At 52.3% G+C, this 115,343-nt stretch carries 97 protein-coding genes and 3 pseudogenes (1 of these 100 cut by a window edge); 60 read left to right on the top strand and 40 right to left on the bottom strand.

From position 1 onward, the window contains the following. Window positions 1-379: 379 nt before the first annotated feature. Window positions 380-715: a universal stress protein UspB gene (uspB, locus tag A7Z06_RS17100; RefSeq protein ID WP_000626187.1), complete on the top strand. Its 336-nt coding sequence runs from the start codon at window positions 380-382 to the stop codon at window positions 713-715. Between the two features lie 245 nt (window positions 716-960). Here the strand turns inward: uspB and pitA are convergent, their stop codons facing one another. Beyond that, window positions 961-2,460: an inorganic phosphate transporter PitA gene (gene pitA, locus A7Z06_RS17095; protein ID WP_000902771.1), complete on the bottom strand. Its 1,500-nt coding sequence runs from the start codon at window positions 2,458-2,460 to the stop codon at window positions 961-963. Between the two features lie 230 nt (window positions 2,461-2,690). On the opposite strand from pitA, the gene A7Z06_RS17090 reads away from it, so the two are divergent. Further along, complete coding sequence (locus tag A7Z06_RS17090; RefSeq protein ID WP_000439176.1) at window positions 2,691-3,890, top strand: NAD(P)/FAD-dependent oxidoreductase; 1,200 nt, start codon at window positions 2,691-2,693, stop codon at window positions 3,888-3,890. A 67-nt stretch (window positions 3,891-3,957) separates the two neighbouring features. Here the strand turns inward: A7Z06_RS17090 and A7Z06_RS17085 are convergent, their stop codons facing one another. Further along, complete coding sequence (locus A7Z06_RS17085; protein ID WP_000566329.1) at window positions 3,958-4,845, bottom strand: LysR substrate-binding domain-containing protein; 888 nt, start codon at window positions 4,843-4,845, stop codon at window positions 3,958-3,960. 133 nt (window positions 4,846-4,978) lie between these two features. Between A7Z06_RS17085 and A7Z06_RS17080 the strand changes: the two genes are divergently transcribed. From A7Z06_RS17080 to A7Z06_RS22270, 6 genes are all read left to right on the top strand, one after another. Beyond that, complete coding sequence (locus A7Z06_RS17080; RefSeq protein ID WP_000023622.1) at window positions 4,979-5,989, top strand: aldo/keto reductase; 1,011 nt, start codon at window positions 4,979-4,981, stop codon at window positions 5,987-5,989. 19 nt (window positions 5,990-6,008) lie between these two features. Continuing rightward, window positions 6,009-6,806, top strand: a complete 798-nt coding sequence (locus tag A7Z06_RS17075; protein ID WP_000762716.1) for an SDR family NAD(P)-dependent oxidoreductase — start codon at window positions 6,009-6,011, stop codon at window positions 6,804-6,806. A gap of 25 nt (window positions 6,807-6,831) precedes the next feature. Continuing rightward, window positions 6,832-7,248, top strand: a complete 417-nt coding sequence (locus A7Z06_RS17070) for an SRPBCC family protein (RefSeq protein ID WP_001140837.1) — start codon at window positions 6,832-6,834, stop codon at window positions 7,246-7,248. Window positions 7,249-7,405: 157 nt separating this feature from the next. Further along, a complete protein-coding gene (locus A7Z06_RS17065; RefSeq protein WP_000848789.1) occupies window positions 7,406-7,618 on the top strand; it encodes a DUF1471 domain-containing protein in 213 nt (70 codons plus the stop codon). An 18-nt stretch (window positions 7,619-7,636) separates the two neighbouring features. Beyond that, the gene (locus tag A7Z06_RS17060) at window positions 7,637-8,734 is read left to right on the top strand and encodes an alkene reductase (protein ID WP_000895476.1); all 1,098 of its coding nucleotides are present in this window, start codon (window positions 7,637-7,639) and stop codon (window positions 8,732-8,734) included. A gap of 168 nt (window positions 8,735-8,902) precedes the next feature. After that, on the top strand, window positions 8,903-9,034 hold the full coding sequence (locus tag A7Z06_RS22270; RefSeq protein ID WP_274541215.1) for a hypothetical protein: 132 nt from the start codon (window positions 8,903-8,905) through the stop codon (window positions 9,032-9,034). Window positions 9,035-9,500: 466 nt separating this feature from the next. Here A7Z06_RS22270 and A7Z06_RS17055 read toward each other — a convergent pair whose 3' ends face one another. Together A7Z06_RS17055 and A7Z06_RS17050 are read right to left on the bottom strand one after the other, a co-directional pair. Continuing rightward, on the bottom strand, window positions 9,501-15,359 hold the full coding sequence (locus A7Z06_RS17055) for a DUF3320 domain-containing protein (protein WP_105279508.1): 5,859 nt from the start codon (window positions 15,357-15,359) through the stop codon (window positions 9,501-9,503). 575 nt (window positions 15,360-15,934) lie between these two features. Beyond that, complete coding sequence (locus tag A7Z06_RS17050) at window positions 15,935-16,933, bottom strand: permease (protein ID WP_000464434.1); 999 nt, start codon at window positions 16,931-16,933, stop codon at window positions 15,935-15,937. Window positions 16,934-17,038: 105 nt separating this feature from the next. Between A7Z06_RS17050 and A7Z06_RS17045 the strand changes: the two genes are divergently transcribed. After that, window positions 17,039-17,335 (top strand): ArsR/SmtB family transcription factor, encoded by a 297-nt coding sequence (locus tag A7Z06_RS17045; RefSeq protein ID WP_000418114.1) that lies wholly within the window; start codon window positions 17,039-17,041, stop codon window positions 17,333-17,335. A gap of 42 nt (window positions 17,336-17,377) precedes the next feature. Here A7Z06_RS17045 and A7Z06_RS17040 read toward each other — a convergent pair whose 3' ends face one another. Further along, window positions 17,378-18,430 carry a DUF2776 family protein gene (locus A7Z06_RS17040; RefSeq protein ID WP_024165146.1) on the bottom strand — a complete coding sequence of 351 codons (1,053 nt, stop codon included), beginning with the start codon at window positions 18,428-18,430 and terminating at the stop codon, window positions 17,378-17,380. 494 nt (window positions 18,431-18,924) lie between these two features. Between A7Z06_RS17040 and A7Z06_RS22105 the strand changes: the two genes are divergently transcribed. From A7Z06_RS22105 to A7Z06_RS17015, 6 genes are all read left to right on the top strand, one after another. Beyond that, window positions 18,925-19,038: a hypothetical protein gene (locus tag A7Z06_RS22105; protein WP_212741840.1), complete on the top strand. Its 114-nt coding sequence runs from the start codon at window positions 18,925-18,927 to the stop codon at window positions 19,036-19,038. Between the two features lie 62 nt (window positions 19,039-19,100). Beyond that, a complete protein-coding gene (locus A7Z06_RS17035; RefSeq protein WP_000357899.1) occupies window positions 19,101-20,168 on the top strand; it encodes an HlyD family secretion protein in 1,068 nt (355 codons plus the stop codon). Next, window positions 20,165-22,900 carry a ribosome-associated ATPase/putative transporter RbbA gene (rbbA, locus tag A7Z06_RS17030; protein ID WP_105279507.1) on the top strand — a complete coding sequence of 912 codons (2,736 nt, stop codon included), beginning with the start codon at window positions 20,165-20,167 and terminating at the stop codon, window positions 22,898-22,900. The genes A7Z06_RS17035 and rbbA overlap by 4 nt, the downstream gene beginning before the upstream one ends. Beyond that, window positions 22,900-24,024: an ABC transporter permease gene (locus tag A7Z06_RS17025; protein WP_105279506.1), complete on the top strand. Its 1,125-nt coding sequence runs from the start codon at window positions 22,900-22,902 to the stop codon at window positions 24,022-24,024. Before rbbA ends, A7Z06_RS17025 begins: the two co-directional genes overlap by 1 nt. Before the next feature lie 72 nt (window positions 24,025-24,096). After that, window positions 24,097-24,372, top strand: a complete 276-nt coding sequence (locus tag A7Z06_RS17020) for a type II toxin-antitoxin system HicA family toxin (protein WP_001260301.1) — start codon at window positions 24,097-24,099, stop codon at window positions 24,370-24,372. Then, complete coding sequence (locus A7Z06_RS17015; protein WP_000593555.1) at window positions 24,369-24,728, top strand: type II toxin-antitoxin system HicB family antitoxin; 360 nt, start codon at window positions 24,369-24,371, stop codon at window positions 24,726-24,728. Before A7Z06_RS17020 ends, A7Z06_RS17015 begins: the two co-directional genes overlap by 4 nt. Before the next feature lie 119 nt (window positions 24,729-24,847). Here the strand turns inward: A7Z06_RS17015 and nikR are convergent, their stop codons facing one another. The 8 genes from nikR to A7Z06_RS16975 form a co-directional block, all read right to left on the bottom strand. Beyond that, a complete protein-coding gene (gene nikR, locus A7Z06_RS17010) occupies window positions 24,848-25,249 on the bottom strand; it encodes a nickel-responsive transcriptional regulator NikR (protein WP_001190062.1) in 402 nt (133 codons plus the stop codon). Between the two features lie 5 nt (window positions 25,250-25,254). Continuing rightward, window positions 25,255-26,061, bottom strand: a complete 807-nt coding sequence (gene nikE / locus A7Z06_RS17005; RefSeq protein WP_000173713.1) for a nickel import ATP-binding protein NikE — start codon at window positions 26,059-26,061, stop codon at window positions 25,255-25,257. Beyond that, window positions 26,058-26,822 (bottom strand): nickel import ATP-binding protein NikD, encoded by a 765-nt coding sequence (gene nikD, locus A7Z06_RS17000; RefSeq protein WP_001136205.1) that lies wholly within the window; start codon window positions 26,820-26,822, stop codon window positions 26,058-26,060. Before nikD ends, nikE begins: the two co-directional genes overlap by 4 nt. Then, window positions 26,822-27,655, bottom strand: coding sequence for a nickel ABC transporter permease subunit NikC (nikC, locus tag A7Z06_RS16995; RefSeq protein ID WP_105279505.1), 834 nt, complete (start codon window positions 27,653-27,655; stop codon window positions 26,822-26,824). Before nikC ends, nikD begins: the two co-directional genes overlap by 1 nt. Then, the gene (nikB, locus tag A7Z06_RS16990) at window positions 27,652-28,596 is read right to left on the bottom strand and encodes a nickel ABC transporter permease subunit NikB (RefSeq protein WP_000947092.1); all 945 of its coding nucleotides are present in this window, start codon (window positions 28,594-28,596) and stop codon (window positions 27,652-27,654) included. Before nikB ends, nikC begins: the two co-directional genes overlap by 4 nt. Next, window positions 28,596-30,170, bottom strand: a complete 1,575-nt coding sequence (gene nikA / locus A7Z06_RS16985; protein WP_000493117.1) for a nickel ABC transporter substrate-binding protein — start codon at window positions 30,168-30,170, stop codon at window positions 28,596-28,598. Before nikA ends, nikB begins: the two co-directional genes overlap by 1 nt. A 627-nt stretch (window positions 30,171-30,797) precedes the next feature. After that, window positions 30,798-31,385 carry a 4'-phosphopantetheinyl transferase AcpT gene (gene acpT, locus A7Z06_RS16980; RefSeq protein WP_000285798.1) on the bottom strand — a complete coding sequence of 196 codons (588 nt, stop codon included), beginning with the start codon at window positions 31,383-31,385 and terminating at the stop codon, window positions 30,798-30,800. Window positions 31,386-31,439: 54 nt separating this feature from the next. Beyond that, window positions 31,440-32,489, bottom strand: coding sequence for an AI-2E family transporter (locus A7Z06_RS16975; protein WP_010348517.1), 1,050 nt, complete (start codon window positions 32,487-32,489; stop codon window positions 31,440-31,442). 98 nt (window positions 32,490-32,587) lie between these two features. Between A7Z06_RS16975 and A7Z06_RS16970 the strand changes: the two genes are divergently transcribed. Then, on the top strand, window positions 32,588-33,838 hold the full coding sequence (locus A7Z06_RS16970; protein ID WP_123058185.1) for an MFS transporter: 1,251 nt from the start codon (window positions 32,588-32,590) through the stop codon (window positions 33,836-33,838). Window positions 33,839-33,841: 3 nt separating this feature from the next. Here the strand turns inward: A7Z06_RS16970 and dcrB are convergent, their stop codons facing one another. Next, the gene (gene dcrB, locus A7Z06_RS16965; protein WP_001245287.1) at window positions 33,842-34,399 is read right to left on the bottom strand and encodes a phage sensitivity protein DcrB; all 558 of its coding nucleotides are present in this window, start codon (window positions 34,397-34,399) and stop codon (window positions 33,842-33,844) included. A gap of 73 nt (window positions 34,400-34,472) precedes the next feature. Continuing rightward, the gene (locus A7Z06_RS16960) at window positions 34,473-35,138 is read right to left on the bottom strand and encodes a 7-cyano-7-deazaguanine/7-aminomethyl-7-deazaguanine transporter (protein WP_000991083.1); all 666 of its coding nucleotides are present in this window, start codon (window positions 35,136-35,138) and stop codon (window positions 34,473-34,475) included. Window positions 35,139-35,359: 221 nt separating this feature from the next. Here A7Z06_RS16960 and tusA point away from each other — a divergent pair, with 221 nt between their 5' ends. After that, window positions 35,360-35,605, top strand: a complete 246-nt coding sequence (tusA, locus tag A7Z06_RS16950) for a sulfurtransferase TusA (protein WP_000130621.1) — start codon at window positions 35,360-35,362, stop codon at window positions 35,603-35,605. A gap of 106 nt (window positions 35,606-35,711) precedes the next feature. Here tusA and zntA read toward each other — a convergent pair whose 3' ends face one another. Together zntA and A7Z06_RS16940 are read right to left on the bottom strand one after the other, a co-directional pair. Continuing rightward, on the bottom strand, window positions 35,712-37,910 hold the full coding sequence (zntA, locus tag A7Z06_RS16945; protein ID WP_000106613.1) for a Zn(II)/Cd(II)/Pb(II) translocating P-type ATPase ZntA: 2,199 nt from the start codon (window positions 37,908-37,910) through the stop codon (window positions 35,712-35,714). A 73-nt stretch (window positions 37,911-37,983) separates the two neighbouring features. Continuing rightward, the gene (locus tag A7Z06_RS16940; RefSeq protein WP_000964714.1) at window positions 37,984-38,610 is read right to left on the bottom strand and encodes a lysoplasmalogenase; all 627 of its coding nucleotides are present in this window, start codon (window positions 38,608-38,610) and stop codon (window positions 37,984-37,986) included. 141 nt (window positions 38,611-38,751) lie between these two features. Between A7Z06_RS16940 and A7Z06_RS16935 the strand changes: the two genes are divergently transcribed. Continuing rightward, window positions 38,752-39,111, top strand: coding sequence for a DUF2500 domain-containing protein (locus A7Z06_RS16935; protein WP_000042879.1), 360 nt, complete (start codon window positions 38,752-38,754; stop codon window positions 39,109-39,111). A gap of 2 nt (window positions 39,112-39,113) precedes the next feature. Here the strand turns inward: A7Z06_RS16935 and A7Z06_RS16930 are convergent, their stop codons facing one another. Then, the gene (locus tag A7Z06_RS16930; protein ID WP_001517271.1) at window positions 39,114-39,383 is read right to left on the bottom strand and encodes a DUF1145 family protein; all 270 of its coding nucleotides are present in this window, start codon (window positions 39,381-39,383) and stop codon (window positions 39,114-39,116) included. Beyond that, a complete protein-coding gene (rsmD, locus tag A7Z06_RS16925) occupies window positions 39,373-39,969 on the bottom strand; it encodes a 16S rRNA (guanine(966)-N(2))-methyltransferase (protein ID WP_000743185.1) in 597 nt (198 codons plus the stop codon). Before rsmD ends, A7Z06_RS16930 begins: the two co-directional genes overlap by 11 nt. Window positions 39,970-40,118: 149 nt before the next feature. Here rsmD and ftsY point away from each other — a divergent pair, with 149 nt between their 5' ends. The 7 genes from ftsY to ataT all read left to right on the top strand — a co-directional run bounded on the left by ftsY (window position 40,119) and on the right by ataT (window position 46,805). Next, complete coding sequence (gene ftsY, locus A7Z06_RS16920) at window positions 40,119-41,657, top strand: signal recognition particle-docking protein FtsY (RefSeq protein ID WP_001040605.1); 1,539 nt, start codon at window positions 40,119-40,121, stop codon at window positions 41,655-41,657. A gap of 2 nt (window positions 41,658-41,659) precedes the next feature. After that, window positions 41,660-42,328, top strand: coding sequence for a cell division ATP-binding protein FtsE (gene ftsE / locus A7Z06_RS16915; protein WP_000617723.1), 669 nt, complete (start codon window positions 41,660-41,662; stop codon window positions 42,326-42,328). Further along, window positions 42,321-43,379 carry a permease-like cell division protein FtsX gene (ftsX, locus tag A7Z06_RS16910; RefSeq protein WP_001042014.1) on the top strand — a complete coding sequence of 353 codons (1,059 nt, stop codon included), beginning with the start codon at window positions 42,321-42,323 and terminating at the stop codon, window positions 43,377-43,379. Before ftsE ends, ftsX begins: the two co-directional genes overlap by 8 nt. A 244-nt stretch (window positions 43,380-43,623) precedes the next feature. After that, window positions 43,624-44,478, top strand: a complete 855-nt coding sequence (gene rpoH / locus A7Z06_RS16905) for an RNA polymerase sigma factor RpoH (RefSeq protein ID WP_000130220.1) — start codon at window positions 43,624-43,626, stop codon at window positions 44,476-44,478. A gap of 272 nt (window positions 44,479-44,750) precedes the next feature. Continuing rightward, window positions 44,751-45,854, top strand: a complete 1,104-nt coding sequence (gene livJ, locus A7Z06_RS16900) for a branched chain amino acid ABC transporter substrate-binding protein LivJ (RefSeq protein ID WP_001022009.1) — start codon at window positions 44,751-44,753, stop codon at window positions 45,852-45,854. Between the two features lie 150 nt (window positions 45,855-46,004). After that, window positions 46,005-46,271 (top strand): type II toxin-antitoxin system antitoxin AtaR, encoded by a 267-nt coding sequence (gene ataR, locus A7Z06_RS16895; RefSeq protein WP_001277103.1) that lies wholly within the window; start codon window positions 46,005-46,007, stop codon window positions 46,269-46,271. 6 nt (window positions 46,272-46,277) lie between these two features. After that, window positions 46,278-46,805 (top strand): type II toxin-antitoxin system toxin acetyltransferase AtaT, encoded by a 528-nt coding sequence (ataT, locus tag A7Z06_RS16890; RefSeq protein WP_000342457.1) that lies wholly within the window; start codon window positions 46,278-46,280, stop codon window positions 46,803-46,805. On the opposite strand, the gene panM is transcribed toward ataT, so the two are convergent. Next, window positions 46,802-47,185 carry an aspartate 1-decarboxylase autocleavage activator PanM gene (gene panM / locus A7Z06_RS16885; RefSeq protein WP_000778811.1) on the bottom strand — a complete coding sequence of 128 codons (384 nt, stop codon included), beginning with the start codon at window positions 47,183-47,185 and terminating at the stop codon, window positions 46,802-46,804. The two genes, ataT and panM, sit on opposite strands and share 4 nt — an antisense overlap. Window positions 47,186-47,607: 422 nt before the next feature. On the opposite strand from panM, the gene livK reads away from it, so the two are divergent. From livK to ugpQ, 10 genes are all read left to right on the top strand, one after another. Continuing rightward, window positions 47,608-48,717 carry a high-affinity branched-chain amino acid ABC transporter substrate-binding protein LivK gene (livK, locus tag A7Z06_RS16880; RefSeq protein WP_000827692.1) on the top strand — a complete coding sequence of 370 codons (1,110 nt, stop codon included), beginning with the start codon at window positions 47,608-47,610 and terminating at the stop codon, window positions 48,715-48,717. 47 nt (window positions 48,718-48,764) lie between these two features. Next, on the top strand, window positions 48,765-49,691 hold the full coding sequence (gene livH, locus A7Z06_RS16875) for a high-affinity branched-chain amino acid ABC transporter permease LivH (RefSeq protein ID WP_001295111.1): 927 nt from the start codon (window positions 48,765-48,767) through the stop codon (window positions 49,689-49,691). After that, window positions 49,688-50,965, top strand: coding sequence for a branched chain amino acid ABC transporter permease LivM (gene livM / locus A7Z06_RS16870; RefSeq protein ID WP_000803774.1), 1,278 nt, complete (start codon window positions 49,688-49,690; stop codon window positions 50,963-50,965). Before livH ends, livM begins: the two co-directional genes overlap by 4 nt. Then, entirely contained in the window at window positions 50,962-51,729 is a 768-nt protein-coding gene (gene livG / locus A7Z06_RS16865; RefSeq protein ID WP_001075509.1) for a high-affinity branched-chain amino acid ABC transporter ATP-binding protein LivG, read from the top strand. Before livM ends, livG begins: the two co-directional genes overlap by 4 nt. A 1-nt stretch (window position 51,730) precedes the next feature. Further along, window positions 51,731-52,444: a high-affinity branched-chain amino acid ABC transporter ATP-binding protein LivF gene (livF, locus tag A7Z06_RS16860; RefSeq protein WP_000416891.1), complete on the top strand. Its 714-nt coding sequence runs from the start codon at window positions 51,731-51,733 to the stop codon at window positions 52,442-52,444. 398 nt (window positions 52,445-52,842) lie between these two features. Next, entirely contained in the window at window positions 52,843-54,159 is a 1,317-nt protein-coding gene (gene ugpB / locus A7Z06_RS16855; protein WP_000803198.1) for a sn-glycerol-3-phosphate ABC transporter substrate-binding protein UgpB, read from the top strand. Window positions 54,160-54,380: 221 nt separating this feature from the next. Beyond that, window positions 54,381-55,268, top strand: a complete 888-nt coding sequence (ugpA, locus tag A7Z06_RS16850) for a sn-glycerol-3-phosphate ABC transporter permease UgpA (RefSeq protein ID WP_000099289.1) — start codon at window positions 54,381-54,383, stop codon at window positions 55,266-55,268. Further along, window positions 55,265-56,110, top strand: a complete 846-nt coding sequence (gene ugpE / locus A7Z06_RS16845; RefSeq protein ID WP_000572164.1) for a sn-glycerol-3-phosphate ABC transporter permease UgpE — start codon at window positions 55,265-55,267, stop codon at window positions 56,108-56,110. Before ugpA ends, ugpE begins: the two co-directional genes overlap by 4 nt. A 1-nt stretch (window position 56,111) precedes the next feature. Next, a complete protein-coding gene (gene ugpC, locus A7Z06_RS16840; RefSeq protein ID WP_000907812.1) occupies window positions 56,112-57,182 on the top strand; it encodes a sn-glycerol 3-phosphate ABC transporter ATP binding protein UgpC in 1,071 nt (356 codons plus the stop codon). Next, the gene (ugpQ, locus tag A7Z06_RS16835; protein ID WP_000073604.1) at window positions 57,179-57,922 is read left to right on the top strand and encodes a glycerophosphodiester phosphodiesterase; all 744 of its coding nucleotides are present in this window, start codon (window positions 57,179-57,181) and stop codon (window positions 57,920-57,922) included. The genes ugpC and ugpQ overlap by 4 nt, the downstream gene beginning before the upstream one ends. Here the strand turns inward: ugpQ and A7Z06_RS16830 are convergent. Next, window positions 57,909-58,349 (bottom strand): DUF2756 family protein, encoded by a 441-nt coding sequence (locus A7Z06_RS16830; RefSeq protein WP_000826139.1) that lies wholly within the window; start codon window positions 58,347-58,349, stop codon window positions 57,909-57,911. The genes ugpQ and A7Z06_RS16830 overlap by 14 nt on opposite strands. 120 nt (window positions 58,350-58,469) lie before the next feature. Between A7Z06_RS16830 and ggt the strand changes: the two genes are divergently transcribed. Beyond that, complete coding sequence (gene ggt, locus A7Z06_RS16825) at window positions 58,470-60,215, top strand: gamma-glutamyltransferase (RefSeq protein WP_000595121.1); 1,746 nt, start codon at window positions 58,470-58,472, stop codon at window positions 60,213-60,215. 60 nt (window positions 60,216-60,275) lie between these two features. Here ggt and yhhY read toward each other — a convergent pair whose 3' ends face one another. Continuing rightward, on the bottom strand, window positions 60,276-60,764 hold the full coding sequence (yhhY, locus tag A7Z06_RS16820) for an N-acetyltransferase (RefSeq protein WP_001290289.1): 489 nt from the start codon (window positions 60,762-60,764) through the stop codon (window positions 60,276-60,278). Between the two features lie 476 nt (window positions 60,765-61,240). On the opposite strand from yhhY, the gene A7Z06_RS16815 reads away from it, so the two are divergent. The 5 genes from A7Z06_RS16815 to gntU all read left to right on the top strand — a co-directional run bounded on the left by A7Z06_RS16815 (window position 61,241) and on the right by gntU (window position 66,194). After that, the gene (locus A7Z06_RS16815) at window positions 61,241-62,278 is read left to right on the top strand and encodes an oxidoreductase (RefSeq protein WP_000236320.1); all 1,038 of its coding nucleotides are present in this window, start codon (window positions 61,241-61,243) and stop codon (window positions 62,276-62,278) included. A 122-nt stretch (window positions 62,279-62,400) separates the two neighbouring features. Then, window positions 62,401-63,096: a quercetin 2,3-dioxygenase gene (gene yhhW / locus A7Z06_RS16810; RefSeq protein WP_000639800.1), complete on the top strand. Its 696-nt coding sequence runs from the start codon at window positions 62,401-62,403 to the stop codon at window positions 63,094-63,096. 92 nt (window positions 63,097-63,188) lie between these two features. Then, complete coding sequence (gntR, locus tag A7Z06_RS16805; protein WP_000730250.1) at window positions 63,189-64,184, top strand: gluconate operon transcriptional repressor GntR; 996 nt, start codon at window positions 63,189-63,191, stop codon at window positions 64,182-64,184. A 138-nt stretch (window positions 64,185-64,322) separates the two neighbouring features. Continuing rightward, window positions 64,323-64,850, top strand: coding sequence for a gluconokinase (gene gntK, locus A7Z06_RS16800; RefSeq protein WP_000108328.1), 528 nt, complete (start codon window positions 64,323-64,325; stop codon window positions 64,848-64,850). Between the two features lie 3 nt (window positions 64,851-64,853). Beyond that, entirely contained in the window at window positions 64,854-66,194 is a 1,341-nt protein-coding gene (gene gntU, locus A7Z06_RS16795) for a gluconate transporter (RefSeq protein WP_000105942.1), read from the top strand. 56 nt (window positions 66,195-66,250) lie between these two features. Here gntU and yhgN read toward each other — a convergent pair whose 3' ends face one another. Next, complete coding sequence (yhgN, locus tag A7Z06_RS16790; protein ID WP_001002547.1) at window positions 66,251-66,844, bottom strand: NAAT family transporter YhgN; 594 nt, start codon at window positions 66,842-66,844, stop codon at window positions 66,251-66,253. Between the two features lie 192 nt (window positions 66,845-67,036). On the opposite strand from yhgN, the gene asd reads away from it, so the two are divergent. From asd to A7Z06_RS22090, 8 genes and pseudogenes are all read left to right on the top strand, one after another. Beyond that, window positions 67,037-68,140 (top strand): aspartate-semialdehyde dehydrogenase, encoded by a 1,104-nt coding sequence (gene asd / locus A7Z06_RS16785; RefSeq protein ID WP_000799967.1) that lies wholly within the window; start codon window positions 67,037-67,039, stop codon window positions 68,138-68,140. A 271-nt stretch (window positions 68,141-68,411) separates the two neighbouring features. Continuing rightward, a complete protein-coding gene (glgB, locus tag A7Z06_RS16780; RefSeq protein WP_000116223.1) occupies window positions 68,412-70,595 on the top strand; it encodes a 1,4-alpha-glucan branching enzyme in 2,184 nt (727 codons plus the stop codon). Beyond that, complete coding sequence (gene glgX, locus A7Z06_RS16775; protein ID WP_000192584.1) at window positions 70,595-72,568, top strand: glycogen debranching protein GlgX; 1,974 nt, start codon at window positions 70,595-70,597, stop codon at window positions 72,566-72,568. Before glgB ends, glgX begins: the two co-directional genes overlap by 1 nt. Window positions 72,569-72,585: 17 nt before the next feature. After that, window positions 72,586-73,881 carry a glucose-1-phosphate adenylyltransferase gene (gene glgC, locus A7Z06_RS16770; protein ID WP_000624234.1) on the top strand — a complete coding sequence of 432 codons (1,296 nt, stop codon included), beginning with the start codon at window positions 72,586-72,588 and terminating at the stop codon, window positions 73,879-73,881. Beyond that, entirely contained in the window at window positions 73,881-75,314 is a 1,434-nt protein-coding gene (gene glgA, locus A7Z06_RS16765) for a glycogen synthase GlgA (RefSeq protein WP_001197629.1), read from the top strand. The genes glgC and glgA overlap by 1 nt, the downstream gene beginning before the upstream one ends. Before the next feature lie 18 nt (window positions 75,315-75,332). After that, a complete protein-coding gene (gene glgP, locus A7Z06_RS16760; protein ID WP_000993437.1) occupies window positions 75,333-77,780 on the top strand; it encodes a glycogen phosphorylase in 2,448 nt (815 codons plus the stop codon). A 220-nt stretch (window positions 77,781-78,000) separates the two neighbouring features. Continuing rightward, a pseudogene (locus A7Z06_RS22095) lies at window positions 78,001-78,275 on the top strand (phosphate ABC transporter substrate-binding protein); the annotation flags it as partial. Next, window positions 78,274-78,546, top strand: a pseudogene (locus A7Z06_RS22090) (hypothetical protein); the annotation flags it as partial. The pseudogenes A7Z06_RS22095 and A7Z06_RS22090, both read left to right, overlap by 2 nt. Before the next feature lie 164 nt (window positions 78,547-78,710). Here the strand turns inward: A7Z06_RS22090 and glpD are convergent. Then, window positions 78,711-80,216 (bottom strand): glycerol-3-phosphate dehydrogenase, encoded by a 1,506-nt coding sequence (glpD, locus tag A7Z06_RS16745; protein WP_105279504.1) that lies wholly within the window; start codon window positions 80,214-80,216, stop codon window positions 78,711-78,713. Between the two features lie 189 nt (window positions 80,217-80,405). Here glpD and glpE point away from each other — a divergent pair, with 189 nt between their 5' ends. The 3 genes from glpE to A7Z06_RS16730 are packed head-to-tail and all read left to right on the top strand — an operon-like array spanning window position 80,406 to window position 82,382. Beyond that, window positions 80,406-80,732, top strand: a complete 327-nt coding sequence (gene glpE, locus A7Z06_RS16740; RefSeq protein WP_000371931.1) for a thiosulfate sulfurtransferase GlpE — start codon at window positions 80,406-80,408, stop codon at window positions 80,730-80,732. A gap of 44 nt (window positions 80,733-80,776) precedes the next feature. Beyond that, on the top strand, window positions 80,777-81,607 hold the full coding sequence (gene glpG / locus A7Z06_RS16735) for a rhomboid family intramembrane serine protease GlpG (protein ID WP_000928723.1): 831 nt from the start codon (window positions 80,777-80,779) through the stop codon (window positions 81,605-81,607). 16 nt (window positions 81,608-81,623) lie between these two features. Then, the gene (locus A7Z06_RS16730) at window positions 81,624-82,382 is read left to right on the top strand and encodes a DeoR/GlpR family transcriptional regulator (RefSeq protein WP_000815099.1); all 759 of its coding nucleotides are present in this window, start codon (window positions 81,624-81,626) and stop codon (window positions 82,380-82,382) included. Here the strand turns inward: A7Z06_RS16730 and rtcR are convergent. Then, window positions 82,364-83,962: a DNA-binding transcriptional regulator RtcR gene (rtcR, locus tag A7Z06_RS16725; RefSeq protein ID WP_001232911.1), complete on the bottom strand. Its 1,599-nt coding sequence runs from the start codon at window positions 83,960-83,962 to the stop codon at window positions 82,364-82,366. The two genes, A7Z06_RS16730 and rtcR, sit on opposite strands and share 19 nt — an antisense overlap. 188 nt (window positions 83,963-84,150) lie before the next feature. On the opposite strand from rtcR, the gene rtcB reads away from it, so the two are divergent. Continuing rightward, window positions 84,151-85,377: an RNA-splicing ligase RtcB gene (gene rtcB / locus A7Z06_RS16720; RefSeq protein ID WP_001105469.1), complete on the top strand. Its 1,227-nt coding sequence runs from the start codon at window positions 84,151-84,153 to the stop codon at window positions 85,375-85,377. Between the two features lie 3 nt (window positions 85,378-85,380). Beyond that, window positions 85,381-86,397: an RNA 3'-terminal phosphate cyclase gene (gene rtcA / locus A7Z06_RS16715; RefSeq protein ID WP_024165249.1), complete on the top strand. Its 1,017-nt coding sequence runs from the start codon at window positions 85,381-85,383 to the stop codon at window positions 86,395-86,397. Window positions 86,398-86,439: 42 nt separating this feature from the next. Here the strand turns inward: rtcA and malT are convergent, their stop codons facing one another. Beyond that, window positions 86,440-89,145 (bottom strand): HTH-type transcriptional regulator MalT, encoded by a 2,706-nt coding sequence (gene malT / locus A7Z06_RS16710; protein ID WP_105279503.1) that lies wholly within the window; start codon window positions 89,143-89,145, stop codon window positions 86,440-86,442. Window positions 89,146-89,768: 623 nt separating this feature from the next. On the opposite strand from malT, the gene malP reads away from it, so the two are divergent. Together malP and malQ are read left to right on the top strand one after the other, a co-directional pair. After that, complete coding sequence (gene malP / locus A7Z06_RS16705; protein ID WP_000081935.1) at window positions 89,769-92,162, top strand: maltodextrin phosphorylase; 2,394 nt, start codon at window positions 89,769-89,771, stop codon at window positions 92,160-92,162. Window positions 92,163-92,171: 9 nt separating this feature from the next. Beyond that, window positions 92,172-94,256, top strand: coding sequence for a 4-alpha-glucanotransferase (malQ, locus tag A7Z06_RS16700; protein ID WP_000444297.1), 2,085 nt, complete (start codon window positions 92,172-92,174; stop codon window positions 94,254-94,256). Window positions 94,257-94,357: 101 nt separating this feature from the next. Here malQ and gntT read toward each other — a convergent pair whose 3' ends face one another. The 3 genes from gntT to gntX all read right to left on the bottom strand — a co-directional run bounded on the left by gntT (window position 94,358) and on the right by gntX (window position 97,334). Beyond that, the gene (gntT, locus tag A7Z06_RS16695) at window positions 94,358-95,674 is read right to left on the bottom strand and encodes a gluconate transporter (protein WP_001131744.1); all 1,317 of its coding nucleotides are present in this window, start codon (window positions 95,672-95,674) and stop codon (window positions 94,358-94,360) included. 342 nt (window positions 95,675-96,016) lie between these two features. Next, window positions 96,017-96,592: a Fe-S biogenesis protein NfuA gene (gene nfuA / locus A7Z06_RS16690; protein WP_000619389.1), complete on the bottom strand. Its 576-nt coding sequence runs from the start codon at window positions 96,590-96,592 to the stop codon at window positions 96,017-96,019. Window positions 96,593-96,650: 58 nt separating this feature from the next. Beyond that, a complete protein-coding gene (gene gntX, locus A7Z06_RS16685) occupies window positions 96,651-97,334 on the bottom strand; it encodes a DNA utilization protein GntX (RefSeq protein WP_010348483.1) in 684 nt (227 codons plus the stop codon). Between the two features lie 37 nt (window positions 97,335-97,371). Here gntX and bioH point away from each other — a divergent pair, with 37 nt between their 5' ends. Continuing rightward, a complete protein-coding gene (gene bioH, locus A7Z06_RS16680) occupies window positions 97,372-98,142 on the top strand; it encodes a pimeloyl-ACP methyl ester esterase BioH (protein WP_001060059.1) in 771 nt (256 codons plus the stop codon). A 219-nt stretch (window positions 98,143-98,361) separates the two neighbouring features. On the opposite strand, the pseudogene rpnA reads toward bioH, so the two are convergent. The 6 genes and pseudogenes from rpnA to greB all read right to left on the bottom strand — a co-directional run bounded on the left by rpnA (window position 98,362) and on the right by greB (window position 105,738). After that, a pseudogene (rpnA, locus tag A7Z06_RS16675) lies at window positions 98,362-99,254 on the bottom strand (recombination-promoting nuclease RpnA). Window positions 99,255-99,457: 203 nt separating this feature from the next. Then, window positions 99,458-99,694 (bottom strand): [Fe-S]-dependent transcriptional repressor FeoC, encoded by a 237-nt coding sequence (gene feoC, locus A7Z06_RS16670; protein WP_000157593.1) that lies wholly within the window; start codon window positions 99,692-99,694, stop codon window positions 99,458-99,460. 10 nt (window positions 99,695-99,704) lie between these two features. Continuing rightward, complete coding sequence (feoB, locus tag A7Z06_RS16665) at window positions 99,705-102,026, bottom strand: Fe(2+) transporter permease subunit FeoB (RefSeq protein WP_000737001.1); 2,322 nt, start codon at window positions 102,024-102,026, stop codon at window positions 99,705-99,707. A gap of 16 nt (window positions 102,027-102,042) precedes the next feature. Beyond that, on the bottom strand, window positions 102,043-102,270 hold the full coding sequence (gene feoA, locus A7Z06_RS16660; RefSeq protein ID WP_001200455.1) for a ferrous iron transporter A: 228 nt from the start codon (window positions 102,268-102,270) through the stop codon (window positions 102,043-102,045). A 573-nt stretch (window positions 102,271-102,843) separates the two neighbouring features. Next, on the bottom strand, window positions 102,844-105,165 hold the full coding sequence (locus A7Z06_RS16650) for a Tex family protein (protein WP_105279501.1): 2,322 nt from the start codon (window positions 105,163-105,165) through the stop codon (window positions 102,844-102,846). Between the two features lie 96 nt (window positions 105,166-105,261). Further along, a complete protein-coding gene (gene greB, locus A7Z06_RS16645; protein WP_000856744.1) occupies window positions 105,262-105,738 on the bottom strand; it encodes a transcription elongation factor GreB in 477 nt (158 codons plus the stop codon). A 227-nt stretch (window positions 105,739-105,965) separates the two neighbouring features. Between greB and ompR the strand changes: the two genes are divergently transcribed. Then, window positions 105,966-106,685, top strand: coding sequence for an osmolarity response regulator transcription factor OmpR (gene ompR / locus A7Z06_RS16635; protein ID WP_001157751.1), 720 nt, complete (start codon window positions 105,966-105,968; stop codon window positions 106,683-106,685). Then, on the top strand, window positions 106,682-108,034 hold the full coding sequence (envZ, locus tag A7Z06_RS16630) for a two-component system sensor histidine kinase EnvZ (RefSeq protein ID WP_001253701.1): 1,353 nt from the start codon (window positions 106,682-106,684) through the stop codon (window positions 108,032-108,034). The genes ompR and envZ overlap by 4 nt, the downstream gene beginning before the upstream one ends. Before the next feature lie 76 nt (window positions 108,035-108,110). On the opposite strand, the gene pckA is transcribed toward envZ, so the two are convergent. Continuing rightward, window positions 108,111-109,733 (bottom strand): phosphoenolpyruvate carboxykinase (ATP), encoded by a 1,623-nt coding sequence (pckA, locus tag A7Z06_RS16625; RefSeq protein WP_001309803.1) that lies wholly within the window; start codon window positions 109,731-109,733, stop codon window positions 108,111-108,113. Between the two features lie 376 nt (window positions 109,734-110,109). On the opposite strand from pckA, the gene A7Z06_RS16615 reads away from it, so the two are divergent. Beyond that, window positions 110,110-111,834, top strand: a complete 1,725-nt coding sequence (locus tag A7Z06_RS16615; RefSeq protein ID WP_105279500.1) for a DUF4153 domain-containing protein — start codon at window positions 110,110-110,112, stop codon at window positions 111,832-111,834. Window positions 111,835-111,977: 143 nt separating this feature from the next. Here the strand turns inward: A7Z06_RS16615 and hslO are convergent, their stop codons facing one another. The 4 genes from hslO to igaA form a co-directional block, all read right to left on the bottom strand. After that, window positions 111,978-112,856: an Hsp33 family molecular chaperone HslO gene (gene hslO, locus A7Z06_RS16610; RefSeq protein WP_024165248.1), complete on the bottom strand. Its 879-nt coding sequence runs from the start codon at window positions 112,854-112,856 to the stop codon at window positions 111,978-111,980. A 24-nt stretch (window positions 112,857-112,880) separates the two neighbouring features. Next, window positions 112,881-113,282, bottom strand: coding sequence for a ribosome-associated heat shock protein Hsp15 (hslR, locus tag A7Z06_RS16605; RefSeq protein ID WP_000660493.1), 402 nt, complete (start codon window positions 113,280-113,282; stop codon window positions 112,881-112,883). A 10-nt stretch (window positions 113,283-113,292) separates the two neighbouring features. Then, window positions 113,293-113,961 carry a GMP/IMP nucleotidase gene (gene yrfG, locus A7Z06_RS16600; protein ID WP_010348375.1) on the bottom strand — a complete coding sequence of 223 codons (669 nt, stop codon included), beginning with the start codon at window positions 113,959-113,961 and terminating at the stop codon, window positions 113,293-113,295. 64 nt (window positions 113,962-114,025) lie between these two features. Beyond that, a protein-coding gene (igaA, locus tag A7Z06_RS16595) for an intracellular growth attenuator protein IgaA (RefSeq protein ID WP_000104494.1) crosses the window boundary here: on the bottom strand, window positions 114,026-115,343 show its 3' portion. The gene runs 818 nt beyond the window's last position; 1,318 of the gene's 2,136 nt are visible here — the last part of the coding sequence; its start codon lies beyond the right edge, outside the window; its stop codon occupies window positions 114,026-114,028.

Raw genomic sequence — 115,343 nt, 5'->3', positions numbered from 1 at the left:
TTCCATAAAGTTGTCGATGACTGGCCAGCTAGCGTTTCTTGTGCCGTTACGTCACCCGCGTCCTGCGAACTACGTGCGCGGGGCTAACCCAGCCGTAAAGATTCAGTGTTAAGACCATCCTTACCTTATAGCGACCCAGATGATCCGTCAATCCGCCTTGCTTACCAATCAGATAATCAAATTTTCGAGATGAATATATTGATAGTGGTTAACCTTATGGAAAAAAAACAAGCTGATCTCCTACACTATCTATAGAGCCGCTCGGATGTGTGTCACGACAAAAGCGGTTTCTCCAGGACCTGGTGTTAACTGATTGGCAGCGTATCGGGAGCGGTAGCCCCGGAGTGGAACTCCGTGGGCAGGTCGCCGGGGAGGAGGTATGATAAGCACCGTCGCATTATTTTGGGCTTTATGTGTCGTTTGCATTGTTAACATGGCGCGCTATTTCTCATCACTACGCGCGTTGTTAGTGGTACTGCGTAATTGCGATCCATTGCTCTATCAATATGTAGATGGAGGGGGCTTTTTTACCTCACATGGCCAACCTAACAAACAGGTGCGTCTCGTCTGGTATATCTATGCTCAGAGGTATCGCGATCATCACGATGATGAGTTTATTCGTCGCTGCGAGCGTGTGCGTCGGCAGTTTATTCTGACCAGCGCATTGTGTGGTCTGGTCGTGGTAAGCCTGATTGCATTGATGATCTGGCATTAAGTACCACAGCAATAACGCATAAAAAAAGCGGGTCGGAAAACTGACCCGCTCGTGACTTATGACAAACGCAAAATTGCCTGATGCGCTACGCTTATCAGGCCTACATGATCTCTGCAATTTATTGAATTTGCATGTTTTTGTAGGCCGGATAAGGCGTTCACGCCGCATCCGGCATGAACAAAGCGCACTATGTCAACAATCTGAAGCGGGTCATTCAGCTGACCCGCTCGTTTTTCTGCGTGCGATTACAGGAACTGCAAGGAGATCCAGTACAGCCCGCCGGAGAGCAGTATCGCAGCCGGGAGGGTAAACACCCACGCCATCAGAATGCTGGTTACTGTTTTACGCTGTAAGCCGCCGCCATCAACAACCATCGTCCCCGCTACGGAAGAGGAGAGTACGTGAGTGGTGGAAACCGGCATCCCGGTATAACTCGCCAGGCCGATAGACACCGCAGCCGTCATCTGGGCAGACATCCCCTGAGCGTAGGTCATGCCTTTCTTACCGATTTTCTCACCGATAGTCGTTGCCACACGACGCCAGCCAATCATCGTACCGATACCTAATGCCAGCGCGACCGCCATGATGATCCACACCGGAGCGTACTCGATGGTACTCAGCATATCGGACTTCAGTTTCTTCAACAGACGCTGATCATCTGCTGTGACGCCAGGCATTTTCACCACTTTGTCGATGGTGTCAGATACGCACAGCATAATGCGGCGCATCTGGCTACGTTGGTCAAGCGACAGCTTGTCGTAGCTTTCCACGTCAGCAGTCAACATGCCTTTCAGGCGATTGAGCGCGTTAATGGTATTCGACGGATGGCAATGGAACTCCGCAGGTTGTGTTGCGCCTGCTTCCGGAGTCGGTACTAACTGATCAGCACCGGTCGCCTGTTTCAGCAGTGCAGGGTGTTGCTCAAAGTAAGCTTCCACGTTGTTGATTGCATCACGGGTACGAGTGATTTCGTAGCCTGAGGCATTCATATTAACCACGAAGCCCGCTGGTGCGACGCCAATCAGCACCAGCATAACCAGACCAATGCCTTTCTGACCATCGTTCGCGCCGTGGGAAAACGCCACGCCGACAGCGGAAAGGATCAGCGCGATACGCGTCCAGAACGGCGGTTTTTTCTTACCGTCTTTCTTTTCACGCTCCGCTGGGGTCAGGTGGATACGGGCGCGTTTCTTGGTGCCGCTCCAGTAGCGACGCAGCAAGAAAATCAGACCGCCAGCAAACACCAGGCCGACAATAGGGGAAACGATCAGAGATGCGAAAATACTTAATACTTTCGGGATATTGAGTGCATCCACCACTGACGTACCGGTCATCAACGCATTGGTTAAACCAATACCAATGATTGCGCCAATCAGCGTATGAGAGCTGGATGCAGGTAAACCAAAGTACCAGGTACCCAGGTTCCAGATAATCGCCGCCAGTAACATAGAGAACACCATGGCAAGGCCATGAGACGATCCCATATTAAGCAGCAAGTCTGTCGGCAGCATATGCACAATGGCATAGGCAACACTCAGACCACCCAGCAAAACACCCAAAAAGTTGAACACTGCCGCCATAACCACTGCGAGCTGAGAACGCATCGCGCGGGTATAGATGACAGTTGCCACAGCGTTGGCTGTGTCATGGAAACCATTAATGGCTTCATAGAACAGCACAAAAGCCAGTGCAAGCAATAATAACAGCCCGGTATGCAAATCCAGGCCAGCAAACAAATGTAGCATAGGACGTTACGCCATTTTGAGGACATGAACGCGGCGCATTATCAGTGACTTTCGCGGCGCGGGCAAAGTGAAATATAGATTTTTTTGATTTGCCTCCTGTATGATTTTTGCTCAAAAAATAATTATCTTATATAATTCAGGTAAATACTTCCCCTAAGTAATATTGATGCTGGTGCGACCACTGAGGAATCTTTACAATTCACGCCCGTTTTTTCTAAGAGGAGCGCAACGTGGAAAGGTTTGATGCCATTATTATAGGCGCTGGTGCGGCTGGTATGTTCTGTTCTGCGCTGGCAGGTCAGGCGGGACGCAGAGTTTTGCTGATTGATAATGGTAAAAAACCGGGGCGCAAAATCCTCATGTCTGGCGGTGGACGCTGCAACTTTACCAACCTTTATGTCGAGCCTGGCGCCTATCTGAGCCAGAATCCGCATTTTTGTAAGTCTGCACTCGCGCGTTTTACCCAGTGGGATTTCATTGATCTGGTCAATAAACACGGCATCGCCTGGCACGAGAAAACGTTAGGGCAACTCTTCTGTGATGACTCTGCACAGCAGATTGTCGACATGCTGGTGGATGAGTGTGAAAAGGGTAATGTGACCTTCAGATTGCGCAGCGAAGTGCTGAGTGTGGCAAAGGATGAAACGGGGTTTACGCTTGAACTGAACGGTATGACCGTCGGCTGCGATAAACTGGTCATTGCCACCGGAGGCCTCTCGATGCCTGGTCTGGGCGCATCGCCGTTCGGTTATAAGATTGCCGAACAATTTGGCCTCAACGTGTTGCCCACCCGCGCTGGCCTGGTGCCATTCACTCTGCATAAACCGTTGCTGGAAGAGTTACAGGTGCTGGCAGGCGTGGCGGCGCCTTCGGTGATCACCGCTGAAAACGGCACTGTATTCCGCGAGAACTTACTCTTCACTCATCGTGGCTTATCCGGCCCTGCGGTATTACAGATTTCCAGCTACTGGCAGCCGGGAGAATTTGTCAGCATCAATCTGCTACCGGATGTGGATCTCGAAACCTTCCTTAATGAGCAGCGTAACGCACATCCAAACCAGAGCCTGAAGAACACCCTGGCGGTTCATCTGCCGAAACGGTTGGTTGAACGGTTACAACAACTCGGGCAAATCCCGGATGTCTCGCTAAAACAGCTCAACGTGCGTGATCAACAGGCGCTGATTACCACATTGACCGACTGGCGCGTACAACCTAACGGCACTGAAGGCTATCGCACCGCCGAAGTGACGCTCGGCGGAGTGGACACCAACGAACTCTCTTCACGGACAATGGAAGCGCGCAAAGTGCCGGGGCTGTACTTCATTGGTGAAGTGATGGACGTCACCGGCTGGCTGGGGGGCTATAACTTCCAGTGGGCATGGTCGAGTGCGTGGGCTTGTGCGCAGGATTTGGCGGCTGTGAATAAATAATAAAAATTCGGCGCCGTTATCAACATCAAGGCCGGGAAGCGGGAACTAATGGTTCCCGCTTAATGTTTTATTCACCGCGCAGAATCTGGCGGAAATGGGAAACCAGCGGACGTTGGTTGGCTTTATGCCATGCTGCCCATAATTGCGTTGAATAATTCATCCACGGCAATTCACGTAATACCACCCCTTCCGGCGCATTATGACGCAGACTATGTTGAATTAAGGCCAGACCTAATCCCGCAGCGACCAGACCTAATGCCGTGAGTGGTTCACCCGCTTCCAGGCGAATATCAGGATTAAACCCAGCGTTAACACAGGCTGCGACAAAATGATCGCGAGAATGCGCATCGTCGTTATGAATCACCGCAATCCACTGCTCATCGCCAAGTTGCGACGCGACAAGGTTTTCCTCCTGCGCCAGAGGATGATTTTGCGGTAAGGCCAACAACATTCGATCATCCAGAACCTGAATATATTCCAGATCCTGCTCGCTGTCGGCGGGCGGCGTATCGACCAGAGAAAAATCGAGACTGCGCTGGCGCAGGCCTTCAATCTGGGTGGCCGGTGGTTGGCTGTAAAGAGCGATATGCACATTCGGACGCGATACACGTAACGTACGTAGCGCCGTAGAAAGCACACCGGAATGCATGGCGTTTTCAATATAGCCAATACACAAGCCACCATCTTCACCACGCCCCAGGCGTTTGCCTAACGACTCCAGACGGTTGGCGTGTGTCAGCAACGAACGTGTTTCAGCAAGGAATGTCTGTCCATCAGCGGTCAGGCGAATGCGCTGCTGATTACGCTCAAACAGCATCAGTCCCAGCCGTTCTTCCAGTTGTGCAATCTGGCGGCTCAGCGGTGATTGCGAGATATGTAATCGCTCGGCTGCGCGTCCCACGTGCTCTTCTTCTGCGACCACCACGAAGTACTTCAGTTGGCGTAAATCAATCATGTTAGACCTCAAAGGACTTAAGTCAGACTAATTATGTCCTATCAAGTCACAACCTCGCAAGGTAATGTGATCCACGTCACAGGGCGATAGCAAAAAAACGCCCGAACCCAAACCGAATAATTGAGGACATCTTATGAGCATCAAAAATTTACTTCCCGGCAAAATTGGCTTAGGCGGCGCACCGCTCGGCAACATGTTCCGTGCCATTCCGGAAGAAGAGGCCCACGCCACCGTGAGCGAAGCCTGGAACCTGGGCGTGCGTTACTTCGATACCGCGCCGCTGTACGGCTCTGGCCTTTCTGAAATCCGCATGGGTGAAGCGCTGTCTCAGTATCCACGCGATGAATACGTTCTGAGCAGCAAAGTCGGCCGCATCATGCTGGACGAAATGGAAGATCCGGCAAAACGTGATTTCGGTGAAAAAGGTGGCCTGTTCGAACACGGCCTGAAAAACAAAATTCTGAATGACTACTCCGCTGACGCCACGCTGCGCTCGATTGAAGACAGCCTGAAACGCCTGAAAACAGACCGTCTGGATATTGTCTGGATCCACGACCCGGCGCAGGACTTCTACGGTGACAGCTGGCTGGAGCAGTTCAACATTGCCCGTACCGGTGCGTTTCGTGCGCTGACACGTTTGCGTGACGAAGGTGTGATTAAAGCCTGGGGACTGGGTGTGAACCGCGTCGAACCTTGCGAACTGACGCTGGCGCTGGACGAACCGAAGCCAGATGCGTTCCTGCTGGCGGGGCGTTATTCCCTGCTTGATCACGAACGTGCGCTGCAACGCCTGATGCCAGAAGCACTGGAACAGAATGTGGATATCGTTGTGGGTGGTCCGTACAGCTCTGGCGTACTGGCAGGCGGCGAGCACTTTGAATATCAGAAAGCCTCTGCGGCCATTCAGCAGAAAGTGGCGCAAATTAACGCCATTGCCACACGTTTCAATGTGAACGTTAAAGCAGCTGCGCTGCAGTTCGCGCTGGCAAACCCGGCCGTTGCGGCGGTTATTCCTGGCTCCAGCCGTCCTGGCCGTATGGCAGAAGATCTGGCTGCACTGAATGCGCCTGTTCCGGCTGAATTCTGGGCAGAAATGCGCCGTCAAAATCTGGTTGCGGAAAACGCTCCGCTGCCGACCCGTTAATCAACCTGGTGAGAAAACGATGAAACTGGATCTGACAGGTAAAGTCGCGGTGGTCAGCGGCTCAACCTCCGGCATTGGGCAGGGTATCGCCGCCGGACTGGCAAAAGCAGGCGCAACGGTGGTTGTCGTCGGCCGTAAACAGAGCGGCGTTGATGACGCCATGGCTGCGATTGCGGCACAAACTCCCACAGCGTCACTGCGCGGCGTGGTGGCCGATCTCAGCACCGAAGACGGCGTGGCTGCGCTGATCGCTGCAGTCCCAACGGCTGATGTGCTGGTCAATAATCTGGGTATTTTTAACGATAAAGATTTCTTTAGCGTTCCGGATGATGAGTGGATGCACTTCTATAACGTCAACGTCCTCTCCGGCGTTCGTCTGGCGCGTCACTATGCGCCAGGCATGACGGAACAGGGCTGGGGGCGGATTATCTTTGTCTCGTCTGAATCCGGCGTGGCAATCCCTGGCGACATGATCAACTACGGCGTCACCAAAGCCGCGAATCTGGCGGTCTCTCATGGTCTGGCGAAACGACTGGCGGGAACCGGTGTGACCGTCAACGCCATTCTGCCAGGGCCAACCTTTACCGATGGCCTGAAAGAGATGCTGGCGGATGCCGCTGCACAGTCGGGACGCAGTGCGCGTGAACAGGCCGATGAGTTTGTTAAAACCTCGCGTCCGAGCTCCATCATCCAGCGTGCGGCGGATGTGGAAGAAGTGGCGAATCTGGCGGTTTATCTCGCGTCACCACTTTCCTCGGCAACCACAGGGGCAGCCCTGCGCGTCGATGGCGGTGTCGTCGACACCCTGACTATGTAACCCTATAAATTAAGAGAAAATTATCATGGCTAAAACAACTGTATCGATCGAAATCCCGGCTTCTGCCGACGCCGTATGGCAATTGATGGGCGGCTTTGATGCGCTGCCAGACTGGCTGCCATTCATCCCGAAAAGCGTGGTGACAGAAGGTGGTCGCGTTCGTTCGCTGACAACCTCTGATGGCGGCACTGTGGTTGAACGTCTGGAAGCGTTTGATAACCGTCAACGCAGTTATACCTATTCCATTATTCAGGCACCGTTTCCGGTGGTGGATTACCTCTCCACCATTACCGTTCATGAAACCGCCGACAGCCAGGTTTCCCGTGTGGAATGGTTCGGTGAATTCACCCCAGTGAATATGACGAACGAAGAGGCCGAGGCGCTGTTTACCGGCATCTATCGGGATGGTCTCAAGGCGCTGAAGGACAACTTTGTTGCCTGATGCGATCGACAGGCGTCGGAATGTCCGGCGTCTGATTATTAACAAAAACAGAATAGTCTATTGTCATTTGTATCATTTATGTTATCAGGCAGCAGGCGTATTCTCTCCCCATCGCGTTAATAAACGCCAAACAATTAAGACACTCTGGAATATAAACATGAAAACGATCATCGCAATTTTTACGGCTTCTCTTTTCTCTGTAGCGGCGTTTAACGCATCGGCGCAAAGCGTGACAGCAACCGGTAAAACACTGGATTCTGCGGAAGCGGTTATTGCGCAGAAAGCGAAAGAGATGAACGCCTCTGAATACAAAATTACCAGCGCTCGCATGGGCAATACCGTCACCATGAGTGCCGAACTGTATAAATAATCGCGCGAGGAACCCATTATGTTATTTGCTAAATATGCGCTGAATGCGTTGCCATTAAAAAACCGTATTGTAATGCCACCGATGACGCGTTCCCGCGCCGGTGCGGGTGACGTTGCGACTGACATGATGGCGGACTATTATGCGCAGCGCGCCAGTGCTGGACTTATCATCAGCGAAGGTACGCAAATCAGCCAGCAGGGGCAGGGTTATGCCTGGACGCCGGGTATTTATTCTGAGGCGCAGATTGCTGGCTGGAAAAAAGTGACCGATGCGGTGCATCACGCAGGTGGTAAAATTTTTGCTCAGCTGTGGCACGTCGGTCGCGTGTCTCATACCGTGCTGCAACCGAACGGTGCCGCACCGGTGTCTTCTTCGGCAATTCAGGCCGAAGGGGTAAAAGTGTTTGTCGATGTGGAAGGCCGTGGTCCGGAGAACGGCGTTGGCGAGATGGTTCAGCATGACATGCCACGTGCACTGACGCTGGAAGAGATCCCGTCAATCGTTGATGACTATGCACAGGCGGCGCGTAATGCGATTGCCGCTGGCTTTGACGGTATTGAGTTGCACGGCGCGAACGGCTATCTCATTAACCAGTTCATTGACTCGCAGGCCAACCTGCGTGATGACGAATACGGCGGCTCGCTGCAAAATCGTCTGCGCTTTATGAAAGAGGTGGTGGAAGCTGTCTCTTCGGCGATTGGTAAAGAGCGTGTAGGAATTCGTCTCGCGCCGCTGACTACGCTGATGGGCTCCAGAGACGATACGCCGGAAGCGACCTACCTCGCGGCGGCAAGCGTACTGAACGAGCTGGGGATTGCCTATATCCATATTGCCGAAGCCGACTGGGAAGATGCGCCGGTGATGCCTGCAGCCTTTAAAGAAGCGCTGCGCATAATTTTCCATGGCACGCTGATTTACTCCGGTAAATACACCAAAGCGCGCGCCGAAGAGGCGCTGGCTAACGGCTGGGCTGATCTGATTGGTTTTGGTCGTCCGTTTATTGCCAACCCGGATCTTCCGTATCGTCTGGAAAACGATTTACCGCTGAATGCGCCCATCAAAGAGAAATTCTTTGGCGGCGGTAAAGATGGATATCTGGATTATCCGGTTCTCTGAATTTGAATGGCTCGATTATACGGGGTACTTACACATCCTTCCTGGCAATGGCCGTCCTGCCCCGTGGTCATTTATGGAACAAACCCGTGAATTCAGAATTGAAACCCGCAGCCGGTCTGTCGGGAAGATTATCTTGCGACCCTGACGTTAGTTAAAAACGGCGCAGGTGTGATGCAGGTTTACCGCTTTATCGTCGAGGATGAGTTAAAACGCGGAGAGCTGATTGAGCTATTACCTGTCTTTGCAGGCACCTCCCGACCTTTTATGATTGTTTATCCCTATAAGCGTCAGGTACTTTGACAAAATCGATAAACGCTCACACTGGCGGCTCAATTGACTGCCGTCACGCGGCTGTTCGCGGGGCTCGATATGCCGAATTTTCTCACAGTAAGTTTTAGCAATGACTGAATCGCAACAGATAAACCAGACCCCATCACGCCTTTTCTCCACACCGAACTTCCGCTTCTCGCTTACATCGGACTTTCAGCCCAATGAGCTTGCCTACTCCGTGTTAATAGCGAACCTTGTAAAAATCGATCCCTGCTAGCCAGCAGGGAGCAGGTCAAGGTGGATAGTTATGTGATAAATATCGTTACATATCAATTTTTTGTGTTTTTAGTGACATTATTTTCATGTCAAATATTGAATTAGTAGCAGAACTTTTTTAACGCTACACTGAGTAGTATGAAAATGATGCCCCGCTTTTGCACTGCAAACAGGGCTAGTTGTAACCATTCCGGGATATTCCTCCCGGAATGGTATGATTTTAGATAACCAACTCCAGTCGTTGTCTGGCCTGACTGGTTAGTCGTTTTATTCCCAGAGATTTAGCCATTTCCATGATCTTATTTTCCTCTTCAAGGCTTAACGCTAATGCGCGTAATTCTTCACTAGGTATCGCATCAACCTGACGTATATCCTCGTCAGTCGCTGGCAGGCGGAAGGAATTCCAGTCTGTTCTTTGCGTTTCTGATAGCCAAACAAAATCTTCGCCAGAATGGTCAGTTGCGACGTGATAATTTTGATCGACAATCTCCATGACGCGTTCGCGAATGAGCCTGCCTGCTCGAGTAAATCCATGAATGCGCGCAATACGCTGAACGAGTGTGGTGTCAAGAAGAGGAGATTCGACTTGAACAACATCGGCAATCAACGCTTTTAAAGTGTCATCATATTCAGAGGTATAAAATTTCTCTGAGTCGGTTTTACCTTGCCAGTCAATCAAATTATTCGTGACATAGGTGCCGGTGTTAGTTGTACTGCACATCTCCAGTACCGTGTTATTGGCATATTTTAGTTCAGATAACGGTTCCTCTTCAGGCACCATCGGATGTTCACTCTGAATTAATGAGGATAATTTTTCATCATTAGCGACAATGTGAGCTTCTGTTTCTAAATTCTTATCTGAGTTGCCATTTTCTACTGGGGCGGTTGCTTCCTGTTTTTGCGTTGCAACGTTAGCAGCTTCCTTGGCCCTCGAAGCTTCTAATAAGTTACTTATCGCAGCATCAAGTCGCTCAAGCGCACCTTCTTTGTCGATCCACCATTCAGTTGACCAAAGGCGAAGAAGCGTCCAGCCCAGTCCTTGCAGTATGGCGCTACGAACTTTATCCCGGTCACGTGCTGTGGCGGCGCTATGGTAGGTTGCACCGTCGCATTCAACGCCAACAAGGTAGTCACCCGGTTTATCAGGATGAACGATACCTAAATCAATACGGAAGCGTGAAACGCCGATCTGTGGAACAACTTGCCAGCCTTTTCTGCGTAAGCCGTTTGCTACAGCCTCTTCGAAGGGGGAGTCATACCCACCGACAGAGCCACGAACTGCCTGTGCCAATGCCAGTGGTCCGCGCTGAGCAAACTCGATAAAGTGCTTGAGGTCAGCAACAGCACGCGCGCTTGTGCGGTTAAGGTCGATAAAGGAAGGTTCAAATGAGCTGAACACTATCATTTCCTGGCGGGCGCGAGTCACGGCAACGTTCAGTCGACGCCAGCCGCCTTCGCGGTTTAATGGGCCGAAGTTCATCGACATGGTATTGGCTCCGGGTTCCGTTGGACCATATCCGATGCCAAGCATGATCAAGTCTCGCTCATCCCCTTGTACTGTCTCAAGATTTTTAACAACCACGGGTTCTTCCTGTTCTGACTGGAAGAAAGGCTCAATCTCAGGATGATGTTGGCGGGCGCGATCCAGTAAATCACTGATAAGATTTTGCTGCTCTGTATTCAGGGTAATAATGCCAATTGATTTACCTGATGTGACAAAGTTTTTATCGGTCAGACGTTTTACGGTTTCAGCAACAATCGCTTCTGCTTCGGCCTGATTATGACGTCCTTTCCCTTTGGAGTAGACCCCTGATACTTTGCACCACTGAACCGCGCTTTGTCGTGTGACTGGCGCCGGGAAGGTGATGAGATTACTGTCGTAATAGCGATGGTTGGAAAAGGTGATCAGGCTTTCATGTCGGCTGCGATAATGCCAGCTCAGACTGTGGTTATACAGACCCGCAGCCAGACACTCATCAAGAATGCTTTCCATATCTTCTTCGGTGTCATCATCGGTATCACTCGCAGCCCTGTTAAAGAAACTGGTTGGTGGCATCTGGCGAGGATCTCCCGCAATAACGACCTGCTTACCGCGTGCCATTACCCCAATCGCATCCCAGGGAGAAATCTGTGATGCTTCATCAAAAATAACCAGATCAAACAGTGGTTGATCCGAAGGTAAAAATTGTGCAACAGAAAGAGGACTCATCAACATGCAGGGCGCAAGTTTTGACATGGCGTCACCCATTTCTGCCGCCATTTGGCGGACGGGTTTATGGCGTCGGGATTTTTGTAATTCATGTTTAAGTAAGGCAAAACCGCCTTGCCGGGTAATTTCATTTTTAGCAGGTATGACTCCACACAGTTTGGCGCGAATATAGCGAACCGTGAGTTTAGCCAGGCGATCGGTTTGCGTACGGTAAGTCTCGATATCACTGAAATGTTCAGCAGGGACAAAGTTATGTAATAACGACTCAGAATCAATTACCCACGAAGCGAACCAACGACAATAAGCCGTTTCGAATAACTCCGTCGCGCTGATGTCGTCAGAATCAGCCAGGATAATAGAATTAACCAGAGGTAATAAACCTCGGTCGATGGCCTCTTCACGAACGCGGCACCAGTCACTCCAGGCTTTAAGAGCAGTTTGGTTATTAACGATGCCTGATGCACACTCACGTAACTCGGCGATTCCATGCTCGCTCTCTGTCACATTGAGGAGATGACAGAATCTGGTTTTAGTTTCAGTAAAGTCAGAGAGTGAGGTACGTAAATTTTGGCTTAATGCCATCATCATTCCCTGAGGACCGAGTAACTCATTGGCGTGAACAACTAATGTTTCTACGGAGGTTCGGAATTCTGCAAGTTGTTGTGGCGAGGATGCAAAACTTGCAAGTGCCGTACGAATAGATTCCGCTAGTTCCAACGCGTCGCGTAAGCTATTTTGATTGGTATCAAGACCATACCAGCCTGGCTGCGTCGTCATCAAAGGCGCAAGATCGGACAGACGTTGATGTAATGATTGCAGTTTTTCGATAACAGCGAGATCCACCGAGAGGTCAGGTGTCGCGTTTAGCGAATATTGTTGCATCACCCCAGCAATCACGTTTTTGCGTGCGTTCGTCGCAAAGAACCAGAATTTTTTATCTGCCTCAGCAAGTGAATGTTTAATTTGCGAAATATTCACATGTTGCCAGCTATTATCTGGATAAGTTACAGACAGTTGTGCTTTGTTCGATTCGATTTCACAGAGAAGAGTAATTACCGTTTTTGCCGCTTCTATTCGTGAGGCGACATCGGGAGTAAACATAAAACTGAGATCAAGCCCTGCAGCTTTTGACAATAATTCACAGAGGTTGATTAGCTGATGTAATTTCTCTGGATCAGTGGTATCCAGAGAAATCCCTGTTGCTTCAAGTAATTTTTGTGCGGCTTGTTCATAATCATCAATTTTAACGGGGATCGTCTTAGCTTCGGCAATGAGCGAGGATTGCCATCCGTTCGTCCATTCTGTTTGGGCGATAATCCTGAAATGATGACCATGTTGCTTAAAAGCATCGCGATTGAGTTCCAGGCGTCTGGTTATGTCTCTGAACTCCGTCATTTGTTCAACGGTATGTTGAATACCAGAAGACCAAACCAAAGATGGCGTGACTGAACTGGCATCTCTGATAACGCGTCCCATCGCCTGATGAAGCGTCAGCCCGTTTGACCAACGACGATGCAACAAACGGACAATCTGATTTAATTTGTCGCGCAGTCGTTGAACCTTGCTGGCTTCTTCTTCCCATTCACGCGTAGTAAGTATGTCGCGAGCATCCCATGCACGTTCCAGTTGCTTTAAAAAATCCATCTTTGATGTTTTGCTGGAGTGCAGCTCAAGGCAAAACTCTCCAAGTCCCTGAGTTTCAAGTCTACGATAGACCACATCAAGCGCCGCTTTTTTCTCTGCAACAAATAATACACGTCTACCCAACGCCAGATTATGCGCAATCATATTGGCGATTGTCTGAGATTTTCCTGTGCCAGGAGGACCATCCAGAACAAAATCACGACCTTTTGCCGATGCAACGACAGCTGCAATTTGCGAAGAATCTGCGGGTAAGGGGAGAAAAAGCTCCTGAGTATTGACTACAGCATCAAGATCATCAATTTCGACAATTTCCCCGTTTTTTTCCAGAACCACATTCTCCTGACCGCGCTCAATGAGATATTTCACTAAGGGGCTTTGCATTAGCTGTGGTGCTCTATCGATGAGATCTTTCCACATCAGATATTTGGCAAAAGAAAAAGTGCCTATCACAACATCTCGGGTGACTTCAAAGCCAGGTATATCCCGAACGGCACGGCGTACAATATTCCAGATACCATCGACATCAATGCCGCTTTCATCAGTAGGTAATTCACCATCAAGCCCTTTGATCGTCAGAGCAAAATCATTGTGAAGTAGCTCCAGTAACGTGAGGTTAAAGCGGGGTTCTTCTTCCAGCAGGCGCATGGTTACACCGGAAAGGGCGCTTTTACGATCGAGTTGGATGGGCAGAAGAATCAATGGTGCTGAATAACTTTTTGGATCATCGGCAGATTTTTTCCACTTCAGGAAACCCACAGCAAGAAACAGGGTGTTAGCACCACCTTCTTCCAGATCGCTTTTAGATTTACGATACAAATCAATAAGTGTTGCTTCAAGGCGGTCTTTTTCAAGCGGCGATACCACTTCACCCCGATCAAGAGCAAGAAGAGCATATTCTTCGCGAAGGTTTTCATTGGTTTGCTGACGATATAATTCAGTATCGCGGATTCCCATTTCTAGATCGGGTAAAGGCACAATGCGAATTCTTTTGCCTTCAGCGAGTTTATCTTCAAGATTTCCTGGATGAGGGCAAATTAAGCGAATGCCTTTTGCACTTTCAGGTAAATGCAATAAACGGTTTCGTGTCGTTAAATCGAGTAATTTACGTTGCCATTGCACTAAACGGCTGGCGGTGTCCTTTTCATTGTTGGTTTCAACGTCAAGCTCAAAAGAGGGGAGGACTGGCGCATCTTCAAAACCGTGCTGGATTTCTGACTCATCTTCGGGCTGGCAGGCCAGGCGGGAGACTGCCAAAGCCAAAGGGCGAATTTTCTGCATTCGCGCACGCCGGGTATCAATGGCCGCGTGAAAAACATCCTCGGTAAGGTGTTTCAATGCCCCTTCAACTGCCTGACTAAATGAAGGTGGATAGGCTTGCGTGACCAGTGTCGTCTCAAACACAACCATCTCTTGCAAATCAATGCGTTTACGGACTGAAGAGACATCTTCTGTGACGAGTTGTGAAAACTCTTGTGGTTGTAACCAAAATCCCGCAAAAGCATGTCCTTCGCACAGGAATACCAAAGAATTAAGTCCTATTTGTTCCAGTGCAGAAGCGAATAATAAAGTAGTGTCCAGACAAGTCGCTATTTTACCTTCGAGAATAGCGCCGGGCGTGCGGATCTTTTGACCGTTACGCTCAAAACTGGCAGGGGGTAAGGCATAGCTGATATTCAGGTTACAGACTGCGGTCCACAACGCGGAAGCAATCTCCCATACCCGTGTTCTGGACTGAATTTCGTAACCTTCTAAAGTATCGTTTTTTCCAGCGCGGCGTAACACGTCTGATGTCGCCTTTAAAAGACGATCGACTGCGGGGTCATTTGGCATAATGAAAGAAGGCAGCAATTCAAACATTGCTTCTCCGCCCCATTCATTTTTCGCCAGTGCTTCCAGAGGGTAATTAAGAGTGAGAAGCTCTTCGGTTCCCTGTAGCAAACTGAACGAGACTTCACATACGACGCTTTCTGTCAGCTCCGCCAGCCACTCTGCATTGAGTTTTATATCGCGATCGCGAATGTCCACAGAGGAATTGGGAAGCAAGCAATCGATATGCCACTTTTTAGGTTCCAGAACGGTGGGGGAGGTTTGCAGATGTAACGTTAAATCGTGAAAACTTTGGTCTGACTCGTTGTGTAAAACAAACTCACGTAACAGAGGCACGGCATTCTGATGTGAAGTAAATCCCAGCTTACTGGCAATACTTATTTGCGCTTTAATACTCATAAACGCCTCTCCTTTGAGGTAAATTCCTCTGGCATTCAAAGGGTTGCTGAATGGATGTCTAGGCAGACATAAAGGAGAGGAGAAGGGTTGCTATTACACGATGTTCAAAATTGCAGGTCTACTGTATAACCCGATCGCAGGGTATAAGTACAAAGGCAACTAATGAGAAGCAACGACATCCAAAACCGTCCGTCTGGATAAATATCCTAAGAATAGTCTCGATTTTTTTAATACCTTAAATGATTAAGCACCGCTAATCTATAGGCGTTTTTCACTTTCAGTCGTTGTTTTGGGAAGACGCTATTATCTGGGGCGCGGTTTGTATTTCTAGTGACTTAAGTTAACTCCGTGTTAATTATAAGAAACAGAAGTAAATACCCCTGCAATGAGAACCACTTTGAGAAGGGAGCGTACATTTCATGAGCCAGGCTAATCATGCCTCGGTCTGAGGTGCGCTTCCCCCATTACGCCCCTTGGCTTGCCCGGTTTTTATTTATCGTAGAAGTAACAGAAGTTACCAGCTGACTGGGAGTTATGACTTTCAGGGGGCGTGGGCTTGTGCGCAGGATTTGGCCTCAGAATAACGTCTGCGTTACATATCCCATGACCACTGCCATTCCTAAAATTACCATCAGAAAGGCAATAATCATCGGCGTGCGAAACATCGATTTCAGCAAAATAACTTCTGTTAAGCTGGCACCCGCGCTACCGATGATGAGTGCCATTACAGCTCCCATCCCCATGCCTTTGGTCATTAATACCGATGCGAGGGGAATTACGGCCTCTGCACGTATATAGAGCGGGATACCTATAACCGCGCTCAAGGGGATGGCCAGTGGATTATCCGTTCCGGCATGTGCTGCAATCCATTGCGCTGGAATAAAGCCGTAAATAAATGAGCCAATTAGTACCCCAATTAACAGGTAGGGCAGCACTTCTTTAAATTGCAGCCATGCATCCTTTATTGCCTGAGTCAGCAGGCTGGGGGGAGCCGTTTTGGCTGCACTACAGCAATTAACAGCAGGTTTTGCGGTACAGCAAGATGTGGTTTGTGGCGTAAACGTCGAGGAGCGCAAGTTAATAACGGGTTTATCGGACACCGGTTTGCAGCAGCTCGCGTTGCTCGCCTTCGCCGGTATGACGTATCGTTCGAAGCCAACAAAATCCAGTAACAAACTGGCGCTCAGCGAAACACCGCACGCAATAACGGCGTACAGCAACGTTACCTTCCAGCCAAATGTTGCCCACATTAGCCCGACGATAATCGGGTTGAGTAATGGTGAAACAAACAAAAAGGTGAGCGTTGGGCCAAATCCCGCTTTTGCAGAAAGAAGACCGCGAAGCATGGGAATGGTTGAGCAACTGCAAAACGGAGTCACTGCACCTAACATTGCTGCCAGCAAATAACCGCGCCCTTTACGCGCACCCATCATTTTCTGGATCTTATGATCCGGGATTTTCTGACGGATTACGCTGACACCAGCACTGATAAGAAGAAAAAGTAACGATAGCTCTACGGCTAAGAACAGGAACATCCCGGCGGCGTCGCGCAGCCCTGGTAACCATTCAAACATTTTATACCCTCTATAAAACTATATTTCTAAAATTATCGAAATGATGAGCGATGAGCAAGATATTTCTGGTATCATCGAAATATCAATTAACCGGAGAAACTATTTATGGAACTGGAAGATGTCGCTAAGGCACTGAAAGAATTAGGTCATCCGACCCGTTTGTTTATTTTTCGTCATCTGGTCAAAGCGGGAGAGCGCGGGATGCCGGTAGGCGAGTTACAGAAGGAACTTGCGATCCCCGCATCGACCTTAAGCCACCATATCTCGGCGCTGGTCTCCGTTGGTCTGGTTAAGCAAAACCGCGAAAGTCGCACGTTGATGTGTGTCTCGCAATATGATGTTCTGGAAGGAATTATTAGTTTTCTGCGTGAAGAGTGCTGCGTGAATAACGGGAAGTATTAATATTCGCCGGGCTGTAGCATAACCACAACCCGGCGAGAGCCATTATTTTTTCGCAGAACCCGCTTCTAATATAGAAACGATGGAAAACAGTGTAAAACACACTGCACCTAAGCCAACCAAAACTCGCGAGGGAATAAAGTAAGCCATATCGATTTGCGCAATTTCAGCAAGGAACGCCGCGAGGAACAGGCAAAACAGACAGGTAAATACCGGTATCATTGGTATTTTGTTGGTTAACGAACAGGTGCGTCTCCAGACTAACGCCAACAGCCACACTTTGGAGAAAATGCTGTAGCAGATCATCCCCAGACAAATGAGAATAATGCCGGGTGCCAGACGGGCGCTTGCATCTGAACTGATTAATACGTAGATACCCTGAATAACGGTAAGTGAGCCGAGCAAAATAACCCAATAACACCAGAGCCAATGTTCTTTCGCTGAGAATGTGTTCCGCGTTTGATGAACAATAGTGGCGACCAGGCCAATAAGACAAGCGCAAATTGCCGTTAGCCCCAGGAATACATGGCCTGCAACATAATGCGCTGGAATATCTGCACTACGCAAAAGCGCAACTGACCAGAGGAAACCAAAGAGAGTCAGAAGTAGTGGCACGGCAATTAAGCAATTACCAATAAACGAAGAATAAGCCTGAAGCGGAGTTCCATCGCTTTTACTCCCTGCTGCGTTTTTCGGGATGAGCAGAAAATGCCCGGAAGATGCCGCGACGGTTGATACGCAGGCGGCAATCATCCCAACACCAAAAATAACGTGCCCGGCAACAAATTCATCCGCCATCACATTATCACTTGCCAGCAGAGACCATCCCCAAATCATCGTTGCAACGGAACCTGCATAACCAATAATAGGAAATAGCGTGTTGTAGAATTTATTCACACCATGAGTTAACTGAGAGATGATAATAAATGCTGTAGTGAACAACGCCAGGCATATTGCAGAAAGAGAAATTAAAACATGCCCTGCAACGAAATATTCACTTTGCCCAGAACCTGCTAATACAAAATCACCTAACGCGATGCATATTATACCCATTATCAAAGGGATTAATTTAAACAACCATCCGATATATATGTTCATCTCAATCTCCATATGCGTTTCCGCTAATGTCAGAAAGCGTGTAAGTAGTATTTTTAGTCAATTAAATATAACAATGAGATACCACTAATTGTAAAAAGTAACTTTACTATAACCGGATTTATTGTTCTGAGTATTGAAATTTATAGGCGAGTTAATGCTGGCAAATAAATATTTATCCTACAGCTAATTCTGAATTAATATCTTTTCCTTATTTTTCATCGTTGCTTAAAACGCTGCTTTTTCTCATCCACCCTTTTTCGCAAAAATACCTTATTACCTTTCGTTAAGATATTTGTACACAAGAGAATAATAACGCTGTGTGATAGTCACCGTTCCTGTTAAGGATATTTTGGGTTAAAAACGTAATCGAAATGTAGAACATCGTGATGTATCACAAGCTGATTGTAATCAAATAGACAACATGAATATAACTGTTAGTATTTAATTGATTTAACTTATGAGTATGCGTGTTTCATTTACGGCCAGGAATGCTGATGATGACAACATTACTACCCGTTTTCACTAAGCCTTCCCCGTTGGCGCTCATCTTGCGGCGCCCTGGTCGTATATGCCGTTTCCTTCTCATCCTGGATGGAAGAATTCGCTGAACATCGTTCGGCGGCTGCTGTAACACGCGTCGTTTACTTACAGGGATTATGGCGGGTCGATTATGGATAAGATTAAGCGCCATCTGGCGTGGTGGGTTGTAGGGTTACTGGCGGTTGCTGCCGTCCTGGCGTGGTGGTTATTGCGTCCGGCAGGTGTACCGGAGGGTTTTGCCGTCAGTAATGGTCGCATTGAAGCGACGGAAGTGGATATCGCCAGTAAAATTGCCGGGCGTATCGACACCATTCTGGTGAAAGAGGGGCAGTTTGTCCGTGAAGGTGAAGTGCTGGCGAAGATGGACACTCGCGTGTTGCAGGAGCAGCGACTGGAAGCCATCGCGCAAATCAAAGAGGCGCAAAGTGCTGTTGCCGCCGCGCAGGCTTTGCTGGAACAGCGGCAAAGTGAAACTCGTGCCGCACAGTCACTGGTTAATCAACGCCAGGCCGAACTGGACTCCGTTGCCAAACGTCATACGCGTTCCCGCTCGCTCGCCCATCGTGGAGCTATTTCTGCGCAACAACTGGATGACGACCGCGCCGCCGCCGAAAGCGCCCGTGCTGCGCTGGAATCGGCAAAAGCCCAGGTTTCGGCTTCTAAAGCCGCTATAGAAGCGGCTCGTACCAATATCATTCAGGCACAAACGCGTGTAGAAGCTGCGCAAGCCACTGAACGGCGCATTGCCGCAGATATCGATGACAGTGAACTAAAAGCCCCGCGCGATGGGCGTGTGCAGTATCGGGTTGCTGAGCCAGGCGAAGTGCTGGCGGCAGGCGGTCGGGTGCTGAATATGGTCGATCTGAGCGACGTTTATATGACCTTCTTCCTGCCAACCGAACAGGCGGGCACACTGAAACTAGGCGGCGAAGCACGGCTGATCCTCGATGCCGCGCCAGATTTGCGTATTCCTGCGACCATCAGTTTTGTCGCCAGCGTCGCCCAGTTCACGCCAAAAACCGTCGAAACCAGCGATGAACGGCTGAAACTGATGTTCCGCGTCAAAGCGCGTATCCCACCGGAATTACTCCAGCAACATCTGGAATATGTCAAAACCGGTTTGCCGGGCGTGGCGTGGGTGCGGGTGAACGAAGAACGTCCGTGGCCTGAAGACCTGGTGGTGAGGTTGCCGCAATGACGCATCTGGAACTGGTTCCCGTTCCGCCTGTCGCGCAACTGGCGGGCGTGAGCCAGCATTATGGAAAAACCGTTGCGCTGAACAATATCACTCTCGATATTCCGGCACGCTGCATGGTCGGGCTGATTGGCCCGGACGGCGTCGGGAAGTCGAGTTTGTTATCGCTGATTTCCGGTGCCCGCGTCATTGAGCAGGGCAACGTGATCGTGCTGGGCGGCGATATGCGCGACCCGAAGCATCGCCGCGACGTCTGCCCGCGTATCGCCTGGATGCCGCAGGGGCTGGGCAAAAACCTCTACCACACCTTGTCGGTATATGAAAACGTCGATTTTTTCGCCCGCCTGTTCGGTCACGACAAAGCGGAGCGGGAAGTCCGAATTAATGAGCTGCTGACCAGCACCGGGTTAGCACCGTTTCGCGATCGTCCAGCGGGAAAGCTCTCCGGCGGGATGAAGCAAAAACTTGGACTATGCTGTGCGTTAATCCACGACCCGGAATTGTTGATTCTTGATGAGCCAACGACGGGGGTTGACCCGCTCTCTCGCGCTCAGTTCTGGGATCTCATCGACAGTATTCGCCAGCGGCAGAGCAATATGAGCGTGCTGGTCGCCACCGCCTATATGGAAGAGGCCGAACGCTTCGACTGGCTGGTGGCGATGAATGCCGGAGAAGTGCTGGCGACCGGTAGCGCCGAAGAACTGCGTCAGCAAACGCAAAGCGCCACGCTGGAAGAAGCATTTATTAATCTGTTACCGCAAGCGCAACGCCAGGCGCATCAGGCGGTAGTGATCCCACCGTATCAACCTGAAAACGCAGAGATTGCCATCGAAGCGCGCGATCTGACCATGCGTTTTGGTTCCTTCGTTGCCGTTGATCACGTCAATTTCCGCATTCCACGCGGGGAGATTTTTGGCTTCCTCGGTTCGAACGGCTGCGGTAAATCCACCACCATGAAAATGCTTACTGGGCTGCTGCCCGCCAGCGAAGGTGAGGCGTGGCTGTTTGGGCAACCGGTTGATCCAAAAGATATCGATACCCGTCGTCGGGTGGGGTATATGTCGCAGGCGTTTTCGCTCTATAACGAACTCACCGTGCGGCAAAACCTGGAGTTACATGCTCGTTTGTTTCACATCCCGGAAGCGGAAATTCCTGCGCGAGTGGCTGAAATGAGCGAGCGTTTTAAGCTCAATGACGTTGAAGATGTGCTGCCGGAGTCATTGCCGCTCGGCATTCGCCAGCGGCTTTCGCTGGCGGTGGCGGTGATTCATCGCCCGGAGATGTTAATCCTCGATGAGCCTACTTCTGGTGTCGATCCGGTGGCGAGGGATATGTTCTGGCAGTTGATGGTCGATCTCTCGCGCCAGGACAAAGTGACCATTTTCATCTCCACCCACTTTATGAACGAAGCGGAACGCTGCGACCGTATCTCGCTGATGCACGCCGGAAAAGTGCTCGCCAGCGGTACACCGCAGGAACTGGTTGAGAAACGCGGAGCCGCCAGTCTGGAAGAGGCATTTATCGCCTGTTTGCAGGAGGCGGCGGGGCAGAGCAACGAAGCCGAAGCACCGCCCGTGGTGCGCAACGCTACCCATGCGCCGCGTCAGGGATTTAGCCTGCGCCGTCTGTTTAGCTACAGCCGCCGCGAAGCACTGGAACTGCGACGCGATCCGGTGCGTTCGACGCTGGCGCTGATGGGAACGGTGATCCTGATGCTGATAATGGGCTATGGCATCAGTATGGATGTGGAAAACCTGCGCTTTGCGGTGCTCGACCGCGACCAGACCGTCAGCAGCCAGGCGTGGACGCTCAATCTCTCCGGTTCCCGTTACTTTATCGAACAGCCGCCGCTCACCAGTTATGACGAACTTGACCGCCGGATGCGTGCGGGCGATATCACGGTGGCGATTGAGATCCCGCCCAATTTCGGGCGTGATATCGCGCGTGGTACGCCTGTGGAGCTCGGTGTCTGGATCGACGGTGCGATGCCCAGCCGTGCCGAAACGGTAAAAGGTTACGTGCAGGCGATGCACCAGAGTTGGTTACAGGATGTGGCGAGCCGGCAATCGACGCCCGCCAGCCAAAGCGGACTGATGAATATTGAGACGCGCTATCGCTATAACCCGGACGTAAAAAGCCTGCCAGCGATTGTTCCGGCGGTGATCCCGCTTCTGCTGATGATGATCCCGTCAATGCTAAGCGCCCTTAGCGTGGTGCGGGAAAAAGAGTTGGGGTCGATTATCAACCTTTACGTGACCCCCACCACGCGTAGCGAATTTTTGCTCGGCAAACAGCTACCGTACATCGCGCTGGGGATGCTGAACTTTTTCCTGCTCTGCGCCTTGTCGGTGTTTGTGTTTGGTGTGCCGCATAAAGGCAGCTTCCTGACGCTCACCCTGGCGGCGTTGCTGTATATCATCATTGCCACCGGAATGGGGCTGCTGATCTCCACTTTTATGAAGAGCCAGATTGCCGCCATTTTCGGTACGGCGATTATCACGTTGATTCCGGCGACGCAGTTTTCCGGGATGATCGATCCGGTGGCATCGCTGGAAGGGCCGGGGCGTTGGATCGGCGAGGTTTATCCTACCAGTCATTTTCTGACTATCGCGCGCGGGACGTTTTCGAAGGCGCTGGATCTGACGGACTTGTGGCAACTTTTTATCCCGTTGCTGATAGCCATACCGCTGGTGATGGGCTTAAGCATCCTGCTGCTGAAAAAACAGGAGGGATGATGCGCCATTTACGCAATATTTTTAATCTGAGTATCAAAGAGTTGCGCAGCCTGCTTGGTGATAAAGCAATGCTGACGCTGATTATCTTCTCGTTTACGGTGTCGGTGTACTCGTCGGCAACCGTCACGCCAGGATCGTTAAACCTGGCGCCGATCGCCATTGCCGATATGGATCAATCGCAGTTGTCGAACCGGATCGTTAACAGCTTCTACCGCCCGTGGTTTTTGCCGCCGGAGATGATCACCGCCGATGAGATGGATGCCGGACTGGACGCCGGGCGCTATACCTTTGCGGTAAATATTCCGCCTAATTTTCAGCGTGATGTCCTCGCCGGACGCCAGCCGGATATTCAGGTGAACGTCGATGCCACGCGCATGAGCCAGGCATTCACTGGCAACGGGTATATCCAGAATATTATCAACGGTGAAGTGAACAGCTTTATCGCGCGCTACCGTGATAACAGCGAACCGTTGGTATCGCTGGAAACCCGGATGCGCTTTAACCCGAATCTCGATCCCGCGTGGTTTGGTGGGGTGATGGCGATCATCAACAACATTACCATGCTGGCGATTGTATTGACCGGATCGGCGCTGATCCGCGAGCGTGAACACGGCACGGTGGAACATTTACTGGTGATGCCGATAACGCCGTTTGAGATCATGATGGCGAAGGTCTGGTCGATGGGGCTGGTGGTGCTGGTGGTATCGGGATTATCGCTGGTGCTGATGGTAAAAGGCGTGCTGGGCGTACCGATAGAAGGCTCGATCCCGCTGTTTATGCTTGGCGTGGCGCTCAGTCTGTTTGCCACCACGTCAATCGGCATTTTCATGGGGACGATAGCGCGCTCAATGCCGCAACTGGGGCTGCTGGTGATTCTGGTGCTGCTGCCGCTGCAAATGCTTTCCGGTGGTTCCACGCCGCGCGAAAGTATGCCGCAGATGGTGCAGGACATTATGCTGACCATGCCGACGACACACTTTGTCAGCCTCGCGCAGGCCATTCTCTACCGTGGTGCCGGATTTGAAATCGTCTGGCCGCAGTTCCTGACGCTGATGGCAATTGGCGGCGCGTTTTTCACCATCGCGCTGCTGCGATTCAGAAAGACGATTGGGACAATGGCGTAAGGAAGGGAAACTTGACTTCATATTGTGATGTCATACTATTGATGTCATAAAGTGAAGTCATAAGGACATGCCATGAGAACACAGGTACAGGCTTTACGGAAGAAACAAAAAAATACATTGGATCAAATATTTAAATCTCCTGTTCCTCAAGGGATTAAGTGGTCTGATATAGAGTCACTGGTTAAAGCATTAGGCGGAGAAATTAAGGAAGGAAGAGGCTCGCGTTGTAAGTTCATACTAAATATGAGCGTTGCGTGTTTCCATCGGCCTCATCCGTCGCCAGATACCGATAAAGGCGCTGTAGAAAGCGTGCGTGACTGGTTACTAAGTATAGGGGTAAAACCATGATCAAACTGAAGACGCCAAATTCTATGGAGATTGCCGGGCAACCTGCTGTAATTACCTATGTGCCAGAACTGAATGCATTTCGTGGCAAATTCCTGGGCTTGTCAGGTTATTGTGATTTTGTCTCTGACAGCATTCAGGGGCTGCAAAAAGAGGGGGAGCTTTCCCTGCGAGAGTATCTTGAGGATTGTAAAGCTGCGGGTATTGAGCCTTATGCGCGTACAGAAAAGATTAAGACCTTTACGTTACGCTATCCAGAATCGCTGAGTGAACGCCTTAATAATGCGGCTGCGCAGCAACAAGTCTCTGTTAATACCTATATTATTGAAACGCTGAATGAGCGTTTGAATCATTTATAAATTTTAGCGGCGTTCATTACGCAGAACATCTGCCTTTACAGGATCTATCTATGCAACTGAACTTAATTTTATAAATTAAGTTCAGTTAATATCTTTTCTTTCCGCGTTTCAGAAATAACTCAATCTTCCTTCGGCAGGCACTGTAAATGCCCGTGTCGCACGCCGCGCTGGGCGATAACGTCATCGGCAAAATGCTGCACGTCACCCATGTCACCTTTCAGCACGGCGATTTCCAGACAGTCGTCGTGATTAATGTGGACATGCAGCGTGGCGACCGAGAGATCGTGGTGGTGATGCTGGGTGGAGACAATACGGCTGGCTAAGTCGCGTTTTTCGTGTTCATACACATACGACAGCACTGCGAAACCTTGTGTGCCGTGCTGCTGGGTGGCCTCCTGCGCCAGGGCGCTGCGCAGAATATCGCGGATAGCTTCGGAACGGTTGTTATAGCCACGACGCTGGCTCAGGCTGTCCAGCGTCTCCAGTAAATCGTCATCAAGCGTGATGGTGACTCGTTGCATTTGCGTTAAACCTTTTCAGTGGCGCGACGGCGCACGGGGAATGCGGGTAATACCGCGTTTTGTAGCACACGTCCGGCGTCAGAGGAAAAAGTTAATTTCTCTCCCACCACCTGGGTTTCGACGATTTGTCCGTTGTCCATCACCATCACCCGCTGACAGAAACGTTCTACAAGGCGTAAGTCGTGGGTGATGAACAGGCAGGCGGTGCCAAACTGTTGTTGTAGCTTTTTCAGTAGACGAATGACGCCCGCTTGTAACACGAGATCAAGGTTAGAAACGGCTTCATCCAGAATCAGCAGTTTCGGTTCGACCGCCAGCGCGCGCGCCAGGCAGACGCGCTGGAGCTGACCGCCGCTTAATTGCGGTGGGCGTTTGTCGAGCACGCTGTCATCGAGATCTACCGCCTTCAGCATTTCACTGGCGCGCGCCAGTTGTTCGGCTTTTTTCAGCGATAGCAGGTGGCGCATCGGTTCTCGCAGGATCTCGCGCACGGTTTTGCGTGGGTTAACGGCGCTGATGGAGTCTTGAAACACCATCTGAATATCACGGCGGAACGCTTTACGTTGCGCGCGATTGAGTTTCGCCAGCGGTTCGCCACGCCAGCTAATATTCCCTTGTGAGGGCGACTCTAAGCCTACCAGCAGCCGCGCGAGGGTACTCTTTCCGCAGCCACTGCGTCCCAGCAGGGCGACGGTTTCACCGCTTTTCAGGGTCAGAGAAACGTTATTGAGTACCGCCTGATGCTGGTGCTTACCGCTGAATCCACCGTGCGCATAGTGATGTGAAAGGTTGGAGACGTTAAGTAAAGTCATGATGCCAGCTCCATACCGTAGAGGGCGAGATGAGCGGAAACCAGGCTGCGCGTCACCGTATGTTTGGGGGCGTTAAACAGCGTTTCTACATCGCCCTGTTCGACAATCTTACCGTGTGACATCACAGCCACGTCATCTGCCAGACGCGCCACCACGCCCATATCATGGGTCACCAGCAGCATCCCCGGCGCTTGTTTTTGCATAATGCTTTCCAGTAGATCGAGGATGCGCGCTTGCGCTACTACATCAAGGTCGGTGGTTGGTTCATCGGCGATGATAAACGGCGATTCGCACAGCACCGCCATCGCAATCATCATGCGCTGCAACATACCGCCGCTCATCTCGAACGGGTACAGCTTCAGCACGCGCGCGGCGTTTTCCAGCCCCACCGCTTCTATGGCAGCGATAAGCGTGGCGTCATCGGCGGGTTTCCCCAGTGCCAGGCAGGTTTCCCGCGCGTGGGTGTGCATGGTGTGCAGCGGATTAAAGGCGCTGCGCGGGTTCTGCATGATGGTGGCAATTTTGATACCGCGTAGCGCGCAAGGCGAAACCGGTTTGCCATCGGCTAAAATTTCCCCCGCCGTCTGGCGAACGCCAGCGGGCAGAATGCCCAGCGCCGCCGCGCAGGTCAGTGATTTCCCGCTGCCGCTACCGCCGACTAACGCCAGCACACGCCCGCGTTTAAGGGTTAACGATACGCCGTGCACCAGCGGCTGCGCGGCCTGTAGCGCGATATTACGTAGTTCAATCTGTTGCGGCATTAGTGTGCGTGCTCCGTCACCAGATGAGGGTCCAGATGATCGCGCAGTGCGTCACCCACCAGGTTAAAGGCCATCACGCTGATAAACAGCGCCAGCCCCGGCCAGAACATTTGCAGCGGCTGAGTCCAGATATACTGACGCGCGTCGTTAATCATCACGCCCCATTCGGCGGTCGGCGCGGTCACGCCAAGGCCGAGGAAGGACATCCCCGCGATGTGAAGCATCATATGGCCGATATCCAGCGTCGCCAGCACCAGCAGCGAAGGGATCACCGCGCCTGCCAGATGATCGACAAACACCCGCACATGCCCCGCGCCGGAAAGTCGTGACGCCAGCACAAACTCGCGCTGGCGTAGCGAAATCACCAGGCTGCGCACCATGCGTGCATACCACGCCCAGTGCGACAGGGCGATGGCGATAATTACGTTGGTCAGCCCGGTGCCGAGCACGCCAACCATAAAGAACGACAGAATCGACGTCGGGAAGGTCATAAACATATCGGCGACGCGCATGGTGGCCTGATCAACGCGTCCGCCAATCAGTCCGGCGCTGCCGCCAATAACCAGCCCTAATGTCAGCACCAGCAGCAGGCAGGCCATTACCGAACCGAGCGACACGCGGGTCGCCGCCATCAGCCGCGAGAAAATATCACGCCCTAAGTGATCGGTGCCCAGCCAGTGCTGCGCATCCGGCGAGAGCAGGCGTGACGGCAGATCAATCGCCTGTGGGTCATACGGCAGCCACCACTGGCTGGTGAGCGCAATCAGCGCCAGCAGGGCGATAATGATCAGCGCCAGGCGTACCGACCAGCGGGAAGAGAGGAAAAAGTTCACGCGTGCGCTCCTTCATGACGACGAATACGCGGGTCCAGCGCGGCGTTGAGTAAATCAACAATCAAATTACAGACCACAAAAACCACCACCATCATCAGCGTAAAGCATTGAATCACCGGATAGTCACGGTTAAAAATCGCCGACACCGCATAGCGTCCGACCCCCGGCCAGGCAAAGATGTTTTCGATAATCATCGTCCCGCCGATCAGTTCGCCGATGTGCATCCCCACGGCGGTGATCATCGGCAACGAGGCATTGCGCAGGATGTGACGGCGTTCGGTCTGTTTAGCGTTAAGCCCGCGTAGCCGTGCCCAGGTCACGTGACGCTGACCGGCGACGTCCAGCATACTGGCGCGCAGCAGCCGCGCGTTAATCGCCAGCGACATAAAGGCGATGGAAACCGCCGGCAAAATGATGTGCTGCCAGTCGCCGTAGCCCATCGCGGGTAGCCATTGCAGATACACCGAAAACGCCATCACCAGTAAAAACGCCAGCCAGAAGTTAGGCATTGAGACGCCAAGAAACGCGATGAAACGCACGGCGAAATCCGGCAGGCGGTCGCGATGGCGCGCCGCCCAGATACCGAGCGGCACGGAAGTGAGCAGAATTAACACCAGCGCCGCGCCTGCCAGTTCCAATGTTGCGGGCAGGAAGTTCAGCATATCGTCGAGCACCGGGCGTTGGCTGGCGAATGAGATACCAAAGTCAAGATGCAGCGCCTTCCACAACCAGGTGCCGTACTGGACGTACAGCGGCTGATCCAGTCCCAGCATGGTGCGGGTAGAGGCCAGCATCTCCGGCGTCGGCGGCAGGTTAGATAAACGCAAATAGTCGAGCGCCGGGTCGCCGGTGCCGAGGCGCAACATCAGAAAAATGATCACCGAGGCGGCGAGCACCATCGGGATCAGCAGCAGAAGGCGGCGTAATACGTATCGCAACATTAAGGTTTCACCGGTTTAATCTGTTCGAACGGAATTTCGGTGGCGATCGGCGCGTAGGGGATGTTACCCAGATCCGGTTTTGATACCACCATCATTGAGATGTAACTGATAGGCAGATAAACCGCCTCGTCATGCAGACGGGTCAGAATGTCGCGATACAGCGCCTGACGTTGTGTTTCATCATGGGTCGCCAGCACTTCGCCGATCTCTTTATCAATCAGCGGCTTGTCGGCTAAACCTTGCTGTGCCTGGAAGTCAGCGTGCGACGGTACGCGCATTGAACTCAGGAAGGCGTGTGGATCGTATGGCGCGCCCCAGGTGCGGTGGAAAATCATGCCAAAACGACCGTCGCGCTGACGAGCATAGATACTGCTCTCTTCTTCGCCAATCAGCGAGACATCTGCGCCAATCTGGCGCATATCAGCCTGAATGATTTCCGCCATCGATTTGCTTAACGCATCGGTGCCGATGAACGAAAGTTCAATGCGCAGCGGCTGACCATTTTTCTCGCGGATGTCTTTGCCCGCAGGCAGCGTCCAACCGGCTTTTTCCAGCAACGCTTTCGCTTTTTGCGGATCGTACTGGCGTGGCTTCAGGCCGAGATTAGCGTAGGGCACGGAAGGGGCAAACAGGGTGTCGGCGACCTGCTGGGTGCCATACAACGCGTTATCAATCAGCGATTTTTTGTTTACCGCGTAATTAAGAGCTTCACGTACTGCCAGCTCGTTGGTGGGGGCTTTGGCGGTATTGAGCGCCAGCATCACGGTTTCGATCGGCTGTGACAGTTGGGTGTGGTAAGCCGGGTTCTGGCTAAAGCGGGCGAAGGTATCGAGCGGTAATAACCCTTCGTTTCCGTACAGCAGGTCGATATCGCCGGTTTCGAAAGCTACTGCGCGAGTGGTCGGATCCGGGATCACGTTGAAGGTGATCTTTTTAATCGCCGGCTTTTCGCCCCAGTAGTTTTCGTTACGGACGAAGACATCGTACTGATTCAGTTTCGATTCCTGCAAAACCCACGGCCCGGTGCCAATTGGCGCTTTAATCCCGTTCATGGTTTCATGGTTTTTAAACTGCGAGGGGGCGATAAAGCGGAAAGGGCGGGGCAGAGCCAGTTCTTGCAGGAAAGGATAGTAGGCGCTTTTCAGGGTGATTTGCAGCTCCGTTTTACTGAGTGCTTTAACATCAACAATCTGGTTTGCCAGCTCCAGCCAGGCGTGACGTTGGCGGTTATCGAGCACTACGCGGAAGTTTTCTGCCGCCGCCTCTGCATCGAACGGTTCACCGTTGGAGAATTTCACGTCATCACGCAGGGTGAAGGTCCAGGTTTTACCATCTTCTGAATGAGTCCAGCTTTTTGCCAGCCACGGGATCACCGAACCGTCTGCCTGATATTTCACCAGCGGTTCATAAACCATGCTCTGGGCGAACATCTGGTTAGGCGTGTAAAGGTGCGGGTTTAGTGGCCCGACATTCACCGGCCAGGCGGTGGTGATTTCATCTGGCGCGGCAGCATGGACGATAAAAGACGCACAAGCCAGCAGCGCAAATAGAGTGCGGTGGAGTGTGGAGAACATAGTAGCCCCAATGGATAAATAGTTGGCGAAATAAGTATGGCGACGATTCGCTATGTTGAAATCTGGTAGTGACTCTGCATATGCGGCCTGGGTGCGGCCTGTTCCCCTCACCCTAACCCTCTCCCCAGAGGGGCGAGGGGATGGTCCGTGCGCTTTTGTGACTGCAACTGCAATAGCCACTCATTGCACGGTGTGCCCCCTCTACCCGAAGGGGCGAGGGGATGGTCCGTGCGCTTTTGTGACTGCAACTGCAATCGCCACTCATTGCACGGTGTGCCCCCTCTACCCGAAGGGGCGAGGGGACGAGCCGTACGCTTTTGTGGCTGCAACTGCAATCGCCACTCATTGCACGGTGTGCCTCCTCTACCCAAAGGGGCGAGGGGATGGTCCGTGCGCTTTTGTGGCTGCAACTGCAATCGCCACTCATTGCACGGTGTGCCCCCTCTCCCTTTCAGGGAGAGGGTTGGGGTGAGGGTAAAATACGGTGATAATCCCACTACCTTCCCTAAAAACGGGGAAAACTGCGCCCGCTCATGTTGAGTCATCGATTTCAAGTATGACGATTTTAAGTATTCGTCATACTGATAACCTGTTCTGGATCAATAGATGGGCAGTCGGATGGGCGGATCAGTTAAGCGAATCGACCCATTGCACCGCGTCGGTGGTGAGCGTAAAGGGGGTAGGGGTGCAGATCGCCAGACTTAAATTTTCAAGCTGACAATGGCTGACAGACAGCGAGGACTGATAGGTGCTGTCTACGCTGACGATTTGCCAGGCGCTGCCGCCACGCTGTTTAACGATGGCTTCTTTGCGTGTCCAGATGCGCCAGAACATTTCCAGTTGCTGATCAGGATGCACAGCGTCCATTTCGGCATGTTCCCCGAGGCTAAACACCGTGTTTGCCAGCCAGTGCCAGTTGGCGCGCGGGCGAATCACTTCGATATCGCAGCCAACTTCGCCTTCATCGCTCAACAGCAGGGCGATATCGTCACCGCTATGACTTAAGTTGAACCATAGCGGGGTTTCCGGCGCGAATGCGGGTTTGCCCTGTTCACCGTAGATGATGTCCGGTAGCGGAGAAAGCACGTGTGAAAGCAATGCACGTCCCGCCAGCCAGCGTTCGCGTCGTGGACCTTGCGGTGCTTGATCGCGTAAAGCCGGTGGCAGTGGAACTGCGCTTAAGGTCGAAACTTTCCCCAGAACTATCCGATACATATCAGAGCCAACGTTTAATGGAAAAGGAAAGTGCGTATCGTATCACTTGTCGCCTCATCCCGGTAACCGACTTTTCGGTCGTCCCGGTCCCAGTAAAATCGCCAGTTTGCTGCCGCCTTTGGTGGTTTCCATCCAGATTTTACAGACGCTGGTTAATGGCACCGAAAGCAACATACCCACCGGACCGAGTAACCATCCCCAGACCAACAAAGAAAGAAATACCACCAGAGTGGACATTCCCAGTCGATGCCCCATCATCCGTGGCTCTAAAATATTGCCGATGACCATATGGACAACTAAAAACAGTGCACCGACCAGAATACATTCGTAAACGCCATTAAACAGCAACACCTGAATCATTGGCGGTACGGCGGAGATCACCGCGCCAATATTGGGAACGTAGTTGAGCAAAAACGCCAGTACCGCCCACATCAGCGCAAACTGTACGCCCATTAGCGCCAATCCCAGCCAGACGATGACGCCTGTCCATAAACTGAGCAGCGTCTTCAATGCAAGATAGTGCGAAACACCTTTTAAGGCGCGGTGTAGTCCGGCGATGTGAATCTGTGGATTATTCAACGCAAAACGCATTTTGTAAGGCACGTGGCGCACTTCAAACAGCATGAAAACTACGGTCATCACCAGCAGAAGCACGCTCGCCATTGCGCCGGAAAGCCCGGTCATCAGCGCCGTGGTGAAGGCGACAACTTTTTCCGAATCCATCCGCTGAAGCATTCGTTCGGGCGACATATGCAGATTAAGAAACGGTAACATCTCTTGTAATTTAAACAGCTTACGGGTCAGTTCCTTATTAAACTTCGGCAGCATAGAGATAAATTCGTTAAACGATGCCGCCAGTACGCCGACCAGCGCAGTAAGTGCTATCAGCATCACCACCACCACAATGGTAATGGCAATGGGGCGTTGTACTCCACGACGAATAAACCAGGTGACCAACGGATTGAGGACAATGGCGAAAAAGAGCGCCAGTAGCAGTTGCACAATGATATCTGCCGCTGCGTGAATGCCGGCGAGAATCACTACCAGCGAGGCCAGCTTGAGCAGAATATGCATTCCTGTTTTATCCGGTTGAAGGGTTTCCATTGGGGCTTCCTTGTGACTTTTTGTATTAAGTGTAGCGGGAGTCACGCCAGCAATATTCTGATTCTTACTGCTGATTTTCACGCCAGCCCGTGGTAAAAATGAAACACTGTTGTAAAAATGTGGTGATCCTCATGCCCGAACCCGTTGCCGAACCCGCGCTAAACGGATTGCGTCTTAACCTGCGCATTGTCTCCATTGTCATGTTTAACTTCGCCAGCTACCTCACCATCGGGTTGCCGCTCGCCGTATTGCCGGGCTATGTCCATGATGTGATGGGATTTAGTGCCTTCTGGGCGGGTTTAGTTATCAGCCTGCAATATTTCGCTACTTTGCTGAGTCGTCCACATGCCGGGCGTTACGCCGATTTGCTGGGACCCAAAAAGATAGTCGTCTTCGGGTTGTGCGGCTGCTTTTTGAGCGGGCTGGGGTATCTGACAGCAGGATTAACCGCCAGCCTGCCCGTCATCAGCCTGTTATTACTTTGCCTGGGGCGCGTGATCCTCGGAATTGGACAAAGTTTTGCCGGAACCGGATCGACACTGTGGGGCGTTGGCGTGGTTGGCTCGCTGCATATCGGGCGGGTAATTTCGTGGAACGGCATTGTCACTTACGGGGCGATGGCGATGGGCGCGCCGTTGGGCGTGCTGTTTTATCACTGGGGCGGGTTGCAGACGCTGGCATTAATCATTATGGCCGTGGCGCTGGTGGCCATTTTGTTGGCGATCCCGCGTCCGTCGGTGAAAGCCAGCAAAGGCAAGCCACTGCCGTTTCGCGCGGTGCTTGGGCGCGTCTGGCTGTATGGCATGGCGCTGGCACTGGCTTCTGCCGGATTTGGCGTCATCGCCACCTTTATCACACTGTTTTATGACGCTAAAGGTTGGGACGGTGCGGCCTTCGCGTTGACGCTGTTTAGTTGTGCGTTTGTCGGTACGCGACTGTTATTCCCTAACGGCATTAATCGTATCGGCGGCTTAAACGTGGCGATGATCTGCTTTAGCGTTGAGATAATCGGCCTGCTATTGGTTGGCGTAGCCACCGTACCGTGGATGGCGAAAATCGGCGTCTTACTGGCGGGGGCAGGGTTTTCGCTGGTGTTCCCGGCATTGGGCGTAGTGGCGGTAAAAGCGGTTCCACAGCAAAATCAGGGGGCGGCGCTGGCAACCTACACCGTATTTATGGATTTATCGCTTGGCGTGACCGGACCACTGGCTGGGCTGGTGATGAGCTGGGCGGGCGTACCGGTGATTTATCTGGCGGCGGCGGGGCTGGTAGCAATCGCGTTATTGCTGACGTGGCGATTAAAAAAACGGCCTCCGGAACACGTTCCTGAGACCGTCTCATCATCTTAAAATTTACTGAATAACCAGCGTATTAATGATGTTTTCTGCGGTGGTCTGCGCTTTTTGCTGATCGTCAGCTGGCAGCGTGATTTGCATGGTCAGCAGTTGATTACCCACGTTACCCAGAATGACGGAAGAGTACGCCGTCTGGCCTTTCGCGGAGATAATGCTGTCTAACTGCTGCATTTTGTGACCTTTCAGCTCAATAGATTTGTTGGTCACCACTTGCAGTTGCGGATCGCGGCTACGTTGCTGATCTTCCAGACGCTTCGCCAGCACACCCAGATCTTCTTTCGGGTCATCGCCCATGATGACGATGACTGCTTTCTGCCCGGTGGCGTCGGACCAGACGTGCATGTTATTGGCTTGCGTTCCCAGCTTACCGCTCTGGTCGGTCATATCTGCTGGCAGCGAGAAACTTAGCTTGCCATCAAGCAGGTTGACGGGATTTGCGGCAGCGTTACTTTCCGCGACAGTGCCTTCCGCCGTAGCGTTAGTGTCTTTATCATCACAGGCCGCAAGCCCCATAACCAGCAGGCCAATTCCGACATATTTAACCAGATTGCGCATTGACTTCTTCCTTATCGATAAACGGCCATAACGGCTCATTCATCCATCTTATCACAACTCTGATAACGAACCTTTAACTGGCCTGCAAAGCGTTGATTTCGGATTTATCTGCCAGTCTTTTCAATAGCATATTGAGTAATACGCCATACATTGGCAGGAAGAAAACGATGCTGATTAACACTTTGAAACAGTAATCAACCAGCGCGATTTCCATCCAGTGCTCGGCCATAAAAGCATCCGGGCTGCGCCAGAAAGCAATGAAGAAGAAAGCCAGCGTATCGCTGACGTTACCAAACAGTGTGGAAGCCGTCGGAGCCAGCCACCAGCGATGACTCTGACGCAGGCGGTTAAAAACGTGCACGTCGAGGATCTGCCCCAGCGCGTAGGCCATAAAGCTGGCGGTAGCGATACGGGCGACAAACAGGTTGAAGTGGGCGAGAACGCCGAATCCCTGCCATGAACCCATATAAAACAGTGATGAGATGACGTAGGAGATCAGCAACGCGGGGATCATCACCGCAAAGATGATGCGACGAGCCAGCGGTGCGCCAAAAATACGCACAGTCAGGTCGGTAGCAAGAAAAATAAACGGAAAGCTAAACGCGCCCCAGGTGGTATGAAAACCGAAAATAGAGACCGGAAGCTGTACCAGATAGTTACTGGAGGTGATCACCAACAGGTGAAATAACGATAACCAGAACAACGCCTTATAGCGTTGAGTTTGTGAGAAAGCGTTCATATTGTACCTTTTTGATTAGCCATTGGGGTGAGGGAACCCAATACGTACGACACGTTATTTTATAGTGAGATAATAACGTGCTTACCCTTTTTTCGAGCCGCCGCATGATACTGCTTTGGCTTGACAATGCAATGGTTAATTTTCACGCAATCGTTAACCTGGTTTGCTAACGGACTCACAGGGCGTAAACTAGCGCCGTTTTTTTATGTGATGAGAAGAAAATGACCGATCTCTTTTCCAGCCCTGACCACACACTCGACGCACTTGGCCTGCGCTGCCCGGAACCGGTGATGATGGTGCGCAAAACGGTGCGCAATATGCAGCCAGGCGAAACGTTGCTGATTATTGCCGATGATCCGGCCACGACCCGCGATATTCCTGGGTTTTGTACCTTTATGGAACATGAACTGGTCGCCAAAGAGACGGATGGACTGCCTTATCGTTATTTGATTCGTAAAGGCGGTTAATGGGGGAAGATTGGCTTCGATGCCGCCTTTTCCCCTCACCCTCTCCCCAGAGGAGCGAGGGGATCGATCGCGTCCAATTTTGCGATCGGTTTGCAGGCTGTCCCCATTACTTTCTGCGCAACAATCTTAACGCATTCGCCGTCACCAGCACCGTTGCTCCCGTATCTGCCAGCACAGCCAGCCACAGGCCGGTTATTCCTAAAAGCGTGGTGACAAGGAAGATCCCTTTCAGCCCCAGCGCAATGGTGATGTTCTGGCGGATATTAGCGTGAGTGGCGCGTGCCAGCTCAATCATTTGTACCAGACCGCGCAGGTGGTTATGCGTTAATGCCGCGTCGGCGGTTTCCAGCGCCACGTCTGTGCCACTGCCCATTGCAATCCCAATAGCTGCTGCTTTCATTGCTGGCGCGTCGTTAATACCGTCGCCGACCATCGCCAGCGGCGCATGTTGGTTCAGCTCGGTCACCGCTTTGACTTTATCTTCCGGTAGTAATCCGGCTTTAAATTCCAGCCCCAGTTCACCGGCAATCGCTGCCGCTGCGCGTGGATTATCGCCGGTGAGGATCACCCCTTTGACGCCCAGAGAGTTCAGTTCACTGATGGCAGTGGCGGCATCGGCGCGCAGGGTATCCTGCAATGCAATGACACCCAGCACGTCATCGTTACGCACTACCAGCACTACCGTTTGCCCGGCGCTTTCCAGTTCGTTAATCAAACCGGCAAATGCCTCGGCTGGATGTTTCCCGGCAGCGCATATCAGCACCCGCTCTCCGTTGACCTGCGCTTCAATGCCAGAGCCGACCAGCGCCCGCTGTGACTGGGCGGCGGGAATGGCGAGTGCAGCAACCTGTGCTTCACGAATGATGGCTTGCGCCAGTGGATGCGTTGCGCCTTGCTCGACCGCCGCCGCCAGCGCCAGCAGTTCAGATTCGCTAACGCCCGTTGCCGGATGAATCGCGGTAACGCGCGGTTTACCGACGGTCAGCGTACCGGTTTTATCAAATGCGACCTGGGTGACACGACCTAACTGCTCCAGCGCCGCACCACCTTTAATTAACGCTCCACGACGTGCCGCTGCTGCCAGTCCGGAGGTAATCGCTGCAGGCGTGGAGATAACTAACGCACACGGGCAGCCAATCAGCAGCAGCGTCAGCCCTTTATAAATCCACTCCTGCCAGCTGGCGGCAAACAGCAGCGGTGGCACCAGCGTCACCAGCAGAGCGACGGCCATAATCGCGGGCGTATAGATACGGCTAAAACGGTCGATAAATCGCTCAATGGGTGCGCGGCGTTCTTCAGCCTCTTCGATCAGCTTCAGAATGCGGTCAATGGCGCTGGCACCCGGTTCTGACAGCACTTCCAGCGTCACCAGACGGTCTACGCTGGTGGCGCCTGCAGGAACTTTATCGCCCGTTGCGCGCTCCACCGGAATGGATTCGCCGGTCAGGGCGCTTTCATCAAAACTGGCAAACGGTGAGAGCAGTTTACCGTCGGCAGGCAAACGCCCACCTGCCGCAACTTCAATCACATCGCCAGGGCGCAGGCTATTGATCGCCACCTCTTCCCGCTCACCGTTACGCAGACGCGTGGCGGTTTCTGGCTTCAGCGCCATTAACGCGCTGACCCCTTGACGTGCGCGGCTGGCGGCCCAGCCTTCCAGTCGTTCGCCAATCAAAAACAGCAGCAACACCATCGCAGCTTCTGCCGTTGCGCCAATAAACAGCGCGCCAATGGCGGCTACGCTCATTAACGTTTCAATGGCGAAGTAGCTGCCGGATTTGATCAGCCGTAATGCCTGGCGAGCAATCGGGTACAGACCAACTAGCGTGGTCGCGATAAACGCCAGTTGACCGAACGGATGATTAAACTGCTCCAGCCCCCAGCTGATTACCATCATCACAATAAGCGTAATCAGCGGCAGGTTTTCTTTCAGGCGTGATGCTTGTGGTTCTTCAGCGGCCTGTTCATCGCGCAGGGAATAGCCTGCTTTTTGCACCGCCGATTCAATTTGCGCACGGATATCATTGTCGGCATCTACAACCAGTTTTTCGGTAGCGAACAACACCTGTACCTGATTCACGCCAGAAAGCTGGCGCACGGCATTTTCCACTTTGCGCGCACAGGCGGCACAGTCCATGCCACTGACTTTCCAGCTATACCGGGTGCCGGAGACGTTTTCAGAGAGTGTTGGCGTGCTGGAACATGCGCCGTCGCAGCAACAGTCGTTGGCATTCTGTGCCGGGGTTAGCGGTTTGAACGCGGCAAATTGAGGGACTTTTTTGCCGTGATTGTCGGGAGTCGACATGGCATCCTCCGGTTAAGTTTTTTCTCATTAACCGAAGGATACACTCTGGAGTCGACTCCAGAGTCAAGTTTTATCAGAGATACAGCGAGCGGACGATGAGGAAGTGACCGGCAAAGTAGCAAGCCGCAGCAATAGCGTTATCCGCACGGAAGCGGCGGCGATAGTGGCTACCCAGCCAGACAAAGTTACTGATAAACAGCAACGAAGCGCCCATAAAGGCCGAGAGTGCCGGAGCGGTCGGACGGAAGAACCACAGTTCACCTGCCAGCCACACCATCACCAGCGTCATACCGATAAAAGTACAGACAGGCCAACGGAACTCCTCCAGACGCGTCCAGATAATGGCCAGCAATAGCGCGCCCAGAACCAGCAGTACCAGTGGCAGAGGCCAGAAGAAAGAGAGCGTCATCTGGCTGGCGAAATAGATGGTGTACAACAGGTGTGAGAGGAAAAATGCGCCGATAGCGTACATCAGACGCTGACGTGGCAATAGCGTTAGCGCATCGCCCAGCAGTGAGGCACACAGCCCCGCCAGCACAAGATAGCTAATAGCGTCGAACATCGGCGCTTGCCACGCCAGCAATAGCAGGAGAAGAAGGGTTAACGGTTTAAATACCCAGCGTTGCCAGGTTGGCCCACGGTACGATGCATCCACAGATAGCCATGCGGAAAGACAGACAGCGATAAACGACCAAAGCATCTTAGTTCCTTGAATTCGTTATTTTTTCGTAAGCGGAATGCCTACGGTCTTGCTATTCAGTTTAGTGGCGAGGATGGACGGATGACAACACCATAACTGGCAGGGTATGCTTATTTCCGCATTTTCCGATGAGGGATAAAGATGAGCAAACCACCTCTTTTCTTTATTGTTATCATTGGCTTAATTATCGTCGCCGCATCGTTTCGTTTTATGCAACAGCGGCGGGAAAAAGCTGATAATGATATGGCACCGCTCCAGCAAAAGCTGGTGGTGGTGAGTAACAAGCGGGAAAAACCGATTAACGATCGACGTTCGCGCCAGCAGGAAGTGACTCCGGCAGGCACCAGTATGCGCTATGAGGCGAGCTTCAAACCGCAAAGCGGCGGACTGGAGCAGACGTTCCGCCTCGACGCCCAGCAGTACCATGCCCTGACAGTGGGCGATAAAGGTACACTGAGCTATAAAGGAACGCGCTTTGTCAGCTTTGTTGGCGACAAATAAGATTATTTTTTAACTTTAAATTTCTTCTGCCAGACCAGCAGTTCAAACACGCCGAAAAGGAAAATACGTACCTTTTCGGCGGTGGTCATCTGCGGGCCATCTTTCGGCAAGGTCGATTTTAACAGCGCCAGTTGCATACCATGCATCAGCACGGTAAAAATCAGCGCCACGTTAACGAAAATATTCAGCGGGCGTGGGAATGGTTGAAAAAGATTGAGGATCAAAAATCCCCAAACGCAGAGCATTAACAAACGTCCAATATTAATCAGCATCACTTTCTCCTTGTGTTTCACGCTGATACAGCCGATAAGCGACCTGACCAGCCACTTTTTCGCGATATAACGACCAGTTGGCAGGAACGGCGGGCAGGCCATTTTCTACTTCACTTTCAACATATACCCAGGCTTCATCAGCCAGCCAACCGTTGTTTTCCAGTAAATTAATGGTTTCTTCCAACAAGCCACGGCGGAACGGAGGGTCAACAAACACAATATTATGCGGCGTTCCTTTTTGCATTAGAAAAGACATCGCATTGGTGTTCACGACTCGCGCATTGCCTGCTTTCAGCGTCGCGAGATTCTTGGTTAATTGCTGAGATACCGCGCGATCCATCTCAACCAGAGTAGCTTCCGCAGCGTAGCGTGACAAGGCTTCCAGCCCCAGCGCACCGCTACCTGCGAAGCAGTCCAGGCATTGCGCATCAACAATGACCGGCGCCAGCCAGTTAAACAGCGTTTCGCGCACGCGATCGGTGGTAGGACGTAGACCTGGGCTATCAGGAACCGGGAGTTTACGGCCTCGCCACTGCCCACCAATAATGCGGATTTGACCGCTGCCGGAATGATTCGGTTTTTTCATGGTAAATTGCTCAATCCGCCAGATAACACATACTTGCAGGCGGTGATGTGGATTAAGTTAAGTGGTAGACTATTTCATCATTTTTTTAGCTGCTATGTACATAGCGTTAACGCTGTGCCATGAAGCAACAGCGAGGAGTGTAGTCGCAGATGGCGAAAGAAAAAAAACGTGGCTTTTTTTCCTGGCTGGGCTTTGGTCAAAAAGAGCAGACCCCGGAAAAAGAGACAGAAACCCAAAACGAACAACCGGTTGTAGAAGAAATCGTCCAGGCGCAAGAGCCTGCGAAAGTTGCTGAACAACCCGTTGAAGAACAGCCGCAGGCGCATACTGAAGCTGAGGCGGAAACTTTTGCTGCCGACGTTGTGGAAGTCACTGAACAGGTTGCCGAAAGTGAAAAAGCGCAACCTGAAGCGGTTGTCGAGCCGGAAGTTATTGCAGAACCGGAGCCGATAGTTGAAGAAACGCCAGCGTCGGTAGTTGAACCTGAAGTCACGCCAGAGCCAGTGGCTATCGAGCGTGAAGAGCTGCCGCTGCCAGAAGACGTTAAAGTCGAAGAAGTTTCGCCAGAAGAGTGGCAGGCCGAAGCGGAAACCGTGGAGATTGTCGAAGCGGCGGAAGAACAAGCAGCGAAAGAAGAAATCACCGACGAAGAGCTGGAAGCACAGGCGCTGGCCGCTGAAGCGGCAGAAGAGGCGGTGATGGTCGTTCCTCCGGCAGAAGAAGATCAGCCGGTGGAAGAGGTAGCCCAGGAGCAGGAAAAACCAACCAAAGAAGGTTTCTTCGCTCGCCTGAAACGCAGCCTGCTGAAAACTAAGGAAAACCTCGGTTCCGGATTTATCAGCCTGTTCCGTGGTAAAAAAATCGACGATGATCTGTTTGAAGAGCTGGAAGAGCAATTGCTCATCGCCGATGTGGGCGTGGAAACCACGCGCAAAATCATCACCAATCTGACTGAAGGCGCGACCCGCAAACAGCTTCGCGATGCTGAGGCGCTCTACGGTCTGCTGAAAGAAGAGATGGGTGAGATTCTGGCGAAGGTCGATGAACCGCTGAATGTCGAAGGTAAAACACCGTTCGTGATTCTGATGGTAGGCGTCAATGGCGTGGGTAAAACCACGACTATCGGTAAGCTGGCGCGTCAGTTTGAACAACAAGGTAAATCGGTCATGCTGGCGGCGGGCGATACTTTCCGTGCAGCAGCGGTTGAACAGCTTCAGGTCTGGGGTCAGCGCAACAATATTCCGGTGATTGCCCAGCATACCGGCGCGGATTCCGCCTCAGTTATCTTCGACGCTATTCAGGCCGCTAAGGCGCGTAATGTTGATGTCCTGATTGCCGATACCGCCGGACGCTTGCAGAACAAATCGCACCTGATGGAAGAGCTGAAGAAAATCGTCCGCGTGATGAAGAAACTCGACGTTGAAGCGCCGCATGAAGTTATGCTGACTATCGATGCCAGCACTGGGCAGAATGCGGTAAGCCAGGCCAAACTGTTCCATGAAGCCGTCGGCTTAACCGGCATCACGTTAACTAAACTGGACGGCACGGCGAAAGGCGGAGTAATTTTCTCGGTGGCTGACCAGTTTGGTATTCCTATTCGCTATATTGGTGTCGGCGAACGTATTGAGGATTTGCGTCCGTTTAAGGCGGACGACTTTATAGAGGCACTTTTTGCCCGAGAGGATTAACAATGATTCGCTTTGAACATGTCAGCAAGGCTTATCTCGGTGGGAGACAGGCGCTGCAGGGCGTTACGTTCCATATGCAGCCGGGTGAGATGGCGTTTCTGACCGGTCATTCCGGTGCAGGGAAAAGTACCCTCCTGAAGCTGATCTGTGGGATTGAGCGGCCCAGCGCCGGGAAAATCTGGTTTAGCGGCCATGACATCACGCGTCTGAAAAACCGTGAAGTTCCGTTTCTGCGCCGCCAGATTGGCATGATTTTCCAGGATCACCATCTACTGATGGATCGTACTGTCTACGATAATGTGGCGATCCCGTTGATTATTGCCGGTGCCAGCGGTGACGATATTCGTCGTCGTGTATCGGCGGCGCTGGATAAAGTCGGGCTACTGGACAAAGCGAAGAACTTTCCGATTCAGCTTTCTGGCGGTGAACAACAACGCGTTGGCATTGCCCGCGCGGTGGTTAACAAACCTGCGGTACTGCTGGCGGACGAACCGACCGGTAATCTTGACGACGCGCTGTCGGAAGGAATTTTACGCCTGTTTGAAGAGTTTAACCGCGTTGGGGTAACGGTATTGATGGCAACGCACGACATCAACCTGATTTCGCGGCGTTCCTATCGTATGCTCACCCTGAGCGATGGTCACTTGCATGGAGGCGTGGGCCATGAATAAGCGCGATGCAATCAATCATATCCGGCAGTTTGGCGGACGTCTGGATCGCTTCCGTAAATCGGTCGGCGGCTCAGGCGACGGTGGTCGTAATGCGCCGAAACGCCCGAAATCCTCGCCAAAACCGGTAAATCGCAAAACTAACGTTTTCAACGAACAGGTGCGTTATGCGTTCCACGGCGCTTTGCAGGATCTCAAAAGCAAACCGTTCGCTACGTTTTTAACGGTGATGGTCATCGCCATTTCCCTGACGCTGCCAAGCGTCTGCTACATGGTGTACAAAAACGTTAACCAGGCGGCGACGCAGTATTATCCCTCACCGCAAATCACCGTTTATCTGCAAAAAACGCTGGACGATGACGCAGCAGCGGGTGTGGTGGCACAGTTACAGGCCGAACAGGGCGTGGAGAAAGTGAACTATCTTTCTCGTGAGGACGCGTTGGGCGAGTTCCGTAACTGGTCTGGTTTTGGCGGCGCGCTGGACATGCTGGAGGAAAACCCGCTTCCGGCTGTGGCGGTGGTGATCCCAAAACTCGATTTTCAGGGGACGGAGTCGCTGAATACGTTGCGTGATCGCATCACGCAAATTAACGGCATCGATGAAGTACGAATGGACGATAGCTGGTTTGCCCGTCTGACCGCACTGACTGGGCTGGTAGGGCGTGTTTCGGCGATGATCGGCGTGCTGATGGTGGCGGCAGTGTTCCTGGTTATCGGCAACAGCGTGCGTCTGAGCATATTTGCCCGCCGCGACTCCATCAACGTGCAGAAACTGATTGGCGCGACGGATGGTTTCATACTTCGCCCGTTCCTGTATGGTGGCGCGCTGCTGGGATTTTCTGGCGCATTACTGTCATTAATTTTGTCAGAAATTCTGGTGCTGCGTTTGTCATCGGCGGTTGCGGAAGTGGCGCAGGTATTCGGAACGAAGTTTGATATCAATGGTTTATCGTTCGATGAATGCCTGCTGCTGCTGCTGGTGTGTTCGATGATTGGCTGGGTGGCAGCATGGCTTGCCACGGTACAACATTTACGGCACTTTACGCCGGAATAATAAAATCGTGTTATACTCTTTCCCTGCAATGGGTTCCGTAGCAGGGAAAGAGACCCCGTTGTCTCTTCCCGGTATTTCATCTCTATGTCACATTTTGTGCGTAATTTATTCACAAGACAGCATTGAACTTGTGGATAAAATCACGGTCTGATAAAACTGTGAATGATAATCTCGTTGCTCTTAAGCTCTGGCACAGTTGTTGCTACCACTGAAGCGCCAGAAGATATCGATTGAGAGGATTTGAATGACTGACAAAATGCAAAGTTTAGCTTTAGCCCCTGTTGGCAACCTGGATTCTTACATCCGGGCAGCTAACGCGTGGCCGATGTTGTCGGCTGACGAGGAGCGGGCGCTGGCTGAAAAGCTGCATTACCATGGCGATCTGGAAGCAGCTAAAACGCTGATCCTGTCTCACCTGCGGTTTGTTGTTCATATTGCTCGTAATTATGCGGGCTATGGCCTGCCACAGGCGGATTTGATTCAGGAAGGTAACATCGGCCTGATGAAAGCAGTGCGCCGTTTCAACCCGGAAGTGGGTGTGCGCCTGGTCTCCTTCGCCGTTCACTGGATCAAAGCAGAGATCCACGAATACGTTTTGCGTAACTGGCGTATCGTCAAAGTTGCGACCACCAAAGCGCAGCGCAAACTGTTTTTTAATCTGCGTAAAACCAAGCAGCGTCTGGGCTGGTTTAACCAGGATGAAGTCGAAATGGTGGCTCGCGAACTGGGCGTAACCAGCAAAGACGTCCGTGAGATGGAATCGCGTATGGCGGCACAGGACATGACTTTTGACATGTCTTCCGACGACGATTCCGACAGCCAGCCGATGGCTCCGGTGCTCTATCTGCAGGATAAATCATCTAACTTTGCCGACGGCATTGAAGATGATAACTGGGAAGAGCAGGCGGCAAACCGTCTGACCGACGCGATGCAGGGTCTGGACGAGCGTAGCCAGGATATCATCCGCGCGCGCTGGCTGGACGAAGATAACAAATCTACGTTGCAGGAACTGGCTGACCGTTACGGCGTTTCCGCTGAACGTGTACGTCAGCTGGAAAAGAACGCGATGAAAAAACTTCGCGCTGCCATTGAAGCGTAATTTCCGCTATTAAGCAGAGAACCCTGGATGAGAGTCCGGGGTTTTTGTTTTTTGGGCCTCTACAATAATCAATTCCCCCCCTCCGGCAAAACGCCAATCCCCACGCAGATTGTTAATAAACTGTCAAAATAGCTATTCCAATATCATAAAAATCGGGTATGTTTTAGCAGAGTATGCTGCTAAAGCACGGGTAGTCATGCATAAAACGAAATAAAGTGCTGAACAACAACATCACAACACACGTAATAACCAGAAGAATGGGGATTCTCAGGATGAACATAAAGGGTAAAGCGTTACTGGCAGGATGTATCGCGCTGGCATTCAGCAATATGGCTCTGGCAGAAGATATTAAAGTCGCGGTCGTGGGCGCAATGTCTGGTCCGGTGGCACAGTATGGTGACCAGGAGTTTACTGGCGCAGAACAGGCGGTTGCGGATATCAACGCCAAAGGCGGCGTTAAAGGCAACAAACTGCAAATCGTAAAATATGACGATGCCTGTGACCCGAAACAGGCCGTCGCGGTGGCGAACAAAGTGGTTAACGACGGCATTAAATATGTCATTGGTCACCTCTGTTCTTCATCAACACAGCCAGCGTCTGACATTTATGAAGACGAAGGCATTTTAATGATCACCCCAGCGGCAACCGCGCCAGAGCTGACTGCCCGTGGCTATCAGCTGATCCTGCGCACCACCGGTCTGGATTCCGACCAGGGGCCGACGGCGGCAAAATATATTCTTGAGAAAGTGAAACCGCAGCGTATTGCTATCGTTCACGACAAACAACAGTACGGCGAAGGTCTGGCGCGTGCGGTGCAGGACGGCCTGAAGAAAGGCAATGCTAACGTAGTGTTCTTTGATGGCATCACCGCTGGGGAAAAAGATTTCTCGACGCTGGTGGCACGCCTGAAGAAAGAGAATATCGACTTCGTTTACTACGGCGGTTATCACCCGGAAATGGGGCAGATCCTGCGTCAGGCGCGCGCGGCGGGGCTGAAAACTCAGTTTATGGGGCCGGAAGGTGTGGCTAACGTCTCGCTGTCTAATATCGCGGGCGAGTCAGCGGAAGGACTGCTGGTGACCAAGCCGAAGAACTACGATCAGGTTCCGGCGAACAAACCGATTGTTGACGCGATCAAAGCGAAAAAACAGGATCCAAGCGGCGCATTCGTCTGGACCACCTACGCGGCGCTGCAATCTTTGCAGGCGGGGCTGAATCAGTCTGACGATCCGGCGGAGATCGCCAAATACCTGAAAGCGAACTCGGTTGATACGGTGATGGGGCCACTGACCTGGGATGAGAAAGGTGACCTGAAAGGCTTTGAGTTCGGTGTGTTTGACTGGCACGCCAACGGCACGGCGACCGATGCGAAGTAACAGATAGATAAATGAAAATGCCCGATGAGCTGAACCGCCATCGGGTTTTTTTGTGTTTGTCGAAATGGTTGTAGAAAGATTAAACAATCCAGGATATGCTTAATGTACGGTAGAATTCCGTACATATTTATAAGTAGCAGGAGAGTTTACATGTCTGCTGTTAAAAAGCAGCGTATCGATCTGCGTTTAACTGACGATGACAAAAGTCTAATTGAGGAAGCGGCGGCGATATCTAATCAGTCCGTCAGCCAATTTATGTTGAATAGTGCCTCGCAGCGGGCTGCAGAAGTGATTGAACAGCATCGGCGAGTGATCCTTAATGAGGAGTCCTGGACGCGGGTGATGGATGCGCTGAGTAATCCGCCGTCACCAGGTGAAAAGTTAAAACGTGCGGCAAAACGTCTTCAGGGAATGTAATAATTTATGGATGATCTGACGATAGAGATTCTGACCGATGATGCAGATTATGATCTACAGCGATTCGACTGCGGCGAAGAAGCCTTAAATCTCTTTCTGACGACACATCTGGTTCGTCAGCATCGCAATAAAATTCTGCGAGCGTACATCCTTCGTGCCAACACGCCAGAACGCCAGGTCCTGGGATATTACACATTATCCGGCAGTTGTTTTGAACGAGCCGCATTGCCCTCGAAATCGAAACAGAAAAAAATTCCCTACAAAAATATTCCCAGCGTCACTCTTGGGCGTCTGGCAATTGATCGTTCAATACAGGGGCAGGGATGGGGAGCAACACTGGTTGCTCATGCCATGAAAGTCGTCTGGTCAGCCTCTTTAGCGGTAGGTATTCACGGTCTTTTTGTCGAGGCGCTGAATGAAAAAGCCCAGACGTTTTATCAGTCGCTGGGCTTTATCCCGTTGGTCGGAGAAAACGAAAATGCGTTATTTTTTCCAACCAAATCCATAGAACTGCTTTTTACACAGAGCGATTAACGCTTCTCCCAACCGCCCTGCTGTGCCGTAAACCCCTGTGCTTGCATAAACGCTGTCATCACGCCGCGATCTTCCACGCCAGCATCCGCCATCCACCAGGATGAAACGCCGGGATTATCACGTAACACTTCTTCCAGCAGATATTGCCCTACGCCGCGTCGGCGGGTGACTTCCCGTACACGCAGGGAATCCATCGCTCCCTCGGTGCCGCTTAAGGTTACTCGCACGGCAGCGAGCAGGCGCTCGTTAAAACGCGCGGCGTAAATACGGTGGGAATCGTCAACCTGTAAAGAGGAAGGAGAATACTCCGGCCAGATCTTTTGCAGGTCAATCCGATCCTGGTCGCTAAAGTTTTCTAATCGAATGATGGTCAGCTTCATGGGGAACCCGTACAAATCACAAAAGTGGAACCAGTGTAGCGAAATAATTTAATCGGAGGCTTTCTCTTTTTTATTTCTTTTGGCAGGTGATTAATTTTTTTTCAGCAATAATTACAAATTAAAAACATTATAGAATGAAAATTGTCCAGCATAATCCCCTGAATGGTAGTGAATTATTCCGCCCTTTGTACCGTTATTTTATGCTGACAACGGCGCTTTTTTCTGTTTATCTATCAATTAATTCAGAATATTATCTGTTCTTAATCGACTGAAAAATAGAGATTTTAATCGATATCATCACAAAAACTGCGCTAAACCCTTAATCGGACAGGCAAAAACAGCGCAGTATAAAAAAGAACAGTCTGATTTGTTAACACATAAAAAACAAAGCAACACAACATTACGAGTGGGGATTTTTGACTATGAAACGGAATGCGAAAACTATCATCGCAGGGATGATTGCACTGGCAATTTCACACACTGCTTTAGCCGACGATATTAAAGTTGCCGTTGTCGGCGCGATGTCCGGCCCGATTGCCCAGTGGGGTGATATGGAATTTAACGGCGCGCGTCAGGCGATTAAAGACATTAATGCCAAAGGGGGAATTAAGGGCGATAAGTTGGTTGGCGTGGAATATGACGACGCCTGCGACCCAAAACAAGCCGTTGCGGTCGCCAACAAAATCGTTAACGACGGCATTAAATACGTTATTGGCCATCTGTGTTCCTCTTCTACCCAACCTGCGTCAGATATCTATGAAGATGAAGGTATCCTGATGATCTCGCCGGGGGCGACTAACCCGGAGCTGACTCAACGCGGTTATCAACACATCATGCGTACTGCCGGGCTGGACTCTTCCCAGGGGCCAACGGCGGCAAAATACATTGTTGAGACGGTGAAGCCTCAGCGTATCGCCATCATTCACGACAAACAACAGTATGGCGAAGGGCTGGCGCGTTCGGTGCAGGACGGGCTGAAAGCGGCTAACGCCAACGTCGTCTTCTTCGACGGCATTACCGCTGGCGAGAAAGATTTCTCCGCGCTGATCGCCCGCCTGAAAAAAGAAAACATCGACTTTGTTTACTACGGTGGTTACTACCCGGAAATGGGGCAGATGCTGCGCCAGGCGCGTTCCGTTGGCCTGAATACTCAGTTTATGGGGCCGGAAGGTGTAGGTAATGCGTCGCTGTCGAACATTGCCGGCGATGCCGCCGAAGGCATGTTGGTCACCATGCCAAAACGCTATGACCAGGATCCGGCAAACAAAGGCATCGTTGATGCGCTGAAAGCGGACAAGAAAGATCCGTCCGGGCCTTATGTCTGGATCACCTACGCGGCGGTGCAATCTCTGGCAACTGCCCTTGAGCGTACCGGCAGCGATGAGCCGCTGACACTGGTGAAAGATTTAAAAGCTAACGGTGCAAACACCGTGATTGGGCCGCTGAACTGGGATGAAAAAGGCGATCTGAAGGGATTTGATTTTGGTGTCTTCCAGTGGCACGCCGACGGTTCATCCACGGCAGCCAAGTGATCATCCCACCGTCCGTGAAATGCGGGCGGGTTTAGAAAGGTTACCTTATGTCTGAGCAGTTTTTGTATTTCTTGCAGCAGATGTTTAACGGCGTCACGCTGGGCAGTACCTACGCGCTGATAGCCATCGGCTACACCATGGTTTACGGCATTATCGGCATGATCAACTTCGCCCACGGCGAGGTTTACATGATTGGCAGCTACGTCTCCTTTATGATCATCGCTGCACTGATGATGATGGGCATTGATACCGGCTGGCTACTGGTAGCGGCGGGATTTGTCGGCGCAATCGTCATTGCCAGCGCCTACGGCTGGAGTATCGAACGGGTGGCCTATCGCCCGGTACGTAACTCTAAGCGCCTGATTGCGCTCATCTCGGCAATCGGTATGTCCATCTTCCTGCAAAACTACGTCAGCCTCACCGAAGGTTCGCGCGACGTGGCGCTGCCCAGCTTGTTTAACGGTCAGTGGGTGGTGGGTCATAGCGAAAACTTCTCTGCCTCTATTACCACCATGCAGGCGGTGATCTGGATTGTCACCTTCCTCGCCATGCTGGCGCTGACGATTTTCATTCGCTATTCCCGCATGGGGCGCGCGTGTCGTGCCTGCGCGGAAGATCTGAAAATGGCGAGCCTGCTTGGCATCAACACCGACCGGGTGATTGCGCTGACTTTTGTGATTGGCGCGGCGATGGCGGCGGTGGCGGGCGTTCTGCTCGGTCAGTTCTACGGCGTGATTAACCCCTACATCGGCTTTATGGCCGGGATGAAAGCCTTTACCGCAGCGGTGCTCGGTGGGATTGGCAGTATTCCGGGGGCGATGATTGGCGGGTTGATTCTGGGGATTGCGGAGGCGCTCTCTTCGGCTTATTTGAGTACGGAATATAAAGATGTGGTCTCATTTGCCTTACTGATTCTGGTTCTGCTGGTGATGCCGACCGGTATTCTGGGTCGCCCGGAGGTAGAGAAAGTATGAAACCGATGCATATTGCAATGGCGCTGCTTTCTGCCGCTATGTTCTTTGTTCTGGCGGGCATCTTTATGGGCGTGCAACTGGAACTGGATGGCACCAAACTGGTGGTTGACAGTGCTTCAGACATCCGTTGGCAGTGGGTATTTATCGGCACGGCGGTGGTCTTTTTCTTCCAGCTTGTGCGACCCGCTTTCCAGAAAGGGCTAAAAAGCGTTTCAGGGCCGAAGTTTATTCTGCCAGCGATTGATGGTTCCACGGTGAAGCAAAAGCTGTTCCTCGTGGCGCTGCTGGTGCTTGCGGTGGCATGGCCGTTTATGGTGTCACGTGGGACGGTGGATATTGCCACTCTGACCATGATCTACATTATCCTCGGCCTCGGGCTGAACGTGGTGGTAGGGCTTTCTGGTTTGCTGGTGCTCGGTTACGGCGGCTTTTACGCCATCGGCGCTTACACCTTTGCGCTGCTCAATCACTATTACGGTCTGGGCTTCTGGACCTGCCTGCCAATTGCTGGGTTAATGGCAGCGGCGGCGGGCTTCCTTCTCGGCTTCCCGGTGCTGCGTCTGCGTGGTGATTATCTGGCGATCGTTACCCTCGGTTTCGGCGAAATTGTGCGCATATTGCTGCTCAATAATACCGAAATTACCGGCGGTCCGAACGGCATCAGTCAGATCCCGAAACCCACTTTCTTCGGCCTTGAGTTCAGCCGTACCGCCCGTGAAGGCGGCTGGGATACGTTCAGCAATTTCTTTGGCCTGAAATATGATCCCTCCGATCGCGTCATCTTCCTCTATCTGGTGGCCTTGCTGCTGGTAGTGTTCTCTTTGTTCGTCATTAACCGCCTGCTGCGGATGCCGCTGGGGCGTGCGTGGGAAGCGTTGCGTGAAGACGAGATCGCCTGCCGTTCGCTGGGCTTAAGCCCACGTCGTATCAAGCTGACCGCCTTTACCATCAGCGCCGCGTTTGCGGGTTTTGCCGGAACGCTGTTTGCTGCGCGCCAGGGCTTTGTCAGCCCGGAATCCTTCACCTTTGCCGAATCGGCATTTGTGCTGGCGATAGTGGTGCTTGGTGGTATGGGATCGCAGTTCGCGGTGATCCTGGCGGCAATTTTGCTGGTGGTGTCGCGCGAGTTGATGCGTGATTTCAACGAATACAGCATGTTAATGCTCGGTGGTTTGATGGTGCTGATGATGATCTGGCGTCCGCAGGGCTTGCTGCCCATGACGCGCCCGCAACTCAAGCTGAAAAACGGCGAAACGAAAGGAGAGCAGGCATGAATCAGCCATTATTATCTGTTAACGGCCTGATGATGCGCTTCGGCGGCCTGCTGGCGGTGAATAACGTCAATCTCGAACTGTACCCGCAGGAGATCGTCTCGTTAATCGGCCCTAACGGTGCCGGAAAAACCACGGTCTTTAACTGCCTGACCGGATTCTACAAACCCACTGGCGGCACCATTTTACTGCGCGATCAGCATCTGGAAGGTTTGGCGGGTCAGCAAATCGCCCGTATGGGGGTGGTGCGTACTTTTCAGCACGTGCGTCTGTTCCGCGAAATGACGGTAATTGAAAACCTGTTGGTGGCGCAGCATCAGCAACTGAAAACCGGGCTGTTCTCTGGCCTGTTGAAAACGCCTTCTTTCCGTCGCGCCCAAAGTGAGGCGCTCGATCGAGCCGCAACCTGGCTTGAGCGCATTGGTTTGCTGGAACACGCTAACCGTCAGGCGAGTAACCTGGCCTACGGTGACCAGCGTCGCCTGGAGATTGCCCGCTGCATGGTGACGCAGCCGGAGATTTTAATGCTCGACGAACCGGCGGCAGGTCTTAATCCGAAAGAGACCAAAGAGCTGGATGAGTTGATTGCCGAACTGCGTAACCATCACAACACCACTATCTTGTTGATTGAACACGATATGAAGCTGGTGATGGGGATTTCAGACAGAATTTACGTGGTCAATCAGGGGACGCCGCTGGCAAACGGTACGCCGGAGCAAATCCGTAATAACCCGGACGTGATCCGTGCCTATTTAGGTGAGGCATAAGATGGAAAAAGTCATGTTGTCCTTTGACAAAGTCAGCGCCCACTACGGCAAAATCCAGGCGCTGCATGAGGTGAGCCTGCATATCAATCAGGGCGAGATTGTCACCCTCATTGGCGCGAACGGGGCGGGGAAAACCACCTTGCTCGGCACATTATGCGGCGACCCGCGCGCCACCAGCGGGCGAATTGTGTTTGATGATAAAGACATTACCGACTGGCAGACGGCGAAAATCATGCGTGAAGCGGTAGCGATTGTCCCGGAAGGGCGTCGTGTCTTCTCACGAATGACGGTGGAAGAGAACCTGGCAATGGGCGGCTTCTTTGCCGAACGCGACCAGTTTCAGGAGCGCATAAAGTGGGTGTATGAGCTGTTCCCGCGTCTGCATGAGCGCCGTATTCAGCGGGCGGGCACCATGTCCGGCGGTGAGCAGCAGATGCTGGCGATAGGTCGTGCGCTGATGAGCAACCCGCGCTTGCTACTGCTTGATGAACCCTCGCTCGGGCTGGCGCCGATTATCATCCAGCAAATTTTCGACACCATCGAACAACTGCGCGAGCAGGGGATGACCATTTTCCTCGTCGAGCAGAACGCTAACCAGGCGCTGAAGCTGGCGGATCGCGGCTACGTACTGGAAAACGGTCATGTAGTGCTCTCTGATACCGGCGACGCGCTGCTGGCGAACGAAGCGGTGAGAAGCGCGTATTTAGGCGGGTAATAACACGTTGATTGATAAGGAGTCAAAAGACTCCTTTGAGACAGCTGACAAATGTAAAAATGCCTGATGCGCTGCGCTTATCAGGCCTACTGGGTGAGTTGCAATATATTGAATTTGTACGATCTTGTAGGCCTGATAAGGCGTTTACGCTGCATCCGGCATGAAACGATGAGCAATCTGTAGAGTTTGATTCAGACCTTCTATATTTTCCCGCTTATCCGTGTCCCATCTCCCATTTTCCCTCACCCGCGCCGTCACTGCCTTGTCATCTTTCTGACACCTTACTATCTTACAAATGTAACAAAAAAGTTATTTTTCTGTAATTCGAGCATGTCATGTTACCCCGCGAGCATAAAACGCGTGAATTCGCGCATTCGGTACAACAAGAGAGATAAACGATGAAACCGTTACATTATACAGCTTCAGCACTGGCGCTCGGACTGGCGTTAATGGGGAATGCACAGGCAGTGACGACCATTCCGTTCTGGCATTCTATGGAAGGGGAACTGGGTAAAGAGGTGGATTCTCTGGCTCAACGTTTTAACGCCGAAAACCCGGATTACAAAATTGTACCGACCTACAAAGGCAACTACGAACAGAATTTAAGCGCAGGGATTGCCGCATTTCGTACCGGCAACGCGCCGGCTATTTTGCAGGTTTATGAAGTTGGCACCGCTACCATGATGGCGTCGAAAGCCATTAAACCGGTATATGACGTGTTTAAAGAGGCGGGGATTCAATTCGATGAATCGCAGTTTGTGCCGACGGTTTCCGGTTACTACTCCGACAGCAAAACGGGCCACTTACTCTCCCAGCCGTTCAACAGCTCGACCCCCGTACTCTATTACAACAAAGACGCCTTCAAGAAAGCAGGATTAGACCCGGAACAGCCGCCGAAAACCTGGCAGGATCTGGCGGACTATGCCGCAAAACTGAAAGCCTCCGGTATGAAGTGCGGCTACGCCAGCGGCTGGCAGGGCTGGATCCAACTGGAAAACTTTAGCGCCTGGAACGGTCTGCCGTTTGCCAGCAAAAACAACGGCTTTGACGGCACAGACGCGGTGCTGGAGTTCAACAAGCCGGAGCAGGTGAGACACATTGCTATGCTCGAGGAGATGAACAAGAAGGGCGACTTCAGCTACGTCGGTCGTAAGGATGAATCCACCGAGAAGTTCTATAACGGTGATTGCGCGATGACCACCGCCTCTTCCGGTTCGCTTGCCAACATTCGCGAGTACGCCAAATTCAACTATGGCGTAGGCATGATGCCTTACGACGCTGACGCGAAAGATGCGCCACAAAATGCCATTATCGGCGGAGCCAGCCTGTGGGTGATGCAGGGCAAAGATAAAGAAACGTATACCGGCGTGGCTAAGTTCCTCGACTTCCTCGCGAAGCCAGAAAACGCTGCTGAGTGGCATCAGAAAACCGGTTATCTGCCGATCACCAAAGCGGCGTATGACCTGACCCGTGAGCAGGGCTTTTACGAGAAAAACCCAGGGGCAGATACCGCGACGCGTCAGATGCTGAACAAACCGCCGTTGCCGTTCACCAAAGGGCTGCGTCTGGGCAACATGCCGCAGATCCGCGTGATTGTGGATGAAGAGCTGGAGAGCGTGTGGACCGGCAAGAAGACGCCACAGCAGGCGCTGGATACTGCCGTTGAGCGTGGGAATCAGTTACTGCGCCGCTTTGAGCAGTCTACTAAGTCTTAATTCTCTTACCCTCACCCTAACCCTCTCCCTAAGGGAGAGGGAACCGATCGGCGTGGTGGGAAAGTGCCGTGTCGGTTTGTCACTTCGTACTGAAGGCGAAGGGAACCACCCGGCGTGGTAGAGCGAAGTTGACTCAATGGCAAAACGCCGCACCGCCTTTCTCCCTCGCCCCTTTGGGGAGAGGGTCGGGGTGAGGGGAACACAACACGAAGAGTTTATTTATGTCATCATCCCGTCCGGTGTTCCGCTCGCGCTGGCTGCCCTATCTGCTGGTCGCGCCGCAGCTCATCATCACCGTTATCTTTTTTATCTGGCCTGCGGGCGAAGCGTTGTGGTATTCGCTACAAAGCGTCGATCCGTTTGGTTTCTCCAGCCAGTTTGTCGGCCTGGATAACTTCGTCACGCTGTTCCATGACAGCTACTATCTCGACTCCTTCTGGACGACGATAAAATTCAGCACCTTTGTCACCGTCAGCGGTTTGCTGGTGTCGCTGTTCTTCGCGGCGCTGGTGGAGTACATCGTGCGCGGCAGTCGTTTCTATCAAACCTTGATGCTGCTGCCGTATGCCGTGGCACCCGCCGTTGCCGCCGTATTGTGGATCTTCCTGTTTAACCCCGGTCGTGGGCTGATCACCCATTTTCTCGCTGAGTTCGGCTACGACTGGAACCACGCGCAAAACAGCGGTCAGGCAATGTTTCTGGTGGTGTTTGCCTCGGTGTGGAAGCAAATCAGCTACAACTTTCTGTTCTTCTATGCCGCGCTGCAATCCATTCCCCGTTCGTTGATCGAAGCCGCAGCCATCGACGGTGCAGGGCCGATTCGCCGCTTCTTTAAGATTGCTCTGCCGCTTATCGCCCCGGTGAGTTTCTTCCTGCTGGTGGTGAACCTGGTGTACGCCTTCTTCGACACCTTCCCGGTGATCGACGCCGCCACGTCCGGCGGGCCGGTTCAGGCCACCACGACGCTGATTTATAAGATCTACCGCGAAGGCTTTACCGGACTGGATCTGGCTTCGTCTGCCGCGCAGTCGGTGGTGTTGATGTTCCTCGTCATCGTGCTGACGGTGGTGCAGTTTCGCTATGTTGAAAGCAAGGTGCGTTACCAATGATTGAGAACCGTCCGTGGCTGACGATATTCAGCCATACCATGCTGATCCTCGGGATCGCGGTGATCCTCTTCCCGCTGTACGTGGCGTTTGTCGCGGCAACGCTGGATAAACAAGCCGTCTACGCCGCGCCGATGACGCTAATTCCTGGCACACATCTGCTGGAAAACATCCACAACATCTGGGTGAACGGGGTAGGCACGAATAGCGCGCCGTTCTGGCGGATGTTGCTTAACAGCTTCGTGATGGCGTTCAGCATTACGCTCGGCAAAATTACCGTCTCGATGCTTTCGGCATTTGCTATTGTCTGGTTTCGTTTTCCGCTGCGTAACCTCTTCTTCTGGATGATTTTTATCACCCTGATGCTGCCGGTTGAAGTGCGTATTTTCCCGACGGTAGAAGTCATTGCCAATCTGAAGATGCTCGACAGCTATGCAGGTTTAACGCTGCCGCTGATGGCCTCGGCGACCGCCACCTTCCTGTTCCGCCAGTTCTTTATGACGCTGCCGGATGAGCTGGTGGAAGCGGCGCGGATCGACGGCGCGTCGCCAATGCGCTTCTTTTGCGACATTGTTTTTCCGTTGTCGAAAACCAATCTGGCGGCGCTGTTTGTGATCACCTTTATCTACGGCTGGAACCAGTATCTGTGGCCGCTGCTGATTATTACCGACGTTGATCTCGGTACTACCGTTGCAGGGATCAAAGGGATGATTGCCACAGGCGAAGGCACCACGGAATGGAACTCGGTGATGGCGGCGATGTTGTTAACTCTGATCCCACCAGTAGTGATTGTTTTAGTGATGCAGCGTGCCTTCGTGCGCGGCCTGGTCGATAGTGAGAAATAAGATGGCAGGACTGAAATTACAGGCAGTAACCAAAAGCTGGGATGGCAAAACCCAGGTCATTAAACCGCTGACCCTTGATGTGGCGGATGGCGAATTTATCGTGATGGTCGGGCCGTCTGGCTGCGGGAAATCCACGCTGCTGCGCATGGTTGCCGGGCTGGAGCGGGTAACGGAAGGCGATATCTGGATCAACAATGAGCGTGTGACCGAAATGGAGCCGAAAGATCGCGGGATTGCGATGGTGTTCCAGAACTACGCGCTTTATCCGCATATGAGCGTCGAAGAAAACATGGCGTGGGGGCTGAAAATTCGCGGCATGGGCAAGCAGCAAATTGCCGAGCGCGTTCAAGAAGCGGCACGTATTCTGGAACTGGACGGCCTGCTTAAGCGCCGCCCGCGTGAGCTTTCCGGCGGGCAGCGCCAGCGCGTGGCAATGGGGCGCGCGATTGTGCGCGATCCGGCGGTATTTTTGTTTGATGAGCCGCTCTCGAACCTTGATGCCAAGCTGCGCGTGCAGATGCGCCTTGAGTTGCAGCAATTGCACCGTCGCCTGAAAACGACTTCACTCTACGTTACTCACGATCAGGTTGAGGCGATGACGCTCGCTCAGCGGGTGATGGTGATGAACGGCGGCGTTGCCGAACAGATTGGCACTCCGGTTGAAGTGTATGAAAAGCCCGCCAGCCTGTTTGTGGCGAGTTTTATCGGCAGCCCGGCGATGAACCTGCTGACAGGCCGCGTGAATAACGAAGGCACGCATTTCGAACTGGACGGCGGTATTGAGTTGCCGCTAAACGGTAGCTACCGGCAGTATGCCGGACGTAAAATGACCCTCGGTATTCGCCCGGAACATATTGCGTTAAGCTCGCAGGCAGAAGGCGGCGTGCCGCTGGTGATGGACACGCTGGAGATCCTCGGCGCAGATAACCTGGCGCACGGACGCTGGGGCGAACAGAAGCTGGTGGTACGACTGGCGCATCAGGAGCGCCCGACGGCAGGCAGCACACTGTGGCTGCATCTGCCGGAAAATCAGCTACATCTTTTTGATGGTGAAACAGGACAACGAGTATGAGTAACTGGCCTTATCCTCGCATCGTCGCCCATCGTGGCGGCGGTAAACTGGCTCCAGAAAACACCCTGGCGGCAATCGATGTGGGGGCAAAATACGGTCATAAGATGATCGAATTTGACGCGAAGTTATCGAAAGATGGCGAGATCTTCTTGCTCCATGACGATAATCTCGAGCGTACCAGCAACGGCTGGGGCGTAGCAGGCGAACTAAACTGGCAGGATTTACTGCGCGTGGATGCAGGCAGTTGGTACAGCAAAGCGTTTAAAGGCGAGCCGCTGCCCTTGCTTTCGCAGGTGGCGGAACGCTGCCGCGAACACGGGATGATGGCGAATATCGAAATCAAACCCACCACTGGCACCGGGTCATTAACGGGCAAAATGGTGGCGCTGGCGGCGCGTGAACTTTGGACTGCTATGACGCCGCCGCTGCTGTCATCGTTTGAGATTGATGCTTTAGAAGCTGCACAACAGGCTGCACCGGAACTGCCGCGCGGTTTGTTGCTTGATGAGTGGCGCGACGACTGGCGAGAACTGACTATGCGGCTGGGCTGCGTCTCTATTCATCTCAATCATAAGTTGCTCGATAAAGCGCGAGTGAGGCAGTTGAAAGACGCCGGATTACGGATTCTGGTGTATACCGTCAACAAACCCCAGCGCGCGGCAGAGTTGCTGCGCTGGGGCGTGGATTGCATTTGTACCGATGCGATTGACGTGATTGATCCGAACTTTACGGCCCAATAGTTTTCAACGGAATATCAGGCTGCGGCGTGCTGGGTTGATTCAGCATGTCGCCGTTTCTCCTCTCCGGCAGCATATGCTGCTGATTCAGCGAGTTATCCGGATTACGGTTGCTGTTTAACATCCCGCCGTTGGTGTTGGGCAGCATTTGCTGCCGGGCGGGATTTAGCTCCCCCGGCTGCGACTGCAATACCCGCTGCGAGTTACTGTTAATCTGATTTTCTAAATGTTGCTGCTGTAATTGCGTCTGCGTTTTCAGTTGCTGATTCAGCATCCCTTTTTGCTGGATTTGCTGGGTCTGCATCTGGGTTTGCATCCGTTGCTGACTGGGGATCTGATACCCCGACTGGTTAGGGTTGTTCAGAGTATTAATGGGCTGTGCAAAGCCGACGAACGGCAGGAGTGCCGTCAAAAGCAGAAGTCGTTTCATCGCGTATCCTCCTCTGAAGATATCCTTTAAGTTTACTCGCTTCCCGGCAAAACGATGATTAATTCAGAGTTATATACCAGGCTTAGCTGGGGTTGCCCCACACATAACTGGAGAATAACGATGATAAAACCGACGTTTTTACGCCGGGTGGCCATTGCTGCTCTGCTCTCAGGAAGTTGTTTTAGTGTTGTTGCCGCGCCACCTGCGCCGCCGCCGGTCTCGTATGGCGTGGAGGAAGATGTCTTCCATCCGGTGCGCGCGAAGCAGGGGATGGTGGCGTCTGTGGATGCTACTGCCACTCAGGTGGGGGTGAATATCCTTAAAGAAGGTGGTAATGCCGTTGATGCTGCCGTGGCAGTGGGGTATGCGCTGGCGGTAACGCATCCGCAGGCGGGGAATCTGGGCGGCGGCGGTTTTATGCTGATCCGCACTAAGGATGGCAATACAACCGCTATCGATTTCCGCGAAATGGCACCCGCCAAAGCGACCCGCGATATGTTTCTCGATGACCAGGGCAACCCGGACAGCAAAAAATCACTCACTTCGCATCTGGCCTCCGGTACGCCTGGCACGGTCGCAGGCTTCTCGCTGGCGCTGGAGAAGTACGGCACTATGCCGCTGAACAAAGTGGTGCAACCGGCGTTTAAACTGGCGCGTGATGGTTTTATCGTTAACGACGCGCTGGCCGACGATCTCAAAACCTACGGCAGTGAAGTGCTGCCGAATCACGAAAACAGCAAGGCTATCTTCTGGAAAGAGGGTGAACCGCTGAAAAAGGGCGACAGGCTGGTACAGGCGAATCTGGCAAAGAGTCTGGAGATGATTGCTGAAAACGGCTCGGACGAATTCTACAAAGGCAAGATAGCGGAACAGATTGCCCAGGAGATGCAGAAAAACGGCGGCTTAATTACCAAAGAGGATTTAGCAGCGTATAAAGCGGTCGAACGCACACCAATAAGCGGCGATTATCGCGGGTATCAGGTTTACTCCATGCCACCGCCATCCTCCGGCGGGATTCATATCGTGCAGATCCTCAATATCCTGGAAAACTTCGATATGAAGAAATACGGCTTTGGCAGTGCCGACGCGATGCAAATCATGGCTGAAGCTGAGAAATACGCCTACGCCGACCGCTCGGAATATCTTGGCGACCCGGATTTTGTCAAAGTGCCGTGGCAGGCGCTGACCAATAAAGCCTATGCCAAATCCATTGCCGATCAAATTGATATCAACAAAGCGAAGCCGTCCAGCGAAATTCGCCCAGGCAAACTTGCGCCTTATGAGAGCAATCAAACAACCCATTACTCAGTGGTGGATAAAGACGGTAACGCGGTGGCGGTGACCTATACGCTGAACACCACCTTCGGTACGGGGATTGTCGCGGGCGAGAGCGGTATTCTGCTTAATAACCAGATGGATGATTTCTCCGCCAAACCGGGCGTGCCGAACGTTTACGGGCTGGTGGGCGGTGATGCTAACGCCGTCGGGCCGAACAAACGTCCGCTGTCGTCGATGTCACCAACCATTGTGGTGAAAGACGGTAAAACCTGGCTGGTGACTGGCAGCCCTGGCGGGAGCCGGATTATCACCACCGTGCTGCAAATGGTGGTGAACAGCATCGATTATGGAATGAACGTTGCCGAAGCGACCAATGCGCCGCGTTTCCACCATCAGTGGTTGCCGGACGAGCTGCGCGTCGAGAAAGGATTTAGCCCGGATACGCTCAAGCTGCTGGAAGAAAAAGGTCAGAAAGTGGCGCTGAAAGAGGCGATGGGCAGTACACAAAGCATTATGGTTGGGCCGGACGGTGAGTTGTATGGGGCATCCGACCCGCGCTCAGTGGATGATTTAACGGCGGGGTATTAATATCTTAAGCCCTCTCCCGGTAGGTGAGGGCTTAAATGACCAACTTAGATTGCAAATTCTTTACTTCACCCGCGCCATAAAATACGCATCGATATATTCGCCATTACGCAAAGCGTACTTCTTACCGGTTCCTTCAATCTCAAAGCCGAATTTTTTATAGACCTTAATTGCCGGGGCGTTATCGACAAACACGGTTAGTTCAATACGATCTACCCGCAGCCAGTTGTCGCACATTTCAGTCATCTCTCGCATCAGGGCGCTGGCGACGCCGCGATTGTGCCAGCGGGAGTCGACGCAGATACCAAAATCGGCAACATGACTGCGGCGCGGGCGTTGCTGCACGTCAATGGTGAGATGACCCACGACGGTTCCATCAATACAGGCGACTAACTGTTTGATGCCGGGACGATCGGCGAGTCGCTCCTGCCACATATGATCGGAAGGATGAGGCACCTGTAGCGTGTTGTAATACACCTCCGGCTGGGCGTGGATTTGCCGAATGGCCTCGTAATCGCGCGTTTCAGCGTGGCGTATCACTATCTCACTCATTCCTCTGTCCTCTTTGGGGTAAATGTCCCTTTCAACATCATTGACTTTCAAATGCGAGTCAAATGCATTTTTTTGCAAAAAGTGTTGGACAAGTGCGAATGAGAATGATTATTATTGTCTCGCGATCAGGAAGACCCTCGCGGAGAACCTGAAAGCACGACATTGCTCACATTGCTTCCAGTATTACTTAGCCAGCCGGGTGCTGGCTTTTTTTTTGCTTTCGTTCCTGCCAGGCTGACTTGCTATTTTGCCCACGGGAAGTGCTCGTGTTGAGACAAATGCAAAATTGCCTGATGCGCTACGCTTATCAGCCTACAAACCTGTGCCCGAACCGTAGGTCGGATAAGGCGTTCACGCCGCATCCGGCATGATCAAAGTGCACTTTGCCAACAATCTGACGTACTGAAGCACAGGCATAGGAACCACGTCCGCTTTGCGTTAAGGTGTAACTAACCACCTTATAAAAGGACGAAATCATGGTCATTAACTGCGCCTTTATTGGCTTCGGCAAAAGCACCACCCGTTACCATCTGCCGTATGTACTTAACCGCAAGGATAGCTGGCATGTCGCGCATATTTTCCGCCGCCATGCGAAGCCGGAAGAACAGGCTCCTGTCTACTCGCATATCCATTTCACCAGCGATCTCGACGAAGTATTAAACGATCCTGACGTTAAGCTGGTTGTCGTCTGCACTCACGCTGATAGCCACTTCGAGTACGCGAAGCGCGCGCTGGAAGCCGGGAAAAATGTGCTGGTTGAAAAACCGTTCACCCCTACGCTTGCGCAGGCGAAAGAGCTGTTTGCGCTGGCAAAAAGCAAAGGGCTGACCGTCACGCCGTATCAGAATCGCCGCTTTGATTCTTGCTTCCTGACGGCGAAAAAAGCGATTGAAAGCGGCAAGCTGGGGGAGATTGTTGAAGTGGAAAGCCATTTTGACTACTACCGCCCGGTGGCAGAAACTAAACCGGGGCTGCCGCAAGATGGTGCATTTTATGGCCTTGGCGTGCATACCCTCGACCAGATTATCTCGCTGTTCGGTCGCCCGGATCATGTGGCTTACGACATTCGCAGCCTGCGTAATAAAGCCAATCCGGACGACACCTTTGAAGCGCAGTTGTTTTATGGTGATTTGAAAGCCATCGTCAAAACCAGCCATCTGGTGAAAATCGATTATCCGAAATTTATCGTTCACGGTAAGAAAGGTACATTTATTAAATACGGTATCGACCAGCAGGAAACCAGCCTGAAGGCTAATATTATGCCGGGCGAACCGGGATTCGCAGCGGATGATTCGGTCGGTGTGCTGGAGTATGTCAATGACGAGGGCGTGACGGTAAGAGAAGAGATGACGCCGGAGGTGGGAGATTACGGACGCGTCTACGATGCGCTGCATCAAACCATCACCACCGGTGCACCAAATTACGTCAAGGAATCTGAAGTTCTTACTAATCTGGAAATCCTTGAACGCGGTTTTGAACAAGTCTCTCCCTCCACAGTGACTCTCGCAAAGTAAGTTTGATGGCTCCTCGAATAGTTCAATTTTTTTGAACAGAGGGGTCAATTTTCACCCTCTATCATCCCAGGCGGATCGGGTCCACACTAAGCCCATCGAAAACATTCAGGGGGTGAATACAAATGATCTACTTACGCAAAGCAAATGAACGTGGTCATGCAAATCATGGCTGGCTGGACTCCTGGCACACTTTCTCTTTTGCCAACTATTACGATCCGAATTTTATGGGCTTCTCCGCGCTGCGCGTGATTAACGACGACGTGATTGAAGCAGGGCAGGGCTTCGGCACTCACCCACATAAAGATATGGAAATTTTGACCTACGTGCTGGAAGGTACTGTTGAGCATCAGGACAGCATGGGCAATAAAGAGCATGTTCCGGCGGGCGAGTTTCAGATAATGAGTGCGGGTACGGGTATTCGTCACTCAGAGTACAACCCCAGCAGCACCGAGCGTCTGCATCTGTATCAGATCTGGATCATGCCAGAAGAAAATGGGATTACGCCGCGTTATGAACAGCGTCGCTTTGATGCCGTGCAGGGCAAACAGCTGGTTCTTTCGCCGGATGCGCGTGATGGTTCGCTGAAAGTGTATCAGGATATGGAACTTTACCGCTGGGCGCTGGTAAAAGATGAGCAGTCGATACATCAGATTGCCGCTGAACGCCGCGTCTGGATCCAGGTAGTAAAAGGCAATGTCACCATTAACGGTGTCAAAGCCTCTACCAGCGATGGTCTGGCAATCTGGGATGAGCAGGCAATCTCCGTCCACGCCGATAGCGACAGTGAAATCCTGCTGTTCGATTTACCGCCAGTCTAAATTTATCTCACAACCTTCCTGAGGAATCAGGAAGGTTGTGATGCGTCCGTGGTAAACTAAAGGAATCTATCCCTTTTGTACCCTTCAGGACGATGAAAAAGAAAAGACCCGTACTTCAGGATGTGGCTGACCGTGTAGGCGTGACCAAAATGACGGTCAGCCGTTTTTTACGCAACCCGGAGCAGGTCTCCGTCGCCTTACGCGGCAAGATTGCCGCCGCTCTTGATGAACTGGGTTATATTCCCAACCGCGCGCCCGATATCCTCTCAAATGCTACCAGCCGGGCAATTGGCGTCCTGTTGCCTTCTCTCACCAACCAGGTTTTCGCGGAAGTATTACGCGGCATCGAAAGCGTCACCGACGCGCACGGTTATCAGACTATGCTGGCGCACTACGGTTATAAACCGGAAATGGAGCAAGAACGTCTCGAATCGATGCTCTCCTGGAATATCGACGGGCTGATCCTCACCGAACGTACCCACACGCCGCGCACCTTAAAGATGATTGAAGTGGCAGGTATTCCGGTGGTGGAACTGATGGACAGTAAATCACCGTGCCTCGATATCGCCGTCGGTTTTGATAACTTTGAAGCGGCACGCCAGATGACCACCGCCATTATTGCTCGCGGGCATCGTCACATTGCCTATCTCGGCGCACGTCTCGACGAACGTACTATCATCAAACAGAAGGGATACGAACAGGCGATGCTGGATGCAGGCCTGGTGCCATATAGCGTGATGGTTGAACAATCTTCTTCTTACTCTTCAGGTATTGAACTGATTCGCCAGGCGCGGCGGGAATATCCGCAGTTGGATGGCGTGTTCTGTACCAACGATGACCTGGCTGTCGGCGCGGCGTTTGAATGTCAGCGTTTGGGGCTGAAAATTCCTGACGATATGGCGATTGCCGGTTTCCACGGTCACGATATTGGTCAGGTGATGGAGCCACGGCTGGCGAGTGTGCTGACACCGCGTGAGCGGATGGGCAGCATTGGCGCTGAACGCCTGCTGGCGCGTATTCGTGGCGAAGCAGTGACACCGAAAATGTTAGATTTAGGTTTCACCTTGTCACCGGGCGGATCTATTTAAGCTCACAAATTTGAAGTAGCTCACACTTATACACTTAAGGCACGGATGGATATTGCTTCTGATTTTGTCCGGCTGGACAATGTTACCGATAACAGTTACCCGTAACATTTTTAATTCTTGTATTGTGGGGGCACCACTTTGAGCACGACTAACCATGATCACCACATTTACGTCTTGATGGGCGTATCGGGCAGCGGCAAATCTGCGGTCGCCAGTGAAGTGGCGCATCAACTTCATGCCGCGTTTCTTGATGGCGATTTCCTCCATCCGCGTCGCAATATCGAAAAAATGGCGTCCGGTGAACCGTTGAATGATGACGATCGCAAACCGTGGTTACAGGCACTGAACGACGCCGCGTTTGCCATGCAGCGCACCAATAAAGTGTCGCTGATCGTCTGTTCTGCACTGAAAAAGCACTATCGCGACCTGCTACGCGCGGGTAATCCGAATCTCTCTTTCATCTACCTGAAAGGCGATTTTGATGTGATTGAAAGCCGCCTGAAAGCGCGTAAAGGCCATTTCTTTAAAACCCAAATGCTGGTGACGCAGTTTGAAACGCTGCAGGAACCGGGTGCGGACGAAACCGATGTACTGGTGGTGGATATCGATCAGCCACTGGAAGGTGTTGTGGCAAGCACCATTGAGGTTATTAAAAAAGGCAAATAAGTAGTGAGTACATTAACGCTTGTTTTAACAGCAGTAGGGTCTGTTTTACTGCTGCTGTTTTTAGTCATGAAGGCGCGTATGCACGCCTTCCTGGCTTTGATGGTGGTGTCTATGGGGGCTGGCCTTTTTTCCGGTATGCCGCTCGATAAAATCGCAGCGACGATGGAAAAAGGGATGGGAGGCACCCTCGGCTTCCTGGCGGTGGTTGTCGCGCTGGGAGCCATGTTTGGCAAGATCTTACATGAAACCGGCGCAGTCGATCAGATTGCCGTCAAAATGCTCAAATCCTTCGGCCACAGCCGCGCTCATTATGCCATTGGCCTTGCTGGGCTGGTTTGTGCGCTACCGCTGTTCTTTGAAGTGGCGATTGTTCTGCTGATTAGCGTTGCTTTCTCAATGGCGCGCCATACCGGCACGAACCTGGTGAAACTGGTTATCCCGTTATTCGCCGGTGTGGCGGCAGCGGCGGCGTTCTTACTGCCGGGGCCAGCGCCAATGCTGCTGGCATCGCAGATGAACGCCGACTTTGGCTGGATGATCTTGATTGGCCTGTGTGCGGCAATTCCGGGAATGATTATTGCCGGGCCGCTGTGGGGTAATTTCATCAGCCGCTACGTGGAACTGCATATTCCTGACGACATCAGCGAACCGCATCTCGGCGAAGGAAAAATGCCATCTTTCGGATTCAGCCTGTCGCTGATCCTGCTGCCGCTGGTGCTGGTAGGTCTTAAAACCATTGCCGCGCGTTTTGTGCCGGAAGGCTCTACCGCTTATGAATGGTTCGAGTTTATCGGTCATCCGTTTACCGCGATTCTGGTTGCTTGTCTGGTGGCGATTTATGGTCTGGCGATGCGTCAGGGTATGCCGAAAGACAAAGTGATGGAGATTTGCGGTCACGCGCTGCAACCGGCGGGAATCATTCTGCTGGTGATTGGTGCAGGTGGCGTGTTCAAACAGGTACTGGTTGATTCTGGCGTAGGTCCGGCACTGGGCGAAGCGTTAACCGGGATGGGGCTGCCGATTGCGATCACTTGCTTCGTGCTGGCCGCTGCAGTGCGCATCATTCAGGGTTCTGCCACCGTTGCCTGCTTAACGGCGGTGGGACTGGTGATGCCGGTTATTGAACAACTGAACTACTCCGGTGCGCAAATGGCGGCGTTGTCGATTTGTATCGCCGGTGGTTCGATTGTTGTCAGCCACGTTAACGACGCTGGTTTCTGGTTGTTCGGTAAATTTACCGGCGCGACCGAAGCCGAAACGCTGAAAACCTGGACCATGATGGAAACCATCCTTGGCACTGTCGGTGCTATCGTCGGGATGATTGCGTTCCAGCTGTTGAGTTAAGTTTGTTCGCCCGGTAGTTCTGACGCTACCGGGCTCATTTCGAGAAATTATCCCCGTCACCCCTTCATCCACATCCGAACGCCGTCGAGGAACATCTGGGTTGCCATCATCACCAGAATCAATCCCATCAGGCGTTCCAGTGCATTCACCCCTTTCTCGCCCAGCAGACGTAAAAATAGCGATGACTGCAGCAGGATGACAAATGTGCCGCCCCAGGCCAGCAGCAGGGCAATCACCAGATGCCCCATCTGATTGGGGTACTGATGAGACAGCAACATCAGCGTGGCGAGAATCGTCGGCCCGGCGACCAGCGGAATGGCTAATGGCACGATAAATGGCTCTTCACCGGCCGGAAGCCCACTGCTGTTTCCCGATGCGCTGGGGAAAATCATCTTAATGGCAATCAGAAACAGAATGATGCCGCCAGAAATAGAGACGGTTTCCGCCCGCAGACTAAGAAATGCCAGAATTTTCTCACCCGCAAACAGGAACACCAGCATCACCAGAAGAGCAATAAGCAACTCTCGCACCATGATTGCCCGACGTCTTTTCGGTTCAGTATGTTTCAGTACGGACATGAAAATAGGTAGGTTTCCGAGCGGATCCATAATCAAGATCAATAAAACTGCTGCAGAAATGATTTCATTCATAACTCAAGTTCCCTGATAATTGCGTTGGACTTTCTGCGTGCTATGAAAGCAGGATAAGTCGCATTACTGATTGCTTCGCTATCATTGATTAATTTCACTTGCGACTTTGGCTGCTTTTTGTATGGTGAAAGATGTGCCACGAGGACACCGGCACATATATACAGCACACATCTTTGCAGGAAAAAAACGCTTATGAAAAATGTTGGTTTTATCGGCTGGCGCGGTATGGTCGGCTCCGTTCTCATGCAACGCATGGTTGAAGAGCGCGACTTCGACGCCATTCGCCCTGTCTTCTTTTCGACTTCCCAGCCTGGTCAGGCTGCACCGTCCTTTGGCGGTACTACCGGCACACTTCAGGATGCCTTTGATCTGGAGGCGCTGCAGGCCCTCGATATCATCGTAACCTGTCAGGGCGGCGATTATACCAACGAAATCTATCCAAAGCTCCGTGAGAACGGGTGGCAAGGTTACTGGATTGACGCAGCATCGTCTCTGCGCATGAAAGACGACGCCATCATCATCCTTGACCCAGTCAATCAGGACGTCATTACTGACGGATTAAATAAAGGCATCAGGACTTTTGTGGGCGGTAACTGTACCGTAAGCCTGATGTTGATGTCGTTAGGCGGTTTATTCGCCAATGATCTTGTTGATTGGGTTTCCGTTGCAACCTACCAGGCGGCTTCCGGCGGTGGTGCGCGACATATGCGGGAGTTGTTAACCCAGATGGGCCAACTGTATGGTCATGTGGCGGATGAACTCGCAACCCCGTCCTCTGCTATTCTCAATATTGAACGCAAAGTCACGACCTTAACCCGCAGCGGCGAGTTGCCGGTGGATAACTTTGGTGTTCCGCTGGCGGGTAGCCTGATTCCGTGGATCGACAAACAGCTTGATAACGGTCAGAGCCGCGAAGAATGGAAAGGGCAGGCGGAAACTAACAAGATCCTCAACACATCTTCTGTGATTCCGGTAGATGGTTTATGCGTGCGTGTCGGAGCATTGCGCTGCCATAGTCAGGCATTCACCATCAAATTGAAAAAAGATGTATCGATTCCGACCGTGGAAGAACTGCTGGCGGCTCACAATCCGTGGGCGAAAGTCGTACCAAACGATCGGGAAATCACTATGCGTGAGCTAACCCCAGCAGCCGTTACTGGCACGCTGACCACGCCTGTAGGCCGCCTGCGTAAACTGAATATGGGGCCAGAATTTCTGTCAGCCTTTACCGTGGGTGACCAGTTGCTGTGGGGTGCAGCGGAGCCGCTGCGCCGGATGCTTCGTCAACTGGCGTAATCTTTATTCATTAAATCTGGGGCGCAATGCCGCCCCTTTTAGTGCGTAATACAGGAGTAAGCGCAGATGTTTCATGATTTACCGGGAGTTAGATAGAGCATTGGCTATTCTTTAAGGGTGGCAGAATACATGAGTATTCACTGCCTTACCTGAAGGGAGGACGACGCAGAGAGGATGCACAGAGTGCTGCGCCGTTCAGGTCAAAAAAATGTCACAACCAGATGTCAAAAATCAGTTGGATGGGGTGACACAATAAAACAGGAAGACAAGCATGTCCGTTCGTATCGATAGAGACGTGATAAACGCGCTAATTGCAGGCCATTTTGCAGACCCATTTTCCGTACTGGGAATGCATAAAACTACAGCAGGACTGGAAGTCCGTGCCCTTTTACCTGACGCCACCGATGTGTGGGTGATTGAACCAAAAACCGGACGCAAAGTCGCTAAACTGGAGTGTCTCGACTCTCGTGGATTCTTCAGCGGCGTCATTCCACGACGTAAGAATTTTTTCCGCTATCAGTTGGCTGTTGTCTGGCATGGTCAGCAGAATCTTATTGATGACCCTTACCGTTTTGGCCCTTTAATTCAGGAAATGGATGCCTGGCTGTTATCTGAAGGTACTCACCTGCGCCCGTATGAAACCTTAGGCGCACACGCAGATACCATGGATGGCGTTACCGGCACGCGTTTTTCTGTCTGGGCACCCAATGCCCGCCGAGTCTCGGTTGTTGGGCAATTCAACTACTGGGATGGTCGTCGTCATCCGATGCGCCTGCGTAAAGAGAGCGGCATCTGGGAACTGTTTATCCCTGGCGCGCACAACGGTCAGCTCTATAAATACGAAATGATTGATGCCAATGGCAATCTGCGTTTGAAGTCTGATCCTTATGCCTTTGAAGCACAGATGCGTCCGGAAACCGCTTCCCTTATTTGCGGACTGCCTGAAAAGGTCGTGCAGACCGAAGAGCGCAAAAAAGCGAATCAGTTTGATGCGCCAATCTCTATCTATGAAGTTCATCTGGGTTCCTGGCGTCGTCACACCGACAACAACTTCTGGTTAAGCTACCGCGAGCTGGCCGATCAACTGGTGCCTTACGCTAAATGGATGGGCTTTACCCATCTCGAACTGCTGCCAATTAACGAACATCCATTCGATGGTAGTTGGGGCTATCAACCGACGGGTCTGTACGCGCCAACTCGCCGTTTTGGTACTCGCGATGACTTCCGCTATTTCATTGATGCCGCACACGCAGCCGGTTTGAACGTTATTCTTGACTGGGTGCCGGGGCACTTCCCGACTGATGACTTTGCACTTGCCGAATTTGACGGAACAAATCTGTATGAACACAGCGATCCGCGCGAAGGCTATCATCAGGACTGGAACACGCTGATCTACAACTATGGTCGCCGTGAAGTCAGTAACTTCCTTGTCGGTAACGCGCTGTACTGGATTGAACGTTTTGGTATTGATGCGCTGCGTGTCGATGCGGTGGCGTCGATGATTTATCGCGACTACAGCCGTAAAGAGGGCGAGTGGATCCCCAACGAGTTTGGTGGACGCGAGAATCTGGAAGCGATTGAATTTTTACGCAATACCAACCGTATTATCGGTGAGCAAGTTCCTGGCGCGGTAACGATGGCGGAGGAGTCTACTGACTTCCCTGGCGTTTCTCGTCCGCAGGATATCGGCGGCCTCGGCTTCTGGTACAAGTGGAACCTCGGCTGGATGCACGACACCCTGGACTACATGAAGCTCGACCCGGTTTATCGTCAATACCATCACGATAAACTCACCTTCGGGATGCTCTACAACTACACTGAAAACTTCGTCCTGCCGTTGTCGCACGACGAAGTGGTGCACGGCAAAAAATCGATTCTCGACAGAATGCCGGGCGATGCATGGCAGAAGTTTGCCAATCTGCGAGCCTACTATGCCTGGATGTGGGCGTTCCCAGGCAAAAAACTGCTGTTCATGGGCAATGAATTTGCTCAAGGGCGTGAGTGGAACCACGACGCCAGCCTTGACTGGCACCTGCTGGAAGGCGGCGACAACTGGCATCACGGCGTCCAGCGTCTGGTGCGCGATCTGAACCACACTTATCGCTATCACAAAGCATTGCACGAGCTGGATTTTGACGCGTATGGCTTTGAATGGCTGGTGGTGGATGACCATGAACGTTCGGTGCTGATTTTTGTTCGCCGTGATAAAGAGGGTAATGAAATTATCGTTGCCAGTAACTTTACGCCGGTGCCGCGCCATGATTATCGCTTTGGTATTAATCAGCCGGGTAAATGGCGTGAAATCCTCAATACGGATTCCATGCACTATCACGGTAGCAATACCGGTAATGGCGGCGCAGTACACAGTGATGAGATCGCCAGCCACGGTCGCCAGCATTCATTAAGCCTTACGCTACCGCCGCTGGCCACTATCTGGCTGGTTCGGGAGGGATAATGACACAACTTGCCATTGGCAATCCCGCTCCTCTTGGCGCGCATTACGACGGCCAGGGCGTTAACTTCACGCTCTTCTCCGCTCATGCCGAACGGGTAGAGCTGTGTGTGTTTGACGCTCAGGGCATCGAACATCGGTATGATTTGCCAGGACGAAGTGGTGACATCTGGCACGGTTATCTGCCGGATGCGCGCCCGGGTTTGCGTTATGGTTACCGCGTTCATGGCCCATGGCAACCCGCCATGGGGCATCGCTTTAACCCGGCGAAGTTGTTGATTGATCCTTGCGCGCGGCAAATTGTCGGGGAATTTAAAGATAACCCGCTGCTGCACGCCGGGCATAGTGATCCTGACTATCGCGACAACGCTGCTATTGCGCCGAAATGCGTAGTGGTCGTGGATCACTATGACTGGGAAGATGATGCCCCGCCGCGCACGTCGTGGGGCAGTACCATCATTTATGAAGCCCATGTCAAAGGCTTAACCTACTTGCACCCGGAGATCCCGGTCGAGATCCGTGGAACCTATAAAGCCCTTGGGCATCCGGTGATGATCAACTATTTAAAACAGTTGGGCATTACCGCACTGGAACTGCTGCCGATCGCGCAATTTGCCAGTGAGCCGCGCTTGCAACGAATGGGGTTGAGTAACTACTGGGGTTACAACCCGGTGGCGCTGTTTGCACTGCATCCGGCGTATGCATGCTCGCCCGACACGGCGTTGGATGAGTTCCGCGATGCAGTCAAAGCCCTGCACAAAGCGGGCATTGAGGTCATTCTCGACATCGTTCTCAACCACAGTGCGGAACTGGATCTCGACGGCCCGTTATTCTCCCTGCGCGGGATCGATAACCGTAGCTATTATTGGATAAGAGAAGACGGCGATTATCACAACTGGACTGGTTGCGGCAATACGCTCAATTTGAGCCATCCAGCTGTGGTGGAGTACGCCAGCGCCTGTCTACGCTATTGGGTGGAAACTTGTCATGTTGATGGCTTCCGCTTCGATCTCGCTACAGTCATGGGGCGAACGCCGGAGTTTCGTCAGGATGCGCCTCTGTTTACGGCTATTCAGAATTGCCCGGTACTTTCGCAAGTGAAGCTGATTGCCGAACCGTGGGATATCGCGCCTGGCGGCTATCAGGTGGGGAATTTCCCGCCGTTGTTTGCCGAGTGGAACGATCATTTCCGCGATGCCGCCCGGCGCTTCTGGCTGCACTATAACCTGTCGCTGGGGGAGTTTGCCGGACGTTTTGCTGCTTCCAGCGATGTTTTTAAACGTAATGGCCGTCTGCCGAGTGCTGCGATTAATCTGGTCACAGCGCATGACGGTTTTACGCTTCGCGACTGCGTTTGTTTTAACCATAAACACAATGAAGCAAACGGAGAAGAAAATCGCGACGGAACCAACAACAATTACAGTAACAATCATGGTAAAGAAGGGTTAGGCGGTACTCTTGATCTGGTTGAACGGCGGCGCGACAGCATTCACGCCCTGTTAACAACGTTGTTGCTCTCCCAGGGTACGCCGATGTTACTGGCCGGTGACGAACACGGTCACAGCCAGCATGGCAATAACAATGCTTACTGTCAGGATAACCAACTAACGTGGTTGGACTGGTCGCAAGCAAGCAGTGGCTTAACCGCGTTTACCGCCGCGTTAATCCATCTGCGCAAGCGCATTCCTGCTTTGGCAGAGGATCGCTGGTGGGAAGAAGGCGACGGCAATGTCCGTTGGCTGAATCGATATGCTCAATCTTTAAGCTCGGATGAGTGGCAGAACGGGCCAAAGCAGCTGCAAATTTTGCTTTCGGATCGTTTCTTGATCGCAATAAACGCCACGCTTGAGGTAACAGAGATTGTTTTACCTGCTGGGGAGTGGCGTGCCATTCCCCCATTCGCTGGAGAGGATAACCCAGTGATTACGGCTGTCTGGCCGGGACCTGCACACGGACTGTGTGTGTTCCAGAGATGATAAAAAAGGAGTTAGTCATGATTAGTTTAGAGAAGAACGATCACTTAATGTTGGCGCGCCAGCTGCCATTGAAGTCTGTTGCCCTGATTCTGGCGGGGGGACGTGGTACTCGCCTGAAGGATTTAACCAATAAACGAGCAAAGCCTGCCGTACACTTCGGCGGCAAGTTCCGTATTATCGATTTTGCACTGTCCAACTGTATCAACTCCGGTATCCGTCGTATGGGCGTGATCACCCAGTACCAGTCTCACACTCTGGTACAGCATATTCAGCGCGGCTGGTCGTTCTTCAATGAAGAAATGAACGAGTTTGTCGATCTGCTGCCAGCGCAGCAGAGAATGAAAGGGGAGAACTGGTATCGCGGTACGGCAGATGCCGTTACCCAAAACCTCGACATTATCCGCCGTTATAAAGCGGAGTACGTAGTGATCCTGGCGGGTGACCATATCTACAAGCAAGACTACTCGCGTATGCTTATCGACCACGTCGAAAAAGGCGCACGTTGCACCGTTGCTTGTATGCCTGTACCGATTGAAGAAGCCTCTGCATTTGGCGTTATGGCGGTTGATGGAAACGATAAAATTATCGAATTTGTTGAAAAACCGGCTAACCCGCCGTCAATGCCAAACGATCCGAGCAAATCTTTAGCGAGTATGGGGATCTACGTCTTTGATGCAGAGTACCTGTATGAATTGCTGGAAGAAGACGATCGTGATGAAAACTCCAGCCACGACTTTGGTAAGGATTTGATTCCAAAAATTACCGAAGCAGGCCTCGCCTATGCGCATCCATTCCCGCTCTCTTGTGTACAGTCCGACCCGGACGCCGAGCCGTACTGGCGTGATGTTGGGACACTGGAGGCTTACTGGAAAGCGAACCTGGATCTGGCTTCTGTCGTGCCGGAACTGGATATGTACGATCGCAACTGGCCGATTCGCACCTACAATGAATCATTGCCGCCAGCGAAATTCGTTCAGGATCGCTCCGGTAGCCATGGGATGACCCTTAACTCACTGGTTTCCGGCGGTTGTGTGATCTCTGGTTCGGTGGTGGTGCAGTCCGTTCTGTTCTCACGCGTTCGCGTGAATTCATTCTGCAACATTGATTCCGCCGTATTGCTGCCGGAAGTATGGGTAGGTCGCTCGTGCCGTCTGCGTCGCTGCGTCATTGACCGCGCTTGTGTCATTCCGGAAGGAATGGTGATTGGTGAGGATGCAGAAGAGGATGCACGTCGTTTCTATCGTTCAGAAGAAGGCATTGTGCTGGTTACGCGCGAAATGCTACGGAAGTTAGGGTACAAACAGGAGCGATAATGCAGGTTTTACATGTATGTTCAGAGATGTTCCCGCTGCTTAAAACCGGCGGTCTGGCTGATGTTATTGGGGCATTACCCGCAGCACAAATCGCAGACGGCGTTGACGCTCGCGTACTGTTGCCTGCATTTCCCGATATTCGCCGTGGCGTGACCGATGCAAAGGTGGTATCTCGCCGTGATACCTTTGCCGGACATTTCACGCTGCTGTTTGGGCATTACAACGGGGTTGGCATTTACCTGATTGATGCACCGCATCTCTACGATCGTCCCGGAAGCCCGTATCACGATACCAACTTATTTGCTTACACCGACAACGTATTGCGTTTTGCACTGCTCGGATGGGTTGGAGCGGAGATGGCAAGCGGGCTTGACCCATTCTGGCGCCCCGATGTTGTGCACGCGCACGACTGGCATGCGGGTCTTGCGCCTGCGTATCTGGCGGCACATGGGCGTCCGGCGAAGTCGGTGTTTACTGTACACAACCTGGCCTATCAAGGCATGTTTTATGCACATCACATGAATGACATCCAATTGCCATGGTCATTCTTTAATGTTCACGGGCTGGAATTCAACGGGCAAATCTCTTTCCTGAAGGCCGGATTGTATTACGCCGACCACATTACAGCGGTTAGTCCGACCTACGCTCGTGAGATCACTGAACCACAGTTTGCCTACGGTATGGAAGGTTTACTCCAGCAGCGTCATCGTGAAGGACGACTTTCCGGCGTACTGAACGGCGTGGACGAGAAAATATGGAGTCCAGAGACGGACTTACTTTTAGCCTCGCGTTACACCCGCGATTCATTGGAGGATAAAGCGGAGAATAAGCGCCAGTTGCAAATCGCAATGGGGCTTAAGGTTGACGATAAAGTGCCGCTTTTTGCAGTGGTGAGCCGTCTGACCAGCCAGAAAGGACTGGATTTGGTGCTGGAAGCCTTACCGGGTCTTCTGGAACAGGGCGGACAACTGGCACTGCTCGGCGCGGGCGATCCGGTATTGCAGGAAGGTTTTCTTGCTGCAGCGGCGGAGCATCCCGGCAAGGTTGGTGTACAGATTGGTTATCACGAAGCATTTTCGCATCGCATTATGGGCGGCGCGGACGTCATTCTGGTTCCCAGTCGTTTTGAACCGTGCGGCTTAACGCAACTTTATGGATTGAAGTACGGCACGCTGCCACTGGTGCGGCGTACCGGTGGGCTTGCTGATACGGTTTCTGACTGTTCTCTTGAGAACCTTGCAGATGGCGTCGCCAGTGGGTTTGTCTTTGAAGATAGTAATGCCTGGTCGCTGTTACGGGCTATTCGACGCGCTTTTGTTCTGTGGTCTCGCCCTTCACTGTGGCGGTTTGTGCAACGTCAGGCTATGGCAATGGATTTTAGCTGGCAGGTCGCGGCGAAGTCGTACCGTGAGCTTTACTATCGCTTGAAATAGTTTTCAGGAAACGCCTATATGAATGCTCCGTTTACATATTCATCGCCCACGCTAAGCGTAGAAGCTCTGAAGCACTCTATCGCTTACAAGCTGATGTTTACGATTGGAAAGGATCCGGTCGTCGCCAATAAACATGAATGGCTGAACGCAACGTTATTTGCTGTGCGCGATCGTCTCGTGGAACGCTGGTTACGTTCGAATCGTGCCCAGCTGTCGCAAGAAACTCGCCAGGTTTACTACCTGTCGATGGAGTTTTTGATTGGCCGTACTCTCTCCAACGCCATGCTGTCGTTAGGTATTTATGACGATGTTCAGGGTGCGCTGGAGTCGATGGGATTAAATCTCGAAGAGTTGATTGATGAAGAAAATGACCCGGGTCTCGGTAACGGTGGCCTGGGGCGTCTGGCCGCCTGCTTCCTGGATTCGCTGGCGACGTTAGGGTTGCCGGGGCGCGGTTACGGCATCCGTTATGACTATGGTATGTTCAAACAGAACATCGTTAACGGCAGTCAGAAAGAGTCTCCGGACTACTGGCTGGAGTACGGCAATCCGTGGGAATTTAAACGCCACAATACGCGCTACAAAGTGCGTTTTGGCGGCCGTATTCAGCAAGAAGGTAAGAAAACGCGCTGGATTGAAACCGAAGAGATTCTGGCCGTGGCTTACGACCAAATTATCCCAGGTTATGATACTGACGCGACCAACACTTTGCGTCTGTGGAGTGCACAAGCCAGTAGCGAAATTAATCTTGGTAAATTTAACCAGGGTGACTACTTCGCGGCAGTGGAAGATAAAAACCACTCTGAGAACGTATCCCGCGTACTGTACCCGGATGACTCCACCTATTCCGGACGTGAACTGCGTTTGCGTCAGGAATATTTCCTGGTATCTTCGACCATTCAGGACATTTTAAGTCGCCATTATCAGTTGCATAAAACCTACGATAATCTGGCGGATAAAATCGCGATTCACCTCAACGACACCCATCCGGTGCTGTCGATTCCTGAGCTGATGCGTCTGCTGATCGATGAGCACAAATTTAGCTGGGACGACGCTTTTGAAGTGTGCTGCCAGGTCTTCTCCTACACCAACCACACGCTGATGAGCGAGGCGCTGGAAACCTGGCCGGTCGATATGCTGGGTAAAATTCTGCCGCGCCATTTGCAGATTATCTTTGAAATCAACGACTATTTCCTGAAAACCTTGCAGGAGCAGTATCCGAACGATACTGACCTGCTGGGACGGGCGTCGATCATTGATGAATCGAATGGGCGTCGTGTGCGCATGGCCTGGCTGGCTGTTGTGGTCAGCCACAAAGTTAACGGCGTATCGGAGCTGCACTCTAATCTGATGGTGCAATCGCTGTTTGCTGACTTTGCGAAGATCTTCCCTGGACGTTTCACCAACGTTACCAATGGTGTGACTCCGCGTCGCTGGCTGGCGGTGGCGAATCCGTCGCTTTCAGGCGTGCTGGATCAACACCTCGGTCGTAACTGGCGTACCGATCTGAGTCAATTAAACGAGTTGCAACAGCATTGTGATTTTCCGATGGTCAATCATGCTGTTCATCAGGCGAAACTGGAGAACAAAAAGCGTCTGGCGGAGTACATCGCCCAACAATTGAATGTGGTGGTGAATCCGAAGGCGCTGTTTGATGTGCAAATCAAACGTATTCACGAATACAAACGTCAATTGATGAATGTGTTGCACGTGATCACCCGCTATAACCGCATCAAGGCCGATCCAGATGCGAAGTGGGTTCCACGAGTGAATATCTTTGGCGGTAAGGCTGCTTCGGCCTATTACATGGCGAAGCACATTATCCATTTGATCAATGACGTAGCGAAAGTGATCAACAACGATCCACAGATTGGCGATAAGCTGAAAGTGGTGTTTATCCCGAACTACAGCGTCAGCCTGGCGCAGCTGATCATTCCGGCAGCCGATCTTTCCGAACAGATTTCGCTGGCGGGTACGGAAGCCTCCGGCACCAGTAACATGAAGTTTGCACTTAACGGCGCACTGACTATCGGTACGCTGGACGGTGCGAACGTCGAGATGCTGGATCATGTCGGTGCGGATAATATCTTTATCTTTGGTAACACTGCGGAAGAAGTGGAAGAACTGCGTCGTCAGGGCTACAAACCGCGTGAATACTACGAGAAAGACGAAGAACTGCATCAGGTGCTGACGCAAATCGGCAGCGGCGTGTTCAGTCCGGAAGATCCGGGACGCTACCGCGATCTGGTTGATTCGCTGATCAACTTTGGCGATCACTACCAGGTGCTGGCGGATTATCGCAGCTATGTCGATTGTCAGGATAAAGTTGACGAACTGTACGAACGTCCGGAAGAGTGGACAGCCAAAGCGATGCTGAACATCGCAAATATGGGCTATTTCTCTTCTGACCGGACTATTAAAGAGTACGCCGATCTTATTTGGCATATTGATCCGGTGAGATTGTAATTTCGCCAAAAATAGAACGGGGCCAAAAGGTCCCGTTTTTTTTCGCCTTTATTTCGGAAAAGTGTCCAGCGGGGCGAAGATAGTGGAGGAGTATAATTTCGCCATTCAGAAAGAATGGACAGAATGATGCAAAACAAAAAATGGATTTTGATCTCGCTGGTAATGACTTTTTTCGGTATTCCCATACTGGCGCAATTTTTGGCAGCGGTTATTGCCACGCTGGGTGCGACTCGATGGCGCGACGGCAGCATAACCCATTTATGCTTCTGCCTTTTATGCGTTAAACGTTATATCGGAAGATTTTCACGTCTGAGATATCTGGATAACTCTCGCACGCCAGAAGCGTATAACAAAATCGTTAAGGGCGATGCCGATATTATTTTCGTGGCGCAACCTTCCGGTGGGCAGAAAAAACGGGCAGAGGAATCGGGCGTCACTTTGATATACACCCCCTTTGCCCGCGAAGCATTTTTTTTCATCGTCAATACGGATAATTATTTTTTATATTGCGCCAGAGAAATCAGCTTTGCTGGAAAATATCCGTAATTTCTTTCTGAGTGTTGTTTGGTGCCCCCTGAATTTTTCGCCATTTTGGCTCCAGCCGTGGACTGAGTTAGTCGGTTCGATAAGTGCACAGCTTGGTTTTGCGCTGGGATATTACTGCCAGTGGCGTAGCAAAAATAGAAGCCAGAGGTGGAAGTGGGGCGGGTGGGGAATGTGCCTGAGTTTTGTTACGTTGGGTATGATGGTGTGGGCTTTGCGATAATTCCCTGAATCCAAAAGTTATTGAGATTGAAATTTGACCACAGATTGTTGGCAAAGTGCGCTTTGTTCATGCCGGATGCGGCGTGAACGCCTTATCAGGCAGTTTTTGTGTTTATCATCAGTCTCAGGTCAGATTGAAATCTGACCTGACCACCTTACGTTAAATCACGACGCCAGCGACAATTTCTGCTGCGTATACTCGACCAGCCACTGACTTACACGAGACTGTTGCTGCGCATTCAGCCACATGCCTTGTTTCGTGCGACGCCACAGGGCATCGTCGGCGCGGCGTACCCATTCGTGGTCGACCAGGTATTTCAGCTCCGCTTCGTAGAACTCATGACCGAAATCTTCCCCGAGATCGCTTACCGTCCCCGCATTGCCGAGCAGCAGCTCGCTGTTGCTGCCGTAAGTGCGTGCGTAATGACGTGCCAGCGATTCGGTCAGGAATGGGTAACGGCGGCGCAGACGCGCGGCGTAATCGTCACGGTCGCCTTCAATGGCACCGCCCGGCAGCACGCTCTCTTTCGTCCACGCCGGACCAATGCCCTGATAATATGGCGTCAGTTTTTCCAGCGCGTGTTCCGCCAGTTTGCGGTAGGTGGTCAGCTTACCGCCGAATACCGACAGCAGCGGGGCTTTGCCGTTTTCATCATGGATATCAAGGGTGTAATCACGAGTGATAGCCTGCGGCGAATCGGACTCATCATCACACAGCGGGCGCACGCCGGAGTAGGTCCAGACGATATCGTCCCGGCTTAACTGTTTTTTAAAGTGCGCGTTATACACTTTCAGCAGGTAATTGATTTCACTCTCTTCAATCTTCACTGCTTTTGGATCGCCTTTGTATTCCACATCGGTGGTGCCGATGATGGAAAACTCGTCCATCCACGGGATCACGAACACAATACGTTTATCTTCGTTTTGCAGAATGTAGGCTTGCTTCTGGGTATGCACACGCGGCACCACAATATGGCTGCCTTTGATCAGGCGAATGCCATAAGGCGAAGGCAGATGCATCCCGTCGTCGAAGAACTGTTTCACCCACGGGCCGGTAGCATTAACCAGGCCGCGCGCCTGCCAGGTGAATTTTTTGCCGGTATCGATATCTTCCGCTTCCACAATCCACAGGCCGTTTTCGCGGCGAGCAGAAGTGGCACGAGTCCGGGTAAGCACTTCACCGCCTTTACGCACCACCATCTGGGCGTTGGCGAGTACCAGACGGGCGTCGTCTACCCAACAGTCGGAATATTCGAATCCGCGCTTAATTTCCGGTTTTAACACTGAATTTGCGCCAAAACGCAAACCGGTTGATCCCGGCAGGCTGGTGCGTTTACCCAGATGATCGTACATAAACAGACCAATCCGAATCATCCACGCCGGGCGCAGATGCGGACGATGCGGCAGGCGAAAACGCATCGGGAAGGCGATATGCGGGGCCATTTTCAGTAGCACTTCACGTTCAGCCAGCGCCTCGCTGACCAGGCGGAATTCATAGTGCTCAAGGTAGCGCAGGCCACCGTGAATGAGTTTTGAACTGGCGGAAGAGGTCGCACAAGCGAGATCCTGCGCCTCCAGCATCAGCACGGATAAACCGCGTCCAGCGGCGTCTGCCGCGATACCAGCACCATTGATGCCGCCACCTATCACAATCAGATCTTTGGTTTCCATGCTGCCCTCATTCACTTTCGTTAAAGCTCATAAATGTTCGTTATCGAACATATTAGCAAAGAATCGCGCTTTGGGTAACATTGAAAAAACATTTTAGAGTGATATGTATAACATTATGGCGTTTATCTGCCACTTCGACGTAAACTGTGCGGTAAATTTGCCCACTTGTTTGTAAAGAAAGAGAGACGCATGGATCAGTTCGAATGTATTAACGTTGCCGACGCGCACCAGAAGTTGCAGGAAAAAGAGGCGGTGCTGGTCGATATTCGCGATCCACAGAGTTTCGCAATGGGGCATGCGGTGCAGGCTTTCCATTTAACTAACGACACGCTTGGCACGTTTATGCGTGATAACGACTTTGACACTCCGGTGATGGTGATGTGTTATCACGGCAATAGCAGCAAAGGCGCGGCGCAGTATCTGCTGCAACAGGGCTACGATGTGGTCTATAGCATTGACGGCGGCTTTGAAGCCTGGCAGCGTCAGTTTCCCGCAGAGGTGGCGTACGGCGCGTAACGCTTTATACTGTCCCCTTTTGTGTGGAATAAGCGACAGCAACGATGTTGATGATTACCTCTTTTGCTAACCCCCGCGTGGCGCAGGCGTTTGTTGATTACATGGCGACGCAGGGTGTTATCCTCACGATTCAACAACATAACCAAAGCGATGTCTGGCTGGCGGATGAGTCCCAGGCCGAGCGCGTGCGGGCGGAGCTGGCGCGTTTTCTCGAAAACCCGGCAGATCCGCGTTATCTGGCGGCCAGCTGGCAGGCGGGCCATACCGGCAGTGGCCTGCATTACCGCCGTTATCCTTTCTTTGCCGCCTTGCGTGAACGCGCAGGTCCGGTCACCTGGGTGATGATGATCGCCTGCGTGGTGGTGTTTATTGCCATGCAAATTCTCGGCGATCAGGAAGTGATGTTATGGCTGGCCTGGCCATTCGATCCAACACTGAAATTTGAGTTCTGGCGTTACTTCACCCACGCGTTAATGCACTTCTCGCTGATGCATATCCTCTTTAACCTGCTCTGGTGGTGGTATCTCGGCGGTGCGGTGGAAAAACGCCTCGGTAGCGGTAAGCTAATTGTCATTACTCTCATTAGCGCCCTGTTAAGCGGCTATGTGCAGCAAAAATTCAGCGGGCCGTGGTTTGGCGGGCTTTCTGGCGTGGTGTATGCGCTGATGGGCTACGTCTGGCTACGTGGCGAACGCGATCCGCAAAGTGGCATTTACCTGCAACGTGGGTTAATTATCTTTGCGCTGATCTGGATTGTCGCCGGATGGTTTGATTTGTTTGGGATGTCGATGGCGAACGGAGCACACATCGCCGGGTTAGCCGTGGGTTTAGCGATGGCTTTTGTTGATTCGCTCAATGCGCGAAAACGAAAATAATTCCAGGGATTTATAAATGAAACAAACACAACGTCACAACGGTATTATCGAACTGGTTAAACAGCAGGGTTATGTCAGTACCGAAGAGCTGGTAGAGCATTTCTCCGTCAGCCCGCAGACTATTCGTCGCGACCTCAACGAGCTGGCGGAGCAAAACCTGATCCTGCGCCATCATGGCGGCGCGGCGCTACCTTCCAGTTCGGTTAACACGCCGTGGCACGATCGCAAAGCCACCCAGACCGAAGAAAAAGAGCGTATTGCCCGCAAAGTGGCGGAGCAAATCCCCAACGGCTCGACGCTGTTTATCGATATCGGCACCACCCCGGAAGCGGTGGCGCACGCGCTGCTTAATCACAGCAATTTGCGCATTGTCACCAACAATCTCAACGTCGCTAACACGTTGATGGTAAAAGAAGATTTTCGTATTATTCTCGCCGGTGGCGAATTACGTAGCCGCGATGGTGGGATCATAGGCGAAGCGACGCTCGATTTTATCTCCCAGTTCCGCCTTGATTTCGGTATTCTGGGGATCAGCGGCATCGATAGCGACGGCTCGCTGCTGGAGTTCGATTACCACGAAGTTCGCACCAAACGCGCCATTATTGAGAACTCGCGCCACGTTATGCTGGTTGTCGATCACTCGAAATTTGGGCGTAACGCGATGGTCAATATGGGCAGCATCAGCATGGTAGATGCCGTCTACACCGACGCCCCGCCGCCAGTAAGCGTGATGCAGGTGCTGACGGACCACCATATTCAACTGGAGCTGTGCTGATCCTGCACGGCTTCCCACGTCAGACCAAAACGCGCCAGGTATTTGCGTAGCCGATCCGCGTCATTGACGCTGGCTTTGCCCTGGCGCGAAACGTCAAAAAGCTGGCGTCCGGCTGCGGAAAGCGACTTTGCCTGGCGGCAGATAGCGATAACGTATTCCAGTTGCATACGGTCGAAGAGATCGATGTTTTCTGCCTCTGCGCCCAGCAAAGTCGTAAGCGCGGAGGGGCGGCTCTCCTGCCAGTTATAGCGCAGACGGTTTATCTCATCTTCAACCACGTCCAGAGTGATGCGTCCGCTAGTGGCAAAGGTGGCCATCCGCGTGACGCTGGCAGAAAGTTCGCGAAAGTTACCGCGCCATGTCGCCTGGGGAGAGGTCGCAAAAGCCAACCAGGCACGCCGCGCTTCGGTGTTAAAACGCACGCTGTCACCAGTGAGTGTGGCGTGGCGCTCCACTTCATAATCCAGGTTCGGTTCAATATCTTCCTGGCGCTGGCGTAGACCCGGCAGGGTGAAGGTCCAGAGATTGATCCGCGCGTACAGATCTTCGCGAAATTTGCCTTCGGCAACCAGCTGGCGCAAATCGCGCACCGTTCCGGCGATAAGCTGAAAATCACTGTTCACCTGGCGATCGCTGCCAAATGGGTAAAAGGTTTTCTCTTCAATGGCTTTTAGCAGCATTGCCTGTTCGTCTGCGCCCAGTTCGCCAATCTCATCAAGAAACAACATTCCGCCGTTGGCGCTACGTAATAAACCTTCACGAGATTCCCGCGCCCCGGTAAACGCGCCTTTTACATGACCAAACAGCGTCGACATGGCGGTATCGCCACGCAAGGTGGCGCAGTTCACTTCCACAAACGCGCCGCTAAACTGATGCCGCGCCTGTTTTAATTCGAAAATTCGTCGTGCCAGAAACGACTTACCCGCGCCGGTCGGGCCGTTAAGCAGGATCGGTGCGCGGGATTTAATCGCCACTTTTTCAATCTGCTCAATCATGCGGTTGAAGAGGGGGTTACGCGTGGCAATGCCGGACTTAAGAAAATCAAGCGTTTGCTGGCGTTCCTCGGCAAAGCGGCTGGCGATGGCGTTATAACGGCTTAAATCGAGATCGATAATCGTCACTTCACCTGCGCCGCGCGGCTGTTCTTTTTTGCGCGGAGGTGAAGATTGTATCAACCGGGCGGGCAGGTAACGCGCTTCCGCCAGCAGAAACCAGCAAATCTGCGCGACGTGGGTGCCGGTGGTGATGTGAATTAAATAGTCTTCTTTTTCTGGCTGAAACTCGTAACCACGGGCGAAATCATGCAGGCAGGCGTAAACCTCTTCGAAATCCCACGGGTTATGCAGTTCAATCTCAACGCTCAGCACTTCTGTTTCTGGCGAAACGCTGGCGATATCGCGTTTAAGCGTTTCAAATAGCGAGCGCGAGCGGGCGTCGTGCAATAATTCCAGTCGATCGATGACCAACGATTCTTGCTGGCATAAACAGAGTGTCGGACGCCATTTTGACCAGCGCTGACTGCCGCGTCCGGCATAATCCAGTACGGTACCGACAAAGCCAAAAGCCACTGTTTTACGCATCTTAGATATCCTTATAAAAGACGATATTTCATTATCGGTAAATCGGCTTTGCGGGAAATCTCCGGTTACGGACGTAAAGATATAATCTTTTTTAAAACAATGAATAAAAAAATTAATCTGCTTATTTAATTTTCTGGCACGACGGTTGCAATTATCAGGACAGCAAACAATGAAAAGAGAAAAACAAAATGAATTACGAATTACTGACCACTGAAAATGCCCCGGTAAAAATGTGGACCAAAGGCGTGCCGGTAGAAGCCGATGCGCGTCAGCAACTTATTAATACGGCGAAGATGCCGTTTATTTTCAAACATATTGCGGTAATGCCTGACGTGCACCTGGGTAAAGGTTCCACCATTGGTAGCGTGATCCCGACCAAAGGGGCGATTATTCCTGCAGCGGTGGGCGTGGATATCGGTTGTGGAATGAACGCACTGCGTACCGCGTTAACGGCGGCAGATCTGCCGGAAAACCTGGCGGAACTGCGTCAGGCCATTGAAACTGCCGTGCCGCACGGGCGTACTACCGGGCGTTGTAAACGTGATAAAGGCGCATGGGAAAACCCGCCTGTTAACGTCGATGCGAAATGGGCTGAGCTTGAAGCCGGTTATCAGTGGTTAACGCAAAAATATCCGCGTTTCCTTAACACTAACAACTATAAACACCTGGGAACGCTGGGAACGGGTAACCACTTTATTGAAATCTGCCTTGATGAGTCGGACCAGGTGTGGATTATGTTGCACTCCGGTTCACGCGGAATTGGTAACGCCATCGGGACTTACTTTATCGATCTGGCGCAAAAAGAGATGCAGGAAACGCTTGAGACGTTGCCGTCGCGTGATCTGGCGTACTTTATGGAAGGCACGGAATACTTTGATGATTACCTGAAAGCTGTGGCCTGGGCGCAGCTTTTTGCCAGCCTTAACCGTGATGCGATGATGGAAAACGTGGTTACGGCGTTGCAGAGCATTACGCAGAAAACGGTCAGACAGCCACAAACGCTGGCGATGGAAGAGATCAGCTGTCACCACAACTATGTGCAAAAAGAACAGCACTTTGGTGAAGAGATCTACGTGACGCGTAAAGGCGCGGTGTCTGCGCGTGCTGGTCAATATGGAATTATTCCCGGTTCGATGGGAGCGAAAAGCTTTATCGTCCGTGGGCTGGGAAATGAAGAGTCGTTCTGTTCGTGCAGCCACGGTGCCGGGCGGGTTATGAGCCGTACTAAAGCGAAAAAACTGTTCAGCGTGGAAGATCAAATTCGTGCCACCGCGCATGTGGAATGCCGTAAAGATGCCGAAGTGATCGACGAAATCCCGATGGCGTATAAAGATATTGATGCGGTGATGGCGGCACAAAGCGATCTGGTGGAAGTTATCTACACCCTGCGTCAGGTGGTGTGCGTAAAAGGATAAATGATGAAAAGGATGATTGCGCTGGATGGCGCACAGGGAGAGGGCGGCGGGCAGATCCTGCGCTCGGCGTTGAGTCTGTCGATGATAACCGGCAAGCCATTTACCATCACCGGCATTCGTGCCGGGCGGGCGAAACCGGGGCTGTTGCGCCAGCATCTAACCGCGGTAAAAGCGGCGGCGGAAGTTTGTGGGGCAACGGTGGAAGGCGTGGAGCTGGGGTCGCAGCGTCTGGTCTTCCGGCCCGGCACCGTGCGCGGCGGCGATTACCGCTTTGCTATCGGTAGCGCAGGAAGTTGTACGCTGGTGCTGCAAACGGTGCTGCCCGCGCTGTGGTTTGCCGATGGACCTTCGCGTGTTGAAGTAAGTGGCGGCACCGATAACCCGTCGGCCCCGCCTGCGGATTTTATCCGCCGGGTGCTGGAGCCGCTGCTGGCGAAAATGGGAATTCATCAGCAAACCACGCTGTTACGCCACGGTTTTTACCCTGCCGGAGGCGGTGTGGTGGCAACGGAAGTCTCGCCGGTGGCATCGTTTAACACCTTGCAACTTGGCGAGCGCGGGAACATTGTGCATATGCATGGAGAGGTGCTACTGGCTGGTGTGCCGCGCCATGTTGCTGAGCGTGAAATCGCTACACTGGCGGGTAGTTTTTCCCTGCATGAACAGAATATTCATAGCCTGCCGCGCGACCAGGGGCCGGGTAATACCGTCTCGCTGGAAGTCGAAAGTGAAAATATCACTGAACGCTTTTTTGTCGTCGGTGAAAAGCGCGTCAGTGCCGAGGTGGTCGCGGCACAGTTAGTGAAAGAGGTGAAACGCTACCTGGCAAGCCCGGCGGCGGTGGGGGAATATCTCGCCGACCAACTGGTGCTACCGATGGCGCTGGCGGGCGCGGGAGAATTTACGGTTGCCCATCCCTCATGCCATCTGCTGACCAATATCGCGGTGGTGGAGCGTTTCTTGCCGGTACGGTTTACTCTGGCTGAAACAGATGACGTAACGCGGGTTAGCATTGAATGATGTAAAGATGTAAGCCGGATCCGACGCATTATCCGGCTAAACTCACACCCCATAACCCATCATCTTCAGCAGTTTCTGCGCGTGCTGCACGGCAGCCTGACGGTGGGCGACACCGAGTTTTTGGTACAGATTGCGGATATGCGTCTTGATGGTGGTCGCCGCCACTTCCAGTTCGCCCGCAATTTGCTCATTGCTGTAACCGGAGTAAATCAGCCCCAGGACCTGCCATTCACGTTGGGTCAACGGACTGGTGCGGATCAGTTCTGGCACTTCCGGATGATTTAGCAGACGTTCAACGAAATTCTCATCGAAATGGGCGAATTTATGCCGATGATGTTGATTGATTTCTCGCAGAATACGCTGCGCACGATGCTGTTCCAGTTCCGGCAGCGTATTGAGTTGAATCAGCTGGCGTAACTGCTGCGCCATCGCTTCGCCTTCGATGACAAAATGACTGATAAATCCGGTGCGATTCGCCAGTTTTAATGCGTCCAGCAACACGCGCTGAGCGTCGCTTTTACGTCCGGCCTGCCAGTACAACTGATTGAGTAACAGCAGGTTGCGGTTTAGGTCGCTCATCAGCCGCAGACTGCGGGCATTTTCGTTGAGTTCTTCGAGGACAATTTCCGCAGGCTCAAACTCGCCCAGCAAAATTTGTGCACGGGCAATGTTGCGCCATTGGCCTTGCAGGAAGTGGTTGTTCGCAAACTCCGGTTTGGCCGTGTGACGCAACCAGTTGGCAGCGGCGGCTTTGTCGCCAGTCATTTGCCAGTAAATCACCCGAACTTTGTTGGCGTTAGAGATCCAGTCGCTGTGATATTTGCCATTCCCCAGCAGGTTTTCCAGGCGGTTAAGTTGGCTGCGGGCGTTATCCAGATCGCCACGAGCCAGCGAGCATTGAATTAACATTGCCAGGCACTGAAGCTGTTGCTGAGGCTGATAAGAAGATAAAACTTCGATCCCGCTACGCGCCGACGCTTCGGCTTCATCCAGCCGTGCCCATGCCCATAACAGTTGCGCACGGATGCGTACCAGAAACTCATGCATCGGCAACTGTTCCAGATGCTGTTCGTTAATCAACTGGAACGCTTTTTCCTGCGTTTCCCACGCAGTTTGCAGGAACCCCTGGGCAAACAGAATTTCGCTTTGCTGGATTAAACTCCACAAGGCGTAGTGCCAGACATCATGCTGGCGCGCCATTTGCTCGGTTTGCTGCATAAGCGCCAGCGAGCGAGTTAGTTCACCTTTACAGTGCAACACTTCGCCAAGTACAGAGGTCGCGACAATGCGGCTGTAGAACCAGCCCGGAGGCAGTTCTTCCAGTGCCAGTTTTGCCAGTCGTTCGGCTTCTTCCGGATTACCATCGTTAATGGCGACCTGGGCGCGCAGAGCGTTAAATTCTGCGTGCATGGTGCCTTCCCTGATACCCTGGATCTCGTGTTCGGCTCGTGCCAGCAGGGTATTTACTTCACCGTAGCGATGCTGACTTTGCATCAACCAGGCCTGCAACAACACTAGTTGTGGATTTTCCAACAGGCTGTCCCACGGCAGGGCTTTAAGCGACTCTTCCAGCAGCGACAGTTCGCTGTGGTTGAACAAACTCCAGGCGTGATTCAGCAGAATATCGCGTAGCATCAAAGCGTCGCCTGCCGCCAGCGCATGATGAATGGCTTCGCTGGGAAAACCTTGCGCCATCCAGCTTTCTGCGGCGGCGCGGTGGATTTCCGGCAATTCCGCCGCCAGTTCCCACTGGCAGCGTTGGCGCAGGAAGTTGCCAAACAGCGGGTGATAGCTGAACCATTCGCCAGTATCATCCATCCGTTGCAAAAACAGCCCCTGACGCTCAATCTCCTCAAGACGCATTTGCCCGTTTTCTTCGCCGGTCACGCGGGTGATTAGCGCATCATTCATCGAGCGCAAAATGGCGCTTTTTAGCAGGAAATGACGAGTGGCCAGATCAACGTTATCTAACACCTCATCGACCAGATAATCAGAAAGATGACTGGCATTGATGCCCGCCAGACGACGCGCTGATTTATGAGCTGAGTGGGTATTTTGCTTTGCTGAAAGCGCAATTAGCTGCAACGCCGTCGCCCAGCCGGACACGTCATCGCAAATCCGGCTGCTTTCTGCGGCTTCAATCGGCGATGACAGACGGCAATCAAAGAACTGTTTCGCTTCCTGATGGGTAAATGTCAGTTGCTGGCTGCCAATTTCCAATAGTTGGTCACGCACGCGCAGATTGGCAATGCCCAACTGCGGAAGGTTGCGTGACAGCACCACCAGAGTGAGATTTTCTGGTTGATGGCGAATGAAGAAGCGCATTGATTCGTGGATCACCGGATTGGTGATCAAATGGTAATCATCGATTACCAGGTAAAGTGGACTATGCCATTCCGCCAGTTCGATGAAAAGCTGGGCAAATAGTGACGTCAGACTGGCATATTGCCGTTTTTGCGTCATTGTTTCACTGATGGCGCAGTGACCGCTGGTTGCCTGTTGCACGGCGGCGATCAGATAGCTGGCGAAACGTTCTTGCTGGTTATCGCCTTCATCAAGCGAGTACCAGCCCAAATCGTTTTTTCCTGCCGCCCATTGGGATATGAGCGTTGTCTTTCCGTAACCCGCAGGACTTGTGATTAGCACCAGCCTGAAGTTGTTCGCGCCGGAAAGTTTAGCCAACAGGCGCTCACGAACCACAGTATGGTCGAGTCGAACCGGACGACTTAATTTTGACGGAATCAGCATAGTTAATCACTTCACTGTGGAAATTGAGGAAATATTATTTTTTTTGCGCTTCGTAATTAATAGTTATAAGTTCGGTCAGAAAACTGTGCAATGCAAGCGATGACGATTTTTTATGTGTCTGAATTTGCACTCTGTCACAATTCCAAATCTTTATTAATACTCCGTCTTAAAACAACGCAAATGCAGCGTGGATACTGGATTTTAGGGTGTTTTCTTTCAGTTCAAAAGCCTTATTAAAGCAACGATACCGCCTTAATTCCTGATGAAAGGTCTATCTAAAAACTTGATCTTAATAAATCTATTAAGAGTGAGATGACCCTCAATGGATATTTCATTGCTGAAACTATTTCGCCGCTTTACTTAATTTATAGAGTTACTTTCCGCTTTTTGATAATACGCAACGGCCATTTCTTACTGTTAATAGCAGGATTTCTGCGCTCTCTGGCACTGAGCTGATACTTTTGCAGTTGATTGCACTACCTTTAAGTGGTCGTGATCACATTTTCTTGCTCATCCCCGTCACTCCTCCCCGCCTAATCCCCCGTAGGATGAGGAAGGTCAACATGGAGCCTGGCAAACTAACGATAACGTTGTGTTTAATATCTAAGAAAACTGGAACTCCTATGTCACAACCCATTTTTAATGAAAAGCAATTTCAGGAAGCCCTGTCACGCCAGTGGCAGCGTTATGGTTTAACTTCTGCGGCTGAGATGACCCCTCGCCAGTGGTGGTTGGCAGTGAGTGAAGCCCTGGCGGAAATGCTGCGAGCCCAGCCTTTCGTTAAACCGGCGGCGAATCAGCGCCATGTTAACTACATCTCAATGGAGTTTTTGATTGGGCGTCTGACGGGCAACAACCTGTTAAACCTCGGCTGGTATCAGGCTGTTCAGGATTCACTGAAACCTTATGACATCAACCTGACTGACCTGTTAGAAGAAGAGATTGACCCGGCGCTGGGTAACGGTGGCCTGGGGCGTCTGGCTGCGTGTTTCCTCGACTCAATGGCGACTGTCGGGCAGTCTGCCACTGGTTATGGTCTTAACTATCAGTATGGTTTATTCCGTCAATCCTTTGTCGATGGTAAACAGTCTGAAGCGCCAGACGACTGGCATCGCGGTAGCTACCCATGGTTTAGTCATAACGAAGCTCTGGATGTGCAGGTGGGCATCGGCGGCAAAGTGACGAAAGAGGGGCGCTGGGAACCGGAATTTACCATTACCGGGCAAGCGTGGGATCTTCCAGTGTTGGGCTACCACAACGGTGTAGCACAGCCGCTGCGTTTGTGGCAGGCGACTCATGCTCATCCGTTCAATCTCACCAAATTTAATGACGGTGACTTCCTGCGTGCCGAACAACAAGGCATCAACGCTGAAAAACTGACCAAAGTCCTCTATCCAAACGACAACCACACTGCGGGTAAAAAGCTGCGCCTGATGCAGCAATACTTCCAGTGCGCCTGTTCGGTGGCGGATATTCTGCGTCGCCATCATCTGGCGGGGCGTAAACTGCACGAACTGGCAGAGTATGAAGTTATTCAACTGAACGATACCCACCCGACTATCGCTATTCCAGAACTGCTGCGCGTGCTGATCGATGAGCACCAGATGAGCTGGGATGACGCCTGGGCAATCACCAGCAAAACTTTCGCTTACACCAACCATACTTTGATGCCAGAAGCTCTGGAATGCTGGGATGAGAAACTGGTAAAAGCCCTGCTGCCGCGCCATATGCAGATAATCAACGAAATCAACAACCGCTTTAAGAAACTGGTGGAAAAAACCTGGCCGGGCGATAAAGCGGTGTGGGCAAAGCTGGCAGTTGTGTATGACAAACAGGTTCGCATGGCCAATATGTGTGTGGTAAGCGGCTTTGCGGTGAACGGTGTGGCAGCGTTGCACTCGGATCTGGTAGTGAAAGACTTGTTCCCTGAATACCATCAGCTGTGGCCGAACAAATTCCATAACGTCACTAACGGCATTACCCCACGTCGCTGGATCAAACAGTGCAACCCGGCACTGGCGGCGCTGCTGGATAAATCACTGAAGAAAGAGTGGGTTAACGATCTGGATCAACTGATCCATCTGGAAAAATTCGCCGATGACGCGAAATTCCGTCAGCAATATCGCGAGATCAAACAGGCGAATAAGGTTCGTCTGGCGGAGTTTGTGAAATCTCGTACCGGTATTGAGATCAATCCGCAGGCGATTTTTGATATTCAGATCAAACGTCTGCATGAGTACAAACGCCAGCACCTGAATCTGCTGCATATTCTGGCGCTGTATAAAGAAATTCGCGAGAACCCGCAGGCCGACCGCGTACCGCGCGTATTCCTGTTCGGCGCGAAAGCGGCGCCGGGCTACTACCTGGCGAAGAATATTATCTTTGCGATCAATAAAGTGGCTGATGTGATCAACAACGATCCGCAGGTTGGCGACAAACTGAAGGTGGTGTTCCTGCCGGATTATTGTGTCTCAGCAGCGGAAAAACTGATCCCAGCGGCGGATATCTCCGAGCAGATCTCCACGGCAGGGAAAGAAGCTTCCGGCACTGGCAACATGAAACTGGCGCTCAACGGCGCGTTAACCGTGGGTACGCTGGATGGTGCGAACGTTGAAATTGCCGAAAAGGTCGGTGAAGAGAACATCTTTATTTTTGGTCATACCGTGGAACAAGTGAAGGCAATTCTGGCCAAAGGCTACGACCCGGTGAAATGGCGGAAGAAAGATAAGGTTCTGGACGCCGTATTGAAAGAGCTGGAAAGCGGTAAATACAGCGACGGTGATAAACATGCCTTCGACCAGATGCTGCACAGTATCGGCAAACAAGGCGGCGATCCGTATCTGGTGATGGCGGATTTCGCAGCCTATGTAGAGGCACAAAAGCAGGTGGATGTGCTGTACCGCGACCAGGAGGCCTGGACTCGCGCGGCGATCCTCAATACCGCCCGCTGCGGTATGTTTAGCTCGGATCGCTCTATTCGCGATTATCAGGCTCGTATCTGGCAGGCAAAACGCTAAGGAAGCTCGATGGAAAGCAAACGTCTGGATAATGCCGCGCTGGCGGCGGGGATCAGCCCCAATTACATCAATGCCCACGGTAAACCGCAGTCGATTGGCGCCGAAACCAAACGGCGTTTGCTTGACGCGATGCATCGAAGTACCGCCACGAAAGTGGCGGTAACGCCAGTCCCGAATGTCATGGTTTATACCAGCGGCAAAAAAATGTCGATGGCGGTAGAAGGCAGCGGCGAATATAGCTGGCTGCTGACCACCGAAGAAGGAACGCAGTACAAAGGCCATGTAACGGGGGGCAAAGCGTTTAATCTACCGACGAAGCTGCCGGAAGGTTATCACACGCTGACGCTTACCCAGGATGACCAGCGCGCACATTGCCGGGTGATTGTCGCCCCGAAACGCTGTTACGAACCGCAGGCGTTGCTGAATAAACAAAAGCTGTGGGGTGCCTGCGTTCAGCTTTATACGCTGCGATCGGAAAAAAACTGGGGTATTGGGGATTTTGGCGATCTTAAAGCGATGCTGGTGGATGTGGCGAAACGCGGCGGGTCTTTCATCGGCCTGAACCCGATTCATGCGCTCTATCCGGCAAACCCTGAAAGCGCCAGCCCGTATAGTCCGTCATCGCGCCGCTGGCTGAATGTGGTTTATATCGACGTTAACGCCGTCGAAGATTTCCATCTTAGCGAAGAGGCACAGGCCTGGTGGCAGATGCCGACCACGCAACAGACGCTGCAACAGGCGCGGGATGCTGACTGGGTCGATTACTCTACGGTTACTGCCTTAAAAATGACAGCATTGCGGATGGCGTGGAACGGTTTCGCGCAACGTGATGATGAGCAGATGGCGGCGTTTCGCCAGTTTGTTGCAGAGCAGGGCGATAGCTTGTTCTGGCAGGCAGCGTTTGACGCGCTACATGCACAGCAAGTTAAAGAGGACGAAATGCGCTGGGGTTGGCCAGCATGGCCGCAGGCGTACCAGAATGTGGATTCACCAGAAGTGCGTCAGTTCTGCGAAGAACATCGTGATGACGTCGATTTTTATCTCTGGTTGCAGTGGCTGGCTTACTGCCAGTTTGCCGCCTGCTGGGAGATAAGCCAGGGCTATGAAATGCCGATTGGCTTGTACCGTGATCTGGCGGTTGGCGTAGCGGAAGGTGGGGCAGAAACCTGGTGCGACCGTGAACTGTATTGCCTGAAAGCGTCGGTTGGCGCGCCGCCGGATATCCTCGGCCCGTTGGGGCAGAACTGGGGATTGCCGCCGATGGATCCGCATATCATCACCGCGCGCGCCTATGAACCTTTTATCGAACTACTGCGCGCGAACATGCAAAACTGCGGTGCGCTGCGTATCGACCATGTAATGTCGATGCTGCGTTTGTGGTGGATACCGTATGGCGAAACGGCGGATCAAGGGGCATATGTCCACTATCCGGTGGATGATCTGCTCGCTATTCTGGCGCTGGAAAGTAAACGCCATCGCTGCATGGTGATTGGCGAGGATCTTGGTACGGTGCCGGTAGAGATTGTCGGTAAGCTGCGCAGTAGCGGTGTTTACTCCTACAAAGTGCTCTATTTCGAAAGCGATCACGAGAAGACGTTCCGCGCACCAAAAGCGTATCCGGAGCAGTCGATGGCGGTCGCGGCAACACACGATCTGCCTACGCTGCGTGGTTACTGGGAGAGCGGGGATTTAACGCTGGGCAAAACACTGGGGCTGTACCCGGATGAAGTGGTGCTGCGCGGTTTGTATCAGGATCGCGAACTGGCGAAGCAAGGGCTGTTGGATGCGCTGCATAAATATGGCTGTCTGCCAAAACGTGCCGGGCATAAGGCATCACTAATGTCGATGACGCCGACGCTTAATCGAGGCTTGCAACGTTATATCGCTGACAGTAACAGTGCCCTGTTAGGACTACAGCCAGAAGACTGGCTGGATATGGCGGACCCGGTAAATATTCCCGGCACCAGTTACCAGTATAAAAACTGGCGGCGCAAACTCTCCGCAACGCTTGAGTCGATGTTTGCCGATGATGGCGTGAACAAGTTGCTGAAGGATTTGGACAGACGGCGCAGAGTGGCAGCGAAGAAGCAGTAGAGTGCGGTTGATGCCGGATGCGACGCTTGATGCGTCTTATCCGGCCTACTCATTAGAGCAGCCGGATAAGGCATTCACGCCATATCCGGCAGTCAGTATTATCAAATCACCATATTCAGCAGCAGACAGCCTACCAGACCGCACACTGAGATAATGGTTTCCAGCATCGACCAGGATTTGATGGTCTCGCCGATAGTCAGGTTAAAGTACTCTTTGAACAGCCAGAAGCCCGGATCGTTCACGTGAGAGAAAATCACACTACCGGAACCAACCGCAATAACCATCAGCTCCGGGCTAACACCTGTCGTTGCAATCAGCGGTGCCGCGATACCCCCCGCAGTGATTGCCGCAACGGTTGCAGAACCCAGCGCGATACGCAGCACTGCGGCAATAGACCACGCCATCAGCAGCGGAGAAATGTTGGTTTCGTGCATCATGGAAGCAATGTATTTGTCCACGCCGCTGTCTACCAGCACCTGCTTGAACGCACCGCCACCACCGATGATTAGCAGCATCATCGCGATGATTTTGATTGAAGAAACCAGCGTGTCGTTAATCTGATCCATCGAACGACCACGGTTCAGACCAAAGGTGAACATCGCGATCAGTACGGCAATCAGCGTTGCCATTACCGGGTCACCGAGGAACTCGGCTACCGGCAGGAAAGCGTGACCTTTCGGCAGAATCATTTCGGCAATCGCACGCATCGCCATCAGCACTACCGGCACCAGAGAGGTCCAGACGCTGACGCCAAAGCTCGGCATCTCTTCTTCGCTGAAGGTTTTCGCGCTGTACAGACCTTCCGGGATCGGCTTATCGATACCTTTCAACACGCGAGCGTAAACCGGACCGGCGAGAATCACGGTCGGGATTGCCAGAATAGTACCGTACAGCAGGGTTTTACCCATATCGGCCTGGAAGATGGTGGCAATCGCAGTCGGACCCGGATGCGGCGGCAGGAAGCCGTGGGTAACAGACAGTGCCGCTGCCATTGGTACACCAACATACAGCAGCGGGATATTTGCAGCAGCGGCGATGGTGAATACCAGCGGCAGCATCAGCACGAAGCCTACTTCATAGAACAGGGCAAAACCGACGGTAAAACCGGTTAATACCACTGCCCACTGGATGTGTTTTTTACCAAATTTGGCAATCAGCGTGGTGGCGATACGTTGTGCGCCGCCACAGTCTGCCAGCATTTTGCCCAGCATCGCACCAAACCCCATGATCAGGGCAAGGCTACCGAGCGTCCCGCCGACACCGGCTTTGATAGAGCCAATAACTTTATCCAGCGGCATCCCTTGCATTAATCCAACAGCAAGCGCCACGAGGACGAGAGCGATGAAGCCGTTCATTTTGAAGCGGATCATCAGGAGTAATAACAAGATTACACCGATAGCAACAATGACTAATGGCATGATTTACCTGGCCTTTAATTTGTTATGGGTAACGTCAGGTTTCTGACGACAAATCCTGATTGTCCCAACTGGGAACAGAGATATAACGGCACCACGGCTGATGACCCCTAAAACGTATTAGTGTAGTCAGATGTTATGAGTGTGTTTGGTGCCCATGAGAATGATACGGGTAACATAATGCGCTTGAGAATCACCAGAGCGGGGTAAATTTAAATTATGAGAGGTTGGTCATATTATCGTGGGGAGACGAAGGGGATGGAGTAAAGCTGCGCCATAAGAACAACGAAAGCCCGATAAGACGCTTTAGCGTCGCATCGGGCAATCTACAAAAGAGGGGATAACTTAGTAGTAAGAGTGTTCGCCGCGCTGGTGTTCGGTGAGATCGCGCACACCTTTCAACTCCGGGAATTCGTTCAGCAACTGCTTTTCGATCCCTTCTTTCAGCGTTACGTCGACCATGGAACAACCGTTACAGCCGCCGCCAAATTGTAGAATGGCGTAACCGTCTTCGGTGATTTCCATCAGCGAAACGCGACCACCGTGACCGGCAAGCTGCGGGTTAATCTGCGATTGCAGCATATACTCCACGCGCTCCATTAGCGGGGCATCGTCAGCCACTTTACGCATTTTGGCGTTCGGTGCTTTCAGCGTTAGCTGGGAACCCAGTTGGTCGGTAACAAAGTCGATCTCTGCATCTTCCAGGTATGGTGCGCTTAACTCATCAACATACGCGGTCAGCAGGTCAAATTTCAGGGCGGTGTCGGTGGCTTCTACAGCGTCAGGCGGACAATAAGAAACGCCACATTCAGCGTTAGGTGTGCCAGGGTTAATCACAAATACGCGGATTTGTGTCCCTTCTTCCTGGTTTGCCAGCAGTTTGGCAAAGTGCGCTTGTGCAGCATCGGAAATACGGATCATAGTAATGGCCTAATAGTTGACTATTTTAGTTGGTTATAATACGCCCATCATCGAGGCTCTACAAGGTTCGACAAAGGCACCAGACCTGGACAGTCGCCGCACCATTGCGTAAAAGCAACTGCGCAATCTCTGCGACGGTACTTCCGGTGGTAACGACATCATCCACAATCACCATATGGAGACCTTGCACGGGCAATTCAAGGCGAAAGGCATTTTTCAGGTTGCGCTTGCGCAGGCGGGCGTTGAGAAAATGCTGGGGCGCAGTGGCTCTTGTTCGTGTGACGGCTTCGCTATCCCATTGGCAGTGCAACCAGCGTGATAACGGCTGACACAGCAAATCGCTCTGATTAAATCCCCGACGCCAGTGGCGATGCCGCCATAGCGGGACACTGACGATGCGATCCGGCAGATGTAATTCGCTGGTGCGACGGGCGTGTAAGACTTCCAACAGTAACAAACGTGCTAGCGCACTGGCGATTTCACTGCGGCGGGAAAACTTAAGCTGGTGGATGAGCGGGCTTAACGGCGGCGCATAATTGGCGATGGTTACCAGTCTTTGCCACGGCGGTGGTTTTTGCAGGCAACGACCACAGGGGAGATACGAGTGTGTAGCTGGTAATCCACATTGCGGGCATAGCATTTTATCTGTACGTGCGGCGCGGGAGCAGACCGAACAAATCCCCCAATGACCTAGCGCCAGCGGCATTCGGCATAGCCAGCATAATCCCGGTACTGTTAGCATATGTTCATCCTTGTAAGTGAAAAGAGAACAATAGCGGATGAATAACATCTGGTGGCAGACCAAAGGTCAGGGGAATGTTCATCTTGTGCTGCTGCACGGATGGGGACTGAATGCCGAAGTGTGGCGTTGCATTGACGAGGAACTTAGCTCGCATTTTACGTTACATCTTGTTGATCTGCCTGGCTTCGGGCGCAGTCAGGGATTTGGTGCGATGTCGCTTGCTGACATGGCTGATGTCGTGCTGCAACAGGCACCGGATAAAGCCATTTGGTTAGGCTGGAGCCTGGGCGGGCTGGTGGCAAGTCAGATTGCATTAACCTATCCCGAGCGTGTTCAGGCGCTGGTCACTGTAGCATCGTCGCCATGTTTTAGTGCCCGTGGTGGGTGGCCGGGGATAAAACCGGATGTGCTGGCGGGTTTCCAGCAGCAGCTAAGTGAAGATTTTCAGCGTACGGTGGAGCGTTTCCTTGCGTTGCAAACCATGGGGACAGAAACGGCGCGCCAGGATGCGCGGGCGCTGAAGAAAACCGTTCTGGCATTACCGATGCCGGAGGTTGACGTGCTCAATGGTGGGCTGGAAATCCTGAAAACGGTCGATCTTCGTTATCCGCTGCAAAATGTACCAATGCCGTTTTTGCGATTGTATGGTTATCTCGACGGTCTGGTGCCGCGCAAAGTAGTGCCGATGCTGGATGAACTCTGGCCGCACAGCGAATCATATATCTTCGCCAAAGCGGCTCATGCGCCGTTTATTTCGCATCCAGACGAGTTTTGTCAGCAGCTGGTAGCGTTGAAGCAGAGGGTGTAGGTGGCTTTAGAAATGGCGAGACAGAACTTTCCTGACTCGCCGCAGCCAACTCTTCTTCTGACACCCCGGTAAAGCGCATGATATCTGCAAGAGGGACTCCGGATTACAGCATTCTTTTGGCGATATCCAGGGCTTCCAGGCGTCGACCCAATAAATAACTAATCAGGTAACTAATAAGATATTCTCTTTCTGCATCTGTCATTAAAACCATCCTTTACGTTATTGATGATCTATTTCAGCAAGGTCTTCAACCGTCAGGCTGGTAAATCGCAGAACGTCCTCAAGAGAGACTCCGGCATCCAGCATGGTTTTGGCAATATTTAGGGCGTTGGTACGTATACCGTTCTGAAACCCTTCCTGCCGCAATCTTTCCGCAATAGTCATTAAACTTTCCTTGTGTTTCGGTGAACGTTCGGCAACGCCGTCGATAAAATCGTTAAAACGTACCGCATCGCCAGTTTGTAGTATGTAATTAAACAGCCCTTTGATTTGTCTGTCATTAGCGTACCCACTACTTAATAAGCAAGCCATTTGCTCTATCAGCCCCATCAGGTCGCGTTGGCGTATATGTTTTTGAATTAACTCCAGCAGCGCCATGCGTCGGTGCTGCATGATTTCATCATCAGGCATGACGGTGACATCAATCAGCGGAAATGCCGAGGCATAAAGCTGCCTTGCCAGTTTGGGATCGGCGAAACAATCCAGCCAACACAGCGAATAGGGATAGGGGCTTTCAATGCCGTGGTAAAACAACAACGGTACGACCATCGGCAACGTTTTGTATCCTGCATCAAGGTGGTTTTGCATTGCGGCAATGGCATAACGCATCATGCGAAATGCGATCAGTCTGTTTGAGGTGCTTTGATGTTCAATCAGGCAATAGATATATCCTGGCCCTTGCTCCGTTTTCACCGACCACAGCACGTCGGAATAGCTTTCACGCAGATCGTCATCGATAAAGCTGCTCGACTCCAGCTTGAGGGTTTTCATATCACAGAGCGCGTGGATGGGTGCCGGTAAATGGAACGCAAGAAAATCGCGTGCCGTGTCCGGTTGGCGTAAAAAGAGTTTGAACAGCCATCGTGTGGGGTGGAACTCTGTTTTTTGCTCATGGCGTTCCTTCACCTGTTTTTTTGAATGCCGCGACTTTACGCGCCACTCCACGGCTGTGCATCAGCAAGTTTTCATCCCTGCGAGACGCTTTCAGAGGAACTTACTCCATGCTGCAAGAGTTGCATTTTTATGGAAAGCCGCACGCAAAAAAGCCCGGTAGCTAATGCATACCGGGCTTTTCAAAACGAACGATGAAACAAGGTTAACGCAGCATCCACCACTCACGCAGACAGGCTTTTCCTTCCGGGCAGCTTTTACAACTGCCAGAGAGGCAGCCATCAGGTTCTTCCTGAATCCGTACCGCTTTGCCCATATTTTCCAGCTGTTGCAACATAGCGTTAATCATCGGCTGCGGGGTGTTCAGCGTCTGGCTGATCTGGGTCGCTTCCATACGACCCCGTAACGCCAGCAAATCACGCACCTGAATGAGCGAAGCCATTGCCGTGTCCTTAGTGGCAATCGCCAGTGGTGCTGGCTGCGCAGCAACTGCTTACCGTTTTGCGGCTTGCCAGTAGTTCGATATCGACTCGACTACGCGCGCGGCGCAGCAGGCCAATAACCACGATGTTAAACAGGACAACCGCCAGAATGCACACCAGGCTGTAAGTTGGGTGCTGGCTGTAGCTGGCGACCTGATAGAACAATGTTGCCAGCGAGTAAGCGATATTTAGCCCCCACAGGATGGAGAAGCCCATCCAGCCACGGCTTGATTCACGGGCAATGGCACCCATCACCGAAATGCAAGGTACATACAGCAGGACGAATATCAGATAGCTGTAAGCAGCCGCCGCGCTACCGAATTTCTCATCCATCACGCCCATTGCCCCAGTACCCATTTCGCCGTCGCCTTTGCTGGCTTCAATTGGGTTCATCAGTACGCTAAGGCTGAAGGTGTCTTTCAGGCTCTGCCAGGTTTCATCTACCGCGCTGAACAGCTCTTCACCGAGGTTAAATTCCGCCGGATTGAACTCTTCGTCCTGAATGTTTTCTGCGGTATAGAGGGTGTTGAGAGTACCCACCACCACTTCTTTCGCCATTGCGCCAGTAAACAGTCCAACCGTTGCCTGCCAGTTATCTTCATGCACGCCAATCGGCTTGAAGACTGGAGTGATCACGCGGCTGACAGAGGCCAGCGCCGAGTCGTTGATGTTATCGACGATTTTCCCACTCAGCGAGAAGCTGTTGAATGCGCTCAGGAAAATGCTGACGATGATAATCACTTTACCGGCGCGCAGAACGAAGCCTTTCAAACGCTGCCAGGTCTGGATAATCAGACTCTTAATGTGTGGTACGTGATAGACCGGTAGCTCCATGACAAACGGCGTCGCTTCACCGCGCATAATGGTGTATTTGAGCATCAGACCCGTCAGTACCGCCATCACAATACCGATGACATACAGTGAGAACACAGCCAGCGCGCCATTCTGCCCGAAGAACGCGGCAGCAAATACTGCGAAGATTGCCAGACGAGCACCGCAGGACATAAATGGCGCCATCATGATAGTCATCAGACGTTCACGCGGAGCATCAAGAGTGCGCGCACCCATCACCGACGGTACGTTACAACCGAAGCCAACGATCAACGGCACAAAGGATTTCCCTGGCAGACCCAACGCTTGCATCAGACGGTCCATCACAAATGCCGCTCTCGCCATATACCCGGAGTCCTCGAGGAAGGAGAGGAACAGGTACATCATGCCGATCTGCGGCACCAGTGGCAGAACGGTGTTAATACCGCCACCCAGCCCCTGGGCGAGGAAGATCGTCAGCCAGTCAGGGAAGTGGAGCGTGTAGCCAATCCACTGAATACCATGCACAAAGAGTGCCACGGAACCGACGTCAAACAGCGGCTGTAATGCCCCGCCGATGTTGATAGCCAGCAGGAACATCAGATACATCACAAAGAGGAAAATTGGCAGACCGAGGAATCGGTTGAGCACGATTTTATCTACTGCCGTGGTGAAACGGCTGGGTTCTGCCGTCAGGGTATTGCTCACCACATCGCAGATGGCAGCAATACACTGGTAACGCGCATCGGCAATGTGCAGCGCCGGATCGTCCATCTCATTACGCAGACGGGCGAGGGCTGCATCCAGATGCTGCGACGCTTCACCGGCGTAGGCGCGGCTGTAGATATCGCCTTCCAGCATTTGCAGACCCAGCCAGCGGCGATGTTTCAGCGGGATGTCTGACGGCATCACTTTCGCCAGCGCATCGGCTTCATTGATTAGCGGCTGTGCGTAATGCACCAGTTCTACATTCTCGTTGGCTTTATAGCGGTCAATTGCCAGTTTCAGGGCTTCAATACCGCGACCACGCGTGGAAACCAGCGGGATCACCGGGCAGCCAAGACGTGCCGACAGCGCATCAATTTCAATGCGAATATTTTGCTTCTCGGCAATGTCGAGCATGTTCAGCGCCACGATGCAGGGAATGCCGAGTTCCAGCAGTTGCAGCGTCAGGTACAGGTTACGCTCAAGGTTAGACGCATCCACCACGTTAATCAGCAGATCGGCGTCGCCACTCAAAATGTAGTGACAGGCGATTTGCTCATCAAGCGAAGTTTGCGATGAGATGGTGGTCAGAGAATAGGTGCCGGGCAGGTCAACCAGGGTGACCTGATGATCGGTGGTGGAGAACTGACCCTCTTTACGTTCGACGGTAACGCCAGCCCAGTTTCCTACACGCTGACGTGCGCCGGTGAGCTGGTTAAATAAGGTTGTCTTGCCAGAATTTGGATTACCAATTAAGCCAATGGTTAATTTTTTCATTGTTATTCTCACCGTATTAACAGGAAACCGCTTCCACTTCTAATAAGGCCAGATCTTTTTTGCGTAATACCAGGCTCACACGGCGAGTTTCGATATGAATGGGATCACCGAGTGGAGCGACGCGCACCACATTAAAAGAGGAGCCAGGTAACATGCCAAGAGAAAGCAGCTTCTGACGATATGCCGGGCTGATTTCACGGGAAAAGCCAGTGATTTTCCACGCAGTATCTGGAGTGTATTGCATAGGTGCCTACTTGTTTCTCATTAACTGGATAACTACCTCATGGGGCGTTTGACAGCGACATGAGACCAGATGATTTGCCAACGAAGGAGAGATTAAATAATCAACAGTACAATGATAATGAGAATGGTTTCTATCAGCAATACTTAAAATGTGTGCGAATGTTGGTTTAGATAATAATCTGACTCAATGTTGATATGGCTCAAGGTTATATCTGGGGCAAAATAAAATTCGAGTGACGAATTATTAGGGCGGCTTGATGTTTAATTAAGGTTTTAATTGTTAATGATGTGATAAATATTAGCGGAATATATTGTGGTTTTGGCTGTGGAATAAAAATACCGGAGCCAGGCAAGTGCACGGACGGTCCCCTCGCTCCATCGGGGAGAGGGCTAGGGAGAGGGGGGAAAGTTGTGCCTGTTTTGACCCGTAAGCGAGTTTGTCAGCAATCTCAAATGCCGGAGATGTTCTCCGGCACTTTTATGTCAGTTAAGGCGTTTATTGCCAGATGCGGCGTGAACGCCTTATCTGGCCTACGAACCCGTGCAAAGCTGAACCGTAGGCCAGTCATAGTGTTTAACGCTTTTTACCCATTGCCGCTGCCAGCGCATCCATCATCGCACTGTTACCGGCTGTCTGCGCTTCACGACCGCGCGGTTTGGCTGCCGGGCGGTTGTTTTGCGGGCGATCGTTACCGCTGCCGCGACGGGCGTTGGTTTCACCTGGCTGCTCGTCCAGACGCATGGTCAGGGCGATACGTTTACGCTGAAGATCGACTTCCAGCACTTTCACCTTCACAATGTCGCCCGCTTTCACCACGGTATGCGGATCTTCCACAAACTTGTTCGACAATGAAGAGATGTGAACCAGGCCGTCCTGATGCACCCCGATATCGACAAACGCGCCAAAGTTAGTGACGTTGGTGACTGCGCCTTCGAGGATCATGCCCGGTTGCAGATCGTTCATTGTCTCGACGCCATCGGCAAACTGAGCGGTTTTAAATTCCGGACGCGGGTCGCGGCCCGGTTTTTCCAGCTCTTTGATGATGTCGGTTACCGTCGGCACACCGAATTTCTCATCGGTAAAGTCAGAGGCTTTCAGGTTACGCAGTTCGCTGCTGTTACCCATCAGATCTTTCAGCGCCTGCTGTGTTGCCGCCAGAATACGTTCAACCACCGGATAGGCTTCCGGGTGAACGGTAGAAGCGTCAAGCGGGTTATCACCGTGGTTAATACGCAGGAAGCCCGCGCACTGCTCAAAGGCTTTTGGCCCCAAGCGGCTCACTTTTAACAGTTGCTGACGGTTCTGGAACTGACCGTTCTCGTCACGCCAGGCAACTATGTTTTGCGCCATCATGCGCGTCAGGCCCGCCACGCGGGTTAACAGCGGAACGGAAGCGGTGTTGAGATCAACGCCAACGGCGTTAACGCAGTCTTCCACCACTGCGTCCAGTTTGCGAGCCAGCTGCGACTGGCTAACATCATGCTGATACTGACCCACGCCGATAGATTTCGGATCGATTTTCACCAGTTCTGCCAGCGGATCCTGCAAACGACGGGCGATAGACACTGCGCCACGCAGCGAAACATCGAGCTCCGGGAACTCCTGCGCTGCCAGCTCGGAAGCCGAGTAAACCGATGCGCCTGCTTCGCTGACGATCACTTTCTGCGCCGTTACTTTCGGGAACTGCTTCTGCACGTCGAGATAGAAACGCTCGGTTTCGCGGGAAGCCGTACCGTTACCAATTGCTACCAGTTCAACGTTATGTTTTTCACACAGCGCAGCAACGGTCATCGCTGCTTTTGCGGCTTGCCCGGTGTGCGGATAAATGGTGTCGGTCGCCACCAGCTTGCCAGTTGCATCGACCACCGCGACTTTTACCCCGGTGCGCAGACCCGGATCGAGCCCCATCGTCGCACGCAGTCCAGCGGGGGCTGCCATCAGCAGATCGTGCAGGTTACGGGCAAAGACGTTAATCGCTTCATCTTCCGCACGTTCGCGCACGGTGCCCATCAGTTCGGTTTCCAGGTGCATCAGTACCTTGATGCGCCATGTCCAGCTCACCACGCCTTTACGCCAGCTATCCGCCGGGGCATTGTTCAGGCGCAGGCCGAGATGATCCATGATGATTTGCTCGCAGTAGCTCTCTTTCGGCGGCTCATCGAACTGTGGATCGGCATTCAGCAAAAGTTGGAGTATGCCTTCGTTACGACCACGAAACATCGCCAGTGCGCGGTGAGAAGGCACCGTTGACAGCGGTTCGTGATGATCGAAATAGTCGCGGAATTTTGCCCCTTCCTCTTCTTTACCGCTCACCACCGTAGAAACCAAATGCGCGTTCTTCCACAGATAATCACGCACTTTCGCCAGGAGAGCGGCATCTTCGGCAAAACGTTCCATCAGAATGTAGCGCGCGCCGTCCAGCGCGGCTTTGGTATCTGCCACGCCTTTATCGGCATCAACATATTGTGCGGCGGCGACTTCCGGCGTATGTGACGGATCGTTCCACAGCAGGTCAGCCAACGGCTCAAGACCTGCTTCAATGGCGATTTGCCCACGGGTGCGACGTTTAGGTTTGTAGGGCAGATAGAGGTCTTCGAGTTCGGTTTTGCTTAAGGTGGCGTTGATGGCATTCGCCAGCTCATCGGTGAGTTTACCTTGCTCAGAAATGGACTTGAGGATCGCCTGACGTCTCTCTTCCAGCTCGCGCAGGTAGCTCAGACGCGTTTCCAGATTACGCAACTGCGTGTCATCCAGACCGCCGGTGATTTCCTTACGATAACGTGCGATAAACGGCACGGTATTCCCTTCGTCAAGCAGGCGAACGGCGGCTTCAACCTGTTCCGGGCGCGCCTGAATTTCACCCGCAATAATGCGGCAGAACGAATCATTCATCATGGTTTGAGTTCATCTTTTCGGATCAAAAATCAGGGGATAGTTATACGGACTGGCTGGCAAAAATGCCAGCCAAAGGCTGGAGGTTAAGACTCTTCCTTACGGTTTCACGTACTCGATGGCATTAACATACCAGCTCGCTTCCCCGGCAGGCGTATTCACCACCGCCAGATCACCCACTTCTTTTTTCAGCAATGCGCGAGCCATCGGGGAATCGATAGAGATGTAATCTTTACGACCAAAAATTTCATCGTAGCCGACAATTCTAAAACGGTGAGTCACGCCATCGTCGTTTTCAATCTCTACCCAAGCGCCAAAGAAGACCTTGCCTTCCTGTTGCGGGGAATAATCGACGATTTTGAGATTTTCCATGCATTTAGTGAGATAGCGCACGCGACGGTCGATTTCACGCAGGCGCTTTTTATTATACTGATAGTCAGCATTTTCACTGCGGTCGCCCAGACTTGCAGCCCAGGTCACCTTTTTTGTGACCTCCGGGCGTTCTTCACGCCAGAGATAATTTAGCTCTTGTTTGAGTTTTTCATACCCTTCCCGGGTAACCAGGGGCGTTTTCATCTCGTTGATTCCCTTTGTCTGTTTGATAATGCGCACATTGGGTATAACGTGATCATATCAACAGAATCAATAATGTTTCGCCGAATAAATTGTATACTTAAGCTGCTGTTTAATATGCTTTGTAACAATTTAGGCTGAAATTCATACCAGATTTTGCTGGTGACGAACGTAAGCTTTTTTAAGAATACACGCTTACAAATTGTTGCGAACCTTTGGGAGTACAAAGAATGCAAGAGAACTACAAGATTCTGGTGGTCGATGACGACATGCGCCTGCGCGCGCTGCTGGAGCGTTATCTCACCGAACAAGGCTTCCAGGTTCGAAGCGTCGCTAATGCAGAACAGATGGATCGCCTGCTGACTCGTGAATCTTTCCATCTTATGGTACTGGATTTGATGTTACCTGGTGAAGATGGCTTGTCGATTTGCCGACGTCTTCGTAGCCAGAGTAACCCGATGCCGATCATTATGGTGACGGCGAAAGGGGAAGAAGTAGACCGTATCGTTGGCCTGGAGATTGGCGCTGACGACTATATTCCAAAACCGTTTAACCCGCGCGAGCTGCTGGCTCGTATTCGTGCAGTGCTGCGTCGTCAGGCGAACGAACTGCCGGGCGCGCCGTCACAGGAAGAAGCAGTAATTGCTTTTGGTAAGTTCAAACTAAACCTCGGTACGCGTGAAATGTTCCGCGAAGATGAGCCGATGCCGCTCACCAGCGGTGAATTTGCGGTACTGAAGGCGCTGGTCAGCCATCCGCGTGAGCCGCTGTCCCGCGATAAGCTGATGAACCTTGCCCGTGGCCGTGAATATTCTGCAATGGAACGCTCCATCGACGTGCAGATCTCGCGTCTGCGCCGCATGGTGGAAGAAGATCCGGCACATCCACGTTACATTCAGACCGTCTGGGGTCTGGGCTACGTCTTCGTGCCGGACGGTTCTAAAGCATGAGGCGATTGCGCTTCTCGCCACGAAGTTCATTTGCCCGCACGTTATTGCTCATCGTCACCTTGCTGTTTGTCAGCCTGGTGACGACTTATCTGGTGGTGCTGAACTTCGCGATTTTGCCGAGCCTCCAGCAGTTTAATAAAGTCCTCGCTTACGAAGTGCGTATGCTGATGACCGACAAACTGCAACTGGAGGACGGCACGCAGTTGGTTGTGCCTCCCGCTTTCCGTCGGGAGATCTACCGTGAGCTGGGGATCTCTCTCTACTCCAATGAAGCCGCTGAAGAGGCCGGGCTGCGTTGGGCGCAACATTACGAATTCTTAAGCCATCAGATGGCGCAGCAGCTTGGCGGCCCGACGGAAGTCCGCGTCGAGGTCAACAAAAGTTCGCCTGTCGTCTGGCTGAAAACCTGGCTGTCGCCCAATATCTGGGTACGTGTGCCGCTGACCGAAATTCATCAGGGCGATTTCTCCCCGCTGTTCCGCTATACGCTGGCGATAATGCTGTTAGCAATAGGCGGCGCGTGGCTATTTATTCGTATTCAGAACCGACCCTTAGTCGATCTCGAACATGCTGCTTTGCAGGTGGGTAAGGGGATTATTCCGCCGCCGCTGCGTGAATATGGCGCTTCGGAGGTGCGTTCGGTTACCCGCGCCTTCAACCATATGGCGGCAGGCGTTAAGCAACTGGCAGATGACCGCACATTGCTGATGGCAGGGGTAAGCCACGACCTGCGCACGCCGCTGACGCGTATTCGCCTGGCGACTGAGATGATGAGCGAGCAGGATGGCTACCTGGCAGAATCGATCAATAAAGATATCGAAGAGTGCAACGCCATTATTGAGCAATTTATCGACTACCTGCGCACCGGGCAGGAGATGCCGATGGAACTGGCGGATCTTAACGCTGTGCTTGGTGAAGTGATTGCCGCCGAAAGTGGCTATGAGCGGGAAATTGATACCGCGCTTGAGCCGGGCAGCATTGAGGTGAAAATGCACCCTCTGTCGATCAAACGCGCGGTGGCGAATATGGTAGTGAACGCCGCCCGCTACGGCAATGGCTGGATTAAAGTCAGCAGTGGAACGGAGCCGAATCGCGCCTGGTTCCAGGTGGAAGATGACGGCCCAGGGATTGAACCGGAGCAGCGTAAGCACCTGTTCCAGCCGTTTGTCCGTGGTGACAGTGCGCGCACTATCAGTGGCACTGGCTTAGGGCTGGCGATTGTGCAGCGGATTATCGATAACCATAACGGGATGCTGGAACTTGGCACCAGCGAGCGGGGCGGGCTTTCCATTCGCGCCTGGCTGCCATTGCCGGTAACGCGGGCGCAGGGTGCGACAAAAGAAGGGTAAATAAAACGGGAGGCGAAGGTGCCTCCCGTTTTGCTTTCTATAAGATACTGGATAGATATTCTCCAGCTTCAAACCATTACAGCTTCGGACCAGCCGCTACCAGCGCAGCACCCGCAGGGGTGTCGGTATATTTATCGAAGTTGTCGATAAACAGTTTCGCCAGCGTTTCAGCTTTTTCCTGCCATTGTTCCGGAGAGGCGTAAGTGTTACGCGGATCGAGGATCTTCGTGTCAACGCCCGGCAGTTCTGTCGGGATCGCCAGGTTAAACATCGGCAGAGTGAAGGTTTCTGCGTTATCCAGCGAACCATTCAGAATAGCGTCGATAATGGCGCGGGTATCTTTAATGGAGATACGTTTGCCAGTGCCGTTCCAGCCGGTGTTAACCAGATACGCCTGCGCGCCCGCCGCCTGCATACGTTTCACCAGCACTTCTGCGTACTGAGTCGGGTGCAGCGACAGGAACGCCGCGCCGAAGCAGGCGGAGAAGGTTGGCGTCGGTTCGGTGATGCCGCGTTCAGTACCGGCCAGTTTGGCGGTGAAGCCAGAGAGGAAGTGGTACTGAGTTTGATCGGCAGTCAGACGAGAAACCGGCGGCAATACGCCGAAAGCATCTGCGGTCAGGAAGATAACTTTAGTTGCGTGGCCTGCTTTGGAGACCGGCTTAACGATGTTTTCGATGTGATAGATCGGATAAGAAACGCGGGTGTTCTCGGTTTTTGAACCATCGTCAAAGTCGATAGTGCCATCTTCACGCACGGTGACGTTTTCCAGCAGCGCATCGCGACGGATAGCGTTGTAGATTTCGGGTTCCGCTTCTTTCGACAGCTTGATGGTTTTCGCGTAGCAGCCGCCTTCGAAGTTAAACACGCCGTCATCGTCCCAGCCGTGTTCGTCATCGCCAATCAGACGGCGTTTCGGGTCGGTGGAAAGGGTGGTTTTACCCGTGCCAGAAAGGCCGAAGAACACTGCAACGTCGCCTTTCTCGCCAACGTTGGCGGAGCAGTGCATGGAGGCAATGCCTTTCAGCGGCAGCAGGTAGTTCATCATCGAGAACATCCCTTTCTTCATTTCGCCGCCGTACCAGGTGCCGCCAATCAGCTGCATGCGCTCGGTCAGGTTAAACGCCACGAAGTTTTCGGAGTTCAGACCCTGTTCTTTCCACTGCGGATTGGTGCACTTCGCGCCGTTCATGACGATAAAATCAGGTTTGAAACCTGCCAGCTCTTCATCGCTTGGGCGAATAAACATGTTTTTGACGAAATGCGCCTGCCAGGCCACTTCGGTGATGAACCGAACGGAAAGACGAGTATCCGGGTTAGCGCCACAGAATGCGTCTACAACGAACAGACGTTTGCCGGAAAGCTGTTTGGTTACCAGGCCTTTCAGATGTTGCCAGGTTTCAGGGGAGAGAGGTTTGTTGTCGTTCTTACCTTTGCCTTTGTCTGCCCACCAGAAGGTATCGCGAGTGGTATCGTCACGGACGATATACTTATCTTTTGGTGAACGGCCGGTGAAGATTCCGGTATCGACGGCAACGGCGCCCAGATTAGTTAACACCCCGCGCTCATAACCGGTCAGGCTCGGATCGAGCTCTTCCTGATACAGCAGGTCGTAGCTTGGGTTGTAAACGATATCATGTACGTCACTGATACCATAAGCCTCGAGTTCTTGCGGGGTCAAACCATTGTTAACGCGCATTTCACTGCTCCTTAGCCAATATGTATTGCCTGAATAGTAAAGTCTTTTTGGGGGTGTTAACCGCGACAAGGCTCATAGATTTACGTATCTGGAGAAATTCATATTTGACAAAACTCCGTGATTCCTGTCACGAAACGGTAGCTATTATCGCAGAAATAGCATTTTAGGTGTGGAAAATGTTCTTAAAAGGTTAAAACTTGGTTTATATGGCGAGAATGTTGCGAGTGTAATCGCATTCCTGAGTGAAATTGATGCAAATTCAACGAGTAAAGTATCGATTCACCACGCTAACTTTTTTTGATTACTTTCTGAGAAAAACAAATTAGTCCAGCCTGGATGCGATAATTACCTCTCCTTTTGATTCTGGATAACCAACATGGAAAACGTTGAGCTTTCACCCGCAACACGCAGGGGAATGGTTGTTACCGGATTACTCCAGGGATTAGTTTGCTACCTGCTGATCTCCTGGCTCGCTGGTAAAAATAACAGTTGGATAGTTTATGGCGTACCTGCGACCGTGGCGCTTTCATCCGTTTTGTTATTTTCTGTAGTGTCCTTCAAACAGAAGCGACTTTGGGGATGGCTGGCGATGGTGTTGATTGCCACTCTCGGGATGAGCGGCTGGCTGAAGTGGCAAATTGATGGCATGAGTCCCTGGAGAGCGGAAAAGGCGCTTTGGGATTTTGGGTGTTATCTGCTGCTGATGGGAATGATGTTGCTGCCGTGGATACAACAGAGTCTGCGTGAGCGTAATGACAGTACCCGCTATAGCTATTTTTACCAGTCGGTATGGCATAACGTACTTATATTACTGGTGATTTTTATCACCAGTGGCCTGACGTGGCTGGTGCTTTTACTGTGGAGTGAGTTATTTAAACTCGTTGGCATCACGTTTTTTAAAACGCTCTTTTTTGCAACCGACTGGTTTATTTACCTTACGTCAGGTCTGGTTACCGCACTGGCGGTGATCCTCGCGCGGACACAGTTGCGTTTAATCGACTCCATTCAAAAGCTGTTCACGTTAATCTCCACAGGTTTACTGCCGTTGGTGTCATTGTTGACGCTGATGTTTATTATCACCCTACCGTTTGCGGGCCTGAACGCGATTTCTCGCCACATTTCCGCTGCCGGGTTGCTTTTGACGCTGGCCTTTTTGCAATTGCTCTTAATGTCCATTGTCGGCGATCCGCAAAAAGCGTCACTTCCCTGGACGGGGCCGTTGCGTTGCCTGATTCAAACCGCTCTGCTGGTCGCCCCATTGTATGTGTTCGTTGCCGCCTGGGCGTTATGGCTGCGGGTCGCGCAGTACGGCTGGACTGCCGAACGCTTGCATGGCGTGTTGGCTGTGGTGGTGTTACTGGTTTGGTCTCTGGGATATTTTGTCAGTATTGTCTGGCGTAAAGGGCAAAATCCCCTTGTTCTTCAGGGCAAAGTGAACCTTGCGGTTTCGTTATTGGTGCTGGTGATACTGGTGCTTCTTAATTCGCCGGTACTGGACAGTATGCGCATTAGCGTGAACAGTCATATGGCACGTTATCAGAGCGGCCAAAACACGCCAGACCAGGTAAGTATCTACATGCTCGAACAGAGCGGTCGCTATGGCCGTGCGGCGCTTGAGTCGCTGAAAAGCGATGCCGGGTTTATGAAAGACCCGAAACGCAGACGGGATCTGCTGATGGCGTTTGATGGGAAGCAACATCTTCAGCAGCAGGTATCGGAAAAAGCATTAGCCGATAACGTGTTAATTGCCCCTGGTTCTGGCAAACCGGATGCGACATTCTGGTCGGCCTTAATCAAAGAACGCTATAACGTGATGACCTGTATTGAAAAGGATGCTTGCGTACTGGTCGAGAGAGATCTAAATAGTGATGGTCAGACGGAGCGGCTCCTGTTTGCCTTTAATGATGAAAGAGTCATCGTCTATGGCATTGACCCCACCGGGAAAGAATGGCAAGAGCTCACGATGAGTTTACTTCCGCGCGAAATAACGAAAGAGAAATTACTCACTGCCGCGAAGGAAAGAAAACTGGGAACGAAGCCTAAAACGTGGCGCAATCTTACGGTGGATGGTGAAACGCTGGAGGTGAATCTGAATGAGTGACAACGCGCATCTGATTTTTGTCAGATGCGGTGCCTTAGCTGACCCACAATAACTTGCGATTTATACCGTAGGCCTGATAAACGCAGCGCATCAGGCAATTTCGTCATGAAATCCGGCAGAGTTATCTCTGCCGGAAAAACTAATTAATGAACCTGCGGATCTGCCGGTGACGCGTTGTTGCGGATCTCGGCAATATCCATCGCATTGAACAGATAGTGGTTACCGCAGTAATCACAATGCATGTCAATTTCGCCATCTTCCGCCAGGATGCTATCCACTTCTTCATCCGGCAGCGTTTTCAGCGCATCGGCGCAACGCTCACGTGAGCAGGTGCATTTGAACTCCACATCCTGCGGATCGTAAACCGTCACCTCTTCTTCGTGGTACAAACGCCACAACACTTCATTTGCCGGCAAAGTCAGCAACTCTTCGGTTTTGATGGTTTCGGTTAGCGTCGCCAGGTGGTCGAAGTCGTCCTGCTGGGCATTTTGCGCAGGCATTACCTGTAACAACATACCGCCAGCGGCGGGCTTACCATCTACGTTGCCGGTGCGAATAAACAGGCGCGTCGGAAGCTGTTCAGAACGCATAAAGTAATCTTCCAGGCAGGCCGCCAGGGTATCACCTTCCAGACCAACCACGCCCTGATAGCGTTCGCCTTCGCTCGGGGTAATGGTGATCACCACATAACCATTACCGACCAGCGTTTTCAGGTCGGCATTTTCCGGAATTTCGCCCTGTACGCGCGCCACGCCGCGCATCTGCTGGTTGTTGTTACCGTTGATAACCGCCAGATTCATCGGACCGTCGCCTTGCAGCTGTACGGTGATATCACCATCAAACTTCAGCGTAGCGGTTAACAGGCTGGTCGCAACCAGCAGTTCTGCCAGCACGTTTTTAACGGGCTGCGGATAATCGTGATTCTCAAGGATCTGTTGCAGGGTTTCCGAAACGGTTACCAGTTCGCCGCGCACGGCAAAGTTTTCAAACAGATAGCGATGTAATTGGTCATGTTGCGGCATAATCATCTCTCTTGCAGGTGACAGTTATTCACTGTCGCCGTGTTTAAATCGTAACAGGTCGCGGCGCTCTTTTTTGTCCGGGCGTCGATCCGGGTGCGGCATGGTTAAGGCATTAAGTTTACGTGCCAGCGCCATTTTTTCGCGTTTCTCTACACTTTCCGCAGTCTCTTCATACAGCAAGACTGCCTCGCTGGCGGGGCGACGCTGTTCAGTAATCGCCTTTACAATCACCGTTCGTTCGTCATTTCCCTGGCGCAGAGTGAGCGTGGCATTCAGTTCGACGACTTTACTCGGCTTGCTGCGCTGCCCGTTGTAATGCACCTTACCGCCTTCGATCATTTCACGAGCCAGCGCGCGGGTTTTGTAAAAACGGGCGGCCCATAGCCATTTATCCAGTCGAACCTCAACAGCAGGTTTTTCTTTCATGGCGTCTCCTTCACATTAGCGAGGGGATCAGGCGGCGGTAGTCATTCAGTGACGGATGGCGCTGATACTGTTTTTCAGCAATCCCTGAGTCGGGATTAGTGACGCCGAGGCAGTAACGAATACCAAATTGCGCGGCAGCATCGAGAATTGCTTCGCTGTCATCAATAAACAGCGTTCTTTCAGCTTTCAGACCCGTAGCTTCGGCCACCGCATGCCATAACCGCTGATCCTCTTTCGGATAACCAAATGTGTGGGTGGAAAGTAATAAATCAAGGTGTGCGTCAAGACCGGTATGCTCAAGTTTTACCGCCAGGTTGTGCGGATGTGCGTTGGTGAGCAAAATTCGCTGCTTACCGCTGGCTTTAAGTGCCTCAAGAAACGGAATAGTATCTTCACGCAGTACGGCGCGCGGTCTCATCTCGGTGGTCATCGCACAGATATCCAGACCCAGTTGTTCACTCCAGTAATCAAGACAGTACCAGTTTAGCGTATGCTGCACGTCGTGATATTGCTGGCGCATATATTCCATCGCTTCCTGTGGCGTGACCCCGTTTTTCGCGCCCCAGGTTTCAGGCACCAGCTTTTGCCAGAAATAGTTATCGAAGGCGAGGTCGAGCAACGTGCCGTCCATATCCAGCAGAACGGTATCTACGTCCTGCCAGGCAATGTTGATATGCATGAGGGAAATCTCCAGAGTGAAGCCATTTGCGCGACAGGGTAGCATAACCTGCCGCGCAAACGTGTTATTCGATAAGGCTTTCTGAAGGGGTGATCAGTTGTGGATTCAGGCAGCTTTCATAATAGGCCTGAATTTCCATCATGCGAGTACGATGACGGTGATAACGACGCCAGGCCTGTACGCCATTATAGATGGCACTGCCCAGCATCGTCAGCAACAGCAATGTCGTGCCCAGATAGCGCCACAGGCCGGAGCGATCCGGGATGGGGTGCAAGCCGATATGCTGCGTGCCGTTGGCATCGGTAAAAATATTGGTGACGATGCCTTCGGCGTTAAACGGTGTATGCATCAGCATTTGCGCCAGTTTCTGGAAAGCGTTCCACTGTTCTTGCGGCGGGTAGTCGTAAAGTGATGCCGAAGGCCAGGGCTGATCAACAAAATCGCTGCCTTCGTCGCTGACAATCAGGAATCCTCCCGGTGCCGGGCTATTCAGTGATTGCGCGGCTCGCGCCGTTTCATGAGTAATGAATGGTGCTGTGGAGGTTTCCACCAGGTTATCGAGTGATTCCGCGCTCACCGGGCGGAGTAATACATTCACGCCGTCGAGTTTTCCAGCGTTAGCGCGTTTTACCAGTGCGTCCCAGTCCTTACTGTTGCCGAGATTCACCAGCGCATTTTTCAACCGAACACAATCATCTTTGGCAGCACAGAGATCGGCGGTTTTCAGCACGATGTCGCCAAAGTCATCGAGCAGTACCATGCCGGATTTCTGAATTGCTGAACGCAATGTGGCGCTGACGCGAGATTCATCATCCGGTTTCGGGTGCAACTGGCGGTTTACTGCCTCGGTCAGTGCCGTGGCCTTGTTGACCAGTTCAGATTCCGGTAATGGCAATGAACGGGCGTCATTCCAGATGATCTGCGAGCAGTCAAATGGCAAAAACGGTGAATTGGTTTTCGCGCTCCAGGTGCCAGAAGTGCGGATATTACACATCCCTGTACCGCTAAGACGTAAGGTATCGCCTACACGTACTCCGGCATCTGCCAGTTGTTTAACGCTGGTGGCTTCAATGGTCTGCGCGCCTTTCATCCACGAGAGGGTGAATTTCAGCGGCATATCCAGCGGAACCCAGAACAGCAGCATAAACAGCACCAGCAGAGAACCCGCCGCGATAATCGTACTGCGTAGCCAGTGTTGCAGCGGGAAGTTTTTCACTTCGTCATGCAGTGAAAGATAGCGTCCCTGACGTACCACGTGCCGATCAAGATAGATATCGATATCCGTTTGCTGCCCCAGATCCTGCGCAATATAAGGCTGCCAGTGCGCGGGATAGACCAGGTCGATAATACCGAGCGAAATATTGTTGATCTGTTCCTGATCG

Origin of the sequence: Escherichia sp. MOD1-EC6819 (assembly GCF_002965765.1) — a bacterium.
Lineage (GTDB): Bacteria > Pseudomonadota > Gammaproteobacteria > Enterobacterales > Enterobacteriaceae > Escherichia > Escherichia ruysiae.
This window is presented reverse-complemented; position numbering and strand designations above follow the sequence as displayed.

Excerpts from the sequence above, each read along its gene's own strand:
- uspB (WP_000626187.1), top strand. The coding sequence starts at position 380 with ATGATAAGCACCGTCGCATTATTTTGGGCTTTATGTGTCGTTTGCATT.
- pitA (WP_000902771.1), bottom strand. The coding sequence starts at position 2,460 with ATGCTACATTTGTTTGCTGGCCTGGATTTGCATACCGGGCTGTTATTA.
- A7Z06_RS17085 (WP_000566329.1), bottom strand. The coding sequence starts at position 4,845 with ATGATTGATTTACGCCAACTGAAGTACTTCGTGGTGGTCGCAGAAGAA.
- A7Z06_RS17080 (WP_000023622.1), top strand. The coding sequence starts at position 4,979 with ATGAGCATCAAAAATTTACTTCCCGGCAAAATTGGCTTAGGCGGCGCA.
- A7Z06_RS17075 (WP_000762716.1), top strand. The coding sequence starts at position 6,009 with ATGAAACTGGATCTGACAGGTAAAGTCGCGGTGGTCAGCGGCTCAACC.
- A7Z06_RS17070 (WP_001140837.1), top strand. The coding sequence starts at position 6,832 with ATGGCTAAAACAACTGTATCGATCGAAATCCCGGCTTCTGCCGACGCC.
- A7Z06_RS17065 (WP_000848789.1), top strand. The coding sequence starts at position 7,406 with ATGAAAACGATCATCGCAATTTTTACGGCTTCTCTTTTCTCTGTAGCG.
- A7Z06_RS17060 (WP_000895476.1), top strand. The coding sequence starts at position 7,637 with ATGTTATTTGCTAAATATGCGCTGAATGCGTTGCCATTAAAAAACCGT.
- A7Z06_RS17055 (WP_105279508.1), bottom strand. The coding sequence starts at position 15,359 with ATGAGTATTAAAGCGCAAATAAGTATTGCCAGTAAGCTGGGATTTACT.
- A7Z06_RS17050 (WP_000464434.1), bottom strand. The coding sequence starts at position 16,933 with ATGTTTGAATGGTTACCAGGGCTGCGCGACGCCGCCGGGATGTTCCTG.
- A7Z06_RS17045 (WP_000418114.1), top strand. The coding sequence starts at position 17,039 with ATGGAACTGGAAGATGTCGCTAAGGCACTGAAAGAATTAGGTCATCCG.
- A7Z06_RS17040 (WP_024165146.1), bottom strand. The coding sequence starts at position 18,430 with ATGAACATATATATCGGATGGTTGTTTAAATTAATCCCTTTGATAATG.
- A7Z06_RS22105 (WP_212741840.1), top strand. The coding sequence starts at position 18,925 with ATGATGACAACATTACTACCCGTTTTCACTAAGCCTTCCCCGTTGGCG.
- A7Z06_RS17035 (WP_000357899.1), top strand. The coding sequence starts at position 19,101 with ATGGATAAGATTAAGCGCCATCTGGCGTGGTGGGTTGTAGGGTTACTG.
- rbbA (WP_105279507.1), top strand. The coding sequence starts at position 20,165 with ATGACGCATCTGGAACTGGTTCCCGTTCCGCCTGTCGCGCAACTGGCG.
- A7Z06_RS17025 (WP_105279506.1), top strand. The coding sequence starts at position 22,900 with ATGCGCCATTTACGCAATATTTTTAATCTGAGTATCAAAGAGTTGCGC.
- A7Z06_RS17020 (WP_001260301.1), top strand. The coding sequence starts at position 24,097 with ATGAGAACACAGGTACAGGCTTTACGGAAGAAACAAAAAAATACATTG.
- A7Z06_RS17015 (WP_000593555.1), top strand. The coding sequence starts at position 24,369 with ATGATCAAACTGAAGACGCCAAATTCTATGGAGATTGCCGGGCAACCT.
- nikR (WP_001190062.1), bottom strand. The coding sequence starts at position 25,249 with ATGCAACGAGTCACCATCACGCTTGATGACGATTTACTGGAGACGCTG.
- nikE (WP_000173713.1), bottom strand. The coding sequence starts at position 26,061 with ATGACTTTACTTAACGTCTCCAACCTTTCACATCACTATGCGCACGGT.
- nikD (WP_001136205.1), bottom strand. The coding sequence starts at position 26,822 with ATGCCGCAACAGATTGAACTACGTAATATCGCGCTACAGGCCGCGCAG.
- nikB (WP_000947092.1), bottom strand. The coding sequence starts at position 28,596 with ATGTTGCGATACGTATTACGCCGCCTTCTGCTGCTGATCCCGATGGTG.
- nikA (WP_000493117.1), bottom strand. The coding sequence starts at position 30,170 with ATGTTCTCCACACTCCACCGCACTCTATTTGCGCTGCTGGCTTGTGCG.
- acpT (WP_000285798.1), bottom strand. The coding sequence starts at position 31,385 with ATGTATCGGATAGTTCTGGGGAAAGTTTCGACCTTAAGCGCAGTTCCA.
- A7Z06_RS16975 (WP_010348517.1), bottom strand. The coding sequence starts at position 32,489 with ATGGAAACCCTTCAACCGGATAAAACAGGAATGCATATTCTGCTCAAG.
- A7Z06_RS16970 (WP_123058185.1), top strand. The coding sequence starts at position 32,588 with ATGAAACACTGTTGTAAAAATGTGGTGATCCTCATGCCCGAACCCGTT.
- dcrB (WP_001245287.1), bottom strand. The coding sequence starts at position 34,399 with ATGCGCAATCTGGTTAAATATGTCGGAATTGGCCTGCTGGTTATGGGG.
- A7Z06_RS16960 (WP_000991083.1), bottom strand. The coding sequence starts at position 35,138 with ATGAACGCTTTCTCACAAACTCAACGCTATAAGGCGTTGTTCTGGTTA.
- tusA (WP_000130621.1), top strand. The coding sequence starts at position 35,360 with ATGACCGATCTCTTTTCCAGCCCTGACCACACACTCGACGCACTTGGC.
- zntA (WP_000106613.1), bottom strand. The coding sequence starts at position 37,910 with ATGTCGACTCCCGACAATCACGGCAAAAAAGTCCCTCAATTTGCCGCG.
- A7Z06_RS16940 (WP_000964714.1), bottom strand. The coding sequence starts at position 38,610 with ATGCTTTGGTCGTTTATCGCTGTCTGTCTTTCCGCATGGCTATCTGTG.
- A7Z06_RS16935 (WP_000042879.1), top strand. The coding sequence starts at position 38,752 with ATGAGCAAACCACCTCTTTTCTTTATTGTTATCATTGGCTTAATTATC.
- A7Z06_RS16930 (WP_001517271.1), bottom strand. The coding sequence starts at position 39,383 with ATGCTGATTAATATTGGACGTTTGTTAATGCTCTGCGTTTGGGGATTT.
- rsmD (WP_000743185.1), bottom strand. The coding sequence starts at position 39,969 with ATGAAAAAACCGAATCATTCCGGCAGCGGTCAAATCCGCATTATTGGT.
- ftsY (WP_001040605.1), top strand. The coding sequence starts at position 40,119 with ATGGCGAAAGAAAAAAAACGTGGCTTTTTTTCCTGGCTGGGCTTTGGT.
- ftsE (WP_000617723.1), top strand. The coding sequence starts at position 41,660 with ATGATTCGCTTTGAACATGTCAGCAAGGCTTATCTCGGTGGGAGACAG.
- ftsX (WP_001042014.1), top strand. The coding sequence starts at position 42,321 with ATGAATAAGCGCGATGCAATCAATCATATCCGGCAGTTTGGCGGACGT.
- rpoH (WP_000130220.1), top strand. The coding sequence starts at position 43,624 with ATGACTGACAAAATGCAAAGTTTAGCTTTAGCCCCTGTTGGCAACCTG.
- livJ (WP_001022009.1), top strand. The coding sequence starts at position 44,751 with ATGAACATAAAGGGTAAAGCGTTACTGGCAGGATGTATCGCGCTGGCA.
- ataR (WP_001277103.1), top strand. The coding sequence starts at position 46,005 with ATGTCTGCTGTTAAAAAGCAGCGTATCGATCTGCGTTTAACTGACGAT.
- ataT (WP_000342457.1), top strand. The coding sequence starts at position 46,278 with ATGGATGATCTGACGATAGAGATTCTGACCGATGATGCAGATTATGAT.
- panM (WP_000778811.1), bottom strand. The coding sequence starts at position 47,185 with ATGAAGCTGACCATCATTCGATTAGAAAACTTTAGCGACCAGGATCGG.
- livK (WP_000827692.1), top strand. The coding sequence starts at position 47,608 with ATGAAACGGAATGCGAAAACTATCATCGCAGGGATGATTGCACTGGCA.
- livH (WP_001295111.1), top strand. The coding sequence starts at position 48,765 with ATGTCTGAGCAGTTTTTGTATTTCTTGCAGCAGATGTTTAACGGCGTC.
- livM (WP_000803774.1), top strand. The coding sequence starts at position 49,688 with ATGAAACCGATGCATATTGCAATGGCGCTGCTTTCTGCCGCTATGTTC.
- livG (WP_001075509.1), top strand. The coding sequence starts at position 50,962 with ATGAATCAGCCATTATTATCTGTTAACGGCCTGATGATGCGCTTCGGC.
- livF (WP_000416891.1), top strand. The coding sequence starts at position 51,731 with ATGGAAAAAGTCATGTTGTCCTTTGACAAAGTCAGCGCCCACTACGGC.
- ugpB (WP_000803198.1), top strand. The coding sequence starts at position 52,843 with ATGAAACCGTTACATTATACAGCTTCAGCACTGGCGCTCGGACTGGCG.
- ugpA (WP_000099289.1), top strand. The coding sequence starts at position 54,381 with ATGTCATCATCCCGTCCGGTGTTCCGCTCGCGCTGGCTGCCCTATCTG.
- ugpE (WP_000572164.1), top strand. The coding sequence starts at position 55,265 with ATGATTGAGAACCGTCCGTGGCTGACGATATTCAGCCATACCATGCTG.
- ugpC (WP_000907812.1), top strand. The coding sequence starts at position 56,112 with ATGGCAGGACTGAAATTACAGGCAGTAACCAAAAGCTGGGATGGCAAA.
- ugpQ (WP_000073604.1), top strand. The coding sequence starts at position 57,179 with ATGAGTAACTGGCCTTATCCTCGCATCGTCGCCCATCGTGGCGGCGGT.
- A7Z06_RS16830 (WP_000826139.1), bottom strand. The coding sequence starts at position 58,349 with ATGAAACGACTTCTGCTTTTGACGGCACTCCTGCCGTTCGTCGGCTTT.
- ggt (WP_000595121.1), top strand. The coding sequence starts at position 58,470 with ATGATAAAACCGACGTTTTTACGCCGGGTGGCCATTGCTGCTCTGCTC.
- yhhY (WP_001290289.1), bottom strand. The coding sequence starts at position 60,764 with ATGAGTGAGATAGTGATACGCCACGCTGAAACGCGCGATTACGAGGCC.
- A7Z06_RS16815 (WP_000236320.1), top strand. The coding sequence starts at position 61,241 with ATGGTCATTAACTGCGCCTTTATTGGCTTCGGCAAAAGCACCACCCGT.
- yhhW (WP_000639800.1), top strand. The coding sequence starts at position 62,401 with ATGATCTACTTACGCAAAGCAAATGAACGTGGTCATGCAAATCATGGC.
- gntR (WP_000730250.1), top strand. The coding sequence starts at position 63,189 with ATGAAAAAGAAAAGACCCGTACTTCAGGATGTGGCTGACCGTGTAGGC.
- yhgN (WP_001002547.1), bottom strand. The coding sequence starts at position 66,844 with ATGAATGAAATCATTTCTGCAGCAGTTTTATTGATCTTGATTATGGAT.
- asd (WP_000799967.1), top strand. The coding sequence starts at position 67,037 with ATGAAAAATGTTGGTTTTATCGGCTGGCGCGGTATGGTCGGCTCCGTT.
- glgB (WP_000116223.1), top strand. The coding sequence starts at position 68,412 with ATGTCCGTTCGTATCGATAGAGACGTGATAAACGCGCTAATTGCAGGC.
- glgX (WP_000192584.1), top strand. The coding sequence starts at position 70,595 with ATGACACAACTTGCCATTGGCAATCCCGCTCCTCTTGGCGCGCATTAC.
- glgC (WP_000624234.1), top strand. The coding sequence starts at position 72,586 with ATGATTAGTTTAGAGAAGAACGATCACTTAATGTTGGCGCGCCAGCTG.
- glgA (WP_001197629.1), top strand. The coding sequence starts at position 73,881 with ATGCAGGTTTTACATGTATGTTCAGAGATGTTCCCGCTGCTTAAAACC.
- glgP (WP_000993437.1), top strand. The coding sequence starts at position 75,333 with ATGAATGCTCCGTTTACATATTCATCGCCCACGCTAAGCGTAGAAGCT.
- glpD (WP_105279504.1), bottom strand. The coding sequence starts at position 80,216 with ATGGAAACCAAAGATCTGATTGTGATAGGTGGCGGCATCAATGGTGCT.
- glpE (WP_000371931.1), top strand. The coding sequence starts at position 80,406 with ATGGATCAGTTCGAATGTATTAACGTTGCCGACGCGCACCAGAAGTTG.
- glpG (WP_000928723.1), top strand. The coding sequence starts at position 80,777 with ATGTTGATGATTACCTCTTTTGCTAACCCCCGCGTGGCGCAGGCGTTT.
- A7Z06_RS16730 (WP_000815099.1), top strand. The coding sequence starts at position 81,624 with ATGAAACAAACACAACGTCACAACGGTATTATCGAACTGGTTAAACAG.
- rtcR (WP_001232911.1), bottom strand. The coding sequence starts at position 83,962 with ATGCGTAAAACAGTGGCTTTTGGCTTTGTCGGTACCGTACTGGATTAT.
- rtcB (WP_001105469.1), top strand. The coding sequence starts at position 84,151 with ATGAATTACGAATTACTGACCACTGAAAATGCCCCGGTAAAAATGTGG.
- rtcA (WP_024165249.1), top strand. The coding sequence starts at position 85,381 with ATGAAAAGGATGATTGCGCTGGATGGCGCACAGGGAGAGGGCGGCGGG.
- malT (WP_105279503.1), bottom strand. The coding sequence starts at position 89,145 with ATGCTGATTCCGTCAAAATTAAGTCGTCCGGTTCGACTCGACCATACT.
- malP (WP_000081935.1), top strand. The coding sequence starts at position 89,769 with ATGTCACAACCCATTTTTAATGAAAAGCAATTTCAGGAAGCCCTGTCA.
- malQ (WP_000444297.1), top strand. The coding sequence starts at position 92,172 with ATGGAAAGCAAACGTCTGGATAATGCCGCGCTGGCGGCGGGGATCAGC.
- gntT (WP_001131744.1), bottom strand. The coding sequence starts at position 95,674 with ATGCCATTAGTCATTGTTGCTATCGGTGTAATCTTGTTATTACTCCTG.
- nfuA (WP_000619389.1), bottom strand. The coding sequence starts at position 96,592 with ATGATCCGTATTTCCGATGCTGCACAAGCGCACTTTGCCAAACTGCTG.
- gntX (WP_010348483.1), bottom strand. The coding sequence starts at position 97,334 with ATGCTAACAGTACCGGGATTATGCTGGCTATGCCGAATGCCGCTGGCG.
- bioH (WP_001060059.1), top strand. The coding sequence starts at position 97,372 with ATGAATAACATCTGGTGGCAGACCAAAGGTCAGGGGAATGTTCATCTT.
- feoC (WP_000157593.1), bottom strand. The coding sequence starts at position 99,694 with ATGGCTTCGCTCATTCAGGTGCGTGATTTGCTGGCGTTACGGGGTCGT.
- feoB (WP_000737001.1), bottom strand. The coding sequence starts at position 102,026 with ATGAAAAAATTAACCATTGGCTTAATTGGTAATCCAAATTCTGGCAAG.
- feoA (WP_001200455.1), bottom strand. The coding sequence starts at position 102,270 with ATGCAATACACTCCAGATACTGCGTGGAAAATCACTGGCTTTTCCCGT.
- A7Z06_RS16650 (WP_105279501.1), bottom strand. The coding sequence starts at position 105,165 with ATGATGAATGATTCGTTCTGCCGCATTATTGCGGGTGAAATTCAGGCG.
- greB (WP_000856744.1), bottom strand. The coding sequence starts at position 105,738 with ATGAAAACGCCCCTGGTTACCCGGGAAGGGTATGAAAAACTCAAACAA.
- ompR (WP_001157751.1), top strand. The coding sequence starts at position 105,966 with ATGCAAGAGAACTACAAGATTCTGGTGGTCGATGACGACATGCGCCTG.
- envZ (WP_001253701.1), top strand. The coding sequence starts at position 106,682 with ATGAGGCGATTGCGCTTCTCGCCACGAAGTTCATTTGCCCGCACGTTA.
- pckA (WP_001309803.1), bottom strand. The coding sequence starts at position 109,733 with ATGCGCGTTAACAATGGTTTGACCCCGCAAGAACTCGAGGCTTATGGT.
- A7Z06_RS16615 (WP_105279500.1), top strand. The coding sequence starts at position 110,110 with ATGGAAAACGTTGAGCTTTCACCCGCAACACGCAGGGGAATGGTTGTT.
- hslO (WP_024165248.1), bottom strand. The coding sequence starts at position 112,856 with ATGCCGCAACATGACCAATTACATCGCTATCTGTTTGAAAACTTTGCC.
- hslR (WP_000660493.1), bottom strand. The coding sequence starts at position 113,282 with ATGAAAGAAAAACCTGCTGTTGAGGTTCGACTGGATAAATGGCTATGG.
- yrfG (WP_010348375.1), bottom strand. The coding sequence starts at position 113,961 with ATGCATATCAACATTGCCTGGCAGGACGTAGATACCGTTCTGCTGGAT.